The 112,569-nt window shown below is 72.4% G+C and carries 111 protein-coding genes and 1 pseudogene (1 of these 112 only partly in view); 73 read left to right on the top strand and 39 right to left on the bottom strand.

Annotated elements, in window-relative coordinates; genetic code table 11:
- Positions 1-77 precede the first annotated feature (77 nt).
- The 4 genes from BGP03_RS04300 to BGP03_RS04315 are packed head-to-tail and all read left to right on the top strand — an operon-like array spanning position 78 to position 3,395.
- Entirely contained in the window at positions 78-320 is a 243-nt protein-coding gene (locus BGP03_RS04300) for a DUF4040 domain-containing protein (protein ID WP_298797298.1), read from the top strand.
- Positions 317-1,105 carry an MnhB domain-containing protein gene (locus BGP03_RS04305; RefSeq protein ID WP_296370352.1) on the top strand — a complete coding sequence of 263 codons (789 nt, stop codon included), beginning with the start codon at positions 317-319 and terminating at the stop codon, positions 1,103-1,105. Before BGP03_RS04300 ends, BGP03_RS04305 begins: the two co-directional genes overlap by 4 nt.
- The gene (locus BGP03_RS04310; RefSeq protein ID WP_296370351.1) at positions 1,102-1,464 is read left to right on the top strand and encodes an NADH-quinone oxidoreductase subunit K; all 363 of its coding nucleotides are present in this window, start codon (positions 1,102-1,104) and stop codon (positions 1,462-1,464) included. Before BGP03_RS04305 ends, BGP03_RS04310 begins: the two co-directional genes overlap by 4 nt.
- Positions 1,465-1,475: 11 nt before the next feature.
- A complete protein-coding gene (locus BGP03_RS04315; protein WP_298797301.1) occupies positions 1,476-3,395 on the top strand; it encodes a proton-conducting transporter membrane subunit in 1,920 nt (639 codons plus the stop codon).
- A 25-nt stretch (positions 3,396-3,420) separates the two neighbouring features.
- On the opposite strand, the pseudogene BGP03_RS04320 reads toward BGP03_RS04315, so the two are convergent.
- A pseudogene (locus BGP03_RS04320) lies at positions 3,421-3,606 on the bottom strand (ferritin-like domain-containing protein); the annotation flags it as partial.
- A gap of 660 nt (positions 3,607-4,266) precedes the next feature.
- Between BGP03_RS04320 and BGP03_RS04325 the strand changes: the two are divergent.
- Positions 4,267-4,620 carry a hypothetical protein gene (locus BGP03_RS04325; RefSeq protein WP_298797303.1) on the top strand — a complete coding sequence of 118 codons (354 nt, stop codon included), beginning with the start codon at positions 4,267-4,269 and terminating at the stop codon, positions 4,618-4,620.
- Here BGP03_RS04325 and BGP03_RS04330 read toward each other — a convergent pair.
- The 5 genes from BGP03_RS04330 to BGP03_RS04350 are packed head-to-tail and all read right to left on the bottom strand — an operon-like array spanning position 4,585 to position 9,273.
- Positions 4,585-5,694 (bottom strand): SDR family NAD(P)-dependent oxidoreductase, encoded by a 1,110-nt coding sequence (locus tag BGP03_RS04330; RefSeq protein WP_363093138.1) that lies wholly within the window; start codon positions 5,692-5,694, stop codon positions 4,585-4,587. The genes BGP03_RS04325 and BGP03_RS04330 overlap by 36 nt on opposite strands.
- Entirely contained in the window at positions 5,583-6,419 is an 837-nt protein-coding gene (locus tag BGP03_RS04335; RefSeq protein ID WP_298797307.1) for a mycofactocin-coupled SDR family oxidoreductase, read from the bottom strand. Before BGP03_RS04335 ends, BGP03_RS04330 begins: the two co-directional genes overlap by 112 nt.
- Positions 6,416-7,252 (bottom strand): AtaL-like protein, encoded by an 837-nt coding sequence (locus BGP03_RS04340; RefSeq protein WP_298797308.1) that lies wholly within the window; start codon positions 7,250-7,252, stop codon positions 6,416-6,418. Before BGP03_RS04340 ends, BGP03_RS04335 begins: the two co-directional genes overlap by 4 nt.
- Before the next feature lie 27 nt (positions 7,253-7,279).
- The gene (locus BGP03_RS04345) at positions 7,280-8,383 is read right to left on the bottom strand and encodes an alcohol dehydrogenase catalytic domain-containing protein (protein ID WP_298797309.1); all 1,104 of its coding nucleotides are present in this window, start codon (positions 8,381-8,383) and stop codon (positions 7,280-7,282) included.
- Positions 8,380-9,273, bottom strand: coding sequence for a fumarylacetoacetate hydrolase family protein (locus BGP03_RS04350; RefSeq protein WP_298797310.1), 894 nt, complete (start codon positions 9,271-9,273; stop codon positions 8,380-8,382). Before BGP03_RS04350 ends, BGP03_RS04345 begins: the two co-directional genes overlap by 4 nt.
- Before the next feature lie 181 nt (positions 9,274-9,454).
- On the opposite strand from BGP03_RS04350, the gene BGP03_RS04355 reads away from it, so the two are divergent.
- Genes BGP03_RS04355 through BGP03_RS04370 form a run of 4 tightly spaced genes read left to right on the top strand, consistent with a single transcriptional unit; the run spans position 9,455 to position 12,734 of the window.
- Positions 9,455-10,234: a GntR family transcriptional regulator gene (locus tag BGP03_RS04355; RefSeq protein WP_298797311.1), complete on the top strand. Its 780-nt coding sequence runs from the start codon at positions 9,455-9,457 to the stop codon at positions 10,232-10,234.
- Positions 10,235-10,265: 31 nt separating this feature from the next.
- The gene (locus tag BGP03_RS04360) at positions 10,266-11,174 is read left to right on the top strand and encodes a VOC family protein (protein WP_298797312.1); all 909 of its coding nucleotides are present in this window, start codon (positions 10,266-10,268) and stop codon (positions 11,172-11,174) included.
- A 4-nt stretch (positions 11,175-11,178) separates the two neighbouring features.
- Positions 11,179-11,841, top strand: a complete 663-nt coding sequence (locus BGP03_RS04365) for a class II aldolase/adducin family protein (protein WP_296370335.1) — start codon at positions 11,179-11,181, stop codon at positions 11,839-11,841.
- Positions 11,838-12,734: a VOC family protein gene (locus BGP03_RS04370; RefSeq protein WP_296370334.1), complete on the top strand. Its 897-nt coding sequence runs from the start codon at positions 11,838-11,840 to the stop codon at positions 12,732-12,734. The genes BGP03_RS04365 and BGP03_RS04370 overlap by 4 nt, the downstream gene beginning before the upstream one ends.
- Positions 12,735-12,966: 232 nt before the next feature.
- Here BGP03_RS04370 and BGP03_RS04375 read toward each other — a convergent pair whose 3' ends face one another.
- Both BGP03_RS04375 and BGP03_RS04380 read right to left on the bottom strand, forming a co-directional pair.
- Positions 12,967-14,754 carry a helix-turn-helix domain-containing protein gene (locus tag BGP03_RS04375; RefSeq protein ID WP_296370333.1) on the bottom strand — a complete coding sequence of 596 codons (1,788 nt, stop codon included), beginning with the start codon at positions 14,752-14,754 and terminating at the stop codon, positions 12,967-12,969.
- A 142-nt stretch (positions 14,755-14,896) separates the two neighbouring features.
- Positions 14,897-15,100, bottom strand: a complete 204-nt coding sequence (locus BGP03_RS04380; RefSeq protein WP_298797313.1) for a hypothetical protein — start codon at positions 15,098-15,100, stop codon at positions 14,897-14,899.
- Between the two features lie 154 nt (positions 15,101-15,254).
- On the opposite strand from BGP03_RS04380, the gene BGP03_RS04385 reads away from it, so the two are divergent.
- The 5 genes from BGP03_RS04385 to BGP03_RS04405 all read left to right on the top strand — a co-directional run bounded on the left by BGP03_RS04385 (position 15,255) and on the right by BGP03_RS04405 (position 22,080).
- Positions 15,255-16,874, top strand: a complete 1,620-nt coding sequence (locus BGP03_RS04385; protein WP_296370332.1) for an NAD(P)/FAD-dependent oxidoreductase — start codon at positions 15,255-15,257, stop codon at positions 16,872-16,874.
- 30 nt (positions 16,875-16,904) lie between these two features.
- Positions 16,905-17,714 carry an N-acyl homoserine lactonase family protein gene (locus BGP03_RS04390; RefSeq protein ID WP_296370331.1) on the top strand — a complete coding sequence of 270 codons (810 nt, stop codon included), beginning with the start codon at positions 16,905-16,907 and terminating at the stop codon, positions 17,712-17,714.
- Positions 17,715-18,436: 722 nt separating this feature from the next.
- A complete protein-coding gene (locus tag BGP03_RS04395; protein WP_296370329.1) occupies positions 18,437-19,348 on the top strand; it encodes an NAD(P)-dependent oxidoreductase in 912 nt (303 codons plus the stop codon).
- Positions 19,349-19,895: 547 nt separating this feature from the next.
- Positions 19,896-21,227 carry a polysaccharide deacetylase family protein gene (locus BGP03_RS04400; RefSeq protein WP_296370327.1) on the top strand — a complete coding sequence of 444 codons (1,332 nt, stop codon included), beginning with the start codon at positions 19,896-19,898 and terminating at the stop codon, positions 21,225-21,227.
- Positions 21,228-21,606: 379 nt separating this feature from the next.
- Entirely contained in the window at positions 21,607-22,080 is a 474-nt protein-coding gene (locus BGP03_RS04405) for an Hsp20/alpha crystallin family protein (RefSeq protein WP_298797314.1), read from the top strand.
- A gap of 182 nt (positions 22,081-22,262) precedes the next feature.
- Here BGP03_RS04405 and BGP03_RS04410 read toward each other — a convergent pair whose 3' ends face one another.
- Complete coding sequence (locus BGP03_RS04410) at positions 22,263-22,571, bottom strand: amino acid permease (protein ID WP_298797315.1); 309 nt, start codon at positions 22,569-22,571, stop codon at positions 22,263-22,265.
- 385 nt (positions 22,572-22,956) lie between these two features.
- A complete protein-coding gene (locus BGP03_RS04415; protein WP_298797316.1) occupies positions 22,957-23,856 on the bottom strand; it encodes a slipin family protein in 900 nt (299 codons plus the stop codon).
- 157 nt (positions 23,857-24,013) lie between these two features.
- On the opposite strand from BGP03_RS04415, the gene BGP03_RS04420 reads away from it, so the two are divergent.
- From BGP03_RS04420 to BGP03_RS04435, 4 genes are all read left to right on the top strand, one after another.
- Entirely contained in the window at positions 24,014-24,292 is a 279-nt protein-coding gene (locus BGP03_RS04420; protein ID WP_296370320.1) for a hypothetical protein, read from the top strand.
- A 20-nt stretch (positions 24,293-24,312) separates the two neighbouring features.
- Positions 24,313-24,762, top strand: coding sequence for an ATP-binding protein (locus tag BGP03_RS04425; RefSeq protein ID WP_298797318.1), 450 nt, complete (start codon positions 24,313-24,315; stop codon positions 24,760-24,762).
- Between the two features lie 1,031 nt (positions 24,763-25,793).
- Positions 25,794-26,102: a DUF3040 domain-containing protein gene (locus BGP03_RS04430; RefSeq protein WP_298797319.1), complete on the top strand. Its 309-nt coding sequence runs from the start codon at positions 25,794-25,796 to the stop codon at positions 26,100-26,102.
- A gap of 113 nt (positions 26,103-26,215) precedes the next feature.
- Entirely contained in the window at positions 26,216-27,724 is a 1,509-nt protein-coding gene (locus tag BGP03_RS04435; protein ID WP_299735534.1) for a CYTH and CHAD domain-containing protein, read from the top strand.
- 387 nt (positions 27,725-28,111) lie between these two features.
- Here the strand turns inward: BGP03_RS04435 and BGP03_RS04440 are convergent, their stop codons facing one another.
- Complete coding sequence (locus BGP03_RS04440; protein WP_296370312.1) at positions 28,112-28,285, bottom strand: hypothetical protein; 174 nt, start codon at positions 28,283-28,285, stop codon at positions 28,112-28,114.
- A 184-nt stretch (positions 28,286-28,469) separates the two neighbouring features.
- On the opposite strand from BGP03_RS04440, the gene BGP03_RS04445 reads away from it, so the two are divergent.
- Together BGP03_RS04445 and BGP03_RS04450 are read left to right on the top strand one after the other, a co-directional pair.
- Positions 28,470-29,117: a CBS domain-containing protein gene (locus tag BGP03_RS04445; RefSeq protein ID WP_296370310.1), complete on the top strand. Its 648-nt coding sequence runs from the start codon at positions 28,470-28,472 to the stop codon at positions 29,115-29,117.
- Between the two features lie 85 nt (positions 29,118-29,202).
- A complete protein-coding gene (locus BGP03_RS04450) occupies positions 29,203-30,525 on the top strand; it encodes a phosphoribosyltransferase family protein (RefSeq protein ID WP_298797321.1) in 1,323 nt (440 codons plus the stop codon).
- 9 nt (positions 30,526-30,534) lie between these two features.
- On the opposite strand, the gene BGP03_RS04455 is transcribed toward BGP03_RS04450, so the two are convergent.
- Entirely contained in the window at positions 30,535-32,520 is a 1,986-nt protein-coding gene (locus tag BGP03_RS04455; RefSeq protein ID WP_296370307.1) for an erythromycin esterase family protein, read from the bottom strand.
- A gap of 27 nt (positions 32,521-32,547) precedes the next feature.
- Entirely contained in the window at positions 32,548-33,435 is an 888-nt protein-coding gene (locus BGP03_RS04460; RefSeq protein ID WP_296370305.1) for a universal stress protein, read from the bottom strand.
- Between the two features lie 204 nt (positions 33,436-33,639).
- Between BGP03_RS04460 and BGP03_RS04465 the strand changes: the two genes are divergently transcribed.
- Entirely contained in the window at positions 33,640-33,843 is a 204-nt protein-coding gene (locus tag BGP03_RS04465; RefSeq protein WP_296370304.1) for a hypothetical protein, read from the top strand.
- Between the two features lie 49 nt (positions 33,844-33,892).
- On the opposite strand, the gene BGP03_RS04470 is transcribed toward BGP03_RS04465, so the two are convergent.
- Positions 33,893-36,184 carry a hydantoinase B/oxoprolinase family protein gene (locus BGP03_RS04470; protein ID WP_298797322.1) on the bottom strand — a complete coding sequence of 764 codons (2,292 nt, stop codon included), beginning with the start codon at positions 36,182-36,184 and terminating at the stop codon, positions 33,893-33,895.
- Complete coding sequence (locus BGP03_RS04475) at positions 36,181-38,298, bottom strand: hydantoinase/oxoprolinase family protein (protein WP_298797323.1); 2,118 nt, start codon at positions 38,296-38,298, stop codon at positions 36,181-36,183. Before BGP03_RS04475 ends, BGP03_RS04470 begins: the two co-directional genes overlap by 4 nt.
- 118 nt (positions 38,299-38,416) lie before the next feature.
- Between BGP03_RS04475 and BGP03_RS04480 the strand changes: the two genes are divergently transcribed.
- The 7 genes from BGP03_RS04480 (at position 38,417) to BGP03_RS04510 (ending at position 45,193) form a co-directional block, all read left to right on the top strand.
- Positions 38,417-39,898, top strand: coding sequence for an FAD-dependent monooxygenase (locus tag BGP03_RS04480; protein WP_298797324.1), 1,482 nt, complete (start codon positions 38,417-38,419; stop codon positions 39,896-39,898).
- The gene (locus BGP03_RS04485) at positions 39,895-41,517 is read left to right on the top strand and encodes an AMP-binding protein (protein ID WP_298797325.1); all 1,623 of its coding nucleotides are present in this window, start codon (positions 39,895-39,897) and stop codon (positions 41,515-41,517) included. Before BGP03_RS04480 ends, BGP03_RS04485 begins: the two co-directional genes overlap by 4 nt.
- Positions 41,514-42,278 carry a maleate cis-trans isomerase gene (locus tag BGP03_RS04490; RefSeq protein ID WP_298797326.1) on the top strand — a complete coding sequence of 255 codons (765 nt, stop codon included), beginning with the start codon at positions 41,514-41,516 and terminating at the stop codon, positions 42,276-42,278. The genes BGP03_RS04485 and BGP03_RS04490 overlap by 4 nt, the downstream gene beginning before the upstream one ends.
- On the top strand, positions 42,262-42,966 hold the full coding sequence (locus BGP03_RS04495) for a TetR/AcrR family transcriptional regulator (protein WP_296370293.1): 705 nt from the start codon (positions 42,262-42,264) through the stop codon (positions 42,964-42,966). The genes BGP03_RS04490 and BGP03_RS04495 overlap by 17 nt, the downstream gene beginning before the upstream one ends.
- Positions 42,967-43,038: 72 nt before the next feature.
- Positions 43,039-43,674: a VOC family protein gene (locus BGP03_RS04500; RefSeq protein ID WP_296370291.1), complete on the top strand. Its 636-nt coding sequence runs from the start codon at positions 43,039-43,041 to the stop codon at positions 43,672-43,674.
- The gene (locus BGP03_RS04505; protein ID WP_296370289.1) at positions 43,671-43,919 is read left to right on the top strand and encodes a hypothetical protein; all 249 of its coding nucleotides are present in this window, start codon (positions 43,671-43,673) and stop codon (positions 43,917-43,919) included. The genes BGP03_RS04500 and BGP03_RS04505 overlap by 4 nt, the downstream gene beginning before the upstream one ends.
- A complete protein-coding gene (locus BGP03_RS04510; RefSeq protein WP_296370286.1) occupies positions 43,916-45,193 on the top strand; it encodes an alpha/beta hydrolase in 1,278 nt (425 codons plus the stop codon). The genes BGP03_RS04505 and BGP03_RS04510 overlap by 4 nt, the downstream gene beginning before the upstream one ends.
- A gap of 104 nt (positions 45,194-45,297) precedes the next feature.
- On the opposite strand, the gene BGP03_RS04515 is transcribed toward BGP03_RS04510, so the two are convergent.
- A complete protein-coding gene (locus tag BGP03_RS04515; protein ID WP_296370285.1) occupies positions 45,298-46,377 on the bottom strand; it encodes a phosphotransferase family protein in 1,080 nt (359 codons plus the stop codon).
- Positions 46,378-46,514: 137 nt separating this feature from the next.
- On the opposite strand from BGP03_RS04515, the gene BGP03_RS04520 reads away from it, so the two are divergent.
- The 4 genes from BGP03_RS04520 to BGP03_RS04535 are packed head-to-tail and all read left to right on the top strand — an operon-like array spanning position 46,515 to position 50,688.
- Positions 46,515-47,555: an LLM class flavin-dependent oxidoreductase gene (locus BGP03_RS04520; RefSeq protein WP_296370283.1), complete on the top strand. Its 1,041-nt coding sequence runs from the start codon at positions 46,515-46,517 to the stop codon at positions 47,553-47,555.
- 10 nt (positions 47,556-47,565) lie between these two features.
- Positions 47,566-49,116 (top strand): long-chain-fatty-acid--CoA ligase, encoded by a 1,551-nt coding sequence (locus BGP03_RS04525; RefSeq protein ID WP_296370282.1) that lies wholly within the window; start codon positions 47,566-47,568, stop codon positions 49,114-49,116.
- A gap of 5 nt (positions 49,117-49,121) precedes the next feature.
- Complete coding sequence (locus BGP03_RS04530; RefSeq protein WP_296370280.1) at positions 49,122-49,931, top strand: alpha/beta hydrolase; 810 nt, start codon at positions 49,122-49,124, stop codon at positions 49,929-49,931.
- 22 nt (positions 49,932-49,953) lie between these two features.
- Positions 49,954-50,688: an SDR family NAD(P)-dependent oxidoreductase gene (locus BGP03_RS04535; RefSeq protein WP_296370278.1), complete on the top strand. Its 735-nt coding sequence runs from the start codon at positions 49,954-49,956 to the stop codon at positions 50,686-50,688.
- On the opposite strand, the gene BGP03_RS04540 is transcribed toward BGP03_RS04535, so the two are convergent.
- Together BGP03_RS04540 and BGP03_RS04545 are read right to left on the bottom strand one after the other, a co-directional pair.
- Positions 50,678-51,283 carry a TetR/AcrR family transcriptional regulator gene (locus tag BGP03_RS04540; RefSeq protein WP_296370276.1) on the bottom strand — a complete coding sequence of 202 codons (606 nt, stop codon included), beginning with the start codon at positions 51,281-51,283 and terminating at the stop codon, positions 50,678-50,680. The two genes, BGP03_RS04535 and BGP03_RS04540, sit on opposite strands and share 11 nt — an antisense overlap.
- Before the next feature lie 94 nt (positions 51,284-51,377).
- Positions 51,378-52,469, bottom strand: a complete 1,092-nt coding sequence (locus tag BGP03_RS04545; RefSeq protein ID WP_296370274.1) for an LLM class flavin-dependent oxidoreductase — start codon at positions 52,467-52,469, stop codon at positions 51,378-51,380.
- Positions 52,470-52,584: 115 nt separating this feature from the next.
- Between BGP03_RS04545 and BGP03_RS04550 the strand changes: the two genes are divergently transcribed.
- Together BGP03_RS04550 and BGP03_RS04555 are read left to right on the top strand one after the other, a co-directional pair.
- Positions 52,585-54,249, top strand: coding sequence for a helix-turn-helix domain-containing protein (locus BGP03_RS04550; protein WP_298797328.1), 1,665 nt, complete (start codon positions 52,585-52,587; stop codon positions 54,247-54,249).
- On the top strand, positions 54,249-55,544 hold the full coding sequence (locus tag BGP03_RS04555; protein ID WP_296370270.1) for an acyl-CoA dehydrogenase family protein: 1,296 nt from the start codon (positions 54,249-54,251) through the stop codon (positions 55,542-55,544). The genes BGP03_RS04550 and BGP03_RS04555 overlap by 1 nt, the downstream gene beginning before the upstream one ends.
- Before the next feature lie 29 nt (positions 55,545-55,573).
- On the opposite strand, the gene BGP03_RS04560 is transcribed toward BGP03_RS04555, so the two are convergent.
- Positions 55,574-56,254 carry a globin domain-containing protein gene (locus BGP03_RS04560; protein WP_296370268.1) on the bottom strand — a complete coding sequence of 227 codons (681 nt, stop codon included), beginning with the start codon at positions 56,252-56,254 and terminating at the stop codon, positions 55,574-55,576.
- Between the two features lie 328 nt (positions 56,255-56,582).
- Here BGP03_RS04560 and BGP03_RS04565 point away from each other — a divergent pair, with 328 nt between their 5' ends.
- Both BGP03_RS04565 and BGP03_RS04570 read left to right on the top strand, forming a co-directional pair.
- Positions 56,583-56,708, top strand: coding sequence for a hypothetical protein (locus BGP03_RS04565; RefSeq protein ID WP_296370266.1), 126 nt, complete (start codon positions 56,583-56,585; stop codon positions 56,706-56,708).
- Between the two features lie 4 nt (positions 56,709-56,712).
- Positions 56,713-57,324, top strand: coding sequence for a carboxymuconolactone decarboxylase family protein (locus BGP03_RS04570; protein WP_298797329.1), 612 nt, complete (start codon positions 56,713-56,715; stop codon positions 57,322-57,324).
- A gap of 216 nt (positions 57,325-57,540) precedes the next feature.
- On the opposite strand, the gene BGP03_RS04575 is transcribed toward BGP03_RS04570, so the two are convergent.
- The 3 genes from BGP03_RS04575 to BGP03_RS04585 are packed head-to-tail and all read right to left on the bottom strand — an operon-like array spanning position 57,541 to position 61,282.
- Positions 57,541-59,898, bottom strand: a complete 2,358-nt coding sequence (locus BGP03_RS04575) for a xanthine dehydrogenase family protein molybdopterin-binding subunit (protein ID WP_296370262.1) — start codon at positions 59,896-59,898, stop codon at positions 57,541-57,543.
- Entirely contained in the window at positions 59,898-60,410 is a 513-nt protein-coding gene (locus tag BGP03_RS04580) for a (2Fe-2S)-binding protein (protein ID WP_296370258.1), read from the bottom strand. The genes BGP03_RS04575 and BGP03_RS04580 overlap by 1 nt, the downstream gene beginning before the upstream one ends.
- Entirely contained in the window at positions 60,407-61,282 is an 876-nt protein-coding gene (locus tag BGP03_RS04585; protein ID WP_296370256.1) for a xanthine dehydrogenase family protein subunit M, read from the bottom strand. The genes BGP03_RS04580 and BGP03_RS04585 overlap by 4 nt, the downstream gene beginning before the upstream one ends.
- A gap of 168 nt (positions 61,283-61,450) precedes the next feature.
- On the opposite strand from BGP03_RS04585, the gene BGP03_RS04590 reads away from it, so the two are divergent.
- Together BGP03_RS04590 and BGP03_RS04595 are read left to right on the top strand one after the other, a co-directional pair.
- Positions 61,451-62,281: a hypothetical protein gene (locus BGP03_RS04590; RefSeq protein ID WP_296370253.1), complete on the top strand. Its 831-nt coding sequence runs from the start codon at positions 61,451-61,453 to the stop codon at positions 62,279-62,281.
- A complete protein-coding gene (locus tag BGP03_RS04595) occupies positions 62,278-62,895 on the top strand; it encodes an EthD domain-containing protein (protein ID WP_298797330.1) in 618 nt (205 codons plus the stop codon). Before BGP03_RS04590 ends, BGP03_RS04595 begins: the two co-directional genes overlap by 4 nt.
- A 4-nt stretch (positions 62,896-62,899) precedes the next feature.
- Here the strand turns inward: BGP03_RS04595 and BGP03_RS04600 are convergent, their stop codons facing one another.
- The gene (locus tag BGP03_RS04600; RefSeq protein WP_296370250.1) at positions 62,900-63,427 is read right to left on the bottom strand and encodes a nuclear transport factor 2 family protein; all 528 of its coding nucleotides are present in this window, start codon (positions 63,425-63,427) and stop codon (positions 62,900-62,902) included.
- A gap of 51 nt (positions 63,428-63,478) precedes the next feature.
- On the opposite strand from BGP03_RS04600, the gene BGP03_RS04605 reads away from it, so the two are divergent.
- Both BGP03_RS04605 and BGP03_RS04610 read left to right on the top strand, forming a co-directional pair.
- Entirely contained in the window at positions 63,479-64,237 is a 759-nt protein-coding gene (locus BGP03_RS04605) for an enoyl-CoA hydratase-related protein (RefSeq protein ID WP_298797331.1), read from the top strand.
- Positions 64,237-65,871 carry an AMP-binding protein gene (locus BGP03_RS04610; RefSeq protein ID WP_298797332.1) on the top strand — a complete coding sequence of 545 codons (1,635 nt, stop codon included), beginning with the start codon at positions 64,237-64,239 and terminating at the stop codon, positions 65,869-65,871. Before BGP03_RS04605 ends, BGP03_RS04610 begins: the two co-directional genes overlap by 1 nt.
- Here BGP03_RS04610 and BGP03_RS04615 read toward each other — a convergent pair.
- Both BGP03_RS04615 and BGP03_RS04620 read right to left on the bottom strand, forming a co-directional pair.
- Positions 65,863-67,446 carry an FAD-dependent oxidoreductase gene (locus tag BGP03_RS04615; RefSeq protein ID WP_298797333.1) on the bottom strand — a complete coding sequence of 528 codons (1,584 nt, stop codon included), beginning with the start codon at positions 67,444-67,446 and terminating at the stop codon, positions 65,863-65,865. The two genes, BGP03_RS04610 and BGP03_RS04615, sit on opposite strands and share 9 nt — an antisense overlap.
- Entirely contained in the window at positions 67,443-68,633 is a 1,191-nt protein-coding gene (locus BGP03_RS04620) for an ABC transporter substrate-binding protein (protein WP_296370243.1), read from the bottom strand. Before BGP03_RS04620 ends, BGP03_RS04615 begins: the two co-directional genes overlap by 4 nt.
- Before the next feature lie 143 nt (positions 68,634-68,776).
- Between BGP03_RS04620 and BGP03_RS04625 the strand changes: the two genes are divergently transcribed.
- Genes BGP03_RS04625 through BGP03_RS04650 form a run of 6 tightly spaced genes read left to right on the top strand, consistent with a single transcriptional unit; the run spans position 68,777 to position 74,944 of the window.
- A complete protein-coding gene (locus BGP03_RS04625) occupies positions 68,777-69,652 on the top strand; it encodes a branched-chain amino acid ABC transporter permease (protein ID WP_296370241.1) in 876 nt (291 codons plus the stop codon).
- A 4-nt stretch (positions 69,653-69,656) separates the two neighbouring features.
- Entirely contained in the window at positions 69,657-71,465 is a 1,809-nt protein-coding gene (locus tag BGP03_RS04630; protein ID WP_296370240.1) for a branched-chain amino acid ABC transporter ATP-binding protein/permease, read from the top strand.
- A complete protein-coding gene (locus tag BGP03_RS04635) occupies positions 71,455-72,210 on the top strand; it encodes an ABC transporter ATP-binding protein (protein ID WP_296370238.1) in 756 nt (251 codons plus the stop codon). Before BGP03_RS04630 ends, BGP03_RS04635 begins: the two co-directional genes overlap by 11 nt.
- Positions 72,207-73,388, top strand: coding sequence for a thiolase family protein (locus BGP03_RS04640; RefSeq protein WP_298797334.1), 1,182 nt, complete (start codon positions 72,207-72,209; stop codon positions 73,386-73,388). The genes BGP03_RS04635 and BGP03_RS04640 overlap by 4 nt, the downstream gene beginning before the upstream one ends.
- A gap of 15 nt (positions 73,389-73,403) precedes the next feature.
- A complete protein-coding gene (locus tag BGP03_RS04645; protein ID WP_298797335.1) occupies positions 73,404-74,168 on the top strand; it encodes an SDR family NAD(P)-dependent oxidoreductase in 765 nt (254 codons plus the stop codon).
- Positions 74,165-74,944, top strand: a complete 780-nt coding sequence (locus tag BGP03_RS04650; RefSeq protein WP_296370233.1) for a crotonase/enoyl-CoA hydratase family protein — start codon at positions 74,165-74,167, stop codon at positions 74,942-74,944. Before BGP03_RS04645 ends, BGP03_RS04650 begins: the two co-directional genes overlap by 4 nt.
- Before the next feature lie 13 nt (positions 74,945-74,957).
- Here BGP03_RS04650 and BGP03_RS04655 read toward each other — a convergent pair whose 3' ends face one another.
- Positions 74,958-76,109, bottom strand: coding sequence for an acyl-CoA dehydrogenase family protein (locus tag BGP03_RS04655; RefSeq protein WP_296370231.1), 1,152 nt, complete (start codon positions 76,107-76,109; stop codon positions 74,958-74,960).
- 59 nt (positions 76,110-76,168) lie between these two features.
- Here BGP03_RS04655 and BGP03_RS04660 point away from each other — a divergent pair, with 59 nt between their 5' ends.
- The 11 genes from BGP03_RS04660 (at position 76,169) to BGP03_RS04710 (ending at position 85,784) form a co-directional block, all read left to right on the top strand.
- Positions 76,169-76,918: a carboxymuconolactone decarboxylase family protein gene (locus BGP03_RS04660; protein ID WP_296370228.1), complete on the top strand. Its 750-nt coding sequence runs from the start codon at positions 76,169-76,171 to the stop codon at positions 76,916-76,918.
- Positions 76,919-77,104: 186 nt separating this feature from the next.
- The gene (locus BGP03_RS04665) at positions 77,105-77,878 is read left to right on the top strand and encodes a FadR/GntR family transcriptional regulator (protein WP_296370226.1); all 774 of its coding nucleotides are present in this window, start codon (positions 77,105-77,107) and stop codon (positions 77,876-77,878) included.
- Between the two features lie 137 nt (positions 77,879-78,015).
- Complete coding sequence (locus tag BGP03_RS04670) at positions 78,016-78,885, top strand: hypothetical protein (RefSeq protein WP_298797336.1); 870 nt, start codon at positions 78,016-78,018, stop codon at positions 78,883-78,885.
- A complete protein-coding gene (locus tag BGP03_RS04675; protein ID WP_298797337.1) occupies positions 78,882-79,247 on the top strand; it encodes an OB-fold domain-containing protein in 366 nt (121 codons plus the stop codon). The genes BGP03_RS04670 and BGP03_RS04675 overlap by 4 nt, the downstream gene beginning before the upstream one ends.
- Positions 79,244-80,401: a thiolase family protein gene (locus tag BGP03_RS04680; RefSeq protein WP_298797338.1), complete on the top strand. Its 1,158-nt coding sequence runs from the start codon at positions 79,244-79,246 to the stop codon at positions 80,399-80,401. The genes BGP03_RS04675 and BGP03_RS04680 overlap by 4 nt, the downstream gene beginning before the upstream one ends.
- 16 nt (positions 80,402-80,417) lie before the next feature.
- Entirely contained in the window at positions 80,418-81,560 is a 1,143-nt protein-coding gene (locus tag BGP03_RS04685) for an amidohydrolase family protein (protein WP_296370218.1), read from the top strand.
- A gap of 1 nt (position 81,561) precedes the next feature.
- A complete protein-coding gene (locus BGP03_RS04690) occupies positions 81,562-81,942 on the top strand; it encodes a Rieske (2Fe-2S) protein (protein ID WP_298797363.1) in 381 nt (126 codons plus the stop codon).
- 8 nt (positions 81,943-81,950) lie between these two features.
- On the top strand, positions 81,951-83,486 hold the full coding sequence (locus BGP03_RS04695) for an AMP-binding protein (protein ID WP_298797339.1): 1,536 nt from the start codon (positions 81,951-81,953) through the stop codon (positions 83,484-83,486).
- Positions 83,486-84,235, top strand: coding sequence for a glucose 1-dehydrogenase (locus BGP03_RS04700; protein WP_298797340.1), 750 nt, complete (start codon positions 83,486-83,488; stop codon positions 84,233-84,235). Before BGP03_RS04695 ends, BGP03_RS04700 begins: the two co-directional genes overlap by 1 nt.
- Positions 84,232-85,014, top strand: coding sequence for an amidohydrolase family protein (locus BGP03_RS04705; RefSeq protein WP_296370211.1), 783 nt, complete (start codon positions 84,232-84,234; stop codon positions 85,012-85,014). The genes BGP03_RS04700 and BGP03_RS04705 overlap by 4 nt, the downstream gene beginning before the upstream one ends.
- Positions 85,011-85,784 (top strand): SDR family oxidoreductase, encoded by a 774-nt coding sequence (locus BGP03_RS04710; RefSeq protein ID WP_298797341.1) that lies wholly within the window; start codon positions 85,011-85,013, stop codon positions 85,782-85,784. Before BGP03_RS04705 ends, BGP03_RS04710 begins: the two co-directional genes overlap by 4 nt.
- Here BGP03_RS04710 and BGP03_RS04715 read toward each other — a convergent pair.
- Positions 85,686-86,933: an MFS transporter gene (locus BGP03_RS04715; RefSeq protein WP_298797342.1), complete on the bottom strand. Its 1,248-nt coding sequence runs from the start codon at positions 86,931-86,933 to the stop codon at positions 85,686-85,688. The two genes, BGP03_RS04710 and BGP03_RS04715, sit on opposite strands and share 99 nt — an antisense overlap.
- A gap of 134 nt (positions 86,934-87,067) precedes the next feature.
- Between BGP03_RS04715 and BGP03_RS04720 the strand changes: the two genes are divergently transcribed.
- From BGP03_RS04720 to BGP03_RS04755, 8 genes are all read left to right on the top strand, one after another.
- Positions 87,068-88,306, top strand: a complete 1,239-nt coding sequence (locus BGP03_RS04720; RefSeq protein ID WP_296370205.1) for a cytochrome P450 — start codon at positions 87,068-87,070, stop codon at positions 88,304-88,306.
- Complete coding sequence (locus tag BGP03_RS04725; protein ID WP_298797364.1) at positions 88,306-89,529, top strand: cytochrome P450; 1,224 nt, start codon at positions 88,306-88,308, stop codon at positions 89,527-89,529. The genes BGP03_RS04720 and BGP03_RS04725 overlap by 1 nt, the downstream gene beginning before the upstream one ends.
- Positions 89,530-89,542: 13 nt before the next feature.
- Positions 89,543-90,316: a glucose 1-dehydrogenase gene (locus BGP03_RS04730; RefSeq protein ID WP_296370203.1), complete on the top strand. Its 774-nt coding sequence runs from the start codon at positions 89,543-89,545 to the stop codon at positions 90,314-90,316.
- Entirely contained in the window at positions 90,313-90,783 is a 471-nt protein-coding gene (locus tag BGP03_RS04735; protein ID WP_296370201.1) for a VOC family protein, read from the top strand. The genes BGP03_RS04730 and BGP03_RS04735 overlap by 4 nt, the downstream gene beginning before the upstream one ends.
- A gap of 11 nt (positions 90,784-90,794) precedes the next feature.
- Complete coding sequence (locus tag BGP03_RS04740; protein WP_296370199.1) at positions 90,795-90,998, top strand: ferredoxin; 204 nt, start codon at positions 90,795-90,797, stop codon at positions 90,996-90,998.
- On the top strand, positions 90,995-91,801 hold the full coding sequence (locus BGP03_RS04745) for an SDR family oxidoreductase (protein WP_298797343.1): 807 nt from the start codon (positions 90,995-90,997) through the stop codon (positions 91,799-91,801). Before BGP03_RS04740 ends, BGP03_RS04745 begins: the two co-directional genes overlap by 4 nt.
- A 196-nt stretch (positions 91,802-91,997) precedes the next feature.
- Positions 91,998-93,629 carry an FAD-dependent oxidoreductase gene (locus tag BGP03_RS04750; protein WP_298797344.1) on the top strand — a complete coding sequence of 544 codons (1,632 nt, stop codon included), beginning with the start codon at positions 91,998-92,000 and terminating at the stop codon, positions 93,627-93,629.
- Positions 93,630-93,746: 117 nt separating this feature from the next.
- Entirely contained in the window at positions 93,747-94,253 is a 507-nt protein-coding gene (locus tag BGP03_RS04755) for a nuclear transport factor 2 family protein (RefSeq protein ID WP_298797345.1), read from the top strand.
- 25 nt (positions 94,254-94,278) lie between these two features.
- On the opposite strand, the gene BGP03_RS04760 is transcribed toward BGP03_RS04755, so the two are convergent.
- Positions 94,279-95,466, bottom strand: a complete 1,188-nt coding sequence (locus tag BGP03_RS04760; RefSeq protein ID WP_296370191.1) for a cytochrome P450 — start codon at positions 95,464-95,466, stop codon at positions 94,279-94,281.
- A 164-nt stretch (positions 95,467-95,630) separates the two neighbouring features.
- On the opposite strand from BGP03_RS04760, the gene BGP03_RS04765 reads away from it, so the two are divergent.
- From BGP03_RS04765 to BGP03_RS04785, 5 genes are read left to right on the top strand one after another with little or no spacing between them, the layout of a single operon-like run.
- The gene (locus tag BGP03_RS04765; protein ID WP_298797346.1) at positions 95,631-97,073 is read left to right on the top strand and encodes an FAD-binding protein; all 1,443 of its coding nucleotides are present in this window, start codon (positions 95,631-95,633) and stop codon (positions 97,071-97,073) included.
- Between the two features lie 8 nt (positions 97,074-97,081).
- Positions 97,082-98,101, top strand: a complete 1,020-nt coding sequence (locus tag BGP03_RS04770) for an LLM class flavin-dependent oxidoreductase (RefSeq protein WP_296370186.1) — start codon at positions 97,082-97,084, stop codon at positions 98,099-98,101.
- Positions 98,098-99,099, top strand: a complete 1,002-nt coding sequence (locus tag BGP03_RS04775; RefSeq protein ID WP_296370184.1) for a Gfo/Idh/MocA family oxidoreductase — start codon at positions 98,098-98,100, stop codon at positions 99,097-99,099. The genes BGP03_RS04770 and BGP03_RS04775 overlap by 4 nt, the downstream gene beginning before the upstream one ends.
- Positions 99,096-99,449: an SDR family oxidoreductase gene (locus tag BGP03_RS04780; protein WP_296370182.1), complete on the top strand. Its 354-nt coding sequence runs from the start codon at positions 99,096-99,098 to the stop codon at positions 99,447-99,449. The genes BGP03_RS04775 and BGP03_RS04780 overlap by 4 nt, the downstream gene beginning before the upstream one ends.
- A gap of 50 nt (positions 99,450-99,499) precedes the next feature.
- Positions 99,500-100,396, top strand: coding sequence for a helix-turn-helix domain-containing protein (locus BGP03_RS04785; protein WP_298797347.1), 897 nt, complete (start codon positions 99,500-99,502; stop codon positions 100,394-100,396).
- Here BGP03_RS04785 and BGP03_RS04790 read toward each other — a convergent pair.
- From BGP03_RS04790 to BGP03_RS04800, 3 genes are read right to left on the bottom strand one after another with little or no spacing between them, the layout of a single operon-like run.
- The gene (locus BGP03_RS04790; RefSeq protein WP_298797348.1) at positions 100,284-101,606 is read right to left on the bottom strand and encodes an MFS transporter; all 1,323 of its coding nucleotides are present in this window, start codon (positions 101,604-101,606) and stop codon (positions 100,284-100,286) included. The genes BGP03_RS04785 and BGP03_RS04790 overlap by 113 nt on opposite strands.
- A gap of 5 nt (positions 101,607-101,611) precedes the next feature.
- Positions 101,612-102,376, bottom strand: coding sequence for an SDR family oxidoreductase (locus BGP03_RS04795; RefSeq protein WP_296370176.1), 765 nt, complete (start codon positions 102,374-102,376; stop codon positions 101,612-101,614).
- Entirely contained in the window at positions 102,373-103,053 is a 681-nt protein-coding gene (locus tag BGP03_RS04800) for a ThuA domain-containing protein (RefSeq protein WP_296370175.1), read from the bottom strand. Before BGP03_RS04800 ends, BGP03_RS04795 begins: the two co-directional genes overlap by 4 nt.
- Positions 103,054-103,177: 124 nt before the next feature.
- On the opposite strand from BGP03_RS04800, the gene BGP03_RS04805 reads away from it, so the two are divergent.
- Both BGP03_RS04805 and BGP03_RS04810 read left to right on the top strand, forming a co-directional pair.
- Entirely contained in the window at positions 103,178-103,969 is a 792-nt protein-coding gene (locus BGP03_RS04805) for an SDR family NAD(P)-dependent oxidoreductase (protein WP_296370174.1), read from the top strand.
- Between the two features lie 2 nt (positions 103,970-103,971).
- Positions 103,972-104,727 carry a TIM barrel protein gene (locus BGP03_RS04810; protein WP_298797349.1) on the top strand — a complete coding sequence of 252 codons (756 nt, stop codon included), beginning with the start codon at positions 103,972-103,974 and terminating at the stop codon, positions 104,725-104,727.
- Here the strand turns inward: BGP03_RS04810 and BGP03_RS04815 are convergent.
- From BGP03_RS04815 to BGP03_RS04850, 8 genes are read right to left on the bottom strand one after another with little or no spacing between them, the layout of a single operon-like run.
- Positions 104,711-105,256, bottom strand: coding sequence for a hypothetical protein (locus BGP03_RS04815; RefSeq protein WP_296370170.1), 546 nt, complete (start codon positions 105,254-105,256; stop codon positions 104,711-104,713). The two genes, BGP03_RS04810 and BGP03_RS04815, sit on opposite strands and share 17 nt — an antisense overlap.
- Positions 105,256-105,960, bottom strand: a complete 705-nt coding sequence (locus tag BGP03_RS04820; protein WP_296370168.1) for an ABC transporter ATP-binding protein — start codon at positions 105,958-105,960, stop codon at positions 105,256-105,258. The genes BGP03_RS04815 and BGP03_RS04820 overlap by 1 nt, the downstream gene beginning before the upstream one ends.
- The gene (locus BGP03_RS04825) at positions 105,944-106,765 is read right to left on the bottom strand and encodes an ABC transporter ATP-binding protein (RefSeq protein WP_296370166.1); all 822 of its coding nucleotides are present in this window, start codon (positions 106,763-106,765) and stop codon (positions 105,944-105,946) included. Before BGP03_RS04825 ends, BGP03_RS04820 begins: the two co-directional genes overlap by 17 nt.
- On the bottom strand, positions 106,762-107,844 hold the full coding sequence (locus tag BGP03_RS04830) for a branched-chain amino acid ABC transporter permease (RefSeq protein WP_296370163.1): 1,083 nt from the start codon (positions 107,842-107,844) through the stop codon (positions 106,762-106,764). The genes BGP03_RS04825 and BGP03_RS04830 overlap by 4 nt, the downstream gene beginning before the upstream one ends.
- Positions 107,837-108,700 (bottom strand): branched-chain amino acid ABC transporter permease, encoded by an 864-nt coding sequence (locus BGP03_RS04835; protein ID WP_296370162.1) that lies wholly within the window; start codon positions 108,698-108,700, stop codon positions 107,837-107,839. Before BGP03_RS04835 ends, BGP03_RS04830 begins: the two co-directional genes overlap by 8 nt.
- A gap of 19 nt (positions 108,701-108,719) precedes the next feature.
- A complete protein-coding gene (locus BGP03_RS04840; RefSeq protein ID WP_298797350.1) occupies positions 108,720-109,937 on the bottom strand; it encodes an ABC transporter substrate-binding protein in 1,218 nt (405 codons plus the stop codon).
- 60 nt (positions 109,938-109,997) lie between these two features.
- A complete protein-coding gene (locus BGP03_RS04845; RefSeq protein WP_298797351.1) occupies positions 109,998-111,191 on the bottom strand; it encodes an alpha-hydroxy acid oxidase in 1,194 nt (397 codons plus the stop codon).
- Positions 111,188-111,958 (bottom strand): class II aldolase/adducin family protein, encoded by a 771-nt coding sequence (locus tag BGP03_RS04850; RefSeq protein ID WP_296370159.1) that lies wholly within the window; start codon positions 111,956-111,958, stop codon positions 111,188-111,190. Before BGP03_RS04850 ends, BGP03_RS04845 begins: the two co-directional genes overlap by 4 nt.
- A 148-nt stretch (positions 111,959-112,106) precedes the next feature.
- On the opposite strand from BGP03_RS04850, the gene BGP03_RS04855 reads away from it, so the two are divergent.
- On the top strand, positions 112,107-112,569 hold the beginning of the coding sequence (locus tag BGP03_RS04855) for a 2-dehydropantoate 2-reductase (protein ID WP_298797352.1). 482 nt of this gene lie beyond the right edge of the window; only the first 463 of its 945 coding nucleotides appear in the window; the start codon lies at positions 112,107-112,109; its stop codon lies off the right edge, out of view.

Genomic DNA, 112,569 nt, shown 5'->3' on the forward strand with positions numbered 1-112,569 from the left:
AGCGATGACCGGCACAGCGATGACCGGCACAGCGATGACCGGCACAGCGATGACCGGCACAGCGAGCCGGGGCCGGGATGAGCGTGTTGGCCGCTGTTGTGCTGGTGCTCACCGCCGTGGGTGGCACTGCGGTGGTCGTGACCAGGGAGCCGGTGCACCAGGCGATCGTGTTGTCGGTGTTCGGGCTGGTGTTGGCAACCCTGTTCGTGGTGTTGCAGGCGCCGGACGTCGGGTTGTCGCAGTTGGTCATCGGCGCCGCGGTGTTGCCGTTGATGGTGCTGTTGGCGATCGCGAAGGTCCGGGGGAGGGAACGCAGGTGACCCGCCGCGTCCGGGTCGTCGTGTTCGCGGTCGCCGCGGTGGGGATGGCGGTGCTGCTGGTGTGGGCGTTCGCCGGGGCGCGGCCGTTCGGCACGTCGATCCATCCCTACGGGGATCTCGCGGTGCGGGCGGCGTTGGAGCAGCGGGCGACGGCGAACACGGTCGCGTCGGTCACCTTCGACCAGCGCGGCCTGGACACCATGGGGGAGGAGTTCATTCTGTTCGCCGCGGTGCTGGGCACGTCGATCCTGCTGCGTCGCGAACCCGACGAACTCGCCCGCACCGTCGGCGAGGAGGGCACCGAGGACCGGGCGGGGTCGGGCCCGACCCCGGAGATGGTTCGCCTGTTCGGGTATGTGGTGTTGCCGTTCGTCGTCGTCGTCGGGATCTATGTGGTCGCGCACGGGCATCTCTCTCCAGGAGGGGGATTCCAGGGCGGCATCGTGCTGGCCACCGGGCTGCATCTGCTCTACATCGCCGGGGACTATCCGGCGCTGCGGCGGCTGCGACCACAGCGGGTGTTCGAGGTCAGCGAGGCCGCCGCGGCCGCCTCGTACGTGCTGCTGGGCCTGGCCGGGCTCGCCGTGACCGGGGCGTTCCTGGCCAACGTGCTGCCCTATGGAACGCTGGGCCAGCTCGCCTCCGCGGGTACGGTTCCGCTGCTCAACACGGCCGTCGGGGTCGAGGTCGGTTCCGGGACGGTGCTGCTGCTCGCCGAATTCCTGGAACAGACCCTCGTCCTGCGCGAGCGCTCCGGGCGCCCGGACACGGGGGGATCCCGATGAGTCCGCAGAGCCTTCTGGGTCTGCTGCCCTATCTCGTGGCCGGTTGGTTGTTCCTGATCGGTCTCTACGGCATCGTGACCAGCCGAAACCTGATCCACACGGTGGTGTCGCTGTCGGTGGTGCAGTCCTCCACCTACGTGCTGCTGCTCACCGTGGGCTTCCGCGCCGGTGCCACCGCCCCGGTGTTCTCCGACATCGCGCCGGGCGCCATCGTGGTCGATCCGTTGGTGCAGGCGTTGGCGCTGACCGACGTGGTCGTCGGCGCCACGGTGTCGGCGTTGTTGCTGGCGCTTGCCGTCCAGTCGCACAAACGTTCCGGGACACTCGACCCGGACCAACTGCGCACCCTGTCGGGCTGAGCGGCCCGTCGATGCCCGCCACGGCGCTCACCCCCGTGATCATCGGCCTGCCGATCGGGATGGCCGCGGTCCTGGCTGCGCTGGGTGCCCGGCTGCCGCGCCGCGTCCTCGATGCCACCGCCACCGCCACCGCGGCCACGGTGACCGTCCTCGCGGTGCTCCTGCTGGTCGCGACGTCGCAGGGTCGGGTAGTCGCGTGGGCCGGTGGCTGGACCCCGCATCAGGGCGTCAGCGTCGGGATCGCCCTGGTCGCCGACCCGTTCGGCGCTGGTCTCGCGGTCGTCGCCGCTGTGCTGAGCACCGCGGTGCTGGTGTTCTCATGGCGCTACTTCCAGGCGGTCGAGGTGTTCTTCCACGCCCTGGTGCTGGTGTTCCTCGCCGCGATGTGCGGGTTCGTGCTGACCGGGGACCTGTTCGACATGTTCGTCTGGTTCGAGCTGATGAGTGCCATCGCCTACGCGCTCACCGGGTATCAGATCGAACAGGCGCAACCGCTGCAGGGCGCGGTGAACTTCGGGATCACCAACTCGATCGGTGCCTTCGCCACGCTGCTGGGCATCACCCTGCTCTATGGCCGCACCGGCGCCCTCACCTTCGCCGCACTCGGTGCCACGCTGACCGGTGCCCACCCGGACGCGGTCATCGTGGTGTCGATGGCGCTGATCCTGACCGGGTTCCTGGTCAAGGCCGCGGTGGTGCCTTTTCATTTCTGGACCGCCGACGCCGAGGCGGTCGCACCCTCCCCGGTGTGTGCGTTGTTCTCCGGGATCATGGTCGAGCTCGGTATCTACGCGGTCGCGCGCATCTACTGGACCGTCTACGCCCCGGTGCTGCCGGTGTCGGCGTTGCGCGGTCCGCTGCTGGGGTTCGGGGTGCTCACGGCCGTGCTGGGCGCGGTGATGTGTCTGGCTCAGCGGCACATCAAACGGCTGTTGGCGTTCTCCACGATCAGCCACGTCGGGCTGTTCTTGATCGGGGTCGCGTTGCTCAGCCCGGCCGGTCTGGCCGGTACCGCGGTGTATGTGCTCGGACAAGCCGGGGTGAAGGCGGCGCTGTTCCTGCTGGCCGGGGTGATCGCCTTGCGGCTGGGCAGCGTCAGCGAGCGCGATCTGCACGGCCGGGGCCGCGACATGCCGTTGACCGCGGCACTCACGATCATCGGCGGACTCGCGCTGGCCGGGCTGCCACCCTTCGCCACCGCTCTGGGGAAAGCCATCACCGAGGACGCCGCCGCATCCGCAGGGCTGGGCTGGCTCGTCGCGGTGTTCATCGCGGCCTCCTCGCTGACCGGTGCCGCGGTGCTGCGGATGGCCGCCCGCGTGTTCTTCGGCCTCGGCGCACCCGCCACGGCGCATCCGATCCAGCGCAGCGATGACCGCAGCGACGACCGCAGCGACGACCGCAGCGACGACCGCAGCGACGACCGCAGCGACGACCGCAGCGACGTCGTGGGCGACGACGGCGAGCAGGACAGTGGGGAAGCTGAGGAACCGTCGCCTGCTCGGGCCCCCCGTACCATGCTGATCCCCCCCGTGGTCCTGCTCGCCGCCGCGCTCGCTCTGGGGATGCTGCCTGGCCTGCCCGCCACGATGGGCGTGGTCGCGGCCGGCTTCACCGACCAACCGTTCTACGCCGCCCAGGTCCTCGCACTGCCGCTTCCCGGGCATGCCGCGCTCCCGGCACCCGTCGACTGGTTCACCACCAGCAGCCTGGTCTACGGGCTGCTCTCGGTGGCTCTGGCCGTCCTGATCGCCGCCGCCGCGGTGCTGCGTACGAGGCTGCCCGGGTGGGCTGTCGCCGTGGCCGACGCTGGCCGACCTGCGCTGCGTGGTTTGCGCGCTCTGCACAGCGGACACATCGGGGATTACGTGGCCTGGCTCCTGGTCGGGGTCGTGTCCCTCGGCGCGGCACTCGGTGTCGCCCTACGCTGACAATAATCCCCACGTCGCGTGAGCCGGTCTCGTTGGAGATCAGCGACGCTGCGCCCTTGAGGCCGTGACACCCACGTCCTCGAACACGAACGCGCCGAGCAGGAAGTTGTCCTCGTTGGCGAAGGGGTCCAACGACTGACACTTCTTGATCAGCCGCGTCGATCAGGTCGGTCTCGGGACGGGCGACCTTCGGGTTGCCCAGCGCGGCGCGGCACCGGCGCGGAGGAACTCGACTGCCACCACCCCGCGGATCACCGCGATGCTCGCGCTCCCGGATCCCGGTCGGCGCTGTCCCCGACCGGGGTGGGCTGGCACGACCGCCGACAGCGACTGCGTGTCTATCGGTACTGCGCGGCCTCGGCATCGCGGCATCGCGCGACATCGAGGAGGACGGCATGGCGCAGGGCAGCGTGACCCCGATGACGGCGGCGGTGGCGGCGTTTGACCCTGGCCGGGACGGCGGCGGTGCACCTTGAGCTGGAACCGTGCCACGGTGGCCGGGTCGGTCAGCCAGCCGCGCCACACCCCGACCACGGACACGGCGGTGAGCTCGAACAACCCCGCCTGCACACGTGCCGCCGTGTCCACACCCGGCAGTGTCGCTGCCCCCACCGACGACCATGTGTCGGGCTCCGCCCTCTCTCGGGTGCCGGAGGTCTGGTCCTGGCAACAGCCAGCCGGCACCACACGGTGACGAAGCCCGGCAAACCCGACCTCCCGGGCAATTCAGCACCCGCGGCCGCGGCGATCAGCGCGTCCAACGCCCGACCGCTGCCCTCCAGGTCCTCACAGGAACAGGCGAAAAGCATCCCGGCGCCTGGTCGACGTCGGAAAAGCGTGCGAGGCCGTGGCCGGACGGGTACTCCCCTGCATGACCTCACCGACCGAGCACAACTCGAGCGACCACACAGCCGGCCCGGAGCGCGTCGAGCAGCGCGCAGCGGCCGAGCGCAGCGGGGAACCGACCGTTCCGGGGGTGGCTGGCGCTACGGACAGCTCCGCTGACGGACAACAGGGACTGCGGCTGCACGCGGGCATCGCGGTCCTCGCCACGGTACTGAGCGTCCTGGTGACGGTGGTGTTCTTCGTGCAAGGAATCTGGCCGTTGGCCGTCGTGTTCGCGGTGGTCGCACTCGCATCACTGGGCGCGCTGGGATGGGCGCTGCGGCGCCGGCGTCGGGGCCAACAACTACGGCAGTTCCGCGACGATCAGCCGCAGCGATGAGCAGCCGGCCGGTCCCACTCCGACGACGCCGCGAGATGCGGCGGGTGCGCCGAGGTGTGGACGGCGCCGCCCCGGAGATCCCCAGCCAGAGGCTGGCCCTGAGGACGAACAGGCCGCTGCACTGCGTCCGGTCAGATCTCCGTTCCACTCCCGCGACACCCACGACAACCTGAAGACCGCCGAAACGCGCGGCGACACCGCAGATGACGACCAGTGCGACAAGGACGGGCACGAGGACAGGACGATCGTGCGGTTGGGCACGACCGCCCGGCGAGCCGCGGCCGCGGTGGGGGAGCGTCCTAGACCGTATGAGGGGCTGGCCGGGCGAGGGTGTATCGGCACCTGGGCATCCCGGTCGTGGGTGACTACGGCCGATTCGGGCTGCCGGGTCAGGTTGGTCGCGCGGCTACAACCAGCGCCTGTGGAATCCTTCGGGCCGTACCCCTGACGAGGTCTTGATCGACTGGCCGAGCCCGAGCGGGACCGTCGCCGTGGCGGCGCAGCAGGCGTTGCTGAGCCACACGCACGCGCGCGGTTGCATCGGAAAGCACTTGCTGTGGCGGCGGCGCAGCTGTTGCGCCCTCGCTGAGCAGGCTCATGGGTGGCTCCTCGCCGGATGTTGGTACCGATGACCCGGTGCCAGTCATCCACGGGAAGGTCGGCCAGCGGGGCCGGGACGAAGGTGCCGGCGTTGTTGTGGGCGAAGTGGAGGCCTCCGAACTGCCCGACCGTCTCATGGACGGCGGCCTCGACCGGCGCGGCGTCGGAGACGTCGAGGCGCAGGAACCGGGCCTTGCCGCCCAGCTCCTCGATCTCGCGGACGGTGTCGGTGCCGTCGAGGACGTCGCAGACCGCGACCGATGCGCCGCGCGCGGCGAAGGCCAGTGCGCTGCCGCGCCCGATCCCGCGCGCGGCTCCGGTGACGAGCGCGACCCTGCCGGTGAAGTCCTCCCGCGGGGCGCTCACTTGACCGACATCCCCGCGTCGACGGGCATGGCGACGCCGGTGATGTAGCGGGCCTCGTCGGAGGCGAGGAACAGCAGCGCGTTGGCGATGTCCTCGACCTCGACCCACGGCACCGGGAGCAGGTTCAGCCCGCGGTAGAGGTCGATGACGTCGTCGAGGGTCGGCGCTTCGAGGTCGGGCCGGAAGATCCGCCAGTTGTTCTCGTTGAGCAGCAGCGGGGTGGGGACCGTGGTGGGGTGCAACGAGTTGACCCGGATCGAGTGCGGGGCCAGCTCCACGGCCAGGCTGCGCATCAGCCCGACCACGCCGTGCTTCGCCGAGACGTAGGCGGAGAAGTTGGGTGCGGCCTTGAGGGCGAGCGAGGAGCTGGTCAGGATGATCGCGCCGCCCCGGCCGCGCTCCACCAGGTGCGGGACGGCCGCCCTGGCCGTGTTCCAGACGCCGGTGAGGTTGGTGTCGAGGACCGCGCGCCAGTCCTCCTCCTTGGTGCGGGCGGAGTCGGCGGCGATGCCCTGGATGCCGGCGTTGGCCGAGACGATGTCGACGTGACCGAGCTGCTCGACCCCGTCGTCCACGAGCTGCTGGACGGCAGCGAAGTCGCGGGCGTCGGCCTTGGCCCAGACGATCCGGCGGTCGAGCTTCTCGACGAGCGCGATGGTCTCCGCGAGGTCCTCCTCGGTCGCGGCCGGAGCGCCCTGGGCGTCGACCGGCCCGCAGACGTCGAAGGCGATGATGTCGGCGCCTTCGCGGGCGAGGCGTTCGGCGTGGGCGCGGCCCTGGCCGCGGGCGGCCCCGGAGATGAGGGCGACCTTGCCCTCGACGCGGCCGGTCACGCGAACACCGGCGCGATGTCGAAGTAGACGCGGTAGTCGTCGACGAGCCCGTCGTCGCGGCGCCGGATGATGGACACGACCGGGATGGTGACCTGCTTGCCGTCCTTGCGGTCGTAGGTGGTCTCGAGCTGGGCGACGCTCGCGTTGCCCTCGTGCCATTCGTGGAGGATGCGGTGGCTGAGCCCGTTGATGGTGGAGAAGAACCCGCCGACGCCCTGCTCGACCGCGGTAGGGCCGACCATCGGGTCGCCGTTGGCGAAGACCATCACGCCGTCGGGGGCGAAGATCTCGGCGAACCGCGGTGGGTCGAAGGCGTCGACGCGGGCGAAGACGTCGCGGATGAAGTCGGGTCCCGGGGTTGGCGCGTCGCCGCCGAGCGGGGTTCCGCTGGCTACGCTCTCGCGGACGGCACGGAGGGTAGTGCGGACGGCGTCGAGGTAGTCCTCCTCCATGTGTCCGGCGAACTCGTTCTCCTGCGCGCTGCCCGCCTCCACGCCGTCGATGGCGATCCGGAACGTGAAGGTGAGTGCGAGCTCCCCGTTCTTCTCGCCGATCTCGTTGTCGATCGTGCCGCGGGCCGTGCCGTGGGTGCGCTGGAAGTGCACGAGCTTCTCGGGGTGGAAGGTGATGACCTCACGGACGGGCTGGCCGGCGTGGATGATGTCGCGCACCAGCCCGCCCTCGAACCGGTCGACGATGCTGCACGAGGTGATACTGCGGACGTACTTCATCGGGTTGCCGGCCTTCTCGAGCAGACCGGCCCAGACGTCGTCGACGCTGAGGGCGGGCTCGGTGCCGTCGTTGACGACGAGTGTCCTGCTGATCTCGATCATGGCTGATCTCCGTCTCTGGGGTTCCGGTCAGGGTCGGGCTGTGACGAGTGCGACGCGGCCGACGTTGGTGTCGGACTCCACGTGGTGGTGGGCCTCGGCGGCCTGGTCGAGCGGGAACGAGCGGTCGACGACGGGCCGGAAGCCGCGGGGGACCTCGGCCCAGGAGGCCTGGACGCTCGCCGGGTTGCCGGTGCGTACCCCGATGACCCGCTGGCACCTGGAGTACAGGCGCAGAAGGTCGACCGATGCGCCGCCGCCGAGGAACGCTCCGGAGGTCACGACGGCCCCGGCGACCGCGAGCACGTCGAGGGTGGAGGCGAACATCGCGGGTTCGCCCAGGTCGTCGATGGCGATGTCGATGCCGTGCCCGTCGGTGATGTCCAGGACGTCGCGGGTGAAGGTGGGGCTCGTGCCGTCGAGGGTGAACTCGATGCCGGCGGCCTCGAGCCGCGTGCGCTTCTCCGCCGACCGCGACGTCGCGATGACCCGGGCGCCGAGGTGGGCCGCGAGCGTCGCAGTGGTGGAGCCCAGAGCCGAGGCCGCCCCCTGCACGAGCACCCACATGCCGGGTTCGAACCCGGCCTGCGTCAGCTGGTTCTGGGCGACCGGACCTGACAGTGCCAGCGCGGAGGCCTCGACCGGCGAGATCCCGGCCGGGACCGCGACGGCGTTGCGGGCGGGCACCGCCACGTAGTCGGCGTAGGCGCCCTGGCGGTGGGTCCCGATGAGCTGCAGGGACTGGCAGGCCTCCGCCCGGCCCCGCAGGCAGTGCCGGCACTCGCCGCAACAGACGGACGGGAACACCGCGACCCGGTCGCCGACGCGGGCGGAGGTGACCTCGCTCCCGACCGCCGCGACGACGCCCGCGTGCTCGGCGCCCAGGACGTGCGGCAGCACGAACTTCGCGTACGGGTGGGTCCCGGCGCGGGCCCGCAGGTCCAGCAACCGGCCCACACTGACTGCGGCGACCTGCACGAGAATCTCATCGGCCCCGGGCTCGGGGGTGGCGATCGTGGCGCGGTGCAGCACCTCCGGCGGCCCGAACTCGGAGAAGACGACAGCGCTCATCTCCGCACCGGGCGTGACGGCGGCCGGCCAGACCCCGGCCTGGACGTCGGTCGAGGCGGTCATGACGCCACCACCGGGTTCACCAGGCGTCCGACCCGGTCGATCTCCACGACCACCTCGTCACCGTCGGCGAGGAACTCGTTGCGGGGCAGCCCGACGCCGGCCGGGGTGCCGGTGAGGATGAGATCGCCGGGTTCGAGGGTGACCATCCGGCTGACGGCGGCGACCAGGTCGGCGACCGGGCTGATCATGTCGGCGGTCGAGGAATCCTGCTTGAGCACGCCGTTGACGAACAGCCGCACGGCGAGATCGGTGGTGTCGCCCACCAGCCAGGCCGGGACCAGGCCGGGTCCGATCGGACAGAAGCCGTCCTGCGCCTTCGACCCCACCCAGTCGAAGCCGAAGGGCTCCGACACCGCGTCGGGCCGGCTGAGCCGGGACCGCGCGGAGATGTCGTTGGCGGGCAGGTACCCCGCGATGTGCGCGGCGACGTCGCCGGGTGAGAGGTCGCGGCAGCGGTCGGCGATCACCACTGTCAGCTCGGCCTCCCAGTCGATCCGGGTGTCGCCGGCCGGCAGTGGGATCGCGTCGCCGGGGCCGATCACGGTCGTCGTGGGCGGTTTGAAGAAGAAGAACGGCTCGGGCGGCGTCGCCGGCGCGGTGATGCCCATCTCAGCCAGGTGGTCGTAGTAGTTCGCGCCGGCGCAGAGGATCTTCGACGGGTAGGTGAGCGGGGCAACGAGCACCGCGTCCGGGATCACGTCGTCGGCGTCCGGGGTCCAGGCCCGCAGCAGTGGCTCGACGTCGGCCCACCGCCGCAGCAGCGACATCAGGTCGCCGGCCCCGAGCGCGGGCGGCGTCCTCACGATCTTGTCGTCGACCAGCGCGCCGACCGAGACACCGGCCTCACCGGCGCGGGAGTACTGAACGAGCGACCATGGCGGTGCGTGCATCTGGGACCTCTCCGACTGTCGACACCGGGGGCCGACGAGTCGAGGAACAGTTCGTCGTCATCGGTGCCCCGTCAGAGTGTCGACACTTTTTGGTCGCGTCAAGGGGCGATTCGGGGGCATCTCCCGCTACAGTTCGGTCGATCCCGACCACGGGTCGTCGATGGGGGAGGTGGGCATCACGGTGTCAGAGGCGCTCGACAAGCTGCCCGGACTGCGGATCACCGACCCGCGCCGGATCAGCATGGAGGTGCACGCGCACCTGCGGGCACTGATCGTCAGCGGCGTCCTGGAGCCCGGCACGGAGCTCAAGCAGGCGGAGCTCGCACGGGTCTTCGCGGTCAGCCGGGCCCCGCTCCGCGAGGCGTTCCGGATGCTGCAGGAGGAGGGCCTCGTCGTCGGCGAGCTCAACCAGCGCAGCCGGGTCGCCGGCTTTGATCCCGACGAGCTCGAGCTCCTCTACGCCGCGCGGATCGCCCTCGATGCGCTCGGGGCCCGCCTCACGGCAGGCCGGCTGACGGCGGCGGAGGCGAAGGCGGCCGCCACGGCGCTGCGCGAGATGGACCGGGCCAACCGGGCCTCGGACATGACGAGCTGGTCGCAGGCGCACCACCGGTTCCACCGCATCGTCGTGGCCCGGTGCGGGGCGCGGGTCCTGCGCACGGTCGCCTCCTACGCGGAGCAGAGCGAGCCCTACGTGCGGGCGTTCCAGGCGCGGCACCGGGACCTGTTCCCGGACCGGCACCGCGAGCACGTCGCCATCCTCGACGCCGTCCTGGACGGCGACCGCAACCTCGCGGCCCGGCTGATGGCCGAGCACCTCGCCGGCACCGCCCGTCGGGTCCTCTGCGACTTCACCCCCGACCGACCGGCCGGCGCGGTGGAGGAGGCGGTGGCGTACGCCAGTGCGGTCGTCCCGCTGTCGGGCCCCACTGGACATGCTGGAGAAGTGTCGACACTATGACGGGAGCATCGGCGACAGAAGGAGTCAGGTCATGACCACACCGGAGGCGGACTCCGCCGTCCGCGTCTCGAAGCTCGGCTACGTGGGGTTCGAGACGCCCGACATCGACCGGATGGTCGAGTACTACACGAAGGTCCTCGACTTCCACGTCGAGGAGCGATCGCCGGACGGCGCCTTCCTCACCACCGGCTCCGACCACCACTGCGTCGTGCTGACGAAGGGCAAGACCCGGGCCAGGTCGGCGGTGGGCTACGAGATCTGGGAGTCCCTCGACGACGCCGGGCGCCGGCTGCAGGAGGCGGGCTACGAGGTCGAACGCCGCAGCGACATCGGCCCGGGCACACCCGACGTGCTCGTCCTCGCCGAACCCGGCACCGGCGTGCCCCTGCACCTGTTCAGCGCCCAGGAGCTCAGCGGCGTGCAGGACTACCCGCCGCTACGGCCCACCAAGCTCGGTCACGTCGCGGCGTTCACGCCCGAGCTGGCCTCGATGCAGAAGTTCTACCAGGACCTTCTCGGCTTCCGCTGGTCCGACACCATCGGCGACTTCTTCGTGTTCCTGCGATGTAACGCCGACCACCACGCGGCCAACTTCATGGCCAGCACGAAGTTCGAGGGCATGCACCACATCGCCTACGAGATGCGCGACCCCAACCACCTGATCAGCATGCTCGACCACATGGGGCACAACGGAGTGCGGCTGCACTGGGGCCCGGGGCGGCACGGCCCGGGCCACAATCTGTTCACCTACCACAAGGATCCAGACGGCAACACGATCGAGCTGTTCACGCAGATCGACGTGATCCACGACGAGGCCAAGGGGTACTGGGAGCCGCGGCCGTGGCACGAGACCCATCCGCAGGGTCCGCGCACGTGGGAGGTCGACCTGGCGACGGTCAACATCTGGGGACCGATCCACCAGGAATCGCTGGACCACTGAGCCGGTGTCCACCGCGGAGGAGCTGGTCGGAGCCGGGAGGATCCTGGCCCGGCACGAGCTGGTCACGGCCTTCGGCCACCTTTCCGTCCGCGACGGCGACACCATGGTCATCACACCACCGGTGCCGCTGCACGGCGCCGAAGCGCCTGACTGCCGGGTCGTCCGGCTGAACGCGGCGGCGCTGCCCCCGGGTGTGCCCGCCGAGGCGTGGCTGCATCTCGCCGTCTACCGCGCCCGCCCCGACGTCGGAGCCGTCTGCCGGGCCCAGCCCGATGACGCGACGGCGCTCGCCGCGGCGGGGGTCCGCATCGGACCCGTCACCGGCCACGCGGTGCTCGCCGGTGCGCCTGTGCCGGTGTCGGGACCCGCGGTTCTCGTGCGGGACGCGGCCACGGCCGACCGAGCGGTCGCAGCTCTCGAAGGCGGCGACTCGCTCGTCCTGAGGGGGAACGGCGCGGTCACCACCGCCGATTCCCTGGGCCGCGCGGTCGCCCGGATGTGGCTGCTGGCCCGGGTGTCCCGAACCGTCGCCCTCGCGGCCGTAGCGGGCGATCCCCATGACCTGTCCGACGAGGAGATCGCGAGCTGGCGTGCGGTGTCCGGTGAGCTGCTCGACCGCATCTGGATCTACTTGAACCTGACCGCTACAAGGGAGAATGCTCCATGATCCAGCTGGAAGACGTCGCCTACGTCCGGTCCGGAACGGCCGACCTGGAGACGGCCGTACGGTTCGCGGTCGAGGTCGTCGGTCTGGAGGAGATCGCCCGGGAGGACGGTGTCGCGTACCTGCGGGCCGACCACCGCCACCACTGCCTGGCCTTCGTCGAGGGGGAGTCCGGTGTGCTCTCGGTGGGGTTCGCGGTGCACGACTCGGCGGCCCTCGACGTCGCCGAGGTCGAGCTGGCCGCGGCCGGCTGCCGGGTGCGTCGCGGGGACGCGAAGGGGGCGGCCCACCGGCGCGTCCACGACTACCTCGAGTTCGACGATCCGTGGGGCAACCGGGTCGAGCTCGTGAGCGGGCAGGTGACCATCCCACGTCCCGTCCGCTTCGGCCGGCCGGCCGGGATCACGGAGTTCGGGCACATCTGTCTCGACGCGCCGGACGTCCGGGAGGCGTACGCGTTCTGGTCCTCACTGTTCAACATCAGGATCTCGGACTGGATCGGGGACCGGGCCGCGCTCATGCGGTTCGATCCCGTGCACCACAAGCTGGCAGTCTTCCAGGGCGACCGGCCGGGCCTGTGCCACATGAACTTCCAGGTCGCCTCGCTCGACGACGTCATGCGCAGCTGGCACGTGCTGGAGCGGGCCGGTGTCGAGATCGAGCTGGGTCCCGGCCGGCATCCCCAGTCCACGGCGGTCTTCCTGTACTTCAAGGGTCCAGAAGGGCTGACCTACGAGTACTCGTGGGGGGTCCGGCGGATCGAGGACGACGAGGGGTGGCGTCCGCGTTACTTCGATCCCGCCGAGCCCGATGCCGTGGACCTCTGGGCAGGCCCGACCTCGAAGCCGACGCCCCAGTTCCAGGTGCGCCACCTCGATCAGGCAACCAGCGGGTGAAGGCTCAGGTCGCAGTCCTGGCGACCAGTACCTCTCCCTCGAGGCCGTCAGGGTCGCGGAAGGCGCGAGAAACCGGAGCACGCAGCGCAGCATTGCCTGATGGTGCGCGACGGAGCCATGGCCTCTGCCCATCTCGACGGCGCCACCCACGTCGGCGCCGCGTTCAACCGTGGACTCGAAGGTCTGCTCACGCTCCTTCACCGAGACGCCTGCGCGCCCAGTCTCTCACTCGCTACAACGCTCTGGGCGCCGTTGCAACCGGGAGGTGGTTCTCGTCGATTCCGAGAACCCGCATCTTCCGGTAGAGCGTAGAGCGAGCGATGCCGAGCCGTTCCGCGGCGGCGAGCTTGTTGCCCTGCGTCTCGGCCAGCGCCTCCAGCACGATGTCGCGTTCCGCCCGCCGTAGCGACGACCGGCCGGTGCGGCTGCTGGTGGAGCGGTACTCGGGTGGCAGGTGTCCCAGCGCGATGTCGGAGCCCATCGAGCGGGTGACGGCCGTGGCCAGTACGGCCTCCAGTTCGCGAACGTTGCCTGGCCAGTCCAGTGCCGCGAGCGCGGCGACGGTCCCGGGCAGCAGGCGGGGCACGGGCCGGTGGCGGGTGTGCGCAGCCAGCAGCGCCGGCGCGAGGTCGGGGATGTCCTCCGTGCGGAAGCGCAGGGGCGGCACGGTGAGCGAGACCGGGAAGTGGTCCAGTACCCGGGCGGCGGCCGCGTGCGCGCCTCGGCCACGGGCCGTGGCGAACACACGGGTTCCCGACTCGGATACCGCGTCGATCACGCCTTCGACCCGGGTGGCGACTGAGGGTACGAGCTGGTCGACGTGCCGGAGCAGGATGGTCTCTCGGCGGCTGACGGCGGAGATCAGCCGGGCGATCCACTCGGCGGGCTCGTCGTGGGACGCGAGCGCGTCGAGCACCGTCATCGGCCTGTCGCCGGACCGTCGCCGGTGCAGGTGCTTCGCGACGTGCAGCTTACCCACGCCGGGCTCCCCGCAGACCAGCAGCGGAACATCGGTACGCAGAGCGGTATCGACGTCCTCACGCAGCCGCACGCTGGCGACGCTGCGTCCCGCGAGCGCCTCCCGATCCGCGCGCAGGTGAGTCGGCCGCGGCCGGGGCCGGGCGGCCGCCGTCCGATCCGTTGGCCTGGGTTGCGGGCGCATCTCCACCAGTACACCGGCCATCGAGCCGCGCTCTCCCACCCGCGTCGCCCGTGCCTGCACGACGACGTCACGCGCGAGTCGAACCTCGCTGACGCACTCGTCGCCGGTGCCGAGCGTGCGGCAGGCCCAGTCCCAGAGCATCGCCTGGTCGGACACGTCGAGCAGGACCGATGCTGCGGTGTTCGCCATGACCACGGTCTCGTTCAGCGACAGCACCGCCGTCGTGGCGCGCCGACTGGCCCGCAGGAAGTGCTCCAGCAACATCTGTTCACGGCGCGACGCGTCGGCGTAGATCCGCGATTCGATCTCCCGCACCGCGGCGAGCACGACCGGTTTCAACAGCTCGTGGGAGTCGTCCACGCGACAGGTGACATCCAGGACGCCCTCGACGGACCCGGTGATCGGGTGTCGTACGGGCGAGCCGATGCACGTGAATTCCTGCAGGTTCTCCCGGAAGTGCTCAGGCCCCGAAACGATGAACGGCTTGCGTTCCTCGAGGGCGCTGCCGATCCCGTTGGTTCCGGTGAACTCCTCGGCGTAGAGGAAGCCCGGGCACACCGATGCGCGGTCGAGCGCGCGCGCGAGCTCTCGCCCGCCGGCGCGTCGATCGATGATCTGTGCGTCGGCGTCGGCCAGCAGGATCGACACCGGGCCGCCCTCCATCTGGTCGGCGAGCCGATCGATCACCGGGCCGGCGGCGCGGAGCAACCGGTTGGGGCGCTCGAACTCCGGCCGGTACGGGACGTCCTCGGAGTGCGCCGCAACACCCACGACCTGGCACCGCCGCCAGGACGAGATGATCTCCTGTCGGACCGCGGACCGCTGCTGGTCCTCCAGTGAGATGGGTCGGTTCAGCACGCGCTCGCGCTCGTCACGCGGCCCGTCAACACGTCCAGGCACAGCCGCCCCCTCACCGTCGAGGCCGGGCATTGACTCGTCAGTCGTTCAGCCAACCATGCCTGTGTCCCACCGACTGTCCGAAAACGCAACACCGTGGTGGTCACCGCGTGCTCGGTGGCGCTTCTTGCCGAACCTCCCGACGGACGTCTCCGGTATCCGGTCGACAGACGGCATCCGATCCGGCAGCCAGAAACGCGAGAACGAACTCGTAGCCGTCGCCGACCCGGGTCACGACCTCCATATCGCCGAAGAGCCGCTCGGCCCGCCACAGCAACCGCTTGATCAGCAACCATCGGTCCAACATCAGGCCCGTCCATTCCCGCCTCCCCGGAGCGCTGTCCGAAATCCGCGACAGGGACCGAATGCCAGCGTGTGTCGCGTTCTCGGACAGTGAACGTCCTCACTGTGCGCTCACACTCCGGCATTCCATCCACACAGACACAGGAGCAGGAGCGGGTATGAGCACGTCCGACAGCACCGTCGAGGAACTCGACGTCCTCGTGATCGGGTCCGGTTTCGCCGGGATCTACCAGCTCCACCGGCTACGCAACCTCGGGCATTCCGTGAAGATCTTCGAAGCCGGTTCGGCGCTCGGCGGTATCTGGTACTGGAACTGCTACCCGGGCGCCCGAGTCGACACCGAGGGACCGATCTACCAGTTCGCCTACCAGGACCTGTGGAAGGACTGGGAGTATCAGGCCCTCTACCCGGACTGGAGCGAGGTCCGCGAGTACTTCGACTACGTCGACCGCAAGCTCGACATCTCCCGCGACGTCCGGTTCAACACCCGGGTCGAGTCAGCCGAATTCGACACCGAGCGCAACCAGTGGGTCGTGCGGTCCTCCGACGGCGCGACCACCCGCTGCACCTATCTGGTGCCCTGCCTCGGGTTCGCCTCCAAGCCCTACGTCCCGACGATCCCGGGGCTGGACTCCTACCGCGGGATCAGCCACCACACCGGGCTGTGGCCGCAGGACGGCGTGGACCTGACCGGGAAACGGGTCGCTGTGATCGGCACCGGTGCCAGCGGCGTGCAGGTCATCCAGGAAGCAGCCAGCGACGCCGCGGACGTGACCGTCTTCCAGCGCACCCCGAACCTCGCGATCCCCATGGGCCAGCGCACGCTCACCCCCGCGGACCAGGCCGCGATCAAGGCCGAACTGCCCGAGCGGTTCGCCTCCCGCGCCAGCACGTTCGCCGGATTCGACTACGACTTCACACCGATCAACGCCGTCGACCTCCCCGAACAGGAGCGCACCGCCGGCTACGAGGAGCTGTGGGAAAAGGGCGGCTTCCGCTTCTGGCTCGCCACCTTCCAGGACACCCTGTTCGACCAGAAGTCCAACGACTACGCCTACACGTTCTGGCGGGACAAGGTCCGCGCCCGGATCAAGGACCCGCTGCTCGCCGAGAAACTCGCGCCGACCGACCCGATCCACCCCTTCGGCGTCAAACGGCCGTCGCTGGAGCAGAACTACTACGACGTCTACAACCAGGACAACCTCCACCTCGTCGACCTGAACGAGACGCCGATCGAGACCGTCACCGAGCGCGGCATCCGCACCGCGGACGGCACCGAGCGCGAGTTCGACGTCATCGTCCTCGCCACCGGCTTCGACTCGGTGTCCGGCGGGCTCACCCGCCTCGACATCCGTGGCACCGACGGCACCCTGCTGCGCGACAAATGGGCCGACGGGATCAGCGCACACCTCGGCGTGGCCACCGCCGGGTTCCCGAACCTGCTGTTCGTCTACGGCCCGCAGAGCCCGTCAGGCTTCTGCAACGGTCCCACCTGCGCCGAGATCCAGGGTGAGATGATCGTCGAGATCGTCGAGCACCTGCTGTGCAACGGCCACCAGCGCATCGAGTCGACCCCCGAGGCCGACCAGGCGTGGAGCGAGCACGTCGCCGAGCTCGTCGGCCCGACACTGTTCACCAAGGCCAAGTCCTGGTACATGGGCGCGAACATCCCGGGCAAGGCGATCCAGAGCCTCAACTACCCCGGTGGTCTCCCGCTCTACCAGGAGAAGTACGCGGAGTCGAAGGCGAACGGCTACGCCGGCTTCCGGATCTCCTGACCAACCATCACAGACCGATCGGAGCGATCCATGAGCGTCACCCTGCGCGGCGTCAATCTGGGCTACATGCAGCTTGACCTGTCGCTGCTGTCGAACCGCGAGCAGAACGTCGGGGTCACCTACCAGTGTCCGGCCCTCGCCTACATCATCGAAACCCCGGAAGGACGCATCCTCTGGGAGACCGGGATCTCCGCACAAGCACGCCAGGAATGGCTACCGGAATGGCAGGAGGCCGTCAGCCTGGCGAACCTCGCCCCCGAGGCGTTCATCGAGCGGCGACTCGCCACGATGGGCCTGGGCCCCGACGACTTCCGCTACGTGGTCCTCGGCCACCTGCACACCGACCACGCGGGCGGCCTGCGGCTGTTCGAGGACGCCGGCGCCGAGATCGTCGTCCACGAGCGCGAGTACGCCCATGTCATGGCGATGCAGGACGCCGCCGACTTCTTCAACCCGGTCGACTGGGCCTTTCTCGGCTCGAAGAAACCCACGCTGGTCTCCGACGCCGGCACCGAGATGGCCGGTGGCATCCGCCTCGTCCACCTTCCCGGACACACCCCCGGGCAGATGGCCATGCAGCTGCAGCTGGAGAACACCGGCACCGTGCTGCTCACCTCCGACGCGCTCTACCACCACGACAACTACGCCGAACCCGTCGCAGCGCCCCAGATCTACTGGGACCTCGACCAGTGGAACTCCTCGCTGAACAAGCTGACCAAGATCGCCCAGGAGAGCGACGCCTGGGTCTTCCCAGGGCACGACGACACCGGGATCGCGCACTTCGACGGCAAACACGAACTTCGGGCCATCCAGTTCACACCGGAGCACATCTACGCCTGATCAACGACCTGAGGAGTCTGTGCGGCTGTCGCCGGCGCGCTCGTTTCAGCCACCACGCCCTGCTCGGCGGGGGTGGTGGCTGAATCGGGCAAGGACCGCGACGAGCACCGAACTCGACCTCGGCAACGGCAACGGCAAAGCCGAGGCCCTACGCGAACGCATCCTTGCCCTACGCGACGACATCGAGGTGGATGCCACCGTCTCCGTCAGGACCGGCACGCTCGGAATCCTCAGCGTCAGCGCACCGGGCACTCCGATGGGTGGCCAACGAGATTGATCGCCGAGTCGGCGCGGAGGTCAAAGCGAACGGGCGGGCTGGAAACCTTCCACACGTCCTGGACCGAAGCGCGAGATGCAGACGGAGGTGTCCCGACCCGGGGATGCTCCGTGCCAACCTTCCACGGATCGGCAGCGGACATGGCCGCAGTCTCCGCGTCTCACGCCGCCGTCAGGCTGCCTCAGTTCCGACCCGGCCGCTGCGACGAGCGGGCGGTGACGGTCTCCCAAGGCGCCGTTCTCGTGACAGTCCCTGTCGCGCGGGTGGGCCGATCGTGGGCTCAGCCGACGGGAAGTCGGTTCTCGGCCGCGGCGAGGGGGTCGTCGGCCGGGTGCTGCAGCATCTCGTGCAGGGAGCGGCGCCGGACGCCCGTGTTCCGCCGCGGGCACAGGGCCAGGTGCAGGCCGAGGCGCCCATCCCTTGCCCGTGATGCTTGGCTGGAAGTATGCGGATCTTCTTCACCGGTGGCAGCGGCAAAGCCGGACACCACGTAGCCCCCTACCTCGCCTCGCGCGGCCACCAGGTCACCAACGCCGACCTCACCCCGCTCGGCCACGCCGACGTCACCGACCTGCGGGTCGACCTCACCAATGCAGGTGAGGTGTACTCGGCCCTGGCCGGCGTCCCGACGCAGGACGACTTCGACGACCCCGGCCCCACACCGCACGGCGGGTCGGCCTACGACGCGGTCGTCCACTTCGCCGCGATCCCCCGTCCCCTGCTCACCTCCGATCAGGCGACCTACGCGACCAACGTCCTCGCCCACTACAACGTCCTGGAGGCCGCCACCGCCCTCGGCGTCCGCAAGATCGTGTTCGCCTCCTCGGAAACGACCTACGGCATCTGCTTCGGGCGCGGCGAGCGCAGACCCCTCTACGTCCCGGTCGACGAGGAACACCCGGTCGTCCCTGAGGACTCCTACGCGATGTCGAAGGTCGCGGGAGAGGTGACCGCGCGGTCCTTCCACGCCCGCACCGGCGCCGACGTGTACGGGCTGCGCATCAACAACGTCATCGAACCCCACGAGTACGCCGAGCTGTTCCCGGCCTTCCTCGACGACCCGGCGCTGCGCAGGCGCAACCTCTTCGCCTACATCGACACCCGCGACCTCGGGCAGATGACGCTGCGCTGCCTGGAGACCGACGGACTCGGCTTCGAGGTGTTCAACGTCGCCAACGCCGACATGTCGGTCGCCGCGACCACGAGCGAGATCATCGACCGGTTCTACGACGGGGTGGAGGTGCGTCGCCCGATGGGCCGGGACGAGACGTTCTACAGCATCGACAAGGCCCGCAGACTGCTCGGCTACGAGCCGGAGCACTCCTGGCGCGACGTGCTTCCCGACCCGACCACCTGACTGTCCACCCCCGGGACCGTCGGCAGGGCGACCTCCCGGCCTGTCGTGACCTGGCTCCTCAGAACAACGCGGTGGCAACGCCGCCCGCTCCGGCGGTGGTGGTCGTGGGCCAATGCAAAGCACAGGCCGGCGGAGAGCCCGGCGAGGACGAGGGCGGCGTCGGCCGCACGGTTCCACCGGCGCTCGGACCGTCGCGCGCGGCGGGCGATCGAGACGATGCGTCGGTCGCGGTCGCTGAGCATGGGTGTCTCCGGCGGGTGCAGCCGCGGCTCGCCCGCGGCGGACTGTTGTTGGAACCGATGCTGCGCCGGACGACTCAGCGGGATAAGGGCCGGATGTCCCCGTGCGGTGGGCCGGATGGGCATGCGCGTCCGCTGGGCCCATCGGAGCCAGATAGGTGCCGTCCGACCCGGATCGGCACCGCCCGCGACGGCGGACCGTTGAGGGGGCCGACCGACGGCCGGGTAGCGAGCGGGTAGGTGGGATCGCCATGGGGCCAGGTCCGAGGACACGGGTTCGGTTCAGGTCCGCGCTGGTCGCGATCGCTGTGCTCGGCACCGCCGTCGCCGGTGCCCTCGTCGCGGTGTCGCCGGCCGCCGCCGCGGATCTCCCGCCGGCCCGGGCGACGGTGTTCACCCGCGGGTACGACACGTCCACGAAGCTCGTCACGCTGACGATGGACGCCGACTGGTACACCCCGGGTGACGTGCCGCGCGTGCTGCAGATCCTGCGCGACAACGGCATCACCGCCGGGTTCGCGCTGACCGGCCGCTATGCGGAGCGCTACCCCGACCAGGCACGCGCGATCGTCGCCGCCGGGCACAAGCTGATCAACCACAGCTACGACCATCCGTACTTCACGCAGCTGACCCGGGCCCAGCGGTTCTCCGAGCTCGACCGGGCCGAGGCGGCCTACAACCGCATCGGCCTCACCTCCGACGGGTGGTTCCGGGCGCCGTACCGGGACGGCTACGTCGACCCGGGCGTCACCGCCGACCTGGCCGCCCGCGGTTACTTCATCGGCTTCGACTGGACCTTCGACACCACCGGCTACCTCGGCGTGGGCCAGGACGTGATCCTCGACCGGGTGCGCCGCTACACCGTGCCGGGCGCCACGGTGCTCATGCACCTGAGCTCCGACTCGACCGACACCGCCGCCCTGCCCCAGGTGATCGCGACGTTGCGGTCGATGGGGTACGGGTTCACCGACCCCTACCGGACGGTGACGACGGGCTCGATCGCGGCGCACTACGCCGCGCTGGGTGCGCAGCGCTCCGCGTTGGGGCCGCCCCGCACCGGGGAGATGGTGGCCTCGGTGGCCGGCACCGCCGTCCAGTGGTTCCGCACGGGACGGATCTACTGGCGCGGCGACGTCGGTGCGCACGAGGTGCACGGGGCCATCGCCGGGCGCTACGTGGAGTTCGGCTCGATAGGCTCGTTCCTGGGCTTCCCGGTGACCGACGAGACGACGACACCGGACGGGCTGGGGCGGTTCAACCATTTCGTCGGCGGCGGTTCGATCTACTGGACGCCGGTCACCGGTGCGCACGAGGTGCACGGGTGGATCCGTGTCGAGTGGGCCGCGCTGGGCTGGGAGCGCGGGATCCTCGGCTACCCGGTCGGCGACGAGGTGTCCGTGGTCGGCGGCCGGGCATCGGCCTTCCAGAAGGGCACCGTCTACTGGTCGGCGGCCACCGGCGCGCACGAGGTGCACGGGGCCATCCTCGGCCGCTACCTGCAGCTCGGCGGCACCGCGAGCAGGCTGCGGCTGCCGCTGTCGGACGAGTACACGGTCGCCGGCGGGCGGCGCAGCGACTTCCAGGGCGGGTCGCTGTCGTGGAACGCCGCGACGGGAGCGGTCACCGTGCTGTACCGGTGACCACGGTCGGACGGCGCCCCGATGCTGTCGGCGCGCCGCGGCCCCTGCAGGACCGCCCTTCGCGGGCGGCAGGCCGATCGACGCGGCGTGGTGACGGACGACCGGGCCTGTCGGCGGGCCGGCGAGATGCCGATGTTCGCTGATCCGGACGGCAACCCGATCGGGCTGTTCACATAGGCGTGATCTCCAGCGCAGACCAGCACGAGCTCGGCGGCTGGGGGCCACCGCCTCGGTGGTCGGGCCCGCGAGCCGTACATGTCAGCCGCCATGAGGAGACCGAGGGCTGAAGGTTCGGGGACCTTCGGCCCCGGTGTCGGTCGGTGGTGGAGGGGAGCCTTGGAGCTGTCCGTGTGATGCAGCTACCAGGAGGTCACCATCCATGAGTACCTTGACCCGTCGCGATCGCGGCGCCGAGATGGCCCGCCGTTTCCCGATGATGGACGGCGTGTTCGAGGAGTGGTTGCGGTCGCTGCCGATGCGGCGGCCGTTCGGGTTGGGCTGGGACTGGCCCGGCGAGGACCTGATCCGGGTGGACGAGTTCCGGGACGGTGACACCGAGGTGATCCGCGCCGAGATGCCCGGCATCGACCCCGCGAAGGATGTGGAGCTGACGGTGGCCGACGGGGTGCTTCGGATCAAGGCCGAGCGCCGCGTCGACGAGAAGTCCGAGGACAAGGGTTACACCCGTCACGAGATGCGGTACGGCAGCATGACCCGCACGCTGCCGCTGCCGGAGGGTGTGCAGGAGAAGGACATCTCGGCCGCCTACAAGGACGGCATCCTGGAGGTCAGGGTTCCGATCCCAGCCCGGCCGGACAAGTCCGAGCCCACGAAGATCGCGATCAAGACCTGACGCGGTCTGAATGATGCCCAGTCCGGTGCACGCGCAGCGTGCACCGGACTGTCGTGTGCGTCGCGTCTCCGCGGCTCCGGGGGAGAGCGGCGTCGCGCCCGACCATGCCACCCCTACGGCCGTCGCCCGCGACCTGGACGGCACAGCCAATGCCCTGACACCGTGCGGGAAGGTCCAGACGATCAGCGGCATCCCGAGTCGGCGGGCGTCTGCACGGACCTGCCCCACGTCGGTCGTGATGGGCTGACGACCGTCAGGACCGACCCGGAGACCACGGCCGCGATCGCGACGGCGTTGCCGGCCCGCTGGCCGCCGGAGATCGCGTTGGCCGGGTCGGTGAACGGCGGGGTCGAGGTCTGGAGCGCGGCGTCGGGCACCGTGCCGAACACCGTCAGCGTGCCGAGGATGTAGACCACCGCGCAGCCGAGCGTGCCCAGCACCGTGGCGTGGCCGACGTTCTTCGCCGGGTTGCGGACGCGGCCCGCGGCCACCGACGCCGGCTCGATGCCGAGGTAGCTGAACAGCGCGATCGCCGCTGCAGCGGAGATCGCCCGGCCACCGAGCCGCCCGTGGCGTTGAACGCGCCGAAGTTCGCGCTCTTGATGAACAGCGGTGGCCGTCGGCAGACCGAAGGTGCGCGCTTCTCCGGTGTGAATGTTCTCGAGCCCGCCCAGGCGACGTCGCGTCGGTCTCGACCAGGTCGACCAGGGCGGTGATGGACCGCTGGTCGTGCGGACGGGTGCTGGCCGGGGAGCTGGCCGCCGCCGGGTGGGACCCGGACGCCCCGGAGAGGAGCCCGCAGCCGAGTGCGGAGCCCGACATGGAGGCGCTCATGGAGGTGGTCGAGCGCGCGATCAACGGCGTCGGGCTGCCCGACTACACCGGGGTTCCGGACTCCGGGGTCGCGGCCGGACCGCCGATCACCTCGTCGACCAGGCCGTGGGCCCCACCGGTCGGGACCGGCCGCGTGACGTCGGCCGCCTGCCCGCCCCCGGACGGTTCCGCGGCCGCGGATGCGGCCTCGCGCGCGAGGAAGGTGCCCAGCTCGCCGATGGTGCTCATCAGCGGCGCCGGGAAGACGACCGTCGAGTTCTGGTCGACGCCGATCTCCACGAGGCTCTGCAGGTTGCGCAGCTGCAGGGCCAGCGAGTGCTGCATCATGACGTCCGAGGCCTCGCCGAGGGCGGTGGCGGCGAGCGACTCGCCCTGCGCGTTGATGATCTTGGCGCGTTTCTCGCGCTCGGCCTCGGCCTGCCGGGCCATGGCGCGCTTCATGCTGTCGGGCAGCTGGATGTCCTTGAGCTCGACCAGGGTGACCTCGACGCCCCACTCGACGGTGGTGACGTCGAGGATCTCGCGGATGTCGCCGTTGATCCGGTCGGTCTCCGACAGTGTCTCGTCGAGGGTGTGCCGGCCGACGACCTTGCGCAGCGTGGTCTGGGCGATCTGGTCGATCGCGGCGCGGACGTTCTCGATGGCCACGACGGACTTCACGGGGTCGACGACGCGGTAGTAGGCCACCGCGGAGACGTCGACGCTGACGTTGTCGCGGGTGATGATGCCCTGCGACTGGATCGGCACCGTCACCACCCGCAGTGAGGCCCGGTGCAGGACGTCGACGATCGGGATGATCAGGCGCAGTCCCGGTTCGCGGACGGTCTGCAGGCGGCCGAGGCGCAGCAGCACGCCGCGTTCGTACTGCTTGACGACCCGGACCGCCGCCGCCAGCAGGAGCAGCACGACGGCGGCGACGGCGATGATGACGGTGGGGGTCATCGGATGCTCCGCGGTTGATGGGGAGGGCCTGCCGGACCGGTCCAGACTCCGCCCGCATCCGGGAACCGGGTAGGGCACAAGGTCTCGCGTCACCGGGCCCCGATCCCGCGGCGGGGGTGCCGCGCGAGGAGGTGCCCACCTCTGCCCGGGCCTGGACGTGCGCGGGTTGGTGGAGTACCTCGTCGGCACTCTGGAGCAGCTGGGAGGCGTCGCAGCCGGCGGAGCGGCCGACGCCCCCGCCGTTCCGGGGCCGGCCAGGGCCGCCGGCTACCGGGCCACCGCGGTACGGGCCGTGGACGGATGGGCGGTAACCGGGCGCCTCGACACCGAGTACCCGATGCCCTGGGGTGCCAGCACGGGCCGGATGCTCGCGGAGTTCCTGGTGGTCGAGCAGGTCGCCCACGGTGGAACCTCGCGCAGGCCACCGGCCAGTTGATCACGTGCGACGACGACGTCGTGGACTGGCGCACGATCAGCCAGATCCGCACGTCGATCTTCCAGCTCCACCAGACCTCCCACGATGCACCAGACGGGGTGCGGGCCCGACTGCTCGGCGTGGTCGCCGAGGTGACGCCGGCGCTGGGCCGCGACCCGGTGCTGCGGTTCAGTGGGTTGCTGGAGGACACGCTGCCCGCAGGGGTGGTCGAGGACCTGCTGGCGGTGCTGCGGGAGGCGTTGAGCAACGTCGCCCGCCACGCCCACGCGAGCTCCACCGAGGTCGACGTCGACGCGGGCCCCGCCGCGCTCACCCTCCAGGCCGTCGACGACGGGGTGGGTGTGCCCGACACCGGTCGCCGTAGCGGCCTGGACAACCTGCGCCGCCGCGCCGAGCACCACGGCGGCACCCTCACCCTCACACACCGGGCGCCGAGCGGTACCCGCCTGTGCTGGACGGTCCCGATCTGAAGGGCCGATGGCCCTACGTCCCGCCCGGGACGGGCACGGAGCCTGGAGGGGGATTCCGTGCCCGTACCCGGGTTCACCAGCGGCGCCGCGACACAGCAACGGAGCTGGTTCGCGGTGTCGCGGTCGAGCCGGCCGGGTCTGCGGTGTCGCGGACCCGGCCGGCCTCCCCCCTCACCGAGCGACGGAAGGCAACCACATGAGCGTCTCGCCGCGCGACGAGGCGACCGCCGCCGACGCCGTGTGCGTCGTCGACCCGAGGTGGCGATCGCTGGCCCGGCTGGTCGAGGCGGCGCTGCCGTCGATGCTGCGCGACGTGCGTGACCTGCTGGCGGTCGACCACCCCGAGCACCCGCGCCACCGCCCGCCCCAGGACCCGGCCACGCGGCGTCGTCGTCGACGGGGCGCACGTCCCGGGCTGGATGGCGGACTGGTGCCGTCGTTCGGGCGGGGCGCTGATGCTCGGCGCCGCGGCCGGGCCGGGCGGGCCGCTCGTGGGTGGGACCAGCCTGTTCGTCGCGCGGCCACCGTGGCGGACCCACCATGCTCGTCCTGGGTGGCACCCGCGCCGGTGCTCCCGGCCGGCTCGGGCTGGTCGCCCTCAGCGCCCGGCAGCACGCACCCTGCCCGGTGCTGCTGGTCTCCCGGTTGGACCCCGTCACCACCCCGATCTGCTCCGGGCAGACCGGCCCGGCCCTGACCGCCTCGACCGCCCTGTGGCGCGACACGACACGACACGACACGACACGACACGACACGACACCCGAGGGAGTACCGCCACGATGTGTACCGGAAACGGCCGCCCGCCCACCCCGCCTCAGCCCCCGCCGTCCCCGCGCGGGGGACGCACCCGAGCGGCAAGGCCATGATCGTCAGCGCCCGCCCCGTCGACGCCGGGACGCGGCCGTCCGGTCCGTTCGGCCCGCCGATCGAGGACATCTGTCGCTGCCCACGGGTGCGCCATCCGGCGGAGCATCGGATCCCACCACCAGCCACTGCCCCACCGGGCAGCACCACCTTTCCGGAGCCGACCGATGCTCAGCGAACGCGACAAGCGCATTCTCCGTGAGATCGAACAGCAGTTCACGGGCGAGGAGCGCCGCCTGGCGTCGCTCACCCGAAGCGCGCAGCGGTCCGAACGCCGGCTGCATCGGGCCGCCGATGCCGCACTGATCGTCGCTGCGCTGGCCGCCGTCCTGTGCTTCGCGCTGGCCACCGCCGTCACCGTCGGCGCGGGCGCCGTGGCGATGGTTCTGTTCGTGCTGCTCGCACTGCGCAGCGGCGGAGACCGACGCACGGCGATAGCGCGTGCCTGGCAGACGGTGACACGGACCGCGCGATGACGGGCCACCCGGGTGTCCTTCGTGGGCGTTCAGGGTCTTTCGGCACGGCTGCACTCCGTTCGAACCTGGTGCGGGAGGTCGCCCGCGGGGTAGGCAGACGCATGGCTGTGACCGTGCGTGAGACCGAGCGCAAGTACGACCTCGACGAGGACGCCGCGCTCCCGCCCTGGCCCGAACCGGCCGACGCGGCCGGGTCGCAGGAGTTCGTGCTCGAGGCGATCTACTTCGACACGGCGGACCTGCGGCTCGCCGCGGACGGGGTGACCCTGCGCCGGCGCCGCGGCGGTGCCGACAGTGGATGGCACCTCAAGCTCCCTGTCGCCGCGGACTGCCGCGACGAGATCCGGGTGGGGTTCACCCGCGGTGAGGCCGGCCGCCGCAGCCCGCAGCCGCCCGACGAGCTCGTGCGACTGGTCCACGGTTTCACCCGGGGCAGGCCCCTGGTGCCGGTCGCCGAGCTCACGACGCGTCGCCGGCAGTGGCGGTTGACCGACGACTCCGGGCGCGGCCTGGTCACGGTCGTCGACGACCACGTCACTGCGCACACGATGGGCGTCTCGACCGAGGCCCGCTCGTGGCGGGAGGTGGAGGTGGAGCTCGACGAGGCCGGTGACACGCGCCTGCTCGACCGGTTCGACCGTCGCCTGCGCAAGGCCGGCGTCCGGCGCTCCGAAGCCCCGTCCAAGCTGGCTCGTGTTCTCGGCGACCGCATCCCCGCGGCGCGCCGTCCGGGCCCGGACCGGTCGGCGACGCTCGGTGCGGTCGTGCTCGCCTACCTGGCCGAGCAGGCCCGGGTGATCCGCACCGGCGACCCGGCCGTGCGTCGTGAGGTTCCCGACGCGGTCCACCGGATGCGGGTCGCGACCCGGCGGATGCGCAGCGCGCTGCAGGCCTTCGGCGCCGTCGTCGACCGCGACGCCACCGGTGACCTCGCCGCCGAGCTGAAGTGGCTCGCCGCCGTGCTCGGGGTCGCCAGGGACCTGGAGGTCCTCGAAGCCCGTATCCTCGCGGCCGTTGCCGCACTGCCGGACGAGCTGGTGCTCGGCCCCGTCGCGGCGCAGGTGACGCGCTACTTCACCGGGCGGCGCGTCCTGGCCCGGGACGAGGTCCTCGCCGCCCTCGACGGCGAGCGTTATCTCGCTCTGCTCACCGCGATCGACCGCCTCCTCGACACCCCTCCGCTCACCCCGGCAGCGGGCAGGCGCGCCCGACCGCGCCTCGGCGCGTTCCTCGACCGGTCCCACCGCCGGGTCGACACCCATCTGAGGGCCGCGGAGCGACGTGGCCCCGATGTGGAACGTGACATCCAGCTGCACGACGCCCGCAAGGCGGCGAAACGGTTGCGGTACGCCGCCGAGGCCGCCGCACCTGTTCTGGGGGAACCGGCCCGTGCGCTGATCAGGCAGGTCAGACAGGTCCAGGAACTTCTCGGTGAGCGCCAGGACGCCATCGTGGCGCTGCCCGTGCTGCGCGAACTCGGCGCCGCTGCTGCGCTCGAGGGTGGGAACGGGTTCACCTTCGGCGTGCTCCACCAGCAGGAGCACCAGGCGCTGACCGCCACGACGTGGACACCGGTGCGGCGGGCGCTCGGACGGGCGGCCCGCGGGGCCACGGCCCGGTGAACCCGCACGCGGGCGCCCCGACCATCGGTCCGCTGCCCCGATCCGGGGACCGCGGGGGTCCCGGGTCGGAAGTCCCTGTGCGGCGCGCGCCGTGCTGGTGACCATGACGGGAGAAGGCGCCAACCGGAAGGTGTGATCATGATGTCTGCCGTCACCCGGACCGTCCCCTCCGGCGCGGATCCCGCGCCGCCGGAGTGGGACAACTCCGGCGCACTGCTGGCCATCGCGTCGCTCTACGGCGACGACGACCTCGACGACGACCTCGACGAGGATCTCGACGACCTGCTGTCCGGCGCCGCGGTGGAGTCCAGCGGTCGCGGCTCGTGGCGTCAGCGTCGCAGCCTCGGGCGACCCGTCGGGGCCGCGTGCCGGCGGCCGGGCCTCCCGTCAGGTGTTCTGGCGGGCCCGTCCGACGCGGATGCCGGTGTGGGTGCGGACGGTGCCGTCGGCGTCCACCCGCCCGATGTGCACGCCGTGGTGGTCGTAGACCTGCCTGTCGGCGCGGATCCGCCCGATGCAGATGCCGTGGTAGTCGTCCGCCCTGGTGTCCTCGAGGTTCATGGTGGTCCTTCCGTCGCGATCGGTGCTGCCCAGCGTGGTCGGCCCGGATCGGTGGGGTCAGGGCCGAAGGGCCCGATCCCGCGGAGCCGCGCGTCGCCGGTTCCCCGTCCTCCGGGCCCATCGACTCGTCACCCGGGTGCCGTCCGGTGCTACCCGGCGTGACTCCCGGACGGGGACCCTGGCGATGCGCCGCGCCGCCCGGCCGGCACCGACGACGAAGGAGAAGACGGCCATGCTGGTCCGCGACGTGATGACCCGGCCCGTGGTGACGGTCGACCCGGACACCCCGATCCGGGCGGCCGCGGCGCTGCTGACGGGCCGCGGGTTCACCGCGCTGCCCGTCGTGGACGGCGCCGGCGAGCTCGTCGGCATCGTCACCGAGGCCGATCTGCTGCGCGGGAGGCTGCACCACGACGCCCGCTCGCCGCTGCTGAGCGAGGAACTGACCAGGGTCGCGCCACAGCGGGTGGCCGAGGTGATGACGACCGAGGTCGTCACCGCGCTGCCCTGGACCGACCTCGCGGACCTGGTCGAGCAGATGCGGTCGCTCGGCATCCGCTCGGTGCCGGTCGTGGACGGCGGCGTGGGGCTGGTCGGCATCGTGAGCAGGCGTGACGCGCTGGCCACCGCGACCCGCTCGGACGTCGCGATCGAGGGCGACGTGCGGCGTCGCCTGGAGGCCTACGCAGGCCCGGGCCGGTGGCGGGTGTCCGTCGACGGGGGCCGGGTCACGCTGGCCGACGCCTTCGGCGATCCCACCGAGCAGCACGCCGCGTCGGTGGTGGCCGCCTCGGTGCGCGGGGTGCTCGACGTCCGGACGGTCACCGACTGATCGGACGGCACTGCGGCAGGGGGCCGGACGTCCCTGTCGGTGCGGCGGCTCCCGTCGAACACTGGAGGTTCCGAAGGAGGCTGCCATGCCGTTCGTTGATCGTGTGGAGGCGGGTCGGCGGTTGGCCGGACGGCTGACGCATCTGCGGGACGAGGACGTCGTCGTGCTCGGGTTGCCGCGGGGCGGGGTCCCGGTGGCGTTCGAGGTCGCGCGGGTGTTGGGGGCGCCGTTGGACGTGATCGTGGTGCGCAAGCTGGGGGTGCCGTCCCTGCCCGAGCTGGCCATGGGCGCGGTCGGCGAGGACGGGGTGCTGGTCGTCGACTCCGAGACGGTGCGTCGGGCGCACGTGGGTGAGGCGGAGCTGGCTGAGCTGGAGCGTCGGGAGCGCGTGGAGGTGCAGCGGCGGGCTCAGCTGTTCCGGGCCGGCCGGCCGCGGATCCCGTTGGCCGGACGCACCGCGGTGCTGGTCGACGACGGGATCGCCACCGGGGCCACCGCACGGGCCGCCTGCCGGGTGGCCCGTGCACACGGTGCGGCGAGGGTGGTACTCGTCGCACCGGTCTGCGCTCGCGAGACCGCGATCCGGCTCCGGGACGAGGTCGACGAGTTGGACTGCCTCGAGGTGCCCGACCTGTTCGATGCGGTCGGCCGGTTCTACGTCGACTTCACCCCGACGTCGGAGGAGGAGGTGGTGGAGCTGCTGCGCCGCGCCGCCGGCGGGACACCGGCCGGCCCCGGGTCGCAGGCCCCGCCGCCCCCCGGCCGCGATGTGGAGGTGGCCGTCCCCGGTCGGTCCCTGCACGGTCACCTCACCGTGCCGGAGGGGCCCCTGGGAGTGGTCGTGTTCGCCCACGGCAGCGGCAGCGGCAGGCTCAGCCCGCGCAACCGCCGGGTCGCGGCGGTCCTGCAGCGGGCGGGCCTGGCCACGCTGCTGCTGGACCTGCTCAGCCCGCGGGAGGAGCGGGACCGGGCGAACGTCTTCGACGTGGACCTGCTGGCCGTCCGGCTGGCCGGGGCCACGGCGTGGGTCCGTCGTCAGCCGGGCTGCGAGGGTCTGCCGGTGGCCCTCTTCGGCGCGAGCACGGGCGCTGCCGCGGCCCTGTGGGCGGCCGCCGACCCGGACGCCGACATCGCCGCGGTGGTGTCGCGGGGTGGGCGTCCCGACATGGCAGTGCCCCGGCTCGGGCAGGTCAGGGCGCCGACCCTGCTGATCGTCGGGGGCGCCGACACGGCGGTGCTGGAGCTCAACCGCCGCGCGCTGGCCGCGATGCGCTGCGAGGCGCGACTCGCCGTGGTGCCCGGGGCCACGCACCTGTTCGAGGAGCCCGGGACGCTGGAACAGGTCGCCGACCTCGCCCGCGACTGGTTCGTCACCCACGTCACCCCCGCGTCCCAGCCCGTCGGCTGACGGGCGCGGTCACACCGCGAAGGGGTAGGTCTCGGGGACCTCGCCGGCCTCCCAGTGCACGGTCCGCTCCAACGGCTCGACCGCGCGGGTCTCGTCGATGTGGATCACCGCGTCGAACTGGTCGGACACGCGGGCGTGGAAGTAGTGGCTGGCACGCTCGCTCTCGGGCCGGTAGACCACCCCGATCGCGCGCTCCAGCCGGGCCGCGCGCAGCACCTCCGCCGCGTGCGGTGACGTGGCGAAGGAGAGGAGGAACTCCGGCGCCCCCACCTCGTGCAGCAGCGCCTCGACGCTGCCGGGCAGGGCGGGGCGCACGTCCCGGCGCAGGGCCGGGCTGCCCCAGTCCTGGGCCGCGGTGACGGTGCCGGTGTAGGTGGTGAACCCGATGCTGCGGCAGTCCCGGCCGTGGCGCTCGCGCACCAGCTGACCGACGGTGAGCTCACCGCGGACCGCGGCCTCCGTCGCGCGGGCGTCGCCGATGTGGGAGTTGTGCTCCCACACCACGATGCGCACCGGCTCCCCGTGCCGGCGGGTGAGGTGCGCCTCCACGGCGTCGAGGGTGTCGGCCATGTGCCGGTCCCGCAGGTTCCACGACTCGGCACGGCCGGCGTACATGGTGCGGTAGTACTCGGCGGCGTTGCGGACCGTGACGGCGTTGCGTTCGGCGTGGAAGAGCGCGTCGGCGGCCGGCTGCCCGTCGCGCCGCGCATAGTCCAGCGCGTGCCGGTTCAGGTCGGCGAGCTGCTCGACCACCTCGCGCTCGCACGTCTCACCCGCTCCGAACGCGGCGGCGAAACGGTAGGCCTGACCGTCCCCGGTGCCGTGGTGGTCGAAGCAGGCGTAGCGGTCGCGGGCGCGCTGCGCGGCGTCCGGGTCCACGCCCTCCAGGTAGGAGATCACCTCGGCCATCGACCGGTAGAGGCTGTAGAGGTCGAGCCCGAAGAAGCCGACGCCGTGACCGGCGGCGAGACCGCTGTTGTGCTCCCGCAGCCAGCCGACGAACTCCAGGACGGCGGCGTTGCGCCACATCCAGGTGGGGAAGCGCTCGAACCCGCGCAGCGCCTCCTCGGCGATCCGGTCGTCGCCGACGCCGCGGACGTAGCGGTCCACCCGGTGCGCGTCGGGCCAGTCCGCCTCGACCGCGACCGCACAGAACCCCTTCTCCTCCACCAGGCGCCGGGTGATGGCGGCGCGCGCGGCGTAGAACTCGTGGGTGCCGTGGCTGGCCTCCCCGAGCAGCACGATCCGGGCGTCACCCACGAGTTCGAACAGGGCGTCGTCGGGCGGCACCCCGTCGCGGGTGGGCACCGCCGCGGCCCGCAGCACCGCCGCGGGGTCGGGCGGAGCAGGGCGGGCCGGGGCGCCGAGCAGCGCCCGCACCTCGTCGTCACCGGTCTCGGTGAAGTCCCAGTAGGACCGGCCGACGGCGTGGAAGGGCGTGGGGGTGGTGGCGCACACCAGGTCGTCGACGACCGCAGCGAGCTCGCGGCAGGTGGACTGCGGCGCGGCCGGCACGGCGACGACGATCCGGGCCGGTCCGAGCCTGCGCAGCGCCTCGACCGCCGCATACATGGTGGAGCCGGTCGCGAGGCCGTCGTCCACCACGATGACGGTGCGCCCGGCCACGTCGGGGGCGGGGCGGTCGCCCCGGTAGGCCCGCTCGCGACGCAACAGCTCCCGGCCCTCCCGCTCGGCCACCCGCCGGATGGCGTCGGTGCCGACCCGCATCCCGCGCACGACGTCGTCGTCGATCACGACCACGCCGTCACCGGCGACGGCCCCCATCGCCAGCTCCGGGTGGCCCGGGACCCCGAGCTTGCGGGCCACCAGCACGTCCAGCGGAGCGCCGAGCGCCGTCGCGACCTCGTGGGCCACCGGCACACCACCGCGGGCCAGTCCGAGGACCACCAGACCGGGCTCGTCGCGGTAGTGGGCCAGCAGCCCGGCCAGGACCCGCCCGGCGTCGCGGCGGTCGCGGAACACGTGGTCGGACATGACGACTCCTTGCTCGGTGTACGGACGTCAGCCCCCGCTCACGAGGGCGACGGGGCAGTGCGCGTAGTGCAGGACGGCGTGGCCGACCGAGCCCAACGGCCCCACGGTGTCGCCGGCCCGTCCGTGCCGCCCGACGACGAGCAGCGAAGCGCCCGCGGCCGCGCCGAACAGGGCCCGGGCGGGACGGTCGAGGCACACGATGCGCCGGACCGCCAGGTCGGGATGGCGGTCGCGCGCTGTGGCGAGGTACGACTCCAGCAGGGCGTCGGCGTCCCGGCGGGCCCGAACACGGTCGATCCCCGGTGCGCCGGTCCCGGCCAGCGCGTCGAGCGGCAGGTCCGACCAGGCGTGCACGGCCACGAGCTCGCGTCCGCGCGCCGCCGCGTGGTCGGCGGCGAACCGGACGACGTGACCGGTGACCGCCGAGCCGTCCACACCCACCACGACGGGTCCGTCCGGGCCTGCGGCGCCGAGGTCGCGCACGACCACCAGCGGTGCGGTGACCCGCCGGGCCAGCTCAGCGGCGCTCGAACCCAGGAGCACCGTGGCGACCCCGCTCTGACCGGAGGCGCCGAGCACCAGTGACGCGGCGCCCTGCGCGAGCCGGTCGAGCATCTCGACCGGACGGCCCGACACCAGCTCGCCCTGGACGTCGATCCCCGGTGCGAGGACCCGGCACCGCGCGACCGCCGACTGCAGCAGCCCCGACGCCGTCGCACGCAGGTGCGCGCCGTCGATCGTGCCCGGCGGAAGCGCGAGCCCGGCGAGCTCCGGCATCGACGGGCGCACGCAGACCGCGAGCCGCAGGGGCCGGCCGGTCGTCACCGCCTCGTCGGTCGCCCACAGTGCGGCCCGTGCGGCGGCGGCCGATCCGTCGACACCGACCAGCACGGACCGCTGCGTCTGTTCCGCCATCGCCACCTCCCGGGGATGGGTCGTAGTCTCACTCGAGGTGTGCCTCGCGCCCCAGGGCCGAGAGACCCCTGTTGCCGGCGCCACGGCCCGCGCGCAGCCGGTCCTCCCGAGAAGGCCCCGGCGGGAGGCAAGTGCCGGCGCACGGCTCACCTGTGGGCCGAGGCCAGCGGAAACACCTCCCTGATCACCATCTACCAGCGGCTCATGGGCGACATGAGCCGCATCCGGGCTCTGCGGCTCACCTCGGGCCACCCGGCGGATGCTGCCGGCTCGTCGGGCCACGGGGTGCGCGACGTCCTGGACGAGTGCCACCCCGACCGGGCCGCCGCGGAGGCCCGGCGCCACATCGAGATGTCGCTGGACGTCGTCGAGCCCGAAAGTGTGGTGAGTAGCCTCGCTGCCGAGTGACGTCAGGTGGGTCGACGTGATGCGTCCACCCACCTCTGGGGCAGGAGCCCTACCGGGTCGGCACCCCTACGTGGTCGACGTGGTCGGCGGGCACGACGGCCGAGTAGACGGCTGTCCAGCAGCCGGGGCAGCAGTACTGGCGGAAGACCACCGGCGCGTCGACGTAGTCGGTCGGGTCGGCCAGGATCTGCGGTCCCGCGTCGGTCGACGGGCCTTCGTAGATCGCCAACCGGAGGGTGTCCGCCTCGCCGAGCCGCTCGCCGCAGTGCCGGCACGCGATCACGGGGCCGGCGCCGTCGGTCACCTCCACGAGGTTGTCGTCGAGCCGCCGCGCGATGGTGACGTCGAGCTTCCTGCTGCCGTCGCCCTGCACCGTGGAGCGGTCACCGCGGGCCGAGCGCCGCCGGTCGCGCTCGGCCGCCGTCGCGGGGCCGTCGACCGTGCCGTCGCCGAGGACGACTCCGTAGACGTCACGGGCGGCCGCGGCGGTGATCTTCTCCTCGCGCAGGTCGCCGGCCACCGCCTCGGGATCGCGGCGCAGCGGGTCGCCGTAGCCACCGCCGCCCTGCCAGGTCATCGCGAACACCTCACCGGGAGCGAGGTAGCTCGACGCGTAGTTCTGGCCGATCTCGAGGGTGTCGCTGCATTCCGCGAGCGTGGACGGCATCGTCCCGTCGGCGAGCAGCTCGGCCACCCTGCTCTGCCGGGCGACGACGTCGAGGCCGGTGTTGCCGGGGTGCCCGCCCGAGAGGCCGCCGTTCTGGGCGATGGCCTTCCCGTTCGATGCGAGCACGAGCCCCATCGGGAGCGACGTGCCGTGCGGCGTGATCGCGACCGACGCGCCGACGCCACCGCGGTGGCGGCCGGGGCCGCCGGAGTCGGGCTCCTCGCGGCGCCACAGCGTGAGCAGCGGGTAGAGGAACTCCGTCATCTCGACGTCGGGGATGCGGCCCATCGGGATGCAGAACAGGCCCCCGGTGTCGATGCCGTCGGCGTGCGGCCGTGCGCCGTACCCACCGGCCATCGGCTCCATGATGATGTTGAGGAACGGTACGGGCTGCTCGCCGCGCTGGTCGAGCCCGGCGATGACGGCCGTGTCCCAGGTGCCGCAGCACGTGGCCTGCACGTTCCTGCCCAGCTCCAGCGAGCGGTCGAGCATCTGCGACAGGCACTCGGCCACGAGGTTGCCGGTGAGCCAGGCCGGGCCGATCGGGCCGCGGCCGACCGCGGCCGGGAACGTCGCGTTGTTGAGCGTGCCCTCCTCGGTGACCAGGTCGAAGCAGCGCATCAGGCCGCCGGCCGACCACGGGATGTCGCCGGCCAGGATCGGCAGCAGCGCCAGCATCACCCCGCCGCGCATCCCGGCGTAGGTGCAGTTGACGACGCCGGACTGTGGGCCGGTGCCGGTGAAGTCGAACGTGAGGTGGCCGCCGGTCTTGGTGGTCCGCACCGTGATCCTGTGCAGGCCGCGGTCGCCCTCGTGCGACTGGTCCTGGTAGCCGGTGGCGCTCCACGATCCGTCCGGGAGGCTCGCGAGCTTGTCGCGCAGTCGCGACTCGGCGTCGCCCATCATCCGCTTCATGACGGCCTTGACGGTGTCGGCGCCGTACTGCTCGACGAGGGCGAGGATGCGCTCGCGGCCGACGTTGTTGGCGCCCACCTTCGCCCGCAGGTCCAGCCCCACCAGCATCGGGACGCGCGAACGCCGCACCCACGCGTCGGCGACGTCGCGCTGGAGCGTGAAGTCACGCACGACCTTGATCGGCGGTGTGGGAAGGGACTCGGAGAACACGTCCTGCGCGGCGGGGGAGAAGGAGCCCAGCCCGACGCCGCCGAGGTCGGGCTCGTGGCAGATCGCGCTGGTCCAGGCGAAGAGCTTCCCCTCGTGGAAGACCGGTTGGTAGACCATCGTGTCGTTCTGGTGCAGCCCGCCGCCGACCCACGGGTCGTTGGTCAGGAACATGTCGCCCTCGGCGATGCCGGGGTTGACCGCGCGGTGGCGCAGCGTCCAGTAGATGGCCAGGTCCACGGCGCCGACGAGCATCGTGTTGTAGAGGCCCACCTGCACCTCCTGGCCCAGCTCGTCGGAGATGGCGAAGTCGAAGTCGTTCGCGTCGGTGACGATCGGCGAGCCGGACATGCGCTTGAGCGCCTCGCCCATCTCGTCGGTGACCGACCACAGCCGGTGCCGGACGACCTCGTAGGTGAGCGGGTCGAGCCCGTCGATCTGCTCCGGTGTGACGGTGTGGGTGGCGAGCGTCGAGGGCAGCGACCGGGCCAGCTCGTCCGGGTCGACGGGGCGGCTGGAGAAGATCTCCGAGCCGGGGATGGGCATGGTCATGACTCACTCCGGACACTCGTGCGGATGCTGAGGTTGCCGAGACGGTCGACGGTGCCGGTGCTGCCGCCGGGGACGACGACGGTGGTGGTGGGTACCTCGACGATGGCGGGACCGGCCACGACGTGGCCCGCCCGCAGTTGCTGGTAGTCGTAGACCGGTGTGTCGACGAAACCGGTCGCGGCGTCGAGATTGACGGGCCGGCTGCCGACCAGGGCCTCGGCGGGATCGGCGGAGGACGCCGTCGGGATCTCCGGGAACTCCGGCGAGAACGGCAGCACCCCGATGCCGCGGACCCGGAAGGTGATGGCCTGGATGCCGGCCTCGCGGAACCCGGCCTCCGCGCCGTAGAGCGCCGCGTAGCGCTCCTCGAACGCGGCTGCGGCCGACTCGATCGCGGCGGTGTCGAGCGGTCCGTCCGCCACCGGTGCGGTGACCTCGGCCAGCTGCATCGTGTAGCGCATGTCGATCTCGCGGTGCAGCTCGACGGTGGCGAAGCGCACGCCCTGGCGGTCGAGCCCGTCCCGGACCCGTTTCTCCAGGTCGGCGAAGTTCCGCTCCGCGCGGGCCGGGTCGAACGGGACGAACGTCGGGTCCGAGAGCTCGGCCGCCAGCACGATGTCCGACGACGCGAGCCCGTAGGCGGAGAACGCCGACGCCACCGGCCCGAGCGGGACGACGACCTCGGCCACGCCCACCTCGGCGGCGTAGCGGGCGCAGTGCGCGGGACCGGCGCCGCCGAACGCGTAGAGCACGAACTCGCGCGGGTCGTGTCCGGCCTCGACGACGGACTTGCGCAGCAGGTCGCCCGTCTGCGCGTTCTGCACCGCGTAGATCGCTGCGGCGGCGTCCTCGACGGACAGTCCGAGCGGCTTGGCGATCTGGGTGCCGATGGCCTCGCGCGCCAACTCCAGCGAGAGCGGCTTGCGGCCGCCGAGCAGCCCGCGCTCGGGCAGGATGCCCAGCACCAGGTTGGCGTCGGTGTTGGTCGGTTCGGTGCCGCCCTGGCCGTAGCAGGCCGGGCCGGGCACGGCCTGTGCGCTGCGCGGCCCGACGCGCAGGTTGCCGCCGGCGTCCAGCCAGGCGATCGCGCCGCCGCCGGAGCCGATCGCGTCGACCTTCAGCGTCGGCACGTTGATCGGGTGGTGGTTGATGACGGTGGTGGTGGCGCGCACCGGTTCGCCGTCGACGACGAGCCCCGCGAGGAAGGTGGTGCCGCCGACGTCGGTGGAGATGACGTTGGGGTGGCCGAGTTGGCGGCCCAGGGCGAGCGCGCCGACCACGCCGCCGGTGAGCACGGACCCGACGGTGCTGATCGCCGCCGACGGCGCCTCCGAGGCCAGCACCGCGCCGCCGTTGCTCTGCATCACCAGCAGCGGTCCGGCGAGCTTCCGCTCGCGCAGCGCGTCCTCCAGGGAGGTCAGGTAGTCGCGCAGGCCGGGGCCGATCTGGGTGCTCATGATCGTCGTGGCGTTGCGGGCGAACTCCCGGATCCGCGGGCTGACCTCGCACGACAGCGCGACGAACACTCCCGCGTCCTGCTCGGCGACCAGCTCGCGCAGGCGGTGCTCGTGCGCGGGGTTGCGGAACGACCACAGCAGCGAGATCGCGATGGCGCGCACGCCGTCGTCGAGCAGGGCGCGAATCGAGCTGCGGGCGGCGTCCTCGTCGAGGGCGACGATGACGGTGCCGTCGCGGTCGACGCGCTCGGTGACCTCCAGCGCGTGCCGCTTGGGCAGCAGGTGGTGGCCCTTGTCCTGGGCGAGCACGTGCTGCAGCTCGTGCGGAGCGCGTCCGAGGTAGCGGCCCTCGACGTTCATGATGAAGATCGAGTCGCGGTGGCCCTTGGTGGTGAGGAAGCCGACCGGCGGGACGTTGCCCATCACCAGCGCGTTCAGCGACGACGTGGTGCCGTGGGCGATGTGGTGGGTGTCGGCGAGCATCTCGGGCAGCGTCTTCCCGACCTGCTCGGCGAGCAGCTCCAGCACGTCCAGCACTCCGCGGGAGTAGTCGGGCGGGGTGGAGGGCGACTTCGCGGCGACGACCGTCCCCGCGTCGTCGTCCAGGACGGCGTCGGTGAACGTGCCGCCCACGTCCACGCCGATGACATAGGTCATGACTCACGCTCCTTCGCGGCGACGGCCGCAGTGAGCTGCGGACCTGACGGTTGCGTAGACTATTTAACGTCTGCGATGGTAGTCAAGGACGACGACCGACGGATCTCAGGAGGACCGCATGCAGCTACGCCGGGTGGCCGTGCTCGGAGGGGGGCCGGCAGGCCTCTACGCCGCGCGCCTGCTCAAGCTGGCCCAGCCGCACTGCGAGGTCGTCGTGCACGAGCAGGGGGAGCGCGACACCACGTTCGGTTTCGGGGTCGGGCTCGCCGCCGGCACCCAGCGCAAGCTGGAGGCCGCCGACCCCGACACGCTGCGCGACATCCGGGCGGGCGGCTACCGCCACGACATGACGATGGACGTCGGCGGCGCGGTCGCGAGGGTGCAGAACGACAACCTCATCGGCGTCGCGCGCACCGAGTTGCTCGACGTGCTGCAGCGTCACGCCGAGAAGGCCGGGGTGCGGCTGGAGTACGGGGAGCGCCGCGTGGTCGCAGACCTGGACGCCGACGTCGTGATCGCCGCCGACGGGGTCGGCAGTGCCACCCGCGAGGCGGGCGGGTTCGGAGCCTCGGTGGAGGTCGGCCGCGGCCTGTTCCTGTGGTGCGGTGCGGGCTTCGCGCTCGACGACGCCGTGTTCGCGCCGGTCGACACCGAGCACGGCACGTTCGTCACCCACGCCTACCCCTACGCCGCGGACCGCAGCACGTTCCTCATCGAGACCGACGAGCGGACGTGGCGCTCCGCCGGGTTCGACACGACGGTGGCGGGGGAGGAGTCGGACACCGTCTCGCTGGCCTATCTGCAGGAGGCGTTCCGCACCCACCTGCGCGGCCACGACCTGATCGGCAACCGGACGCGCTGGCAGCGCTTCCGCACCGTCGTGTGCGAGCGCTGGTCCGACGGGCGGGTCGTCCTGCTCGGCGATGCCGCCCATACGGCCCACTTCTCGATCGGCTCGGGTACGAAGCTGGCGATGGAGGACGCGATCGCGCTGGTCGGGGCCCTGGACGAGGAGCCGGATGCGGCCACGGCGTTCACCCGCTACGAGGCGGCCCGGCGCCCCGCCGTGGAGCGGCTGCAGGAGCTGGCGCGGCGCAGCCAGCTGTGGTGGGAGTCGTTCCCGTCGCGCACCCATCTCCCCGTCGAGCGGCTGATGGTGGCGTACATGACCCGCGCCGGGAACGTGCCGCTCGACCGTTTCGCCATCACCAGCCCGGACGTGGTCGGTGCCGCGCTCGGCCAGTACGCGGGTGTGCCGCCACAGGTGCCGGCGGATCTCACGGGCTGGGTCCTGCGATCGCACGTGGTGCCCGCCGACGAGGACGCGTTCGTCGTCGACACCGTGGTGGATGACCCGTGGGGTGCCAACGCCGACGCGGTCGTCGCCGTCGCGCGCGAGACGCGGGCCGGATTGTTCCGCGTCGTCGGCCCGGCCGACCGCAGCGCCCTGCTCACGCGGCTCGATCTCGCCGAACGACTGCGCCTCGAGGCCGGTGGCACGGTGGTGGTCGAGGGACCGTCCGAGCTGCGTGACGATCTGGCGGCCGGCCTGGTCAGCGGTCGTGCCGACCTGGTCGCCTTCGGGGAGGAGCTGTCGTGAAGGGCACCGACCCGCGCCTCGTCCCGTACCCGCCCGCGTTCGTCGCCCGCTACCGCGAGGCCGGGCTCTGGGGTGACCGGACGATCGCCGACGAGTTCCACGCCGTCGCGAAGGTGCATCCCGACCGGCTCGCCGTCGCCGGGCTCGACTCCCGCCTGAGCTTCCGCGAGCTCGACGCCCGCACCGACGTGCTCGCCGCCGGCCTCGCGGAGCTGGGCCTGGAGCCGGGCGACCCGGTGCTCTTCCAGGTCACCAACCGGGTCGGGTCCGTCGTCGCCTGGTACGGCGTGCTCAAGGCCGGGCTCGTGCCGGTGTGCACCCTGGCCGCACACCGCGGCCACGAGATCGGCGCCATCAGCAGGCGCGTCGGCGCCGTGGCGCACCTGGTGGAGGCGGGGAACCGCGGCTTCGATCTGGTCGGCTTCGCCCACGACCAGCAGGTCGGGCACCCGACGCTGCGGCACGTCCTGGTCCTCGACGAGCTGGCGACGCTCGGTGCGGACGTCGACCCGGCCACGGCGCGGAAGGTCGTCGACGGGATCCAGCAGGGCATCGACCCCGACGACGTCGCGGTCTTCCAGCTGTCGGGCGGCACCACCGGGGTGCCCAAGGTGATCCCGCGCCTGCACGCCGAGTACTGGTACAACGCCGTCGAGTACGCCCGCTCGTGGGACTGGACACCCGACACGCGGGTCGCCCACCTCATCCCGATCATCCACAACGCCGGCATCACCTGTGCCGTGCACGCCCCGCACAGCGTCGGGGCCGCCCTGGTGCTCGGCACCGCCGATCTCGACCTGTCGTTGCCGCTGCTCGCCGAGGCCGGCGCGACGCACGTGCTGCTCGGCCACGGCCACTTCGGTGCCCCCGGGCATCCAACGTTCGACGCCGCGGCGCACTCGCTCACGCAGGTCGTGCTGTCCGGCACGAAGGTCCCGCCGGCGCTGTTCGACGGGCTGGAGCGGCGTGGTCTGTGGTCGGCGCAGCTGTTCGGGATGGGCGAGGGTCTGATGCTCACCACCCGTCCCGGCACGCCGCGCGCCGCCCGCGCCACCACCGTCGGCACTCCGATCTCCGAGCTCGACGAGGTCCGCGTCCTGGCGCCGGGCACCGAGGACGAGGTGCCCGACGGCGAGATCGGCGAGCTGTGCTGCCGCGGCCCGTACACGCTGCGCGGCTACCTCGACGCTCCCGGGCACAACGCCCGCGCGTTCACCTCCGACGGCTTCTACCGCACCGGTGACCTGGCGGTGATCACCGGGATCGAGGGCGGGCGCTACATCGCGATCGAGGGCCGCATCAAGGACCTCATCAACCGCGGCGGCGAGAAGATCAGCGCCGAGGAGGTGGAGCTGCTCCTGCTGCGCCACCCGCGCGTCCGGAACGCCGCCGTCGTCGCCGTGCCCGACCCGCGCCTGGGCGAGCGCAGCTGCGCATTCCTGGTGGTCGACGGCGAACCGCTGACCCTGGTCGACATCCAGGAGCACTTCGCGCAGCTCCAGGTCGCGAAGTTCAAGTGGCCCGAACGCGTGGAGCACCTGGCCGAGATCCCGCGGACGCTCGTGGGCAAGGTCGACAAGAAGCACCTCCAGGCGATCGCAGCAGAGGGAGTGTCGTGACCCACCGGATCGGGCTGGTCGTACCCAGCTCCAACGTCACCGTCGAGACCGAGGTGCCCGCGCTGCTCGCCCGGCACGCCGACGCGCGGTTCTCGTTCCACTCCAGCCGGATGCGCATGCACCAGGTCACCCCCGAGGGGTTGCGCGCGATGAACGACCAGCGCGAGCGCTGCGTCGACGAGATCGCCGACGCCGGCGTCGACGTGGTGCTCTACGCCTGCCTCGTCGCGCTCATGGCGCAGGGGCCGGGGGAGCACCGTCGCGCCGAGGAGGCCGTCACGGATCAGCTGGCGAAGGCCGGGCAGAGCCCGCGGGTGCTCTCCAGTGCCGGGGCCCTCGTCGACGGGCTGACGGCACTCGGCGCCCGTCGGATCGGGCTGGTCACGCCGTACCTGCGGCCGCTGGCCGATCAGGTCGTCGGCTACCTGGAGGCGGAGGGCTTCGCGGTGCTCGACTGGGCGGCGCTGGAGGTGGGCGACAACGCCGAGGTCGGCTGCATCCCCGGTGACCGGGTGCTCGCCGCCGCCCGCGGGCTCCGTCTCACGGGTGCCGACGCGCTCGTGATCTCGGCCTGCGTGCAGATGCCCTCGCTCGACCTCGTGGAGCCGGCGGAGGCGGAGTTCGGCCTGCCCGTGCTCTCTGCGGCCACGGCCGGGGCCTACGCCCTGCTGCGGGCGCTGGACCTGCCGCCCGTGCTGCCCGGCGCCGGCACGCTGCTCGGGGCCGGTGCCTACGATTACGGGCATGACCGGCGCCGCTGACCGCAGGACCGGCCGGGGTGGCCCGCGTCGCGAGCTCGTCGAGAACGAGATGTACGAGCACGCGATCCGGCTCTTCGCCGAGCGCGGCTTCGCCGGCACCAGCCTGCAGGACATCGCCGACGCGATGGGCATCACGCGTCCGGCGCTCTACTACTACGTCAAGAGCAAGGACGAGCTGCTCGCGAAGCTCGGGGTCGACGTCGCAGGCGGGTCGGCCGCCGAGATGGCCGAGCTCGTCGCCCGTCCCGACCTCGACGCCGTCGGCAAGCTGCGCGGCATCGCCAGGCTGACGGTCCTGCGGATGGCGCGGCAGCCCGACCGGTTCCGGCTGCTGATCCGGTCGGAGGCGGAGCTGCCGCCGGAGCTCGCGGAGTCCTACGACGCCAGCAGACGCGCGGTGCTCAAGACCGTCATCGAGGTCGTCGAGCAGGGCATCGTCGCCGGTCAGCTGCGCCCGGTCGACGCGCGCGTCGCGGCGCTGGCCGTGATCGGCATGTGCAACTGGGTGGCGTGGTGGTTCCGTCCCGATCGCGACGACGTCGAGGCCGTGGCCGACCAGCTCGCCGACATGGCGCTCGCCGCGCTGCAGCGCGCCGACCACCGCACGCCCGACGGGGAGGGCCCCGCCGCGGCGCTGGCGATGCTGCGCCAGGACCTCGACCACCTGGAGCGCATCCTCGACGTGTGATTGTGCGCCCGAGATTTTGCTACAGCGTCAAACTGTTGACGAGAGCGTAGACGCCCGCGTAGCGTCGCTCCCATGACGAAGCTCGACCATCGCGTCCAGGGCGTCGACCACACGGCCTTCCCGACCTTCGACCCGGCCGGCACGGTCCGCTTCTACCGCGACGTCCTCGGCTTCCCCGTGGTGCACTCGATCTGCGCCGCCGGGTGGGGCCCGGAGGACCACCCCGACTTCATCCACTTCTTCTTCGACATCGGCAATGACGACCGCATCGCGTTCTTCTACTACTTCGGTCTCGAACCCGTGCACGGCCACCGACGCGGCGACGTCTACGCCGGGTTCGGCCCGGAGGTCCCGGAGTTCTTCGTCCGGTCGCGGCACCTCGCGATCCACGTGGAGAACGAGGTCGACCTGCTGGAGTACCGCAGGCGTCTGGACGTCAGCGACTGGCCCGTCGAGATGCAGATCAAGCACGAGACCATCGAGTCGATCTACACGCACGACCCCAACGGCTACATGGTCGAGTTCACGCGCGCGATGCGGCCGATCACGCCGCAGGAGGATCTCGACGCGAACCTCACCGTCGACGCCCTGCTGGATGTCGTCGACGAGGGCGAGCCGACCTTCGGGAAGCTGTTGGCGCGCAAGGCCGAGCTGATCGTCGAGCGGGCGGCGGAGTGGGAGCCGGCCCAGGCGGAGTCGAGGCGATGACCACGCTCTACGTCCTCGACGTCCCGGAGAACACACCGCTCGCGAAGGTCGCCGCCGACGACCCGGACGTCACCGTCGGTCGGATCGGGCCGTACTTCGAGATCGTCGCCGAGGGCCCGATCGTCATCGACCGCCGGGCCACCGGCTGTCGGCACGCCGTCTGGTACAGCTCGGTGGCCGGAGTGTCGCGGGGGAGCCGGATCGCCCAGCACGACAAGGACGCGCTGCGGGTGGAACCGGCATGAGCGAGCTTGCGAGCGAATCATCGGGACCGAGCACGGCCGAACGCCTGGGCGCGGGCCGCTACCTGGCCGCGGGCGCCCGTCCCGAGGTCACCCGCACCTCGGTGCACGAGCTCACGACCGCCGACGGTGCCACCGTGCGCGGGGTGCTCGCCACCGTGCCGGGGGCCACCACCGTGGTGTGTCTGATGCACCCGCGCCAGGACGTCACCCACCACCCGCTGGTTGCGGTGCTGCTGGAAGCGGGGGTTGCGGTCTGGACGCAGCAGAGCCGCTCGGTCAACAACGACCTCACCCTGGTGCACGAGCAGACGCTGCTCGACGTGGCCGCCGGGATGGTGTTCCTGCGCGAGCGGGGCTTCGCCTCGATCGTCACGCTCGGCAACTCCGGCGGCGGTCCCCTCTACGCGTTCTACCTCGAGCAGGCCGGTCTCGCGCCGGGCGACCGGATCGCGACCACGCCCGGCGGGCGCCCGACAGGCCTGGCCGAGGCCGAGATGCCCCACGCCGACGGGGCGGTCTTCCTGGCGCCGCACCCCGGGCAGGGGCAGCTCCTGCTCGCTTGCATCGACCCGTCCGTGGCCGACGAGTCCGACCCCCTGTCGGTGGTTCCCGAGCTCGACCCGTTCGCGCCCGCGAACGGTTTCGCCGAGCCGCCCACCAGCTCGTCGTACAGCGGGGAGTTCCTCGCCCGCTACCGGGCCGCGCAGCGTGCCCGGGTCGCACGGATCGACGCCGTCGCGCGCGGGCATCTGGCCCGCGCCGCCGAGGCGCGCGCAGCCTACAAGCGCACCGGGGCGGCAGCCGACCGGCGGCGCGCCATCGCCCCGCGGATCATCACGGTGTTCCGTACCGACGCCGACCCGCGCACGGTCGACCTCTCGATCGACCCCAGCGACCGCCCCTACGGGTCGTTGTTCGGCCGTCGCCCCGATCTCATCGACTACGGGCAGGTCGGCTTCGGCCGGCTCACGACGCCCGAGGCCTGGCTGTCGACGTGGTCGGGTCTGAGCTCGAACGCCGACTTCGCACGGTGTGCGCCGGGCGTCACTGTGCCGACGTTGTTCGTGGAGGTCACCGGCGACCAGGCCGCCTTCCCGGCCGACTCGGCGCGCATGGTCGCGGCCCTCGGCGCGCGTGATCTGACCCATCAGACGGTGCGCGGACTGCACTTCGGCGGTGCGCTGGCGAAGGGCGAGCCCACGGGGAACGATGTCGCGGGGGAAGTGGTCTCAGCGTGGCTGGACAAGCGGTTCGACCTTTCGCCGCCGATCTGAGAATCACCCGACCGCCGGAACGGGAGCTTCCCCTTCGACGTCGAGTCGACCGGCATCTGGTGATCTTCACCGCTACGGCTGGAGTAGCAGGGCAATGGCGGGGATCACAGCCCGGTGATCTCTGCAGCCCGGTTCAGCAGACCGATCGCAGCCGTGTGGAGACGAAGCCCGGTGTCCCGGTCGGCCTTCCCGGCCAGAGCCCTGGCGTGCGTGCCCTCGATGACGACCGCGAGCTTGAGTCCGGCGAGTGCCGTGTACCAGTCGATGTCGGTCAGGTCGCGATCGCTGTGGGACGCGTAGTGCGTGACCAGCTCGTCGCGATCGGGGAGGTCGCCCAGTGCCGCGAGCGGTCCACCCGTAACCGGCTCCCACCCGTCGTCCGGCCAGGTCACCAGCAGCCAGCCGAGGTCGAGCAGCGGATCGCCGATCGTGCACATCTCCCAGTCGACGATCGCGGCGACGCGGGGTGTGTCGTGGGCGAGCAGGACGTTGTTGAGGTGGTAGTCGCCGTGCACGATTCCTGGACGCGTGTCGGCGGGCTGGTGCGCGGTCAGCCACGCGGCGAGCTCGTCGACGTGGGGGAGCGTCGGTCCGGGGTAGCCCGGCAGCCGCTCGTAGGAGGCCAGGTGGTCGAGCCAACGGGGAACCTGCCGGGTGAGGAACCCCTCGGGACGGCCGAGGTCGCCGAGCCCGACAGCGCGGTGGTCCACCGCGGCGAGCCGGGCGAGCGCGCCCGCGGTGTCCAGCGCGCCGGTGTGCCGGGCCTCGGCGCTGCCGAGGTAGGGCTCGCCCAGTTCGTCGCCGGGGTTGCTGCCCTCGACGGCGTCCATCAGGTAGAAGACAGCACCGCCCTGGACGTCCTCGTCGTCGCATCCGGCGACGAGACGGGGATGCGGGACGTCGGTGCCGGCGAGTGCGGCCAGCACTCGCATCTCGCGCCGCAGCGCGGCGTTGCTGCCGGGCCGGGGGTGTTCGGGTGGCCGGCGAAGCACGAGGTTCCGGTCACCCCAGGACATCCACAGCACGACGTTCTGGGTTCCGCCTCCGATCCGGCGGACGTCCTGGATCGGCGCGTCGGGCAGCCCGGCGGCGATGCCCCAGCGGTGCACGGCGTCGAGGTCGACCAGGTCGGCGGCGAGCCATTCCGGCTGGGACCCTTCCGGACGGGACACGGCGCTCGACATGCCCGGCACGGTAACGCGGGCCGGCGTAACGGCAGGTCGTCGGGAACGGCACAGAGGCCTCGGGGTTTGTAGCCCTCGACAACGGGCGCACCCGGCGGAGGATGACAGGCGCCACGCCCGCGTCCACAGTGCCGGGTATGAGCAGCCAGAGCGAGACGACCACGGCAGGCCCGACCTTCGGTCTCTGGTACGACTTCCGCAACCCCGACCCGGCGCGTCCGTTCAGCGCGTTCTACCGCGAGGTGCTCGACCAGATCTCCTGGGCCGAGCAGCGTGGCATCGGCTCGGCGTGGTTGACCGAGCACCACTTCTGCGACGACGGGTACAGCCCGTCGCCGTTCGTGCTGGCGGCGGCGATCGCGCAGCGTACGAGCCGGCTGCGGATCGGCACGAACCTGATCGTCTCGCCGCTGCACAACCCGGTCCGGCTCGCCGAGGACGCCGCCACGCTCTCGCTGCTCTCGGACGGCCGCTTCGACCTCGGGGTCGGCCAGGGGTACTGGGCGCGGGAGTTCGAGGCGTTCGGCCGCAAGGTGACGCACCGGCCGAGCCTGCTGGAGGAGGGTGTGGAGATCATCCGCCGGGCCTGGTCGGGTTCCGCGGAGGGCTTCTCCGGCACGCGGTACACCCTGCCGCCCCTCGCCGTGACGCCCGTTCCGGAGCAGGCGCCGGCGTTGCTGGTCGGCGCGATGGCCGAACCGGCGATCGACCGGGCGGCGCGCATCGCCGACGGGTTCCTCAGCACCCAGAACGCCCACCACGAGAGCTACCTCGACGCGGTGGAGCGCCACGGCGGGTCGCGGGCCGACGCGCGCATCTACGCCGGGCAGTGGGCCATCGTCGCCGACGACCCCGAGCGGGTCTGGGCGAGCATCGGGAAGCACGCGCTCTACCAGCTCAACGAGTACATCTCGTGGGGCGCGTTCGGTCCGCCGGACCAGGTGCCGCAGTTCACCGACCCGGCGCAGATCCTGGAGGCCGGCGCCTACCAGCTGATGGACGCCGAGGCCGCCGTCACCGAGCTGACCTCGATGCTGCGGGAGCGGCCCCAGATCAAGGACGTGCACTTCTGGGCCCAGCTGCCGGGGGAGCCGGTGGACAGCGGCTCGGAGCGCATCGCCTACCTCGCCGACAAGGTCGTGCCCGCCGTGCGGGAACGGCTGCAGCAGGCCCGGTGAGCGGGACACGGTGACCGAGCTGCTCGTCACCGAGTTCGTCGAACGCGCTCGGCGCCACCACCCGCGCCGCGCCGTAGCCTCGTACGAGCACGGCTCGGAGGTGCTGCGCTACGACTACGGCGCGCACGCCGAGCGCGTCGCCCGGCTGGCCGGGGCGCTGCGCCGGCTCGGGGTGCGCCCCGGTGACCGCGTGGCGACCCTGTGCTGGAACCACCACCGGCACCTGGAACTCTACTCGGCCGTCCCGCTGGCCGGCGCCGTGCTGCACACCCTCAACCTGCGCCTCTCCGCCGAGGAGATCGCCTACATCGTCGGGCACGCCAACGATCGGTTGATCATCGCCGACGCCGACCTGATGCACCTCCTCGACGGGGTGCGCCCGGAGCTGGGGGTGCTCGACTCCGGGGCGACGTTCGAGGCCCTGGTCGCCGAAGGGCCCGAGTGGGCCGGGCCGCCGCCGCGCGCGGAGAGTGACCTCGCGGTGCTGTGCTACACCTCGGGTACGACGGGCCGGCCCAAGGGCGTCGGGTACTCCCACCGCGGCCTCTACCTGCACACCTTCGCCGCCTGCCTGGCGGACGGCCACGCGATCTCCGCGCGCGACACCGTGCTGCACGTCGTCCCGATGTTCCACGCCAACGGCTGGGGCATCCCGTTCGCCGCGACGATGACGGGCGCAGCGCAGGTGCTTCCCGGCCCGCACCCGACGGTCGCGGAGATCGCGCACATCATCGAGCGCGAGCGCGTGACCTACGTCGGGATGGTGCCGACGGTCGCGGTCGACCTGCTCGCACACCTGCGCCGCCACGGGGGTGACACCTCCAGCCTGCGCGCTCTGGTGCTCGGTGGCTCGACCCCCTCGATCGATCTGATCCGGGCCTGGGAGGAGCTCGGGGTGCCGGTCTTCCAGGGCTGGGGGATGACCGAGATCTCGCCGATGGCGACGTTCACCCGCGACCCCGACCCGCCCGACGACCCCGACGAGCGGTTCCGCCGCACCCAGACCCAGGGCACGCTCCTGCCGGGACTGCGCTGGCGGATCGTCGACGACGAGGGCCGCGAGCTGCCCTGGGACGGCGAGAGTGCGGGCGAGCTGCATGTGCGCGGTCCGTGGGTGGCCGGCTCCTACTACCTCGGCGAGGCGCCGGACCGGTTCGTCGACGGCTGGCTGCGCACCGGCGACGTCGCCACGATCGGCACCGACGGCCGGCTGCGGATCGTCGACCGCACGAAGGACCTGATCAAGAGCGGCGGGGAGTGGCTCAGCTCCGTGGCGATCGAGCAGGCGCTGCTGGCCGACCCGGACGTCGCCGACGCCGCGGTGATCGCGGTGGCGCACGAGCGCTGGCAGGAACGGCCGTTCGCGGTCGCGGTGCTCCGCGACGGCGCCGCGGCGACCGGCGAGGAACTGCGGGAGCGGCTGGCGGAGCGGGTTCCGCGCTGGTGGCTGCCCGAGGAGATCGTGCTGGCGGAGTCCCTGCCGCGCACGAGCGTTGGAAAGACGGACAAACGGCGGCTGCGCGCGCAGTTCGCCGGCGTGACCCCGACCGGGAAGGAGTGAGGGCCATGGCGTTCCTCGACGTGGAGGACGGCAAGCGGGTCTACTACGAGCACCACGAAGGGCCCGGGAGGCCTGTCGTGCTGGTGCACGGGTGGGGGGCGAACGCCCACTGCTGGGACACGACGCTGCCCGCGCTCCTCGGGGCCGGCCACGCCGTCGTCCTGATCGAGCACCGTGCCTGCGGCCGCTCGGACAAGGACTTCACCGACACCTCGATCGCCGCCATCGCCTCCGACGTCGTGGCGGTCGTCGACCACCTGGGGCTTCGGTCGCCGGTGCTCAACGGCTGGTCGCTGGGTGGGGCCGTGGTGACCGAGGCCGCGAGCCGGCTCGGCGAGCGCCTGGGCGGGCTCGTTCTGACCGGGGGGGCCACCCCGCGCTACACGCAGGCCGAGGGCTGGCCCTACGGCGGCACTCCCGCCGACGTCGAAGGGGTGCTCGCAGGGCTGGTCGCCGACCGGGCCGCCACGTTCCGCGCGGTAGCGGGTGCGGTCTGCGTCAAGCCGGTGAGCGCCGACATCGTGGAGTCGATCTGGCTCGCGTTCATGGAGACCGGTCCCAAGGCCGATGCCACGCTGCGCGACCTCGCGCACATCGACCAGCGCGCCATCCTGCCTGCGATCACCGCTCCGGTGCTGCTGCTGTGCGGTCGCGAGGACGGTTTCGTCTCGTTCGACGGGGTGTCCGCCTCGCGGCAGCTCTTCCCGGACGCGCGCCTCGTCGAGTTCGGCGGCTGCGGGCACGCCCCGTTCTTCGAGGACGGCGAGACCTACCGGTCGGAGCTGCTGTCGTTCCTCGCCGGACTGCCGGCCTGAGCCGGTGGGCCGGACCTGGGTGGTGACCGGCGGTTCCCGCGGCATCGGGCGCGCGGTCGTCGACCGTGCGCTCGCCGAGGGCGAGACGGTCCACGTCCTGGCCCGGTCGGTCGACCGGGAGAGCTGGGCACCCGCGGTGCGTGACCGGGTCCTCCCGGTACCGGTCGACGTCGCCGACCCGGAATCCGTCGGTACGGCGTTCGCCGCGATCGAGCGGGCCACGGGGGCGGTGGACGTGCTCGTCAACGCGGCGGGCGTGCACCGCGGGGGCCGGGTCGAGCAGCTCGGCGACGCCGCGTGGGCGGAGGTGCTGGCGACCAACCTGACGGGCGCCTTCACCACCGTCCGGGCGGTGCTCCCGCTGCTCGCCGACGGCGCGGCGATCGTCAACATCGGGGCGGTCGTCGGGCTGCGCGGCTACCCCGGCGACGTGGCCTACGGCTCGGCGAAGGCGGGCTTGTCCGGGCTGACCCAGACGCTGGCGACGGAGCTCGCGCCCCGCGGCGTGCGGGTCAACCTCGTGGTCCCGGGCTTCGTCGACACGACGATGACGGCCGGCCTGACGGAGGCGTCGCGGGCCGCGATCGTCGACGGGATCCCGATGGGCCGGCCCGGCCGGGCCGGCGAGATCGCCGACGTGGTGTGGGCGGTGGCGGGCGCGTCGTACATGACGGGCTCGACCGTCGCCGTCGACGGCGGGCTGATGGCCTCCTTCGGGGCGCCGGCCCGGCGTGCTCGCGGTACGGCTACGCGCTGAGCTGGCGCACGACCAGCTCGGCGTAGCTGTCGGCGATCCGGCCGATCTCCAGCCGTCCCTCAGGTCGGTACCACTCGTTCGGCCCGTTGATCATGTCGAGGATCGCCAGTGTGGCGAGGCGCGGGTCGGCGCAGACGAACTCGCCGGCGCTGACGCCCTCGGCCAGGTGCCGGGCGATGCGGTGCTGGTAACCGCGCCGGTAGCCCTGCACCGTGTCGACGTGCTCGGGCGACAGCGCCCGCAGCTCGCGGCCGGCCACCCGCCAGGCGTCGTGGTTGGCCCCGATGTGCAACACGTGGGCGTGTACGAGGCGGGCGAGGCGTTCCCGGTGGGTGCCCGGCCCGTCGAGGATCGGGAGCTGCTCGACGACCATGTCGCGGTCCACGACATAGATCGTCTCGAGCAGCAGCTCCTCCTTGTTGCGGAAGTGGTGGTAGAGCGAGGCGGCCTGGATGCCGGCCGCCTCGGCGATCGCGCGCATGCCGACACCGTGGTAGCCGCGCTCCCGGAACAACCTCCCGGCCAGCGCGACGAGCTCCGCGCGGCGGGCGTTGCCCCGCCGGGGCGGGTCCTCCTCGCGCTGCAGGGCGGTCATGGCGGGGTCCTTCTCGTCTCGGATGCGTGGACCGCCAGGTTCCCACCCGCCGGGGCGCGATCAGCGGTGACCCGCCGACCGCGCCCCGGACCCATCAGGCGGGGACCGCCGTCTTCACACCCATCTTGTGCAGCTCGGGCACGACCTTCTCGCCGAACAGCTTGAGGCTCGCCCGGACCTTGTCGAACGGCAGGCCGGCGAACGAGGGCGCGATGTTGGGCTGGTGGTCGCCGAACAGCTCCACGCGATGGCGGTACTTCTCGATGATCTGCTCGGGTGTGCCCCAGATCTGGGTGTCGGCGTAGCCCGCGCCCGCGGCCTCCATGCCCGCCTCGCGGATCATGTCGGCGCCCTGCTGATAGGCCTCGTAGCCCTTGGTCTCGCGCCAGTGCGAGCCGGCGAAGTCGTAGTGCTTGATGACCGAGAGGAAGTAGCGGCTCAGGTACTCCCGCGCCGTGGCCTCCGCCTCGGCGGCGTCCTCGTGGCAGTACACGAAGTCCTGCGTGAGGATCGGACCGGGCTCGCGGTGGTGGGTCTCGCGGTAGATCTCGCGGTAGCGCTCCATCGCCGGGACGTGCATCTCGGCCGGGTACTGCATGAACGTCATCATCCGCGCGCCGACCTTCGCGACCGCAGGCACGGAGTCCGGGGACATCGCCACACCGTAGAGCCGGTCGGACCAGTCGGTGCCCGGCTCCGGGCCCGGACGGACCGTGGCGCGAGCCTGCTTGTAGATGGGGCCGTCGTTCTCGACATAGCCGTTCCTGAGGCCAGCGATGATCATCGGTGCGGCCTCGTCGAACATGCCGCGCGAGGCGTTCATGTCCACGCCGAAGGCCTCGTACTCCATCTTCGCCAGGCCGCGGCCCATGCCGAAGATGGCCCGCCCCTGGGACAGGATGTCGAGCATCGTGACCTTCTCCACCACGCGCAGCGGGTTGTTCCACGGCAGGATCACCGCGCCGGTGCCCAGCTTGACCCGGCTGGTGCGCGCCGCGAGGTAGCTCATCAGCTGCAGGTTGTCCGGGCACATCGAGTAGTCGTCGAAATGGTGCTCCGCAGCCCATACGGAGTCGAATCCGTACTCCTCGGCGAGCACGCCCAGCTCGGTCTCCTGGCGGAACATCTCGCCGTCGCTGAGGTTCTCGTGCCAGTTCTGGAAGACCAGCAGCACACCGACGTCCATGTGGGTGACCCCTTCGTGGGAGTGGTTTCAGGTCTTGCCTAACGAACGTTAGGGCTGCAACGGTAGTGGCGCAGTTCACATGCGGTCAAGGCGGAAACGGAGGTGACGGGACGTCATGGCGAGTCCGATCACTGTCGACGTGACCAGCCCGGTCGGCCTTCCCGACGAGCGTGGCGGCCCGTCGTCGAGGCTGTCGGGTCCCGGTCCGGCCCCGTCGACGGCGGGGGACCTGCTCGCCCTCGTCGTGCGGGCCGCGCAAGAGGAGCTGGGCGCCACCCGCTGCTCGGTCCGCCTGCTGCGGCCCGCCACGACCGCGCACCGCGTCGCCACCGCGGCAGCGCTCGGTGCCGCTCCACCCGGCGGGTGCGGTTCCCGACTCGTCGCGCCGCTCACCGTCGACGGAGACGTGGTCGGGGTCCTCGAGGTGGAGCACGACAGCCTCGCGGATCCGGCCTGCGACGAGCGACTGCTCGCCCGCTTCGCCGCGCTGGCCTCGGCGGTGCTCGCCGGGACCGGCGGCGCCGCGGCCCGACGGGACCGTGCTCTCGCCGAGGTCGACCAGCTCCAGCACCTGCTGCGGGGACTCGCCGGCGCGGTGCTGGAGGGCGCCGAGATCGACGGCGTCGTCGCCCGGCTCTCGGAGCTCTCCGGCCGGCCGGTCGCGGTGCTGGACACCGACCTGCGCCTGCGGACCTGGGCTGCGCCTCCCGGGCTGCGCCTGACGACCGCACCGGAGCTGTCGGGGGGAGTCCGCGACCTGCTCGAGGGCCTCGGTCCGGACCGTCCGTCCGTCCTGGTCCCCGCCGACCGCGGCCGGGGGGTCACCCGACGGCACCTGGTCGCCGCCCTGGTCGTGGAGGGTGCACTCGCGGGCTATCTCGACGTGATCGAGATGGGCAGACCGTTGGGATCTGCGGACCTGCCCGCCGTCGAGCAGGCCGCCGCGGTGATCTCGGTGCAGCTCCTGGGCGAGGCCAGGGCGGCCCGCTCGGCCGCCCGCGGCCGCGACGACGTCGTCGCGGATCTGCTCCATGGCTCGCGGACCGCCGACGATCTGCACCGCCTCGCCCGGCACGTGGGCCTGGATCTGCGGGGGCCACGGCTGCTCGTGCGGCTGCCGGTGGCGCCGGGGCGCTCGGCGGCCGCCTGCCGCGCCGGCGTGCTCGTCGTCCTCGAGGAGCTCCTCGGCGGCCCGCCGCTCCTGTTCGCCGAGCCCGACGCCCTCGTGGCGCTGGTGCTGCTGCCCGACGACCCCGGGCCGCCCGCGCTCCGCGGTGTTCACCGCGCACTCGGCGAGGGAATGGATGCGCTCTCGGGGCTCACCGGGCTGCGCCGCGCCGTCGTCTCCGGGGTGTGCCATGACGTCGCCGACTTCCCGGGCGCGCTGGCCGAGACCCGCGACGTCGACGGCCTCGTCGTCGCGCTGGGCGGGCGCACCGAGGTCGTCCCGGTGACCGAGCTGAACACGCTGCGCCTGGTGGTCAACGGTGACCGCGCGGACGTCGCGCTCCGGTTCGCCGAGCAGTGCATCGGGCCGCTGCGCCGCAGCGACGAGTCCACCGGCGGCGACCTCGTCGAGACCCTCCGCAGGTATCTGGCCGCCGGGGCCCAGGTGCGCGCCACGGCCAAGGTGCTCGGCGTGCACGAGAACACCGTGCGGTACCGCCTCGGCCGCATCGAACACGTGACAGGACTGGACATGCGCCGCTTCGACGCCCTGCTCGCCGCCCAGCTGGCCTTCCAGGTCGACGGTCTCGCCGCCGTTGAGGAGAAGCGCTGATGTGGGACTTCGAGACCGAACCCGAGTACCAGGAGCAGCTCGACTGGGTCGACGCGTTCGTCCGGACCGAGGTGGAACCGCTCGACCTCGTCCTGGGTGACCCCTACGACAAGGCCGACGAGCAGGCGCGCCGACTGGTCCGGCCACTGCAGCAGCAGGTCCGCGACCGCGGGCTGTGGGCCGCGCACCTGGAGCCCGAGCTCGGCGGGCAGGGGTACGGGCAGGTCCGGCTCGCGCTGCTGAACGAGCTGCTGGGCCGCTCGCGATGGGCGCCGTCGGTGTTCGGCTGCCAGGCACCCGACTCGGGCAACGCCGAGATCCTCGCGCGCTTCGGCACGCCGGAGCAGCGGCACCGGTACCTCCAGCCGCTGCTCGACGGCGAGATCTCCTCCTGTTACTCGATGACCGAACCGCTCGCCGGGGCCGACCCGACGCTGTTCACCACCCGCGCGGTGCGCGATGGCGACAGCTGGGTGATCGACGGCGAGAAGTGGTTCTCCTCCAACGCCCGGCACGCCGCGTTCCTGATCGTGATGGTCGTGACGAACCCCGAGGTCGACCCGCACCACGGGATGTCGATGTTCATCGTTCCGTCGGGCGCACCCGGTCTGGAGATCATCCGCGACGCGGGCATCGGCACGGAGTCGCCCGAGCACTCGAGCCATGCCTACCTGCGCTACACCGGGGTGCGGGTTCCCGCCGACCACCTCCTCGGCGAGGAGGGTGCGGCCTTCGCGATCGCCCAGACCCGGCTCGGCGGAGGCCGGATCCACCACGGGATGCGCACGATCGCGCAGATGCGCCGGGCGTTCGACCTCATGCTCGAACGAGCGGTGTCACGCAGGACCCGCACCGGTCGGCTGGCCGACATGCAGTCCACCCAGGACAAGATCGCCGAGAGCTGGCTCGACATCGAGCAGTTCCGGCTGCTCCTGCTCCGCACGGCGTGGCTGATCGACCGGCACCAGGACTACCGGGCTGTCCGCAAGGACATCGCCGCCGTGAAGGTGGCGATGCCGCGCGTCTACCACGATGTGGTGCAGCGGTCGATGCACCTGCACGGCGCGCTGGGCATCTCCAACGAGATGCCGTTCTCGGCGATGATGGTCGACGCGCAGGTCATGGCCATCGCGGACGGCCCGACCGAGGTCCACCGGCAGACCCTGGCCCGCCAGCTCGTCCGCGACGTGGCCCCCGGCGAGCCGCTGTTCGGCTCGGGCCACCTCCCGACCCGCGCCGCCGCTGCCCGCGCCCACCTCGCCGCCCGCCTGGAGCGCGACGTCGCCGCGCTCTGAACGTCGTCGACGATGCCCGCCGCCCTACCTCACGGCAACGAACCCGATCGTGGTCCCAGGCGGCCGGCTGACGTGCGAAGCGGATGCACGTCCTCGGTGCCGGAGCGGTGGCCGCCGCGCTGCGCGGGGACGTCCGCGGTCGTCGTGTTCCCGCCGCGTGCGTCGGGTGCCGACCTGGCGGGGAGGTGACCGGCGGGATCGGGCTCGGGGTCGGGATCCATGCTGCCGCTGATCATGTGCGTGGCCACCCACTGGCACACCGCGATCCACGCCGAGCTCAAGGAGCCCGACCACTGCGCTCCGGTCAGGTCGCGAACCGCCCTGGTCAGGGCGTGCCCGACGTAGACGTAGTGGTCGGTCTCGACGCCGTAGTGCGACCGGTGCTGGGCCCCGAGGCGACGCAGTGCCGCCTCCAGCTCCTCGGTGTCCTGGCCGGCCAGGGACGTGATCGCGGTGAGCAGGGTGTCGCTCATCTTCTGCATCTGTCCGGTCATGTCCGCCGGGAACATCGCCCGGACGTGCGGGGCCATGAGGAACAGCTGCTGGTAGAACGTCTCGGCCAGCAGCACCGGCCGGGCGGCCACCAGCTCGCACGACCGTCGCACCTGCTCGATCACGGCGCGCGAGGGACGCGGCGAGGTGCTCGGGCCGGGGTCGCTCGCCGCGGGCGCCGCCGGATGGGGCGAGCCGTGCGACTCCGCCATTCCCATGGTTGACCTTCCTTCGTCCTTCGTCCGTCGAATGCCGTGGCCGGGTGGGACCCGGTATTCGTGCGGCCGCGTGGCGCGCCGGCGAACCCGGGGCCCGTTGCGGCCTACTGGACCTCATCGTGTTGATCACGCCGGGTGTTGCGCACAGACGGGACACGCTCGAGATGGACGATCGCAGTTCGCGATCGGCGGGCCGTGACGCGGCCCCGCCGGAGGGCCGTCGCTGCCCGGAGAGCAGCCGGTCAGGGACAACGGTTGCCTGTTCCAGGGTTATTGTTATCATGCATTCGAACCGTGAACGCACACTCGTCGACGTGGATGGAGCGCCATGAAGCTCGGTCTCGCCCTCCCTGCGATGAGCTTCCCGCGCATCGTCGGTGATGTGACGCTCCAGGACCACCGGACCGACGTGGAGCGCTCCGGGCCGCAGGTCGTCCCACTCCTGCGGGCCTGACGCGATGGCCAGGATCCGGATGCTCGCCGCCGAGGAGTTCCCCGCCGCGCTGCGCACCCAGCTCGGTGCCGACGACAAGACCCCGCTCGAGCTGGGCAACCTGCGCATCTACGCGCACCGGCCCGCGCTCGCACAGGCCTACGCGACCTACATGGCCGAGCTGCGCAGGCCCGGGTTGCTCAGCCGCCGACTCGTGGAGCTGGTGCGCCTGCGCGTGGCGTTCCACAACCAGTGCCGGAGCTGCATGGCGGTCCGCTACCGCGACGGCGCCGCGGACGGCGTGGACGAGGGCCTGGTCTGTCAGCTCGCGAGTCCCGACGAGGCGCCCGACCTCAGTGACGCGGAACGCAGCGCTCTGCGCTTCGCCGACCGGATGGCGACCGACCACCTGAGCATCGACGACGCCCTGTTCGCCGATCTTCGCTCGCACTTCTCGGAGGCCGAGATCGTGGAGCTGGGCATGAACGTGGCCGCCTTCGTCGGGTACGGGCGGTTGTCGATGGCCATCGACATGGTCGACGAGTTGCCCGAGCGGTTCCGTTCGGCCGCGGACGCGGTCGTCACGCCGTGGAACCCCGACGGCGATCCCGACGCCGTACCGGTCGGGGCGCCATGACTGGGGACGGCCGACGTCCTCGTCGGCGGCGCGGCCACCCGTGGCCCGGGCGTCCGTCGCCGAGCGCGTCGGGATCGCCGACTGTGCGGACGACACGCTGCCTACATCGCCGCGGCCGCCTCGCGTGATGTGGCCACGCCGGCGATCACCGGCTGAGCGGACCGTCAGCGCTGCTCCGCGACGCGGGACAGCGACGACGGTCCGCCTACCGTGCGGTCACGCCTTCTCGATCACCCCGAGCAGTTCCAGCATCCGCGTCGGGGTGACCGGCGTGGCCATCACCCGGCCGCGGCCGACCTGCGCGAGCGCGTCGTCGATCGCGTTGAGCAGCGCGGCCGGCGCGAGCACCGTGCCACCCTCGCCCACGCCGCGCGAGCTGATCACCTTGTCCGACTCGAACTCGAGGTGCTCGATCTCGACCTCGGGCACCTCGGGCGCCGAGGGCATCAAATAGTCCATGAACGTCGCCGAGAGGAACTGGCCCTCCGCGTCGTAGGCGGAGTGCTCCAGCAGCATCCCGCCCAGACCCATGGCGACACCGCCCACGACCTGGCCCTCGACGACCGCCGGGTTGATCATGCGCCCGCAGTCCTCGACGACGAGGAAGCGCGTGACCTCGACCTTGCCGGTCTCCTGGTCGATCTCCACCCAGCAGGCGTGGCTGGCCTGGGAGAACCCGCCGCCCTCGCCGTCGTAGCTGGCGACGTACTCCAGCTCGGTGTTGGTGCCCTCCGGCATCTGGTCGGGGGCGAGCCAGCACCCCATCGCGATCTGGCCCAGGGGCACCGAGGCGCCCGGCGCGCCCTTCACCGAGACGATCCCGTCGACGATCTCCAGGTCATCGACGCTCGCCTCCAGCAGGTGCGAGGCGATGTCGAGGACGCGGGTGCGCAGCTCGCGCGCCCCGTAGACCGCGGCACCGCTGGCCATCGTCGCGGCGCGGCTGCCACCGGTGCCCAGCATCGAGAACGGGGTGGCGTCGGTGTCGCCGTACACGATGCGGATGTCGTCCATCCCGACGCCGAGCTCGTCGCCGATGAGCTGCGAGAGCGTGGTCTCGTGGCTCTGGCCGTGCGGGGTCTGCGGGGTGAACGCCGTGACCTTGCCGTCGATCTCGATCCGGATGCGGAGCGGTTCGGCACCGAACGGGAAGCCGACGGCGGCCCAGAACTCCTGGGTGCCGGGCGCCGGCTCGATGAACGTGCCGACCCCGAACCCGAGCAGCCTGCCCTCGGCGCGCGCCGCCTCCTGCTCGCGGCGCACCTCGTCGAGGTCGACCATCCCGATCATCTTCTCGAACGTCTCGGCCGCGGTGACGCACTCCAGTGTCACGTTCGTGACCATCTTGGTCGGCTGGTCGTCGAGCGTGATGAGGTTCCGGCGCCGTACCTCCACGGGTGAGATCCCGCAGGTCGAGGCGATCTTGTCCATCAGCCGCTCGCGCACCAGCGTCTCGACGGCCCAGGGCCCGCGCAGCGAGATGTAGGACGCCTTGTTCGTCGCCACGATCTTGTGGCTGAACTGGTAGGCGGGCAGCTTGTACGGGCCGGGCAGGGTGGTGCGGACGAGGCCGGCGTAGACCGTGGCCGGCGGGTTGATCGGATAGGCGCCCGCGTCGAGCAGCATCGTCACGCGCAGGCCGAGCAGGGTGCCGTCGGCCTTGACCGCGGCCTCGAGCGTGAGCTGCTCCTCCCGGGCGGCGCCGGCCGCGACGAGGTGTTCGTTGCGGTCCTCGATCCACTTGACGGTGCCGCCGATGGCCTTCGCGGCGGCGCACAGCGCCACGTCCTCGCGGTAGATCGAGAACTTCAGGCCGAAGCCGCCGCCGATGTTGTTGGCGGTGACGCGCAGCTGGTGGATCGGCTGCCGGATCCACCCGGCGAGCAGGAACCGCAGCGTGTGGGTCGTCTGGGTCGACGCCTCGTAGGTGAGCTGTCCGCTGCCCCGGTCGTAGGTGGCGACGCCGCCCCGGGTCTCCATGGGGTTGCAGGCCCAGCGGTGCTGGTCGAGGGAGTCGGTGACCACGTGGTCGGCCTGCGCGAAGGCGGCCTCGATGTCGCCGAAGAGCTGCTCGTCGGCGTGCACGACGTTGCCGGGGACGTCCTCGAACAGCTGGGGCGCACCGTCGGCGAGTCCGGCGGTGGTGCTGACCACCGGGTCGAGCAGGTCGTACTCGACCTCGATCAGCGCTGCGGCGTCCTCGGCGAGGTAGCGGCTCTCCGCCACGATCAGCGCCACCGGCTCGCCGACGTACCGCACGACGTCGTGGGCGATGGCCGGGTAGGCCGGGCTGTGGAGCCCGGGGATGGGCTGGGCGAAGTTGAGGTCCTCGGTGATGGCGCTCATGTCGGCGCCGGTGAAGACCCGGACGACACCCTCCAGCCCGCGCGCCGCCTCGACGTCGATGCCCGTGATCCGGGCGTGCGCCACGGTGCTGCGCAGGAAGTGGCAGTGGAGCATGCCGCGTTCCTGCACGTCGTCGACGTAGCGGCCGGCACCGGTGAGGATGGTGCGGTCCTCCTTGCGGTGGACCCGGGCTCCGACGAGCCCCGAGATCGCGCTTCCGCCGGCCATCAGGACTCCTTCCCCGCGCCCGCGGCGAGTGCCGCCTCGGCGCCGTCGATGATCGACTGGTAGCCGGTGCACCGGCAGATGTTGCCCGAGAGCTCCTCGCGGATCTCCGCGCGCGAGCAGGGCGACGGGCGCCCCGCCTTCTTCTCCTCGACCATGCCGTGGATCGCCATCACGAAGCCGGGGGTGCAGAAGCCGCACTGGAACGAGTGGTGGTCGCGCAGCGCCTCCTGCACCGGGTGCAGCTCGCCGTTCGGCCCGTTGAGGCCCTCGACGGTGGTCACCTCGCGGCCGTCGGCCTGCACGGCGAGCTGGGTGCACGAGCGCTCGGTGGCGCCGTCGACGATCACGGTGCACGCCCCGCAGACGCCGTGCTCGCAGCCGAGGTGCGTGGCGGTGAGGCCCAGGTCCTCGCGCAGGAAGTCGGCCAGCGTGCGCCGCACCTCGATGGTGACGGTCCGCTTCCGGCCGTTGACGGTGAGGGTGATCTCCCGTGTGGTGTTCCCGTTGTTCATCGGCTCTCCCGGGCTCGCTGGGCGGCGGTGCGCACGGCCTTGCGGATCAGGACGCCCGCGAGGTGCTTGCGGTAGGGGGCGGACCCGTGCAGGTCCGCCGAGGGGTGCAGGTCGGCGACGCCCGCCTCGGCGGCCGCCACGAGCGTGGGCTCGTCGACGACGCGGCCGACGAGCGCGGCTTCGGCCTTGCCCGCACGGACCGGAACGAGGTCCACACCGGAGATCGCGATGCGGGCCTCCGCGACGACGTCGCCGTCGAGGCGGACGACGGCGGCGACACCCGCCATGGCGAAGTCGCCGTGTCGGCGCGACACCTCCTCGTAGGCGGCGCCGGTGCCCGGGGCCGCCGAGCGGATCCGCACCGCGGTGAGGATCTCGTCCTCGGCGAGGGCGGTGGTGAAGAAGCCGGTGAAGAACTCCGCGGCCGGGATGACCCGCTCGCCGCGCGGACCCCGGGCCACCAGCTCCGCGTCGAGGCAGGCCGCGACGGTGGGCAGCTCGGCGGCGGGATCGGCGTGGGCGATGCTGCCGCCGACGGTGCCGCGGTTGCGGATCGCGGTGTGGCCGATGTGCGGGAGCGCCTCGGCCATCAGCGGGCACGCGCGGCGCACCACGTCGGAGTGCTCGGCGCTCCGCTGCCGGACCAGCGTGCCGATCGTCAGCACGCCGCCGGACTCGGTGATCTCGCCGAGCCCCGGGATGCGGTTGATGTCGACGATCCGGGCCGGCTGGGCGAGTCGCAGGCTGAGCAGGGGCACCAGGCTCTGACCGCCGGCGAGGACCTTGGTGTCGCCGTCGTCAGGGTCGGTCAGCGCCTGCACGGCCTCCTCGATCGAGGTCGGTGACAGGTACTCGAACGCGGCGGGTTTCATGGGCGCCACTCACCTCTCCGGGAGCACGGCCGTTCACGATGTGGAGGGCAATTGTTATCAGAGATCGGAGGAACGGACCAGGGTTGACACGGGTACGGCGGCAGAGTGGTCGACCGTCCGCGCCTGCGGCAGGGCATCCGGAGTATCAATGCGTACTATCATCAGAGAATGGACCTGCAGACCGTCATGGTCGACGACCCGCGGGGCCGGGTCGTCGCGATCGACTCGGCGTACCACGTCGACGAGCGCAACACCGGCCGCGACGTCGTCGTCAGCGCCTCCTACTCCGGCGTGCTGCCCGCGCGGTTCGTCGCCGACCGGCGGCCGCGGGCGGCCATCGGCCTCGACTGCGGCATCGGCCCGGAGGGCGCGGGCATCGCGGGACTGTGGTTCTACGAGGCGCTCGGCATCCCCGCCGCCACCGCCGACGTCGCGACGATCCTGCTCGGCGACGGGGTCGACGTCGTCGAGCACGGGGTGGTCAGCCGGGTCAACGCGATCGCCGCCGCCTGCGGGGTGGCGGCCGGGATGACCGTCCGGGACGCGGCACTCGTGCTCCTGCGCACCGACCCGGTGCTCCGCGCACCCGACGAGGTGACCAACCGGACCGTGGTGGAGGAGGGCCCGGCCGGTCGGGCCGTCGTGTGCACCGACTCGATCGCCTTCGGCACCGAGGCCGACCGCGACCGCACCGTGCTGGTCACCGCGGGGCACACCGGGCGCAGCGCCGTCCCCTACCTGCGCTCGGTGCACCCGTGGGGTTTCATCTGCTCCGACGGCGGCCGCGGGCGCGACGACTCCGGCATGGCCGGGCTCGCCGTCGTCGAGGCCGACGGGCTGGCGGGAGCCACCGTCGACGCGCGCACCGCACGCATGGGGGACGGCCTCTCCAGCTACCACGACGGCGTGATCAGCGCGGTCAACCGGCCCGCCCACCACCGCGGGGTCGAGATCGGCATGCCCGCGAAGCAGGCAGCCCACCTGCTGCTCCAGGGATGATCACGCGCTTCGGGCTCGCGCCGCGGCTGCCCGGCCTCTCGGTCGGGACGTTCCAGGAGCACTGGCGTGACCGGCACGGGCCGCTGATCGGCGAGCTCCCCGGGCTCGTGCGGTACTGGCAGAACCATGCGCTGCCGGACTCGCTGCCGTGGCCGGGTTTCGACGCCTGCTCGGAGTTCGACGCCGCCGACCGGTGCGCGTTCGACGCGGCGTTCGCCACCGAGCACTACCTGGACCAGGGCCGGGCCGACGAGCGGCGCTTCGTCGACCGCACCCGCGGCGGGGCCCTCTACACGCGCCGGATCGGCCAGCCGGTGCCGCTGCGGCCCGGGTGCGTCCGGCTGCTCACGTTCCTGCGCGGCGACCCCGAGGCCCTCGCGTCCGTGCTGGCCGAGCCGGGGCGCGGCGGTGCCGCCGAGGCCGTCGAGGCCTTCGTGCGGCTCACGGACGTCCCGGGCGTGTTCGACGCCGTCGAGGCGCTCTGGTTCCCCGACGAGACCACCGCCCGCGCCCACCTGGTCTCGGCCGCCGCGGAGCGCGACCGCGCGGCCCTGGCGGGCCTGGTCTTCGGCACGGAGCGCGTGCTCGCGCGCGTGCACGTCGTGCGTGGATGACCGGTCAGCCCACGTAGGCCTTCCAGGTGTCGAGGTTCTCCGGGATGTCGGCCCCGGTGGGCTCGGTGCCGGGCCAGCGGCGGCGCTGCGTGGTGGCGAGGACGTCCGGCAGCTCGGCCAGCGGCGCCGCGTAGAGCTGCAGGGCCCGCCGGCTCACGAACTTCCAGCGCCCCTCCTCGCGACGGTAGGCGTCGACGTAGCGCAGCGCCACGACGAACGGGGTGGGCAGGATCGCGAGCTCCGCGTGCGCGGACACGACACCCGTGGCGGTGTCGGGCCCGGTGAACTCGATCGTGTGGCTGTGCGGGTAGTGGTAGGTCATCCCGTAGCGGTCCAGCTGGCGGCGGTAGTAGGCGATGACGGGCTCGCGGCCGGAGATCGGGCCGTCGGTGGAGTCGAACATCGCGTCCTCGGTGTACAGGTCGGCGATGCCCTCGATGTCGCGGTCGTCGATCCGGCGACCGTAGACGGCCACGAGCTCCTGCAGCTCCGCGCGGTCCTCGAGCCGCCTGATCCGCTGTTCCAGGTCCATGGGTTCCTCCACGTCGTTGTCGCCGGCAATCCAGGGTGATAGTAATCAGGTATGGACGACGATGTGGTCACCGAGCGGCGCGGCGACGTCGCCTGGATCCGGCTCAACCGGCCGGACCGGATGAACGCCTACGACGCCGCGATGGGTGCCGCCGTCACCCGCTCGGTGAAGGACGCCGCGGACGCGGGCGTCATCGTGATCACCGGGACGGGGCGGGCGTTCTGCGCGGGCGGTTATCTCGCCAACCTCGCCGACCCGGACCCCGGCGAGCTGCGGGGCATGTTCTTCGCCTCGCTGGACCTGTTCGAGGCGATCCGCACCTCGCCGAGACCCGTCATCGCCGCCGTCAACGGCGCCGCGGCCGGCGGTGGCAACGAGCTGGTGGTGGCGTGCGACCTGGCGATCGCCGCGCGCAGCGCCAAGTTGGGCCAGACCGGGCCCCGCGTGGGCAGTGCGCCCGTGCTCGGCGGCACCAACCTGCTGGCGATCTCGGTGGGGGAGAAGCGGGCCAAGGAGGTGTCGATGATGTGCCGCCGCTACACCGCCGACCAGGCGGCGGAGCTGGGCTGGATCAACGCCGTCGTCGACGACGACGAGCTGGAGGCCGAGGTCACCCGCTGGGCCGACGAGCTGCTCGAGCTCTCCCCGCGCTACCTGGAGATCGCCAAGATGAGCTCCAACGTCTGGTGGAACGCCTGCCGCGACTCCTACGTCAGCGGCCTCGGCATGCTCGTGCAGGCCATCGGTTCCGACGACATGCGCGAGGGCGCCGCGGCCTTCATGGAGAAGCGGAAGCCGCGGTTCCGGTGATGCGCACCTACGACGACCTCCGCCTGACCTACCCCGACCGTCGCACGTGGACGCTGCCCGCGGTGCTGCGCGACCGGGCGGTCACCCACGCCGACCGGACGTTCCTCGACGTGCCGTTCCAGGGGGCCCGGCTGACCTACGCCGAGACCCTCGACGTCGCCGAACGGGTCGGTGGCGGGCTGCTCGACGGCGGCTGTGCGCCGGGCGACCGGGTGCTGATCATGGCGGCGAACAGCCTGGAGTTCCTGCTCGCGTGGTTCGGCGCCGCGGTGGCGGGGCTCGTCGAGGTGCCGATCAACACCGCCTACCGCGGCACGTTCCTGGAGCACCAGGTGCGCACCGTCGAGCCGGTCGCGGCCGTCGTCGACCCGGAGTACGTCGGTCACCTCCTCGAGCTGGAGGCGGCGAAGGGCATCCGCCGGTTCTACGTCCTCGGTGACGGGGAGGAGGCGATCGCGACGCTCCGGGCGGCCGGGTGGGCGGCGGAGCCGTTCACCGCGCTGACGGGTGCCGAGCGACCCGCGCAGCTGCCGGCGGTCGGACCGGCCGACCTCGCCGCCGTCCTGTTCACCAGCGGCACCACCGGCCTGTCCAAGGGCGTGATGATGCCCCACGCCCACTTCTACTTCTTCGCCGAAGAGTGCGTCTCGCTCTGCCGGCTCACCGACGCCGACGCGCACATGGCCGTCGGGCCGCTCTTCCACGGCAACGCGCAGTTCCTGGCCGCCTACCCGGCGATGATCGTGGGAGCCCGGTTCGTGCTGCAGCAGCGGTTCAGCGCGAGCCGGTGGGTCGACCAGCTGCGCGCGAGCGCCGTGACCGTCACCAACTTCATCGGCGTGATGATGGACTGGGTGCACAAGCAGCCCCGCCGCCCCGACGACGCCGACAACCCGCTGCGCTGCCTCTACGCCGTGCCGCTGGCCACGTCGGTCGCGCCCGACTTCCGCGAGCGGTTCGGCATCGAGGCGTTCGTCGAGAACTTCGGGCTCACCGAGATCGCGATGCCGATCCTGACTCCGTACGGCGCGGACCGGCCGCCCGGTGCGGCCGGACTGCTCGTCGGGGACTACTTCGACGTCCGGCTCGTCGACCCGGACACCGACGAGGAGGTGCCCGTCGGCGAGGTGGGGGAGCTGGTGGTCCGCGCGCATCTGCCCTTCACGATGACGTCGGGCTACTACGGGATGCCCGAACGGACCGTCGAGGCCCAGCGCAACCTCTGGTTCCACACCGGCGACGGCCTGCGTCGCGACGCCGAGGGCTGGTACTACTTCGTCGACCGGCTCAAGGACGCCCTGCGTCGCCGCGGTGAGAACATCAGCTCGTTCGAGGTGGAGCAGCCGATCCTGGCCCACCCCGACGTCGTCGACTGCGCGGTGGTCGGGGTGCCCGCCGACGCCGAGGCGGGCGAGGACGAGCTGCTGGTGGTCGTCGTGCCCGCCGAGGGGGCCGCGGTCAGCGCCGCCGACGTCTGGGCGTGGTGCGAACCGCGGTTGCCCGCCTTCGCGGTGCCGCGGTACGTCCGGATCGCCGCCGAACTGCCGATGACCCCGTCGGGCAAGACCCGCAAGACGGAACTCCGCGTCGCCGGCACCGCGGGCGCCGCCGACCGCGAGGCACGATCAGAGTGACTCGGCCACCAGTAGGGCCAGGGTGACGGCCCGGCTGAGGGAGAAGCCGCTGTTGTAGGCCGCCCCCGAGCTCGAGAACGCCGCCGCCGCCCCCGCCGCGTACAGGCCGTCGATCGTGCGGCCGTCCTTGTCCCGTACCCGGCCGTCCGCGTCGACGGCGATGCCGGTGAGCCCGATCCCGGTGCTCACCATCCGCAGCCGCATCCCGAAGAACGGCGGGGTGTCGACCGGGCCGAGGTTGGGGTGCGGTGACTGCGCCGGGTCGCCCTGGAATCGCTGCCAGGTGGCGTTGGTGCCGCGGCCGAACAGCGGATCCGACCCGTGCGCGACGTCGGCGGAGAAGCGTTCCGCGGTGCGGGCGAGCTCCGCCCCGTCGATCCCGAGGCGCGCGCCGAGCTCGGTGAGCGTCGGCGCGGACGCGACGAGACCGTCCGGATAGGAGCCGCCGGGCGGCGTCGGCCCCAAACCGTAACGGGCGTGGTGGCGCTCGTCCCAGATCATGAAGCACGGCAGGTGCGGGCTGCCCGGGGTGAGCACCGCATTGGTGATCTCCCAGTAGACGGCGTCGTCGCAGAACCGCCGACCCGTGGTGTCGACGACGAACGTGTGCGGCAGAGAGTGCTCGCGAGCCACCTGGAAGCCGGGCTCGGTGTCGACGGGATACCCGACCTGGACGGGCACCCGGTTGCCGGGGATGACCGTCACCGCACCGCCGGCCTGCCCGGCCAGCCGGATGCCGTCGCCGGTGAGGGTGCGCGGGGCGACGCTGCCCCGGTCCTCCGGCTCCAGGCCGAGGTACTCGCGGGCCAGGTCGTCGTCCCAGTCGTAGCCGCTGGTCGCGAGCACCACGGCGCCGTCGAACCGGCGTCGGCCGCCCGGCGTCTGCGCGACGACCCCGACGACGCGATCGCCCTCGACCACCAGCTCCACCGCGGCGTGCCCGGTCAGGATCGGCACCTCCCGGGCCACCGCGGCGGCCAGGAAGCCCGCGACGACCCCCGTGCCGAACGAGTACAGGTCCTCCCGGGCGATCCCACCGGCCTCACGCGCCGCCCCGAACGCGGAGGCGCGCAGCCCGGCGTCGAGCATGTCGCCGTAGGTGGTGCCGACCGGGAAGTGCGGCGAGACGCGCAGTCGTTCCCGCCAGCGTCCCAGCTTCGACGCGTCGAAGACGGCCGTGAGGTAGCGGCCGGTCGTCCGGGCGCCCGGCGCGTCCTGGTAGTAGTCGGGATAGTCCGGGATGATCTCCCACCGCACGGCTCCGACCTGCTCGAACCACTCCGCCGCGCGGGGTGCCTCGGTGAGCCAGCGGCGCAGCGCGACGTCGTCGACGAGCTCCGGGTGCGACGCCCCGACGGCCCGGACGTAGCGCTCGGCGTCGGCGAGGTCGTCGGCGATGCCCTCCCGGGCCTCGACGTGGTTGGCGGCCACCCACACCTGCCCGCCGGAGAACGCCGCCGCGCCGCCGACGCGATCCCCCTTCTCCAGGACGGTGACGGGGTGCCCGCGCTCGGCGGCGGCGACGGCGGTGGCGAGCCCGGCGAGGCCCGCCCCCACCACGACGACGGGTCTCACTGGCAGACGGGCTCGCCGCTGGCGCGGAAGACCCCGCCGGTCACGGTGGCGAGTGTGATGCAGGTGCTGGCCGTGTGCTTGCCGTCCGCGAGCGTGACGGGCGGCATGATCCCGCCCAGGTCGAGACCGCGGGTGCTGTCGAGCGCCTGGAGGAACGACTCGGTCGTGACGTCCTTGCCGGCCCGCTTCAGGGCGTCGACGATGATCTTGCCGCCGACCCAGCTGTTGAGCGCGAACATGCTCTGGTTCTTGCCGGGCTCGTACTTGTCCATGGCGGCGCGGAACTCGTCGGTACCGGGCAGGTCGCTGGCCGGCGGGGCGTACGGGTTGATCGTGACGACGCCCTCGGCGAGCGGCCCGGTGAGCTTCGCGAGGTCGGGCCCGGTGTTGCCGAGCGAGGAGTACCACCCCACCTTGTAGCCGGTCTGGGCCGCCTCCTTGATGGCCACCGACAGCTGGTTCGAGTTGCCGATGAACACGATGTCGGTGACGCCGGCCTGCTGCAGGCGCTGCAACTGCGGTGCGTAGGTGGTGGCGGTCCGCTCGAAGTTCGCGTCCGCGGTGACGGGCGTCCGGCCCTTCTTGAACCCGTCGACGACCTCGGCGGACGTGCCGTCGTTCTGGTAGAGCACGGCCCACTTGCCGGCGGCCAGCGTGGGCTGCGTGGCGACCCAGTTCGAGAACAGCTCGAACTGCGGGGAGAGCGGCAGCATCGAGGCGAACGACCGGTCGTAGGCGGCGAACTTCACCGAGAGCGCCATCGGGAACAGCAGCGGCGTGCCCGACGTCTCGAGCGTCGGGAGGCCGGCGAGGGTGGTGGCGGTGCCGTTGTTGCCCCAGATGCCCAGCACCGGTTCCTGACTGGCGAAGTAGCGGGCACCGGCCACGGCCTGTTTCGGGTCGTACTGGTCGTCCTGCACGGACAGGGCGAGCTTGCGGCCGTTGACACCCCCCGCGGCGTTCACCGAGTTGATCAACGCCTCGGCGCCCGCACGGCCGTCGACGCCGAGGGCGGCGAAGGGGCCGGTCAGCGGGGTGACCATGCCGAAGGTGATCGTGCTGTCGGTGACGCCCGGCGCAGTGGCACCACCGCCGGACTGGCCGGATGACGAGACCGTCGCGCCACCGCAGGCCGCGACCACGCTCATGGCGGCCGCTGCTGCGACCAGGCCCAACACTCGACGCATGGGACTCTCCTCAACGAGAATCTATGATAATGGTAGGCGCACATTATGAGGGACGGGTGGCATGCGCAAGGGTTCCGCACCGCTCATATCTCTGTATATGATTATCAGCTCAAGGTGAGACGCACAGCGGTGGGAGGAAGAGCATGAGCGGCTTGTTGCAGGCGCTCGTCACCGGGCTCATGACAGGTGGGGTGTACGCGCTGCTCGCGCTCTCCATCGCGCTGATCTTCAAGACGATGGACACGGTCAACTTCGCGACCGCGTCGATGGGCGCGTTCTGCGCCTTCCTCTTCTTCCAGGTCGGCACCGTGCTCGGGCTGGGCTGGGGCCCCGGGCTGCTCGTCGCCGCGCTGGGGGCGGTCGCGCTCGGCTGGGCGGTGGAGCGCGGCATCGTGCGCCCGCTCGGCGGCGGCGACCTCTTCCGCCTGGTCCTCGCCACCATGGGCCTGGACATCCTGCTCAACAACGCGACCCAGATCTTCTTCGGATCGGGGGTGCAGAACATCAACGCACCGCTGCCCACCGGGGCGTGGGACGTCGGCGGGGTCACCATCGACCTCACCCGGCTGGTGATCCTCGCCATCGCCGTCGCGAGCACCGCCGCGATCGCGCTCGTGCTGCGCTACACCAACCTCGGCATCGGGATGCGGGCCTTCGCCCAGGACCCCCAGGCCGCCGCGCTGATGGGTGTGCCCGCCCGGACCGTGTCGCGCTGGACCTGGATCATCTCCAGCCTGCTGGGTCTGGTGGCGGCGATCATGGTGGCGTCGGTGTCGGTCCTGTCGGTCGGCTTCCTGCAGGGCACCTTCATCTCGGCGTTCACCGCCGCGGTGCTCGGCGGCCTGTCGAGCCTCCCCGGTGCCGTGGCGGGCGGGTTCATCCTCGGCGTGCTCGAAGCGCTCTCGATCTCCTACGCCCCGCGGGCGGTGACGATCGTGCTCCCCGTGCTGATCATCCTCGTGGTGCTCATGATCAGACCCGCTGGCCTGTTCGGCCGCCTCTCGGCGCAGCGGGCGTGACCCGGTGAGCGCACTGCGCCGGGTCCCCGGCAAGGACGTGGTCATCGGGCTCGTCGTGCTGCTGCTCGTCTGCGGCCTGGCCGGCGGGCTGACGACCTACCAGGTCTACGTCGTGACGATCGTCGTGATCTTCACGATCATCGGCGCCAGCCACACCGTGCTGTTCGGGGCGGCGGGCCAGCCGTCGGTCGGGCACGCCGCGCTGCTGGGCGCCGGCGTCTACGCGGCGGTCGCCGTCGCGGCGAACACGTCCTGGGGCCTGCAGGGCGAGCTCGTCGCCGGCGTCGTCGTCGGCGGCCTGATCGGTGTGGTGATCGGGCTCCCGTCGCTGCGCATCGGCAGCCTCTACCTCGCGATCGCGACGCTCGCCCTGTGCGTCGTCGCGCAGCAGATCTACTTCGAGTGGAGCGACCTGACGGGCGGTGGAGCCGGTACGCAGGTCCCGCCGCCGACACTCTTCGGCTCCACGTACACCCCGCTCGGGCTGCTCTACATCACGCTGGCGATGACCGGGGTGTCCCTGCTGTTCGCCCGCAACCTGCTGCGGGGCAGGCAGGGGAGGGCGTGGAACGCGGTGCGGACGAGCCCGCTGGCCGCGTCGAGCCTCGGGATGTCACTGGGCTGGCAGAAGGTCGGCGCGTTCGGCGTCTCGGGTGCGATGGTCGGGTGCGCGGGTGTGCTCTACGCGCACGCGGTCAACTACGTCTCGCCGCAGGACTTCACCCTCGATCTCTCGATCATCACGCTCGTCATCGCGATCATCGGCGGCCAGCGCTACCTCTGGGGCGCCGCACTCGGTTCGGTCTTCGTCGAGGGCGTGCCGGAGGTGCTGCGCGCGACGGGGGAGTTCCGCTACATCATCTTCGGCGGCGTGTTCGTCCTGATCATGCTGTTCTTCCCCGAGGGTTTCGCCGGTGGCGTGGTGATGCTGTGGCGCCGGTTCGGGCCCGGACGTCGTCGCACCGCACCCGCCGCCGTCGAGCTGCAACCGACCGCGACGCTCGTCGAGGCCCAGCTGGCCCGGGCCACCACCGACGACACACCGCAGGCGGACGGCGTCGGCCTCACCGTCTCCGACGTGCGGGTGGCCTTCGGTGGCGTCACCGCCGTCGACGGGGTGTCGATCGACGTGGCGCCGGGCTCCGTCGTCGGGCTGGTCGGCCCGAACGGCGCCGGCAAGACGACGCTGCTCAACGCCATCTCGGGATTCGCGCCGGTCGAGGCGGGCACGATCACCGTCGACGGGCAGGCACTGCGCACCCGCCGCCCCGCCCAGCGCCGCGGGCTCGGCGTGGGGCGCACGTTCCAGAACCTCAGCCTGCACGAGGGGCTCACGGTGCTCGACCACCTCATGATCGGCCAGCACTCCACGGCCGGATACGGTCCGACGAGCCAGGTGCTGCGGCTGCCGCCGTTCGTGCGCGGCGAGGCGCGCATGCGCGCAGCGGCGATGGAGACCGCCGAGATCCTCGGGCTCGCCGACCTCGTCGACGAGCGCGTGGAGAATCTCGCCTACGGCGTGCAGAAACGCGTCGACGTCGCGCGGGCCGTGGTCGCGCGCCCCCGGCTGCTCCTGCTCGACGAGCCGGCGGCCGGCCTGACCCCCGACGAGGGCGACGACCTGGTCGGGCGCGTGCTGGTGCACAGCCGCCACGTCGGCGCGACCGTCGTGCTCGTCGAGCACAACATCGAGCTGGTCATGCGGGTCGCCGACCGGGTGGTGGCGCTCAACTTCGGCCGGGTCATCGCCGACGACGTGCCGGCCGTGGTCCGGCGGCAGGACGACTTCGTGGAGGCCTACCTTGGCAGCTGACCCGGGAATCGGCGACGGGCGGAGTGGGGGGCTGGTCCTCCGCGGCGTCACGGCCGGCTACGGCCGGTCGAGCGTGCTGCACGGCATCGACCTCACGGTGCGGCCCGGCCAACGCGTCGCCGTGCTCGGACCCAACGGTGCGGGCAAGACGACCACCCTGCGCGTGGTCTCGGGTCTCGTCGAGGCCCGCACCGGCGAGGTCACCCTCGACGGCGGGTCGCTGCTGGGGCTGCGGCCCGACGAGATCGTCCGGCGCGGGGTCGCGCACGTGCCGCAGGGGCGGCGGGTGTTCCCGGACTTCACGGTCGAGGAGAACCTGCGCACCGCGGCCTACACACGCGGCGGCCGCGACGTCGACGACGACATCGCCATGGTGCTGGAGGCGTTCCCGCGGCTGCGGGACCGCTTCGGCGTCCGCGCGGGATTCCTCTCCGGCGGGGAGCAGCAGATGCTCGCGATCGGGCGGGCCGTCGTGCAGCGACCGCGGCTCGTGCTGATCGACGAGATGTCGCTGGGACTCGCGCCGATCCTGATCAAGGAGCTGTACAGCCGGCTCGACGTCCTCTTCGCCGACGTCCCGGCCGTGATCGTCGAACAGAACCCGTCGATCGCGCTGGAGCACTGCGGCTGGGTCCATGTGCTCGCGGGCGGACAGGTCAAGGCGTCCGGCCCCGCGTCGGAGTTCACCTCACAGGAGCGGCTGATGCAGGCGTACACGGGTGCCGTCGAAGGCGTGCCGTCGTGAACGGGCCCGTCGTCATCGACGCGGTGCGGTCGCCGATGGGCCGGGGCAGGCCGGGAGGTGCGCTCTCGGGCGTGCACGCCGTCGACCTGCTCGCGCAGACGATCGCCGCGCTGCTGGAGCGCACCGGGGTCGATCCCGGCCGGGTCGACGACGTCGTCACCGGTTGCGTGAGCCAGGCCGGCGAGCAGTCCGGCGGGGTGGGGCGGATGGCGTGGCTCGCCGCGGGTCTGCCCGAGCACGTCCCGGCCGTCACGGTGGAGCGCAAGTGCGGCTCGAGCCAGCAGGCCGTGCACTTCGCGGCGCAGGGCATCGCCGCAGGCGCCTACGACATCGTCGTCGTCGCGGGCGTCGAGTCGATGAGCCGTGTCCCGATGGGATCCGCGCGGCTGGGCGCCGACCCGTACGGACCGTCGGTCACGGCACGGTACGCACCGGGACTCGTCTCGCAGGGCGTGGCGGCCGAGCTGGTCGCCGCCCGCTGGAAGCTCTCCCGCGAGCAGCTCGACGACTACGCGGCCCGCTCGCACCGCCGGGCCGGAGAGATCGCCGACGCGGGCGGGTTCGCCCGCGAGATCGTCGCGATCACCACCCCCGACGGCACCGTCGTGAACGCCGACGAGACCATTCGCCGCGGCACCACCGCCGAGCGCCTCGCGGGGCTGCGACCCGCCTTCGCCGACGACGCCGTGCTCGACCGCTTCCCGGAGATCCGCTGGTCGGTCACGGCGGGGAACTCCTCCCAGATCACCGACGGTGCGTCGGCCCTGCTGCTCACGAGCGAGCGGGTGGCCACGGAGCTGGGGCTCACGCCACGCGCCCGGTTCCGGGGCTTCGCGGTCTGCGGTGACGATCCCGTCGCGATGCTCACCGCGCCCATCCCGGCCACCCGCCGCGTGCTCGACCGGGCCGGTCTCACCGTCGACGACATCGACCACTACGAGGTCAACGAGGCGTTCGCCCCGGTGCCCCTGGCCTGGCAGGCCGCGTTCGGCACCGACCCCGGGAAGCTCAACCCGTGCGGCGGCGCCATCGCGCTCGGGCATCCGCTGGGCGCCTCGGGGGCACGGCTGGCCACCACCATGCTGCACGCGCTGGAGCGCTCCGGCGGCCGGCTCGGCCTGCAGACCATGTGCGAGGCCGGCGGCCAGGCCAACGCCATGCTGCTCGAACGTTTCTGAGGCGGAGGGACCGGCATGGACATCTCAGGCATCTCCGCCGTCGTCACGGGAGGGGCCTCCGGGCTCGGTCTCGCGACGGCGCGGCGGCTCGTGAAGGGCGGCGCGCACGTCGTGCTGCTCGACCTCGAGAGCTCCGGCGGCGTCGAGGTGGCCGCCGAGCTGGGGGCGACGGCGCGGTTCGTCGCCGGCGACGTACGCACCGAGGAGGGCGTCGAACCCGCGCTGGCGGTCGCGTCGGAGCTGGGGCCGCTGCGGGCCGTGGTGCACTGTGCGGGGCGCGGGCACGCGATGCGCATCCTGAGGAAGGACGGCGGCCCCGGCTCGCTCGCCGACTACGCCGCGATCATCGAGCTCAACCTGATCGGCTCGTTCAACGTCCTGCGGCTCGCGGCGGCGCGGATGGCGCGCACCGACGAGGTCGACGGCGAGCGCGGGGCGATCGTGCTCACCGCCTCGGTGGCGGCGTGGGAGGGGCAGATCGGGCAGATCCCGTACGCGTCGTCGAAGGCGGGTGTGGTCGGCATGACGATCGTCGCCGCCCGGGACCTCGCCTCGAAGCTCATCCGCGTCGCGACGATCGCGCCGGGCATCTTCGACACCCCGCTGCTGGGGCGCCTCCCGCAGGAGGTCCGCGACTCGCTCGGGACGATGGTGCCGCACCCGAGCAGGCTCGGTGCCCCCGACGAGTTCGGCGCCCTCGCCGTGCACGTCCTGGAGAACCCGATGATCAACGGGGAGACGATCCGGCTGGACGGCGCGATCCGGATGGCGCCCCGATGACAGCCGTGGAGGCGGCGTCGGTCCTCGTCTCGAGCACCGAGGGCGTCGCCGTCGTCACCATCAACCGCCCGCACCGGCGCAACGCCGTCGACGCCGCCACCGCCGCACTGATCGCGGCCGCGTTCGACGAGCTCGACGCGGATCCCGAGCTGCGCGTGGGGGTCCTCACCGGTGCGGGCGGGTACTTCTCCGCGGGCATGGATCTGCGCGCCTACGCCGAGACCGGCGACCGGCCCGTCGACGCGCGGCGCGGCGGCTTCGGCATCGTCGGCCGGCCTCCGCGCAAGCCGCTGATCGCGGCCGTCGAAGGTCCCGCGCTGGGCGGTGGGTTCGAGATCGCGCTGGCCTGCGACCTGATCGTCGCGGGGGAGAGCGCCGTGTTCGGCCTGCCCGAGGTGCGCCGCGGGCTCGTGGCGTCGGGCGGCGGGATGTTGCGCCTGCCCGAGCGGATCCCGCGCAACCTCGCCACCGAGGCCGTGCTCACCGGCCGACCGTTCAGCGCGGCCCGGTGCGCCGAGCTCGGCCTCGTCAACGCCGTGGTGCCCGACGGTGATGCGCTGCGCGCCGCCCGTGAGCTGGCCGCGGAGATCGCGGCGAACGCACCGCTGGCCGTCCAGGCGTCGAAGGCCGTGATGGGGGCGGCGCCCGACTGGACCGCCGCCGAGCGCTTCGCGCGACAGGAGGAGCTGATCGGACCGGTTCGCGCCTCCGCCGACGCGCAGGAGGGCGCGCGCGCCTTCGCGGAGAAGCGCCCGCCCCGCTGGCAGGGACGCTGACGGACGAGGGTGGTCAGATCGCGTCGAGGTCGGCGCAGAGCTGGGTGGCGATGCCCAGCTTCAGCACCTCCGAGGCGCCTTCGTAGACCCGCATCGGCCGGGCCTGGCGGTAGTAGCGCTCGACGGGGGAGTTCGCGACGAGCCCCCAGCGGCCCATCACCTGTACGCAGCGGTCCACGACCCGGCTCGCGGCCTCGGTCGCCGCGACCTTCGCCATGGACGAGCGGTTCAGCGCGGCCGCCGGGTCCTCGCGGGCCTGCGCGGCGGCCTGGTAGGTCAGCAGCCGGGCCATCTCGACGTCGTTCCACGAGTCCGCGAGCAGCTGGGCCACCGGTCCGTGCTTGAGCAGGGGCCGCCCGAACTGCTCGCGCCGCGTGGCGTGACGGGCGGCCTCGGCCAGTGCGCCGGCCGCGAGCCCGCACGCCGCGCCCGCGACGGAGACCCGGAACACCGCGAGCGTGCCGAGCACCAGCCGCATCGCCTTGCCGGGCGCGCCGAGCCGCGCACCCTGCGGCAGCACGACGTCGTCGAACACGACCTCGCCCAGGACGTGCGGCGCGATCAGCTCGGGGCTGGGTGCGGTGCTCACGCCGGGGGAGTCGGCCGGCACGAGCAGGAGCGAGAGGCCGGCCTCCTCCTTCGCCAGCGTCACGTAGAAGTCGGCGGCACCGGCGTTGGAGATGAACGACTTCGCGCCGCTCAGGACCAGCTCGCCGTCCTTCTCGACGACGGTCGTGGAGACGTTCTTGAGGTCGGACCCCGCGTGCTCCTCGGTGAGCGCGAGCGCGGCGAGCGTCTCGAGCGACGCGACCTTCGGCAGCCATTGCGCCTTCTGCTCGTCGGTACCGCCGCGCGTGATCGCGTAGCTGCCGATGCCCTGGAGCGCGAACATCGAGTCGAGGTGCGACGACGCACGCATCAGTACCTCCCGCACCAGGCAGACGGCGAGCGGGTCGACGTCGTCGTTGCGCCCGCCGTACGCGGCGGGAACCATCAGGGCGGCGAGGCCGCTCTCCCGCAGCGCGTCGCGCACGCCGGGATGGATCTCGCTCATGGCGTCGGCCTCGGCGGCGAAGGGTGCGACGGCGGCCGCGAGCGCGCGGGCCTCCTGCTGCAGGGCGAGTTCCGCGGGGCCGAGACCGAACCACTTCTCCGTGAAGTCCATGAATACTATGATACTAATCTGGAGGCCTGGAGCGCGAGGGCGACGAGGAGCTGATCACGATGGTGGCAACGTCGGGCGGACGACGGACCGCGGAGCTGGTGGGCGACGCGCCCTGGCTGCCGCGGCTCGAGGTCTCGGCGCCGAAGTTCGTGGAGGGGCTGGCCCGCGTGGCCGACGCCATCTCCACCGACGGCACGCTCCCGGCGGGTCTCAAACAGGTCTTCGCCGCGGCGATCTGCGCGGTCAAGCGCGACGAGGCGCTGGTCGACCACTTCGTGGCGGCCGCCGCCAAGTCGGGCGTGCCCCGCGAGCACGTCGAGGGTGCCTCGGTCGGGCTGCTGATCTCCCGCGGCATCACGCCGCACGCGTCGTTCGTCGCCGCCACCGACAAGGCCTACGGTCCGGTCGACCCGGCCGCCGCCGACCCCGAGGCCACGGCCGCCTTCGATGCCGACGTACCCGGTGCGTACGCGTACTTCCGGCGCTACTTCGGCTTCGTGCCCGACTACGTCGAGCTGCTCGGCGACCGGGTCGCAGGCGGCCTGGAGGGCTACTTCCTCATGCGCGAGTCGTCGCTGGCCGAGACACCACTGCCCGCGCGTGACATGGAGCTGCTGCTCTGCGCGGTCAACGCCGCCGAGTACCAGCCACGGTTCGTCGCCATCCACTCCCGTGGTGCGCGCAGGGCGGGCGCGTCGGAGGAGCAGCTGGTGGAGGCCACGCTCGTGGCGCTGCCCTTCTCCGGCGTGGCGTCCTGGCTGCCGGCCGCCCAGGGCATCCTCGACTCCCGCGACGTCGCAGGCGCATGACCGACGAGCTCTCCGAGGCCGGTGTTCAGCTGAGGCCTCGCCGGTGACGGCGCGGCATCCTCCGTCGAGGTGGGCCGCTACGCTACCGTCCGGACGCTCGCGCGACGTCGGCCCTCCATCGCTGAGTACCATAATCAGGAAAGCGCCCCGGCCCGTGCCGGTGACAGACGCCAGGGGAGTCACGACATGTCCGTCACCCGCAGGGATGTGACGCCGCGTTCGGCGCCGTCCGGGATGCCGCCGAAGCGTGCGACGGTGATCGCGCAGCGGATCGTCAAGGAGATCAAGGACCGCAACCTGCCGGTGGGCAGCCACCTGCCGCCCGAGCGCGACATGCTGGAGACCTACAACGTCGGGCGCAACACGTTGCGCGAGGCGCTGCGGGTGCTCGAGCTGCAGGGCGTGCTGACGATCCGCCCCGGCCCCGGTGGCGGCCCGGTGATCACCTCGCCGGACTCGCGGCACCTGGCCAGCACGCTGGCGCTGCTCATGCAGTTCGCCGACACCCCGTTCCGGGCCGTGATCGAGACCCGGCAGCTGCTCGAGCCGCTGACGGCGCGGCTGTGCGCCGAACGCGGGGACCAGGGGCTGCTGGCCGACCTGCGCGCGTCGGTCGACCACATGGGCGCCTCGCTCGACGACCGCGACGCCTTCCTCGACGAGAACCGGCGCTTCCACGACCTCGTGGCCTGGGGGTCGGAGAACCCGCTCTTCGGCTACTGCATCAACTCGCTGCACTGGATCACCGACGGCACCGTGCTCGGCGTCGAGTACCCCAAGCGCTTCCGCAAGATCGTCTGGCAGGCGCACGACGAGGTGTGCATCGGCATCGAGTCCGGCGAGGGTGCGAAGGCCGAGGCCGCGATGCGCAAGCACATGGACGACACGCTGCGGTACTTCGAGCGGCACTACCAGCGGCAGATGGACGAGGTCCTGAGCTGGGAGATGTACGGCTTGTAGTCGTCGTTCCTCTAGCTACTGGGCGCCGTGACCGGCATCATCGGTCACGGCGCCTTCTCATGTGCGCCGACGCCGTATAGGATCGGCACTGCTGTTAATCATAATCAGGGATTGCACGACGACGTCAGGACCTGCGCATGGACGGCAAGACACTGCTGGAGCGGGAGCAGGAGCACCCGCAGGACGTGGTGGTGGAGCGGGACGGCCGCCGCGTCGTCACGATGGACTCCGCCCGCTACGTCGACGCGGGCAACACCCTGACCGACGTGGTGGTGCCCGCCTCCTACATCGGCGTGCTGCCCGCGCGGATGATCGCGATCCACCGGCCGCGCGGTGTGATCGGCCACGACGCCTGCGTCGGCAAGGACGGCGCCGGCATCGCGGGTCTCTGGTACCTGGAGGCGCTGGGCATCCCCGCCGCCACCGCCGACGGGATGACGGCCGACATGGGCAACGGCGCCGATCTCTACGAGAGCGGCGTGGTCAAGCACGTCAACTACATCGCCGAGACGTGCGGGGTGAAGGCGGGCATGACGGTCCGCGAGGCCGCCGACGTGCTGCTCGACAACGACCCGACCGACACCGAGGTGGGCAACAAGGTCCGCCGCGAGGTCGTCGAGACCCACGACAGCGGCCGGCGCGTCGTCGTCACCGACTCGATCGTCTGGGCCTATCCCGAGGACGAGAACACCTCGGTCCTGGTCACGGCCGGCCACACCGGCCGCAGCGGCGCGAAGTTCCTGCTCGAGGCCAAGCCGTGGGGGTTCATCTGCCACGACGGCGGGATGAGCAAGAACCGCTCCGGCATCGCCGGCCTGCAGACCGCCGACGAGGCGGGGCTCGCCGGGGCCTGCATCGACGGCACCACCGCACCCATCGGCGACGCGTTCCTCGGCTACGCCCACGGCCTGATCAGCGCGCACAACGAGGCAGCGGCCCGGCGCGGGGTGCAGGTCGGCATGACCGTCAAGGAGGCCGCCCACCTGCTTCTCGTGGGCGAGGCATGACGGAGCTGACGGCCGGCTTCTGGTCGGCGGCCGAGCGGCGCGAGCTGGTGCGGCCGGTGTGCGGCGACTGCGGGCGCAACTTCTTCACGCCGCAGATCGCCTGCCCGGAGTGCCTGTCGGAGAACTGGTCCTACGAGCCGAGTTCCGGGTGCGGCCGGGTCTACAGCGCCACCGTCGTGCACAAGGCGTCGACGCCGGGGGTGGAGGTGCCGTTCCACCTCGGCATCGTCGACCTCGACGAGGGGTGGAGCATGCTCACCACCCTGGTCGGCAGCCGGCTGCCCGCCATCGACGCGCCCGTCGAGGTGACCTGGCTGGAGCGGGACGGCCGTACGGTCCCGGCCTTCCGGGAGACGGCATGAGGCTCGACGAGGTGGCGATCGTCGGCGTCGGTCTGACCCCGCAGGTCAAGCGCTCGGAGAAGAACTCCCTGCAGGTGGCGCTCGACGCCGCCAGGCTCGCGCTGGCCGACGCGGGCCTGCGCCACACCGACGTCGACGGGATCGCGGCGCGCTGGCCCGGCCCCGGCGGCACGGAGCTCGCCCCCGGTTCGGCCGACTGGTCGACGCTGCTGGGCGTCCCGCTGGGCTGGATCGGCGACTCCTACCCGCAGGGCGTGCCCGCCCTGGTCGACGCGGCCGGTGCGATCCTCACCGGCCAGGCCACGACGGTGCTGATCACCGGCGGGCAGGCCGGGGTGCTGGGCGGTGGCACGGTCGCGGCCTACACCCGGCCCGGCAACGAGTTCGTCGAGCCGTTCGGGGCGTTCACCGCCACGCACTTCGCGCTGGTGGCGCAGCGCCACCTCGCCCGGTTCCCGCACGCCCGCCGGGGGATGGCCGAGATCGCCGCCACCATCAGGAACACCGGTTCGGTGAACCCGGCCGCCGTGATGCACGGCCGCGGCCCGTACACCGCCGACGACGTGCTCACCGCGCCGCCGGTCGTCGACCCGTTCACGCTGCTCGACCTGTGCCTGGCCTCGGAGGGCGGCGCTGCCGTCGTCGTCACGACGCTGGAGCGGGCGCGCGACCTGCCGCACCCGCCGGTGGTGCTGCTGGGCGCGGGCATGGAGTGGCTGCGGCAGCAGTACGTCGACCCGGCCCGCTACGAGCAGGTGTGGTCGATCGGCTCGGCGGCCGCGCGCAAGGCGTTCGGGCAGGCCGGGCTCGGCCCCTCGGACGTCGACGTCGCCCAGCTCTACGACGTCAACTCGCTCGAGGTGGCCCGCCAGTTCGAGGCGCTCGGGTTCTGCGGCGAGGGCGAGGGCACGGACTTCGCGCTGGCCACCGGCATCGGAGCCGACGGCAAGCTGCCCACCTGCACCGACGGCGGCCTGCTGTCGTTCAGCCACATCGGCTGGGGCGCGCCCACCCTCAAGCTCGCCGAGGCCGTGCACCAGGTGCGCGGCACGGCGGGCGACCGCCAGATCGCCCGGGCGGAGATCGCGCTCGCCGCGGGCGCCGGCTCCGGAGCCCAGTACTACAACCTCGCGCTGCTCGGCCGGGCGCGGTAACTCGAGGAGGAGCTACATGACCACGATCGAGGCGCCGCGAGCAGCGGGCACGTCGGACCCCAGGAAGACCGGCATCATCGACTCCGACGTCCACCCGAACTTCGTGAACGGCATCCGCGACCTCACGCCGTACATGACCGAGACGTGGAAGAACCGGCTCGGCGTGAGCGGCGAGGACTGGGCCAAGGGGATGGCCGCGGCGCAGTTCACGCTGCCGCTCGACTACCTCTACATCAACTCCGCCGGTGCCTACCGCGAGGATGCGGCCCGCCCGGGGATGCCGCCCGCGACCGACCCGGACTTCACCGCGCAGCACCTGCTCGACACGCACGGCATCTACCGGGCGGTGCTGCTGGCCGGGCAGTGCCTGGGCATCGGCGCGATGCCCGACGGCATGGTCGCGGCCACTATCGCGTCGGCCTACAACGAGTGGATGTGCGAGCGCTGGCTGCAGAACGACGTGCGCTGGCGCGGCGCGTTGTGCATCGCCCCGCAGGACCCCGAGGCCGCCGTCGCGGAGATCGACCGCGTCGCGAAGCGCGACGGGATCGTCGCGGTGTTCATGCCGCTCGGGCAGATCCTCATGGGCGAGAAGCACTACTGGCCCATCTACGAGGCCTGCGCGCGCCACGAGCTGCCGCTGGTGGTGCACCCCTCGGGCACGGAGAACGTGTTCGCGAAGGCGCCGCAGATGGCCGGCACGCCCACGTTCTACCTGGAGTGGCACACCGCGCTCGGGCAGATCCACCAGTCCAACACGCTCTCGATGATCTGCCACGGGGTGTTCGAGAAGTTCCCGGAGCTCAAATACATCATCGCCGAGGGCGGGTTCCTCTGGGCGCTCGAGGTGATGTGGAAGCTCGACCGCGACTGGAAGGGCCTGCGCAACGAGGTGCCGTGGCTCACCCGGCCGCCGTCGGAGTACCTGCTCGACCACATCCGCTTCACCACGCAGCCGTTCATCGAGCCGCACGACCCGACGCACGTCGCGCCGCTGATGGAGATGCTGCACGCCGACCGGACGCTGATGTTCAGCTCCGACTACCCGCACTGGGACTTCGACAACCCGGACCGCTCGCTGCAGGCCGTCTCCAAGGAGCTGCGGCACAAGATCATGGTCGAGACCCCGCGAGCCGTCTACGGAGACCGCCTTGACTGAGTTGGCCACGCCCAGAGACGCACGGAGCGGTAACCGGCACGTCATCGCGCCGGTGGACGAGTTCCCCTACGGCGAGCGCCGGATCGTGACCATCGAGGGCCGCGCGATCGGCGTGCTCAACGTCGGCGGGACGTTCTACGCGCTGCGCAACAGCTGCCCGCACCACGGCGCCCCGCTCTGCGAGGGCGTCGTGAAGGGGACGATGGCCGACACCCCGGCGCACGAGTACTCCTACATCCGCCACAACGAGTTCATCACCTGCCCGTGGCACGGCTACGAGTTCGACCTCGCGACCGGGCGCTCGCTCGTCGACCCGCAGAGGACCCGGGTCCGCACGTACGAGGTCGCCGTGGAGGACGGCGACGTCGTCCTCTACGTCTAGGGGGAGAGATGGACATCGGTGTCGCCGTCGCGACGCATGCCCGCAAGAACCCCGGTTCGGCCGCCGCGTTCGACGGCGACCGGTCGCTGACCTACCGCGACCTCGACGAGCGCTCCAACCGGCTCGCGAACGTCCTGCACGGCCGCTACGGCCTGGTCAAGGGCGACCGGGTGGCGGTGCTGCTGCGCAACCGGCTCGAGGTGGCGGAGGCGATCGTCGCGGTCACCAAGGCCGGTGGGGTGTACTGCGGGCTGAACTTCCGCATGAGCCTCGACGAGTACCGCGCGATCATGGCCAACGCCGGTGCGCGGATCCTGGTCACGGAGTCGGGGTTCGCCGAGACCGCGCAGACGCTCGCCGCCGAGTTCGACGTGGCGGTGCTCGACGTCGACGACCCGTCGCCCACCGGGTACGGATGCCTCGCCGACGCGTCGGCCGCGCCGCCGTCGACGCTGCACGACCGCGCGCCGGACGACGAGTTCTGCATCGTCTACACGAGCGGCACCACCGGCACGCCCAAGGGAATCCTGTTCGACTCCCACGCGGTCGCGACACACGCCATGGTCGCGGGTCTCGAGTACGGGATGTCGGCGGCGTCGCGCTGGCTGCTGACCATCCCGCACAACTCGTCCGTGCAGATCACGCTCGCGCCGTCGTTCCTGCTGGGCGGCGCGGTCGGGTTCCTCGACGCGCGCGGGTTCGACCCCGGCGCGTTCGCCGCCGAGGCCACCCGGCGCGCGGCGACCCACACCTACCTGGTGCCCACGATGCTCTACCGCGTGCTGGAGGCGGGGCTCGACCGCACCTCGCTGCCCTCGCTGACGTCGGTCGGGTACGGCGCCGCGCCGATCGCCCCCGACCGCGTCACGGAGCTGGTGAACCGCTTCGGGCCGGTGTTCTCCCAGCTCTACGGCATGGCCGAGGTGTGCTCGATCGCCACGATGCTCAGCCAGGACGACCACCGGCTGATCGCGGCCGGCCACACCGGGCTCACGGCCTCGGCGGGCCGGGCGTCGTTCCTCGCGGACGTGCGTGTCGTGGACCAACAGGGCGGTGACTGCCCGCCCGGCGAGCGCGGCGAGGTGCTCTTCCACACGCCCTACACGATGCGCTGCTACCACAAGGACCCGGAGAAGACGGCCGAGACCCTCGTCGACGGCTGGGTGCGCTCCGGCGACGTCGGCACGTTCGACGAGCAGGGCTACCTCTACATCGTCGACCGGATGAAGGACCTGATCATCCGCGGCGGCTACAACATCACCCCCTCGGAGATCGAGCGCGTGCTCTACACGTTCCCGGGAGTGATCGAGGCGGCCGTGGTCGGGGTGCCGGACCGCGAGTGGGGCGAGGCGGTGCTGGCGGCCGTCGCCGTCCGGGACGGCGCGGTCGTCGACGAGGAGTCGCTGCGGGCGCACTGCAGGGCGGCCGGGCTGCCGAGCATCAAGATCCCCGAACGGGTCCTGACGATGGACTCGCTGCCCAAGAACGCCGTCGGCAAGATCGCCAAGCGTCAGGTCGTCGAGATCGCCGTGAAGGGAAGCTGATGGACCTCGGGCTGACCGGGAAGGTCGCGATCGTCACCGGCGCGAGCCGCGGGCTGGGCCGGGCGGCCGTCGAGGCGCTGGTGGCGGAGGGCGCGTCGGTGCTCGCCGCCGCCCGCTCCACGCCGGCGCTGGAGAAGCTGCAGGCCGGAGACCCGGAGCACATCGCGGTCGCGACCGTCGACATGCGCGACGCCGAGGAGGTCGCCGCTCTCGCCGACACGGCGGTGGAGCGGTTCGGCCGGCTCGACATCGTGGTCAACAACGCCGGCATCGCGCCCGCGGGGAAGTTCTCCGAGCAGTCGCAGGCCGAGTGGGACGAGGTGTTCGCCGTCAACGTGCGCGCACCCGCGGTGCTCGCCAGGGCGGCCGGGAGGCACTTCCTCGCGCAGCGCTCCGGCAAGGTGATCAACATCGCCAGTACGTCGGGGATCAACGGCAAGCCGATCCTCGTCTCGTACTCGGCGTCCAAGGGTGCGGTGCTCCAGTTCACGAAGGCGCTCGGGGCCGAGTGGGCGCGGTTCGGGATCCAGGTCAACGCCATCGCCCCGGGCGCGTTCTCCACCGACGCCCAGTCGGCTGTCCTGGAGTCGCCGGAGATCCTGGAGCGGCGGTTGCGGAAGATCCCGGCGGGCCGCATGGGCGACGTCGCGGAGTTCGGGCCGCTGGTCTGCTACCTGGCCTCGCCGCTCTCCGATTTCGTCAACGGATCGGTGCTGGTGATCGACGGGGGAGAGGTGACCAAGCTGTGATCATCGACGGGCACACCCACGTGTATCCCGACGCCGTCGCGAAGAAGGCCATCGCGGGCTCGCCGGCGGATCTGGAGCGCTACGGCGACGGCACGGTCGGTTCGCTGACCGAGGTCATGGCGGCCTCCGGTGTCGACCGCTCGGTGAGCCTCGGCATCGCCAACACCCCGGAACGGGTGGAGAACGCGAACCGGTTCGCCGGCGGGCTCGACCGCTCGCGGTTCGTGCCGTTCGGCTCGGTGCACCCGGGTCTCTCCCCGGAGGAGAACGTGGCTTCGTTGCGCCGCCACGGGTTGCGGGGCGCGAAGGTGCACCCGATGTTCCAGGACCTGCGCATCGACGACCCGCGTCTGTACGCCACGCTCGACGCGATGTCCGGCGAGTTCGCGGTGATCATGCACGTGGGCGGGGCGGGCTCCGACCCCGGCGACCGCTGCAGCCCGGCCATGCTCGCCGACATCGTCCGCCGGTTCCCGCGGCTGGACCTGATCGCCTGCCACTTCGGCGGGTACAAGCGGTTCGAGGAGGCGGCCGAGATCGTCGTCGGGCTGCCGGTGTACCTCGACACGTCGTGGCCGCCGAGTCTCGCGACCCTGGATCCGGCGCGGGTGCGGCAGGTCATCGAGAAGCACGGCCCGGAGCGCATCTGCTTCGCCTCCGACTGGCCGATGGCCGACCCGGCGGCCGAGATCGAGGTGATCCGCGCGCTCGGTCTCTCCGACGACGACACCGACGCGATCCTCGGCGGCACCATGGCCCGGCTGCTGGGGGTCACGTGAGCCGGCGGGTCGCCGTCGTCACCGGTGGCACCCGCGGCATCGGGCGGGCGATCCTGGAGCGGCTCGCCGTCGACCACGACTGCGTGGTGCACGGCCGCCGCGACGCGGCGGCCGCCGACGAGGTGGCCCAGATCGTCGGCCGCAAGGGCGCGGAGTCGCTCGTCGCGCTCGTCGACCTGGCCGATCCCGACGGCGTCGACGAGTTCGCCGATGCCGTGCTGGACCGGTTCGGGCGCGTCGACACCCTTGTCGCCAACGCCGCGTCCACCGCGTTCAAGCCGCTCGCCGACCTCGCCGGACGGCACAGCCGGCTGACGTTCGCGACGGTCGTCGACTCGCTGGTCGAGATGGTGCACCGGTTCGCGCCGGCCATGGGCGCGGGCGGACGCATCCTGACGATCGGCGGCCTCGACGCCCGGTTCGCCCAGTCCGGCCACGGGCTGCTCGGGGGCGCCAAGGCCGCGCTGGAGGCCCTGACCCGTTCCTGGGCGGTGGAGCTGGGCCCGCGTGGTGTCACGGCCAACACGATCGTCCCCGGCCCGGTGCTCACCGACTCGCTGGAGACCTACCTCGCCGGCCGCGAGGACGTCCGTGCGCTGCTCGTGGACCACACACCCGTCGGCCGCCTCTGCACGCCCGGTGACATCGCCGACGTCGCCGCCTTCCTGGTCTCACCGGCCGGCGCGATGATCTCGGGACAGGTCATCACGGTGGACGGCGGGATCAGCGCCCAGGGTGGTCCGTGGGGAGCGATGCGGGACCTCTGGTGAGGCGGTGAGGCGGCCGATCGAGCGGCACCACCAGAAGCACGCCGCCGCCGCGCACACCAGCGCGGTGCACTCCGCCCAGGCGACCCGGTAGCTGCCGGTGGAGTCGACGACTAGGCCGAACAGCGGAGCGGAGAACAGCGCGCCGGTGTAGAAGCCGACCATCGTCATGGCGGAGGCGCGGCCGACCGCCTCCGGCGCCGCCGCGACGACGGCCGCGTGCATCAGCGAGACGGCGCCCAGCTGCGCCCCGGTCGCCAGGACGAGCCCGGCCGCACCCGCCACCACGTTGCCGCCCAGCCCCGCGAGCAGGCCCTCACCGGCCGCGACGACGGCGGTGAGCGCGACGACCATCGGCAGCCGGCGCGCGACGCCGAGCCGGTCGGCCGCCCGCGCGACGCCGAGCATCGGCACGAGCGCGGCGAGGGACGCCACGGCCGTCAGCACGCCCGCGAGCGGCAGGGAGGCCCCGGTCGCCTCGTGCAGGTACGGGACGGCCCACGAGTAGATCGGCTGCGAGCCGCCGATGAGCAGCGTCGCGGCCAGGGTGAAGCGCCAGAAACCGGCCGGGAGCGGCACCCGCGGGCCCGCGGTGCGCGACCGGCGGGCGTCCGGGAGGGTCAGCGCGGCCGCGACGCCGACGGCCGCGGCCACCGCGATCGTGGCGAGGAAGACCGGCCGCCACCCGTACGACGCCCCGACCGCGGGCACCACGAGCGAGGTCAGCGTGACGACGCCGGGCACGCCCGCGGTCTTGGTCGCGAGCCCGACGCCGTGTCGCTCGGGTGGCAGGGCGGCGGCCACGGCGACGTTCGTGGCCACGTTGACCAGGCCGTACCCGATCCCGGCCAGCACGACGCAGGCCAGCAGGGCCGGGAAGCCGGGGGCCAGCAGCGGCAGCGTCAGGGCGGCCATGAGCAGGGCCTTGTCGAGCACCACCGACCACCGCGCCCCGATGGACTCCGTGACCCGCCCGGCGAGGACGCAGCCGAGTCCGGTGGCGCCGAACATGACGCCGATCAGCACGCCGATCGCGGTGCGGGAGAGGCCGAGATCGGCCTGCAGGACCGGGCCGAGGAACCCGATGAGGAACGCGGGCGCGGTACCGAGCCCGATGGCCACGAAGCTGACGGCCACCACGGCCCGGCCCATGTGACTCCGATCGACGACGGCAGCTAACTATGTTCATGGTATGCAGCGAACGGGGTCTTGAGAAGACTCTCGGATTGCTGTTGACTATGACCCTTGTTGGACGCCGTGGTCCACCGTCGACGCGGGAGCAGCACATGCGCGAATGGACAGTGCCGCCGCACATCGCGGGGATGACCCAGATCGAGAGCTACCGCGAGATCGACGAGATCCTGCGGTCCAAGGACTTCCGTCAGGGCTCGCACACCGAGAGCCTGCCGCTGTTCGCCGAGTCGCTCCTGCTGCTCGACGGGCCGGACCACCGGGAACGGCGACGCCTGGAGAACCCGCTGTTCGACCGGGCCGCACTGCTGTACTACGACCACGAGGCGCTCAACCCGGTCGTCGAGCAGATGGTGCGCGAGTGCTTCGACGGGAGCGAGCGCGTCACCGTCGACCTCGTCGTGCTGGTCAGGGCGATGCTGCACCGCATCGCCGCGGCCGTCACCGGCATCGACGGCGTCGACACCCCCGAGCGCACCGAGCGGTTCCGCTGGTTCGTGGAGCAGCTCGGCGCCGCGGCCACCGTCGAGTGGTCGACCGACGACCACGACACCGTGCTCGCCCGCGGGCTCGCGCAGCGGGACGCGTTCGTCGAGGAGTTCTTCGGCGCCTCCGTGCGCAGGCGGCAGGACGTCGTCGCGGCGTACCGGGCGGGCGAGCTCGCCCGCGAGGAGCTGCCCGTCGACCTGCTCACCCTGCTGTACCTGCACTGGGACCCGGAGTGGGACGAGCAGCTGCCCCTGCGCGAGGCCACCCTGTTCCTCGTGGCGGCCACCCAGACCACCACGCACACGCTGCCGCACGTGCTGATCCACTTCGACGAGTGGACCCGGGACCACCCCGAGGACGCCGGCCGGGAGCACGATCCGGAGTTCCTCCGGCTGATGGTCAACGAGTCGCTGCGGCTGCACCAGCCCGCCCCGACCCTGCTCCGCTACGCCACGCACGCGGTCACGCTCGCCTCGGGGCGGCGGATCGCCGAGGGCGAGCGGGTCGCGCTGCTCTTCACCCCGGCCAACCGGGACCCCGAGGTGTTCGGACCCGACGCGCAGACGTTCAACCCGCACCGCGGCAAGGCCGCCGGCGCGGGCGTGCGGCCCTGGGGGCTGACGTTCGGCGGCGGCGCGCACGTCTGCGTCGGCCGACCGCTGGTCACGGGCCTCGCCAAGCGCGACGGCGAGGCGCCCACCGAGGGCACGATGATGCGCATCCTGCGTGCGCTCTACGCGGCGGGGGTGCAGCTCGACCCGGCGAACCCGCCCGTGCCCACGGAGTCGAGCAGCCACGACACGTTCTCCAGCATGCCGGTCGTGCTGACGCGGCGGCCCGCGTGATGCTCGCCGGAACGTCCGCGCTGGCCGAGCTGGAGGCGTTCGCCCGCGGCGAGACCGCGCCCGACCCCTACCCGATCTTCGCCCGGTTGCGCGCCGAGGCGCCGGTGGCGTGGAGCGAGCCGTTGCAGGCGTGGCTCGTGACCGGCTGGGCCGAGGTGACGCGCGGGTTCAGGGACGCGGCCGCGTTCGTCCCGATCGCGGCGGGTGCGGGCAGCTCGGGCATCTACGGCCGCACGCTCCTGCACATGACCGGTGACGAGCACCGGCGCAAGGCCGCCATCGTCGCCCGCCGCATCCGCAACCGGCGCGAGCTGCGCGGGCCCCTCCGGGAACGGATCGAGGACCTGGTCGACGGCCTGCTGGCCGACGTCCCGACGGGCGCACCGGTGGAGATCCGCGCCGCGCTGACGACGCCCCTGCCGTTGACGGTGATCGCCGATCTGATGACGATGCACGACGCCGTCCGGTTCCCACAGTGGTACCACGACCTGGCGGGCGCCAGTGTCTCGAACGTCAACCGCGACCCCGCCGTGCACGCCCGCGGCGTGGCCGCGAAGGCCGAGATCGACGCCTGGCTCGACCCGGCCATCGCGGCCAAGCGCCGGGCACCCACCGACGACCTGCTCTCCGACCTCTGCACGCTGGAGTACGAGGGCGAGCGGCTGGCCGACGCCGAGATCCGCAGCAACTCCGCGTTCTTCCTGGCCGCGGGGATCGAGACGACCGACCGCGCGCTGGTCAGCCTGCTCGGCGTGCTCGCCACCGATCCCGGGCAGTGGGCGCTGCTGAGGGCCGACCCGACGCTCGTGGCGTCGGCGGTCGCGGAGGTGCTGCGCTGGAAGGCACCCGTCCAGGGCTCGGTACGGCAGGCCGCGACCGACGTGGAGCTGGGCGGGACCACCGTGCGGGCGGGGGAGAAGCTGATCCTGCTGCTCGGGGCGGCCAACCGTGACCCCGCGGTCTTCCCCGACCCCGACACCTTCGACGTCACGCGGTTCGCCGCCGGCCCTGATCCGCAGTTCACCCCGGCCGGACCCTTGCGCGCGTTCGGCGGCGGTGAGCACACCTGCACCGGCTCGCTGCTGGCGAAGCTCGAGATGGAGGTCGCGCTGGAACGGCTGCTGCGCGACGTCGTGCGGTTGGAGGTTTCCGGTGCGCCCCCCGCCGACGCCGGGTTCATGCTGCGCTCCGCGCCCGAGCTGACGCTCGTGCTGCACACCTGAGAGGACGACCGCCGTGGGCCGACTGGCCGCCAAGAGAACGTTGATCACCGGGGCCGGATCGGGCATCGGGCGGGGCGCCGCCGTGCGCTTCGCGGCGGAGGGCGCCTCGGTGATGTGCGCCGACCGCGACCCCGCGGGCGCCGAGACGACCGTCCGGATGATCGAGAAGGAGGGTGGCACGGCCGCCGCCTGCCGGGTGGACGTCACCGTCGAGGAGGACGCCGAGCGAATGGTCGCCGAGACCGTCGCCGCGTTCGGCGGGCTCGACGCGCTCTACGCCAACGCCGGCGTCTCCGGCGTCGGGACGGGCGCCGACACCACCCTCGACGACTGGCAGCGGGTGATCGCGGTCAACCTGACCGGTGTCTTCCTCTCCGACAAGTACGTGCTGCGGCACCTCCTCGTGCAGGGCACCGGCGGCTCGGTCGTCAACCAGGCCAGCGTCGGCGGGCTCGTCGGCGTGCCGGGGATCGCGCCGTACGCGGCGGCCAAGGCGGGCGTCATCGGGTTGACCCGGCAGCTGGCCGTCGAGTATGCGTCGGCGTCGATCCGGGTCAACGCGGTCTGCCCGGGCACCGTGCCGACCGCACTTGTCGTCGGCACCTACACCGAGCGCAACGGCCCGCTCGCCGACGACTGGCAGGCCGACCGGGCCCGCGACTACCCGCTGGGGCGCCTCGGCACCGAGGACGACATCGCCTACGCCGCGCTCTACCTCGCGAGCGACGAGTCGACGTGGGTCACCGGCCAGGTCTGGGCCGTCGACGGCGGGATCACGGCGGCATGAGCGACCTGCCGGATCGCTTCCGCCTCCTGCACCACGTCGGCATCCAGGTGGCCGACCTCGACCGCTCGCTCGCCTTCTACCAGGGCCTGCTCGGGTTCGAGCTGATCACGCGGCAGGTGCGCGGCGAGGCCTACGCGGGCGAGGTCGTCGGCTACCCGGGTGTGGAGCTGCACATCGCCCACCTCCAGCCGCCCGGCACCACCACCCGCATCGAGCTGACCGAGTACCGCGGCGTCGCGCGGACGCCCGTCGACACGTCCACGGCCAACCCCGGCACCGCGCACACCTGCTACGTCGTCGACGACGTGGACGCCGTGCACGCGGCGCTGCTCGCGGCGGGCGTCCGTGCGGTGTCGACCCGCGTCGTCGCGCCCGACGCCGGTATCGCCGAGGGCGGGAAGGTCGTCTACGTGCAGGACCCGGACGGTGTGCGGGTCGAGTTGCTGCAACCACCGCCCGCCCGATGAGAGGAGACGCCGTGCGCGTCCGGATCGACCAGGCGGCGTGCGCCGGCCACGGCCAGTGCGCCGCCACCGCCCCCGACGTCTACCAGCTCGACGACGACGGGTTCGTCCTGCCCGTCACGTCCGTCGCCGACTCCGAGCTCGCCAGGGAGCACGCCGTCGACGGCGCCAACGCCTGCCCCGAGAACGCCATCACGATCATCGAGGAGAGCGCGTGAAGAGCACACCGGGCCGCATCGACCTGGCCGGCAAGGTCGCCGTCGTCACCGGTGCCGGGCAGGGCCTGGGCGCGACGACCGCGGAGCTCTTCGCCGAGCTGGGCGCGCACGTCGTCGCCCTGGACGTCGACGGCACCGCCGCGGAGAAGGTGGCCGACGCCGTCGGCGGCCTGGCCGTCGAGGCCGACGTGACCTCGCCCGACGCCGTCGGTGCCGCCGCCGACGCGGTCCGCGCGGCGCACGGCCGCTGCGACGTGCTGGTCAACAACGCCGGCATCGTGATGTTCGAGCGGCTGGAGGACGTCGAGCCGGCGGCGTGGGACCGGATGGTGGCGGTGAACCTGCGCGGCCCGTTCCTGTGCACGCAGGCGTTCGGCGCACTCATGCGCGCGCAGGGCTCCGGCAGCATCGTCAACATCGCGTCGGTGGCGGGCTCGAGCCCGCAGGCGTTCAGCGGGCCGTACTCGGCCACCAAGGCGGGCGTCGAGATCCTCGCGCGCCAGGTGGCCGTCGAGTGGGGGCGGCACGGGATCCGGGCCAACTCGGTGAGTCCCGGGATCATGATGACGCCGATGGCGGAGGGCTTCCTGGCCGACCCGGACGTGCGGGCGGCCCGCGAGCGGTTCGTCGCCCAGCGCCGGATCGGTCATCCGGAGGAGGTGGCGAGCGTCGTCGCGTTCCTGGCCAGCGACGCGGCCAGCTACGTGACCGGGCAGAACCTGGTGGTCGACGGCGGGCTGCTGCAGATGGTGGTCCGGCTGCTGCCGCGCCCGGGCACGATCCAGGACGAGGAGGACGCTTGACAGTGACCCGGGAGGGCGCCGACATCATCGGCCTCGACGTCCGCCCGGACGTCGGCACGGTGCTGTACCCGATGTCCGCGCCTACGAGCGGGTCGACGAGACCCCCGACCGGGTGTCGCCGGGTTCGGCCGGGTCGACATCGTCGTCCCGAACGCGGTCGCAGCCGGCTGAGTCGACCTGTGGGAAGGGATCGGGTGTGAGGATCTGGAACGGTGAGCTCCACCCGGAGTTCGACGTCGTGGTGGTCGGGTCGGGCGCGATCGGGCTGACGGCCGCGCTGACCGCGGCCGACGCGGGCGCCCGTGTCGCCGTACTGGAGAAGGCGCGTTATCTCGGCGGCACGTCGGCGGTGTCGGGCGGGATGTTCTGGGTGCCCTGCAACCGGCGGATGGCGGAGCTGGGCCGCACCGACAGCCGCGACGACGCGCTGCGCTACCTGCGGGCGGTCACCGCCGGCCGGACGGCCGACGACGTGCTCGCGGCCATCGTCGACCGCGGCCCCGACATGCTGGAGTTCCTGGAGCACCGCGCCGGCCTGGTGATGGTGCCGATGGACAACTTCCCCGACTACCACCCGGAATGGGACGGCGCGCACCCCGGCGGACGCTCGCTCGACCCCGAGCTGTACGACCTCGCGCAGCTGGGGGAGCTCGCCGAGAGCCTGCGCCCGGACCTGCGGCTGCCGTTCACGATGCGCGAGTACGAGGAGTGGCGCATCTTCACCCGCTTCCCGATGGCGGAGCTGCAGGCGCGCGCCGAGCAGGGACTGGTGGCCCGCGGGCGCGCGCTCGTCGCGCCGCTGATCACGGCCTGCGTCGACGCCGGCGTCACGCTGGTCACCGAGTGCGGCGCCGAGCGCCTGGTCGTGGAGGACGAGCAGGTGGTCGGGGTCGTGGCCGACGGCTCGCGCCTGGCGGCGCGGGCCGTCGTGCTCACCTGCGGTGGGTTCGAGTGGTCGCCGGAGATGGTCGAGAACTTCCTCTCCGGCCCCGTCCAGGGCAGCTGCAGCCCGCCCCACAACACCGGCGACGGCATCCGCATGGCGTCGAAGGCCGGGGTGAAGCTGGGCTCGATGCGCGAGGCCTGGTGGGGCCCGATGGTGCTCGTCCCCGGCGACGAGACCGACGGCGCGCCGACCGCCACCCTGCTCCGGTTCGAGCGCACGGGGCCGCACACCGTGATCGTCAACCGGCACGGGGAACGGTTCGTCAACGAGGCCCACAACTACAACGACATGACCAGGGCGTTCCACCTGTTCGACCCGGGCGCCTACGACTTCGCCAACCTCCCCGCGTATCTGGTGTTCGACCAGCGCCACCTGGACGACTACGGCTTCCTGACCCACCGGTCGGGGCAGCCCACGCCGCCGTGGCTGACCACCGCGCCGACGATCGCGGAGCTCGCCGGCCGGCTGGAGATCGACCCTGCGGGCCTCGAGGCGACACTGGAGCGGTTCAACGCCGGCGCGCGCGAGGGCGTCGACCGCGACTTCCACCGCGGCGCGAGCGCCTACGACCGGTACTGGGGCGACCAGCATGCGGCCCATCCGGCACTCGGGCCGGTCGAGACCGCCCCGTTCTACGCGATCGAGGTCGTCTCCGGCGTGATCGGGACGAAGGGTGGCATCGTCACCGACGGCGACGGGCGCGCGCTCGACGCGTTCGGCGCGGTCGTGCCCGGCCTCTACGCCGCGGGCAACACGACCGCGCACCCGATGGGGCCCGGCTACCCGGGCGCGGGTGCCACCCTCGGCCCCGGCTCGACCATGGCGTACGCGGCCGGGCGCGCGGCGATCACGCAGCTCGGCCTCGGCGCCGTCACCGGCTGAAGGAGGACGTGTGGAATCGCAGGCCGAGCTGTTCATGAACGGGCGGTGCGGCCGCTCCCGTATCGACGACCACGGGCGGCCGGCCGCGCGGTCTGACGTCGGGGGAGGATCGCGGCGATGGATCTCGCCGAGCTGATCGCCCGCCAGGAGATCGGCGACGTGCTGGTGCGCTACTGCCGTGCGGTCGACCGCGGTGACCTGGAGCTGCTGCTGTCGGTGTACCACCCCGACGCCACCGACGACCACGGCATGTACTCCGGCAACGGCCACGAGTTCGCCCGCTGGCTCCTCGCGCAGCCCGGCCGCGAAGCGCTCGTCACCCAGCACCACCTGACGAACACCACGCTCGACCTGGACGGCGACCCGGAGATCGACACCGCCCGCGCCGAGACGTACTTCGTGGCCGTCCACCGCAGGCCGGGCCCGCCCGTGACCGTCGGGCAGTTCGGCGGCCGGTACCTCGACCGTCTGGAACGTCGCGCCGGCGTGTGGCGGATCAGCGCCCGCGTCGTCGTGCACGACTGGAGCCTGCGCGAGATCGAGGGCCCCGAGTGGGGTGGGCTCGACGCGTTCGCGCGCGGCGCGCAGGCGCCCGACGACCCGAGCCACGGCCTGTTCGCCTGAGCCGCGCCGGAGAACCCGGCGCGGGTCAGGCGTCGAAGACGACCGGGTAGCGGCCGAAGTGCTCGCGCGCGGAGTGCGGGTCCCGCTCGGCGGGGTCGGCCGGGTCGGGGCGGCCGCCCGCCTCGATCAGCGCGCCCAGCATGAGCGTGACGGTGCCGAGCACCTGCTCCCCGTCCTCACTGGACGGCACCCCACCGGCCAGCTCGGTGCCGATGCACGCGTGCATCCCGCCGCCGAAGGCGTGGCCCCAGCGCGGCACGTCGTCGGGCACCTCGCGGAGCGGGTCGTACTCCAGCGGCCGGTCGAACACCGCGGCGTCGCGGTTGGCGCCGGCGAGGTCCATGACGACGACGGTGCCCTCGGGGATCTCGGTGCCGCTACGCAGGGTGATCGGGGCGAGCGCGCGGCGCTGCGCCACCGGGCTCGCCGGGTGCAGCCGCAGCGACTCGTAGACGCAGTGCTGCAGCAGGGCCCCGTCGGTCGTCGCCCCGACGGTCGAGCCGGGCTGGGCGGCCCAGGTGAAGTAGTCGTGCGCGGCGTGGGTGAACGCGTTGGCGGTGCTGTGCGAGCCCGCCTGCAGGTAGAACGCGCACTCGCGGCGGATGACGTCGTCGTCGACGCCCAGCTCGTCGCGGTTGCGCAGGAGGGCGGTGAGCACGTCGCGCGGCAACTCGCTCTCGGTGAGCTCACCGGTGTCGAGCCGGGCGATGAGCGCCTGGCGACGGGCGATCGAGGGCTGCAGGAACGACACGTCGAACTCCGCGAGCGCGGCGCTCACCTCGGCCTGCACCTCGGCGGGGTCGCGTGTGGTGTGCACGAGCGTGGCGCCCTCGCTGAACTTCTTCGCGAAGCGGTAGAGCGCGTCCGTCTCCTCCGGGGAGCCGTGCGGGCGGTCGACGCCCGCCACCATCGCCGTCAGGTTCATGACGGTCCGGTAGCCGATCTCCACGAGGTCGCCGCGGCCGGCGTCGACGAACGGACGCAGCGTGTCGCGCACGACGTCGTGCAGGAACTCCCGCTCCCAGTGCCGGAACGTGCCGCGGCGGAACAGCCGGTTCTCCACGCGGCGGCGCACGCGGTGCTCGGCGCCGTGCAGCACGAGCAGGCAGTCGGCCATCACGAGCCCGCCCGCGTCGTACATGTCCTGCCGCAGGTCGTGCTGGCGGAAGGCGTCCCGGACGTCGGCGTACCGGTCGAGCGTGATCGTCTGCATGCTCCGCCTCGTTGCGCAGGTTGGGAGTGATGGTTCTAACGACGCTACCGCCCTGTCAGGGGTGAGTCCAGCGCCGAACAGCGTCGTCAGTCTCTTGACGCCGTCTCTCCTGCGCGGCAATGTCGTCGCCGTCATCGTGGCGCAGCTCACCGTGGAGGAAGCCAGTGACCGACCTGATCACCGACGTGGTCGTGCTGGGTACGGGTCCGGCGGGCATGGCCGCCGTCTCCGCCGCCGCGGCCGAAGGGGTAGAGGTCGTGGCCGTCGAGCCGATGCAGCACATCGGCGGCAACGCGGTGTGGTCCACCGGCTACCTCGCCTTCGTCGGCTCGGGCATGCAGGCCGAGCAGGGCATCGCCGACGACGTCGAGACGTTCGTGCGCGACGCGCGGCACATGGTCGACCTCGCGCAGGACTCGTTCGGCATCGTGTGGGACGAGGACATCGTCCGCCTCTTCGCCGCCGAGAGCGCCGAGACCTACCGGATCATCACCGAACGGGCCGTGCGGTTCTCGCGGTTCATCCCGCGCCCCCGTCAGCACACCGTCGACCGGATGGCCGCCATCGAGGACACCTGGATGCTCGCGCGGGCGTTCCAGCCCGACTTCGAACAGCCCACCGTCACGCCGCTGTACGGCCATCTCGGTCGCAGGCTGGTGACCGGGGAGGGCCGCGTGACCGGCGTCGTGGTGGCTCCCGTGGACGGTGGGCCCGAGTTCACCGTCACCGCCCGCTCGGCCGTCGTGCTCGCCGCGGGCGGCTACCAGTCCAACCCGCGGCTGCGGCTGCGCTACCAGCCGGAGTTCGTCGCGAACGGCCCCTACCTGGGTATCGACACCTGCAGGGGCGACGGTCATCTCATGGGCCAGGCCGTCGGTGGCGACCTCGTGAACATGACGTTCGTGCCGCCGCTGGTGATCGTCTCCTCGTCGGTGGTGGAGGACGCGATCGCGGTCAACGCCGCGGGGGAGCGGTTCCACGACGAGGCGGGTCCCTACGAGGAGCGCGTGGCCCGCATGCACGAGCAACCGCAGCGGCGCGCGCACTACGTGACGGACGCCGTGGTGGCGCAGGAGAAGGCGACGCTGCTCTCGCAGATGCCCGAGCCGTCCGTGGTGGCCGACACCCTGCCCGAGCTGGCCGCCCTGATCGGGGTGCCCGCCGCCGCGCTGGTCGCCACCGTGGAGCGCTGGAACGCGTTCCTGGCCACCGACGCCACCACCGACCCCGACTTCGGCCGGGTCGTGCTGCCACCCGGGCGGCGCCGTTGTGCGACCGGTCCGTTCACGGCCGTGCCGATGGTGGAGGGCATCAACTTCTGCTCCGGCGGCTTCACCACCACCACCGACATGCAGGTCGTCGACGTGTTCGGCGGACCGATCCCGGGCCTGTTCGCCGCGGGCGACTGCGCCGCCGGACTGAACTCGGTGGCCGATCTCGGCGGGATCCACATCAGCGGCGGCCTCACCCTCGGCCGGGTCGCCGGCCGCGCGGCCGCGCGCGGCGTGCACTCCACCGAGCGCCGAGCGGGCGTCCAGGGCCACGGCCTGCCCAGCATGCTCGACACCAGGATCGCCCTGGTCCACCTCCAGAAGACCCAGTCCTAGGAGCCCCGATGTCCGTAGGAGTGCTGTTCACGCAGGGCCTGGTCACGGGCGAGGTGCACCAGACCCTGACCGAGATCCTGGAGCAGGCCGAGGCGGCCGACCGCCTCGGGTTCTCCGCCGCCCTGACCACCGAGCACAAGTACTCCGACGAGTACTTCGGCTCACCGCTGCATCTGGCGTACGCGATCGCGGCGCGCACGCAGCGGGTGAAGGTGGGAACGGCCATCGCCATCGCCCCCCTCTACAACCCGGTCGAGCTCGCGCAGAACGCCGCCGTGCTCGACCAGCTCTCCGGCGGCCGCGCGTGGCTCGGCCTGGGCGTCGGGTACATGCCCGTCGACTACTCGACGGTCGGCGTGAGCTGGGACGACCGCGCCCAGCGCTTCGACGAGACGCTGCGCATCCTGCGTGCCGCGTGGACCGAGGAGCGGTTCTCCTTCGCCGACGCGATCTACGCGTTCGACGACGTCAGCGTGATCCCGAAGCCGAAGCAGGCGGGCGGGGTGCCGCTGCACCTGGCCGCGTGGACGCCCGGTGGCATCCGCCGGGCCGGGCGCCTGGGCGACGGCTGGATCACCAACGCGCTCATGTCGCTCGAGACCATGACCGCGATGGCCGGCCGGTACCGCGAGGCGGCGGCCGCCGAGGGCCGGGAGCCGCACGTCACGTCCATCCGCTTCTGTTGGCCCTACACCTCGCGGGAGGCGGCGCTGGAGAAGTTCGGCGACACGGCGCTGGCCATGGCCCGCACGCTGTTCGACTACGGCGCCATCACCGACCTGCCCGGGGTCACCGAGTCCTCCCAGATCACCCTGGAGGAGTTCGTCAAGGACCGGTTCGTGTTCGGCACGCCCGAGGAGTGCGTCGAGACGATCGGGCGCTTCCGCGACCAGGCCGGCGTCGACGACTTCCTGATGATCTTCCGTTACCCGACCGGGCCCGACCACCGGTCCGTCCTCGAGGCCATGGAGCTGTTCGGGACCGAGGTGCTGCCCGCGCTGGAGAAGACACCGGTGAGCGCCTCGTGACCCTGCGCGTCGGGGTGGTGGGGGCGAGCTACGCCGTGGGCACCCACCTGCCCGTCTACGCCGCGTCGGACGACGTCGAGCTGGTCGCGGTCGCGACGGCGCACGAGGACACCGCCCGGGCCGTCGCGGAACGGTTCGGGGCGCGCCCCCACGTGGGCTACGAGGCGCTGTGCGCCGATCCCGACGTCGACCTCGTCGACGTCGCGACGCGGCCGAGCCGGCACCGCGAGATGGTGGAGGCGGCGTTCGCCGCCGGCAAGGACGTGCTGTGCGAGGCACCGCTCGCCCCGTCCGTCGCCGACGGGGAGGCGATGGCGACGGCCGCCGCGTCCGCAGGCCGTTCCGGCTGGGTCGACATGCAGTCGCGGTTCTGGCCGGGACTCCAGGAGCTGCACCGGCTGGTCGACGACGGGTACCTGGGCACCGTCGAGAACGTCGCCGCCACGGCGTTCTACCCGACGTTCACCCGCCCCGAGGCGGTCGCGGGCTCGGGCTGGTGCGCCGACGGCGCCTACGGGGCCAGCGCGCTGCGCGTGCACGGGCTGCACACCGCCGACCTGCTGCGCTGGCTGTTCGGCGAGCTCACCGAGGTGCGCGGCAGCGCCGCGACCAGGCGCTCGGAGTGGCCGGGCGGCGTGCCCGCCACCAGCGCCGACAGCGCGGCGTACACGGCCAGGACCCCCGACGGCGCCGTCTGCTCGGTGCACGCGTCGTGGGTGGCGCGCCACGGCGAGGGCTGGCGGCTGGCGGTGCACGGCAGCGCCGGCACGCTCGTGGCCACCGCGGCGGGCCACACCGGCCACTTCCCGGTGACCCTGCGCGGCGCACGGGCCGACGAGCCCGCGTTGCTCGATCTCGTCGCGCCCGGCGACGAGCCCGCCACCACCCCGTTCGCCGAGCTGGTACGGCGTCTCGCCGCGGGTGGCGCCGGCGTGCCGACCTTCGCCGACGGCATCGCCGCACTGCGGGTGGCCGAGTCCGTGGAGGCCGCCGGATGAGCGCCCCGCCCGCGTTCGACCCGTCGCGGCCGACGCCGCCGGGTACTGCACCGCCTTCAGCCCCGGCACCGACGCCGGCGGGAACGAGGGCAACCACGACGCCGTGGTCGTCGCCCGAGGGCCGCGCCCAGACGGCCGCGGCCGAGCTGGGCGCCCGCTGGCTGGTCGCCGACCTGGCCGATCCCGAGGCCGCGGGCCGGTTCGTCGCCGTCACCTCGCTCGGGGTGCGCCGGTTGGGCGGCCCCGGGCAGTTCGGCCGCGTCGTCGCGTTCCTGTGCTCCGCACACGCCGACTACGTGACGGGCGCAGCGCTGCCGGTCGACGGCGGGGCCTACCAGGCGCTGCTCTGAGCGGTGGTGGGACGATGCACCCCGCGTACTCGGGTGGGAAGGCAGGGGACATGTCCCAGCAGAGCGTGATCGACGAGCTGCAGCGTCTCGGCATGTCCGGGTACGAGGCGAAGGCCTACGTGGCGCTGGTGGCGGCGGGCACGCCGCTGAACGGCTACGAGGTCGCGAAGCGCTCCGGGGTGCCGCGCAGCACCGTCTACGAGACGCTCGGCAAGCTCGTCGGGCGCGGGGCCGCCTACGAGGTGCGGGCGGGGGAGGCGAGCGTCGGCTACCTGTCGCTGCCGCCCACGGCCCTGCTCGACCGCATGCGCCGCGAGTTCGACCGCTCCATCGACGCGCTGCGCTCCGCGCTGCCCGAGGTGGCCTCCCCGCCCCAGGTGCGCCTGGTGCACAGCCTCTCCGACCGCCAGTCGCTGCTCGCCCGGGCGGAGGACGTGATCGCGGCCGCGCACACCGACCTGTTCGTCTCGGGCTGGCCGCAGGAGATCGCGCCGCTCAAGCCGCTGGTCCGCCGCGCCTCCGACGAGGGCGTGGACGTCTCCGTCGTGTCCTTCGGGGCCGACCCCGAGCCCGTCGGCAACACCATCGCGCACACGTTCTCCCAGCCCGAGGTGGTGCTGGAGAACCTCGGCTGCCGCCTGCTGGTGGTCTCGGCGGACCGCGAGCAGGCCGTGATCGGCGGCGTGGTCAACGGCGACGCGTGGGGCGTGTTCACCGACGACCCGGCCGTCGTGCTCGTCGCCGTCGAGTACGTCCGCCACGACATCGCGATGCACCTCATCGCGCAGAAGTTCGACATCGCCGACTTCGAGCAGTTCTGGACGTCCGACCCCGCTATCCGCCGGCTGCGTTCCGACCACGGGGCACCCGCTGCGGTGCTGCGCCGCGGATCCGGGAGCGCCGGGGCGCCACGCCGTCCGAAGCGCCGCCCGTCCGGTCCGAGCTGACGCCGGAGCCGACGGCCCGGCACCGGGTGAACGTGGCGGCGCCGCAGAGCACCAGCGCGAGCGACATCGTCCAGGCGGGGACGTAGCCACCGGTCGCGTCGACCACCGCGCCGAACACCGGGGCCCCGACCAGCGCGCCCACGTAGTAGCCCGCCATCGTCACGCCCGAGGCCCGGCCCACCGCGTGCGGTGCCGCCGCCACGACGGCGGCGTGCATGAGCCCGATCGCCGAGAGCTGCGCGACGGTCGCGACGACCACACCGGCGACCATGACGGGCACGCCCGCGGCGGTCCCGGCGACCAGGAGGGCCTCGCCCGCCGCCGTGCCCACACACAGCGTGACGACGGCCGGGATCCGGCTCCCACCGGCCGTCCGGCCGGCGGCGACGCGGTCGGAGCGCCGGGCCACCACCACCATCGCGACGACGGCCGCGACCGAACCGGCGGCGGTGACGCTGCCGGCGACCGGCAGCTCCAGGCCGCCCACCTCGTGCAGGTACGCGACCGTCCACGAGTACAGCGGCTGCGAGCCCGCCACGAGGCAGAACGCGCCGACCGGGAACCACAGGAAGCCGCGCGGGAGCACCCGGACCGGCGCGGCGGGGTCGGTCCGGCGCGGGGAGCGGCCGTCCGGGAGCACCCACAGCGCAGCCGCCGCGACCAGCAGCACGACCGGCACGGTCGCGAGGTACACCGCACGCCACCCGAAGGCCTCCCCGGCCGCGGCCGCGAGTGGCGCCGACACCGCGACGAGGACGGGCACGCCCGCGGTCTTCGTCGCGAGCGCCACCCCGTGCCCGCGCACCGGCACGGCGACGGAGACGGCCAGGTTCGTGCCGGCGTTGGTGAGCGCGTACCCGAACCCGGCGACCACGGCGCCCGCGAGCAGCACCGGGTAGACCGGGAACAGCGCGCCGACGACCAGCGCGCCCGCGACCAGCACCTGGTCCAGCGCGACCGCGCGGCGCGCTCCCATCCGGTCGGTCAGCCTGCCCGCGACCGGTGACCCGACGCCCGTCGCGCCGTAGAACACCCCGACGAGGATGCCCAGGGCCGTCCGCGACAGGTCGAGATCGGCCTGCAGCACCGGTGCGAGGAAGCCGGGGACGAACCCGAGGTAGGCACCCAGCCCGGTGGCGAGGGTGCTGACCGCGACGGTGGCCCGCGGGCGCAGGATCGTCCCGGGCGGGGCGGCCTCGGGCGGGGTCACCCGCGTCAGGCGTTCGTGACGCCGAGGGAGAGCCCGCCGTCGATCGTCAGCACGGCACCCGTGGCCCACTCGGCCTTCGCCAGGTACTCGACGGCCTCCGCGACCTCGTCGGGCGTGCCGCTGCGGCCCAGCGCGTGTGCGGTGTCCAGCCCGCGCATCCGCTCGGCCGCCTCGGCGTCGTCGAAGAGGCCGGCCCGCTGGTTGATCTCGGTGAGCACCCCGCCGGGGCGCACGCAGCTCACCCGCACCCCCTGTGGGCCCAGCTCGGCCGCCAGCACGCCCGTCAGGGCCTCCAGCGCGCCCTTCGTGGCCGCGTAGGGCGACGCGCCGGGGAACGCGCGCTGGGTGTGCACCGAGCCGAAGAACACGACGGCTCCGCGGCTCCGGCGCAGGTGCGACAGGGCGAGGCCGGTCAGCAGCATCGGCGCGATCGTGTTGGAGGTGAACACGTCGACGAGGGATGCCTCGTCGAGCTCGTCCAGCTTGCCCCGGTACATGTTCCCCGCTCCGTGCACGAGCAGTTCCAGCCCACCGCCGTGCTCGACGGCGGCGTCGAGCATCCGCTGCCTGTCCGCGGCCACCGAGACGTCGCCCGCGACGGCCAGCGCGCCCGGACCGGCCCGTTCGGCCACCTCGGCCACCCGCTCGGCCCGCCGGCCCGAGAGGGTCACGCGGGCCCCGCCGGCGACCAACCGCGCCACCACGGCCGCGCCGATCCCCGAACCGCCGCCGGTGACGAGCACGGACATGCCCTTGATCTCGCGGGTCACTGATCCTCCAGAAGCCAGGCGATGCAGCGGTCCAGGATCGCGCGGTGCTCCGGCACGGCGTAGGAGGGCGGGTGGTGGCCCAGCGCGTCGTAGACCACGCGCCCTCCGCCGTGCTCGCGCGCCCACAGCAGCGGCTGCCCGTCCGAGACGAGCAGCGGCTCCAGGTCGGCGGCGAGATCCAGCTCGCTGTAGCACTCGTCGACGATCGGGAAGCCGGACACGCCCGCGACGAACGGGTGCTCCGCCGCCGCGATCCCGACCACCATCTCCCCGAGCGGCGGGTGGAACGACGAGCCCCACCGCCACGCGCCACCCACAGCCGCAGCCCATTCCGGCCAGTCGTCGAAGCAGATCGCGGCGGTGTGCATCGCGAGCACGCTCCCTCCGCCCCGCAGGTGTGCCGCGAACGCGGCGCGGGCCTCGGGGGCGGGGCTCACGCCCTCCTGCGCCGCCCGGTCCCGGTAGCGGTCGGGCGTGCCGGGGCCGGCCATCGTCCAGCGCAGCGCGTTGACGACGAACAGGTCGGCACCGCTCAGCGCCCGGAACGCGGCGTCGACGTCCTCCTGCACCTCCGACTCGACCCCGTGGGCCGCCAGAACCTCCCGCAGACAGCTCGTGGTCGCCGGGAAGTCGTGGGTCGGACCCCCCGACAGGACGACCGCTCGTCGTGGCGCCACGGGGACCTCCTCGTCCGGAATCCATGTCCAGGGAATGGACGTTAGGAATCTAACGTCGCTTCTCTTCTCACAGCAAGCTCCGGGCAGTAGCGTCTCTCCCGGTACACCGATGAGGGGGCTGAGCATGACCCGATGGGCAGTGGTCACGGGGGCCGGGAACGGCATCGGCGCGGTGATCGCGCGACACGCCGTCAAGGCCGGCTACCAGGTCGCGGCCTGGGACGTCGACGGGAGCGCCGTGGCGGCGCTCGCCGACGAGCTGGGCGACGCGTGCGTCGCGTCCGCGGTCGACGTGACCGACGAGTCCGCCGTCGTCGCGGCGGTGGCGGCCCTGCCGGCCGCACCCGCGCTGGTGGTCAACAACGCGGGCGTCGTCCGGTTCGGGCCCCTGCTCACGCTCTCGGCCGCCGACTGGCGCACCGCCGTCGACGTCAACCTGACCGGGACGTTCCTCGTCGCCCGCACCGCAGCGGCGCGGATGATCTCCGCCGGCGGCGGTGCGATCGTCAACATCGCGTCGATCAACGGCATCGCGGCGGCCCCCAACGCCGGCGCCTACACCGCGTCCAAGGCGGCGGTGATCAAGCTGTCGGAGCACATGGCGCTCGAGTGGGGCCCGAGCGGCGTGCGGGTCAACACCGTCGCACCCGGTCTGATCAACGCCGGCATGTCGGAGCCGATCTTCGCCGACCCCGACGTGCGGGGCCGCCGCCAGGCCCGCGTGCCGCTGGGCAGGCTCGGCACCGCGGAGGACGTCGCCGAGACGGTGCTGTTCCTCGGCTCCGACAAGGCCGCCTACCTCACCGGCCAGACCATCGCCGTCGACGGCGGCATCACGATCAGCGCCCTGGACAAGATGCCCCGCCCGGCGAGGGTCGACTCGGTCGGGCTGGAAGGCGCCCGCGAGGAGGCCTGACGGTGTCCCACCTGCTGTCGCTCGCCGCGGGCTCGGTGCTGGACCTGGCACCCGGCGCGGTCCCGGGCTGCGCCGCCGACGCGGGGTACCCGCTCTGCGGTGTGCGGCTCGCCGACCCGGCACGCGAGGTCGCCGCGGTCGCCGCCGCCCTCGCGTCCACGGGTGTCGGGCTGCTGGACGTCGAGGTCGTCCGGCTGGGCCCCGGCCCGCTCACCGACGCGGACCGCGTGCTGGCCGCCGCGGCCGCCGAGCTGGGGGCCCGTTTCCTGCTCACCGTCTCGCACGACCCGGACGAGGCCGGCACCGTCGCGAAGGTCGCCGAGCTGGCCGCGCTGCTGGCCGGCACCCCGACCCGGGTCGCGCTCGAACCGATGCTGTTCACCGCGCTGCGCACCCGCGAGGACGCCGAACGCGTGGCCGGGGCCGTTGCGGGCACGGTCGTGCTGCTCGACCCCCTGCACCTCTACCGCGCCGGCACCCCGCTCGGCGCACCCACCGACCCGGCCCTGGTCGGGTACGCCCAGCTCACCGACACGGCCGCGACCCTCGCCCCGTCCGACCTCGCGCACGAGGCCCGGCACGAGCGTGTGCCCCCCGGTCTCGGCGTGCTGCCCCTGGCGACCTTCCTCGCGGCGCTGCCGACCGGCATCCCGCTGTCGGTCGAGGTGCAGTCCGACCACCTCGCCCGCGGGCTGGACCCGACCGCGCGTGCCCGCCGCCTGCACGCGGCGGCCGCCGCCGTCAGCGGGCCGTCGTGACCGTCCAGGTGCAGGGGTCCTCCGGGCGCTCGGGCGGGGTCACCCGCCAGGCGTCGCCGGCGTGGGCGGCGATGCTGCGCACGCAGCGGGCGCAGTAGCGGGGGCGTCCGCCCGGGACGCCCGGGACCTCGCCGTCCGCGACCGTCGTGACGTCCGGGTGTTCCCGCCAGTAGTGGCCGCCGCTGCCGCAGGCGTGCCGGAAGGTCGTGACCGGGCCGTCCACCTCGACGGTGCCGCGCGAGCCGTGCGCGCGCAGCAACGCCGCGATCTCGCCCGCGTCGACGTCCGTGCCGGACCCGACGAGGTCGTCGATGCCGACGGCGGTGTCGTCGATCAGGCGCGTGATCACCTCGGTGACGGACCGGCCGTCCGAGGCGACGTCCAGCAACTCGACGATCAGGGCCACGAGCCGGTCGTGGAGGCTCCGCCAGCGCCCGTACTCGGCGTCGACGAGCGCGAGCACACGCTCGTCGACCGGCGGGTCGACGGCGCGCAGCAGGTCCGGCAGCTGGGTCAGATGGGGTGCCATCAGCGCAGGTAGGACGCGACGAGCTCGTCGGAGTCGAGCAGCTCGGACGAGTCACGGGTGAGCTCGTTGCGGCCGCCGCGCAGGATGTACGTGCGGTCGGAGACCTTCAGCGCGGCCGCCTGCTGCTCGACGATCAGGAACGTCACGCCGGTGTCGCGCAGCTCGCGCACCACACCGAACAGGTCGCGCACGATCCGCGGTGCCAGCCCGAAGGACAGCTCGTCGATCAGCAGGAGTCGCGGCGCGCTCATCAGGGCGCGCCCGAGGGCGAGCATCTGCTGCTGCCCGCCCGAGAGCGACGACGCGGACTGCGCCAGGCGCCCGGCCAGCTCCGGGAAGAGGTCGAGCACCCGGTCGCGGTCGGTCCTGGCGGTGGCCGCCGACACGCGCCGGGCCGAGAGGCCGAGGTCCAGGTTCTCCCCGACGGTGAGGGTCTGGAAGATCCCGCGCCCTTCCGGCAGCTGGCAGAGCCCCAGGCGGGCGCGCTTGTCGGGCGTCAGCCGACCCAGCTCCCTACCGCCGAAGGTGATCCGGCCCGACCAGAGCGGCAGCACCCCGGACAGCAGCCGCATCAGCGACGTCTTGCCGGTGCCGTTGGGCCCCAGCACGGTCACGATCTCGCCCTCGGCGACGGTCAGCGAGACGCCGTGCAGCACCTCGAGGCTCCCGTAGCCGGTTCGGGCCTGATCAATCTCCAGCAGCAAGGTCGGCTCCCAGGTAGGCCTCGACGACGACGGGATCGCGCAGGACGTCCTTCGGTGCGCCCGACTGGATGATCCGTCCGAAGTGCAGGACGGCGGCGGTCGGGCACAGGCGCGTGATGAGCTCCAGGTCGTGCTCGATGATGAGCACCGCCGCGTCGGGACGCTCGCGCAGCCAGCCGTTGAGGCCGTCGACGAGGTGGTCGACGTCCTCGGCGCCCAGGCCGGCGGCGGGCTCGTCGAGCATCAGCAGGGCCGGGTCGTTCAGCAGCGCCCGGGCCACCTCGATGATCTTCTGGCTGCCGATCGGGAACGCGTTCGCCGGCCGGTCGGGGTGCGCACCCAGGCCGAGGGCGTCGAGCAGGTCGTAGGCGCGTTCGCGCTGCTCCCGCTCGTCCCGGCGGGCCGAGGGCAGGCCGAGGAGCTCCGCCAGGTGTCCGCGGCGGAAGTGCCGGGAGCCGCCGACCATCACGTTCTCGACGGCCGACAGGTTGGGGATCAGCCGCGGGGTCTGGAAGGTGCGGGAGACGCCGCGGCGGGCGACCCGCGCGGGGGAGAGGCCGAGCACGCTCTCCCCGCGCAGCGTCACGTCCCCGGCGTCGGGCTGCAGGTAGCCGGAGACCACGTTGAGGCAGGTGGTCTTCCCGGCGCCGTTGGGCCCGATCAGGCCGGTGAACCCGGGCCGCACGGCCAGCGTGACGTTCTCCAGCACCGTGTTGCCGCCGAACGACTTGCCCACGCCGGTGAACTCGACGACCGGGGTGTCCCCGGCGTGCCGGGGCACGGTCTCCGGTGCGGTGGCCGTCATGACGTCTCCTCGGTGGAGGCCCGCCGCCGGTACAGCCGCTGCGCGAACCGGGAGCTGCCGAGGGTGCGGAAGAGTGAGGTCAGCCCGCCCGGCAGGAGGGCGATGACGACCATCAGCACGATGCCGTAGGCGATGGCCTGCGCGTCGCCGAGATCCTGGAAGAACTCGATCAGCACGATCGCGAACGCGGCCCCGATGAGCGGGCCCCACAATGAGCCCGCACCGCCGACGAACACCATGACCAGCATCGGGACCAGCAGGTTCATCTGGAACATCGCCGGGAAGATGAAGGTCTGCAGCTGCGCGTAGAGCGTGCCCGCCACCGCCGCGACGAACCCGGAGAGCGCGAACGCCACCAGCCGGTACCGCAGCGCCGAGACGCCCAGCGAGCCGGAGAGCTGGCCGAGGTCCCGCACCGCCTGCAGCGTCCGGCCGAACCGGCCGACGAGCGCGCGGCGCACCAGGAAGAACATGATCGCCGCGACGGTGAGCACGATGAAGTAGGTCGATGCGGCGTCGTTGATGCCCGGCAGGGCGAAGACCTGCACGTTCATCCCGCCGCCACCACCGGTGATCGGCGCCGCGAAGTTCAGGAGCTCGACGATCGCCATGCCCAGCGCCAGCGTGGCGATGGCGAGGAAGAACCCGCGCAGCCGGATTGCGGGAAAGCCGATCACCACCGCGAGCAGCGCGGCGGCGATGCCCGCGAGCGGGATCGTCACCAGGAACGGCACACCGGCGGCGACCGCGACCGAGCTGCCGTAGGCGCCGACGGCGAACAGCGCCGCGTGCGCCAGGCCGATCTGCCCCGACCAGCCGACGAGCAGGTTGAACCCGAGCGTCGAGACCGCGTAGACGAGCGTGAGGCTGACGACGAACACGACGTAGGTGTTCGAGACGAACGGCAGGGCGAAGAGCAGGACCAGCGCCACGATCGCGACGATGCCCTTGCGCAGGCCGGAACCGCGCCGCGCCGCGTGTCCCGCGGCTCCGTTGGCGGTGATGCCCGCCGTGACCGCGGCCGGCAGGGCCGATGGCGCCTCGGCGGGCGCGGCGGGCTGCGTGGTCAGCTCAGACATCGCGCAACCTCATCCCCTTCGTGAAACCGTCGGGCCGCAGGACCAGCACCAGGAAGACCACCAGCAGCGCGACCGAGAACTGCGCGGCCGTCGAGATGTAGGTCCCGACGAGCTGCTGGATGATCCCGAGCACGAGCCCGCCCGCGAACGTGCCGAACAGGGAGGTGAACCCGCCCATGGTCGCGGCGACGAACCCGTAGATGATCAGCGACGCGGGGGTGAGCGTGGAGACCAGCGCCGACTGCGCCTGCAGCATCACGGTGACGGCCGCGATCAGCCCGCCGACGCCCCACGCGATCGCCGAGAGCCGTCCCGCGTTGACCCCGACCAGCCGGGCCGTGGCGCGGTTCTCCGCGACGGCCCGCATCTGCGCCCCCACCGGGGTGGTGAAGAACGCGCTGATCGCGACCGCGCCGAGCAGGCCGACGACGATCGAGACGATCTGCGAGACACCGATCGCGACACCGCCGCCGACCTCGATCGCCGCGCCCGTCCACGGGGCCCGGAAGCTGCGGGGGTCGTGCCCCCAGACCAGGCCGGTCAGCGCGGTGAGTGCCAGCGAGAGCCCGATCGTCATGAGCAGCAGGGGGAAGTGCCCGTACTTCGCCAGGCGGCGCATCAGGGCGACGTCGATGACGACACCCAGCAGGATGCCCGTGACGAGCGTGGTCACCACCGCCAGCCAGAACGGGACACCCGCTCCGGCCAGCGATATACCGACATAGGTCGCGACGAGACCGATGTCGGCCATGGCGAAGTTCGGCACGTCGGCCGCCTTCATGACCACGACGATCGCGAGGCCGAGCAGGGCGAACCAGCTCCCGGACTCGAGCCCGCTGACGAGTGTCTGCAACACGTGAGATACCTCCTGCGGCTCAGGTCCCGGATCCCTCGGGCGCCATGAACGGCTGCTCGACGACCCACTTCCCGCCGGTGTACTTCGCGATGCCGGCCTGGCGGGCGCACGTGTGGCCGGTCGGCAGGGGGCCGCACTGGATGTCGGGGATCGACCCGAGCTTGATCGGGTTGCTCGCGAGGCCTTCGGCGGTCCTGGTGAAGTTCGCGTAGGACACGTCGTCGCCCATCCGCTTCACCAGCTCGGCGAACGCCATGACGTAGCTGTAGGTCTGCAGTGAGAAGCCGCTGGTGCCCTGGTCGCCCTGGTACTTCTGGGCCAGCGAGCGCCAGTGCTCGACGGCGGGGTTGTCGGTCGAGACGGTGTCGGACTGCATGCCGCCGAGGAAGCCCTCGGCCGCCGCACCGGCCGGCTTGACCGTGCTGGGGCCACCGGTACCGGCGGCACCCTGGTCGGCGAACACCGGGCCGGTGAAGCCCTGGGCGCGCAGCTGCTTGAGGATCAGCGCCGAGGACGTGTTGTCCTCGGCGAGCAGCACGGCGTCGGGCTTCTGCGCCATCACGTTGTTGACCGCCGAGCTGACCTCGGTGCTGCCCGTCTGCGTGGTCTCGTTGGCCACGACCTGCATGTCCGGGTGCTTGGGCATCTGCGTGTCGAGCGCCAGCTTCGCCGAGACCCCGAGGTCGTTGTCCTGCCGGATCACCCCGAGGCGCTTGGCGCCCTTCTTGGCGAAGTAGTCGATCGCGACCTGGTCCTGGCTCGCCCGGGTGGCCGAGAGCAGGTAGACCTCGCTCTGCTTCGGGTCCGCGGGGGAGATCGGGCCCCACATCGGCGTCTTGTTCTGGGCGAGGAACTGCCACGTGCCGGGCAGGCCCTGGGATCCCGCGGGCGCCACGATCGCGTAGACCTTCTCCTGCGAGACCAGCCGCCGCACGTTGGTGACCACGCGGTCGGGCGTGAAGCCGTCGTCGAGGATGATCGCGTTCACCTTGCGGCCGTTGATGCCGCCCCGGGAGTTCAGCTCGTCGACGGCGATCTTGATGCCGGCCTGCAGGCCCTGCCCGGAGACCGCGGCGGTGCCGGTGAGCGGCAGGGTGGCGCCGATCGTGATCTGGTCCTTCGTGATCCCGGGCGGCGGGGCGGAGTCCGATGATCCCGAGCTGGCGACGTTCCCGCACGCCGTGGCGAGCAGGGCCGCGGCCGCTGCCACCGCGATCAGGAGGGGGTTGCGAAGCATCGGGACTCCTCGTCGAGTCAGTGTGACGTGGGCGACTCGGGGCAATCTATGGCGAGAGATTTACGTCGTCAAGAGACTAACTACGCCCGATGCGAAATCGCGACTGAGTGCGGTCTCGTCGAGGCTCGCCACGCCGGGCCGTCCGATGAGGGCGAGAGTGCGGTCGATCTCGTCGCGCAGGATCTCCAGGACCCGTTCGACACCGGGGGTGCCGCCCGCCGCGAGCCCGTAGACCCAGGGCCGCCCGACGAGACACGCCTTGGCGCCGAGCGCGAGGGCCTTCACGACGTCCCCGCCGCGCCGGACCCCGCCGTCGAGCAGCACGTCGGCGAGGTGGCCGACCTCGGCGACCACCTCGGGCAGAGCGTCGAGCGCCGCCGGTACCGAGTCGGCCTGGCGCCCGCCGTGGTTGGACACCGCGACCCCCTGACAACCGGCCTCGACGGCCAGCCGCGCGTCGTCGGCCGTCATGACGCCCTTCAGCAGCACCGGACCGTCGAAGCGGCGGATCATCCACTCCAGGTCCCGCCAGGTGGTCGCGGGGTTGAGCAGGCCGTTGGTGTGGGCCGCCAGACCGCTGGTGCCCCTCGCGTCGGGCATGAGCCCGACGAAGTTGGCGTAGGTCGGCCGCGGGTGGGAGAGCAGGCCCGCGAGCCACGCCGGGTGGCGCACGAGGTCCCAGCCGGTGCGCGGGCTCACCTCGGGTGGCACGGTGAGCCCGTTGCGCAGGTCCTTCTCCCGGGCACCGACGACCGGCACGTCCACGGTCACGACCATCGCCTCGTAGCCGCTGTCCCGCGCGCGGCCGATGAGGTTCTCGACGGTGCGCCGGTCGCCCCACGGGTAGAGCTGGAACCACTGGGGCGACGTGACCGACGCCGCGACGTCCTCCAGCGACACGCTCGACCCGGAACTCTGCACCGACACGGTGCCGAAGCGCTCCGCGGCGGCCGCGGCGGCCAGTTCGCCCTCGTGGCGCACCATGCGCATCAGGCCCGTCGGGCCGAGCACCACCGGTGTCGCCAGCTCCCGGCCCAGCACCGTGACCGCCTGCGGCCGCTCGCTCACGTCCACGAGCACCCGCGGGCGGAACGTCAGCCGGCGGAAGGCGGCCTCGTTGTCGTCGCGGGTCAGCTCGTCCTCCGCGCCGCCGTCGACGAAGTCGAACACCATGCGCGGCAGCCGCCTGCGCGCCGCGGCGCGCAGGTCGGCGATGGTGACGGCCCCGCCCCGCCGGCCTCCGGGCACCGTCATTCCCCGCGCAGTGTTGCGAACAGGTCGGGGTCGCTGCGCAGGAGGCGGCGGTAGTTCGCCTGCCACATCTGCTCGCGGAAGGCGTTCTTCAGGTAGGCGTGGCGGTAGTTCTCCGCGATGTGGCGCGGCAGCGGCTTGCCGCCCACGGCCATCGCCGCGAGCTGGTAACCGGCACACAGCTCCATGACCAGCGCCTCCATCGTGACCCGCTCGAGCGTGTCGCCGACGTGCAGCGAGCCGTGATGGCCCATCAGGAGTGCCTTCTTGCCGCCCAGCGCGGCGACCATCAGCTCGCCCTCCTCGTCGGGAACGAGGTCCGGGTCGTCGATCCACGGCACGACCTCGTCGAGCAGCAGTGCCGCGTAGTCGTAGTACACGCCGAACGGCTCGTCGGTGGTCGTCAGCACCGACATGTTCTTCGCGTGCGTGTGGATGACGCAGTTGACGTCCTCGCGCGCCGCGTAGATCGAGGCGTGGAAGTTGATCCCGGGCGACGGCGGGATCGGCCCGGACTCGATCACGCGCAGGTCGAACCCGACCTTGCTGACGTGTTCGGGCAGCGTCTCGTCGAAGTACTGGAAGGGCGTGACGAGGAACGCCTCCTCGCCGGGCACGCGCAGGCTGACGTGCCCGCCGACCTGGCTGTCGAGCCCCTCGCGGTGCAGGATCCGCCGGGCGGCGGCGATCTGGAATCGCGGGTCGCTCTCGCTGATCACGGCTCGGGCGGCTGTGCCGTTCCCCGGGGCAGCGTCGTCGGTGACGGTCATCGGCTCCTCCTCGCCGGCGGCCGCCAGGGCGCGGCGGCCTCGCCTGGAGAGGGAGGCTAGCCCGATGTCGGGTGACGGCGCTAGGCTCCTAGTGACGTATCTAGGGTCATGTTTTTGTCCACTCTGCTGGCGCGACGGAGGGTGTCGCATGGCGATGAGGATCGGCGTGCTCGGGGCCGGCGGGATGGGTACGGCGTTCGCCGCGCACCTCGCCGCGGCCGACGCGGACGTGGTGCTGATCGGACGCGGCAGCGCTCACGTGCGGTCGCTGGCCGGGCGGCCGGTGGAGGTCGTGCCCCCGCACGGGGATCCGTGGCGCGTGACCGTCCCCGTCGCCGGGCACCCCGCGGACGTCCCGCCCGGCCGCCTCGACGTGCTGCTCGTGCTGACGAAGGCCTACGACCTCGACGCGGCCCTGCGGTCCGCCGCGCACACGCTCGGGTCCGGCGGGGTCGCGGTGCCGCTGCAGAACGGGCTCGGCACCGACGCCGTCGTGGCCGACGTCGTCGGGGACGGTCGGACCCTGGTCGGCACCACGACGGTCGGCGCCGCACTCGCCGAGCCCGGCCGGATCACGGTCTCGATGTCGACGGCCGCCGGCGAGTCGCTGA

Source organism: Pseudonocardia sp. 73-21, from assembly GCF_001899645.1.
Classification (GTDB): Bacteria; Actinomycetota; Actinomycetes; order Mycobacteriales; family Pseudonocardiaceae; genus Pseudonocardia.

Coding starts and splice junctions, on each gene's coding strand:
- BGP03_RS04300 (WP_298797298.1), top strand. CDS start 78: ATGAGCGTGTTGGCCGCTGTTGTGCTGGTGCTCACCGCCGTGGGTGGC.
- BGP03_RS04310 (WP_296370351.1), top strand. CDS start 1,102: ATGAGTCCGCAGAGCCTTCTGGGTCTGCTGCCCTATCTCGTGGCCGGT.
- BGP03_RS04315 (WP_298797301.1), top strand. CDS start 1,476: ATGCCCGCCACGGCGCTCACCCCCGTGATCATCGGCCTGCCGATCGGG.
- BGP03_RS04325 (WP_298797303.1), top strand. CDS start 4,267: ATGACCTCACCGACCGAGCACAACTCGAGCGACCACACAGCCGGCCCG.
- BGP03_RS04340 (WP_298797308.1), bottom strand. CDS start 7,252: ATGATCGAGATCAGCAGGACACTCGTCGTCAACGACGGCACCGAGCCC.
- BGP03_RS04345 (WP_298797309.1), bottom strand. CDS start 8,383: ATGACCGCCTCGACCGACGTCCAGGCCGGGGTCTGGCCGGCCGCCGTC.
- BGP03_RS04350 (WP_298797310.1), bottom strand. CDS start 9,273: ATGCACGCACCGCCATGGTCGCTCGTTCAGTACTCCCGCGCCGGTGAG.
- BGP03_RS04360 (WP_298797312.1), top strand. CDS start 10,266: ATGACCACACCGGAGGCGGACTCCGCCGTCCGCGTCTCGAAGCTCGGC.
- BGP03_RS04370 (WP_296370334.1), top strand. CDS start 11,838: ATGATCCAGCTGGAAGACGTCGCCTACGTCCGGTCCGGAACGGCCGAC.
- BGP03_RS04380 (WP_298797313.1), bottom strand. CDS start 15,100: ATGTTGGACCGATGGTTGCTGATCAAGCGGTTGCTGTGGCGGGCCGAG.
- BGP03_RS04385 (WP_296370332.1), top strand. CDS start 15,255: ATGAGCACGTCCGACAGCACCGTCGAGGAACTCGACGTCCTCGTGATC.
- BGP03_RS04390 (WP_296370331.1), top strand. CDS start 16,905: ATGAGCGTCACCCTGCGCGGCGTCAATCTGGGCTACATGCAGCTTGAC.
- BGP03_RS04395 (WP_296370329.1), top strand. CDS start 18,437: ATGCGGATCTTCTTCACCGGTGGCAGCGGCAAAGCCGGACACCACGTA.
- BGP03_RS04405 (WP_298797314.1), top strand. CDS start 21,607: ATGAGTACCTTGACCCGTCGCGATCGCGGCGCCGAGATGGCCCGCCGT.
- BGP03_RS04415 (WP_298797316.1), bottom strand. CDS start 23,856: ATGACCCCCACCGTCATCATCGCCGTCGCCGCCGTCGTGCTGCTCCTG.
- BGP03_RS04430 (WP_298797319.1), top strand. CDS start 25,794: ATGCTCAGCGAACGCGACAAGCGCATTCTCCGTGAGATCGAACAGCAG.
- BGP03_RS04440 (WP_296370312.1), bottom strand. CDS start 28,285: ATGAACCTCGAGGACACCAGGGCGGACGACTACCACGGCATCTGCATC.
- BGP03_RS04445 (WP_296370310.1), top strand. CDS start 28,470: ATGCGCCGCGCCGCCCGGCCGGCACCGACGACGAAGGAGAAGACGGCC.
- BGP03_RS04450 (WP_298797321.1), top strand. CDS start 29,203: ATGCCGTTCGTTGATCGTGTGGAGGCGGGTCGGCGGTTGGCCGGACGG.
- BGP03_RS04455 (WP_296370307.1), bottom strand. CDS start 32,520: ATGTCCGACCACGTGTTCCGCGACCGCCGCGACGCCGGGCGGGTCCTG.
- BGP03_RS04460 (WP_296370305.1), bottom strand. CDS start 33,435: ATGGCGGAACAGACGCAGCGGTCCGTGCTGGTCGGTGTCGACGGATCG.
- BGP03_RS04465 (WP_296370304.1), top strand. CDS start 33,640: ATGGGCGACATGAGCCGCATCCGGGCTCTGCGGCTCACCTCGGGCCAC.
- BGP03_RS04470 (WP_298797322.1), bottom strand. CDS start 36,184: ATGACCATGCCCATCCCCGGCTCGGAGATCTTCTCCAGCCGCCCCGTC.
- BGP03_RS04475 (WP_298797323.1), bottom strand. CDS start 38,298: ATGACCTATGTCATCGGCGTGGACGTGGGCGGCACGTTCACCGACGCC.
- BGP03_RS04480 (WP_298797324.1), top strand. CDS start 38,417: ATGCAGCTACGCCGGGTGGCCGTGCTCGGAGGGGGGCCGGCAGGCCTC.
- BGP03_RS04495 (WP_296370293.1), top strand. CDS start 42,262: ATGACCGGCGCCGCTGACCGCAGGACCGGCCGGGGTGGCCCGCGTCGC.
- BGP03_RS04500 (WP_296370291.1), top strand. CDS start 43,039: ATGACGAAGCTCGACCATCGCGTCCAGGGCGTCGACCACACGGCCTTC.
- BGP03_RS04505 (WP_296370289.1), top strand. CDS start 43,671: ATGACCACGCTCTACGTCCTCGACGTCCCGGAGAACACACCGCTCGCG.
- BGP03_RS04510 (WP_296370286.1), top strand. CDS start 43,916: ATGAGCGAGCTTGCGAGCGAATCATCGGGACCGAGCACGGCCGAACGC.
- BGP03_RS04515 (WP_296370285.1), bottom strand. CDS start 46,377: ATGTCGAGCGCCGTGTCCCGTCCGGAAGGGTCCCAGCCGGAATGGCTC.
- BGP03_RS04520 (WP_296370283.1), top strand. CDS start 46,515: ATGAGCAGCCAGAGCGAGACGACCACGGCAGGCCCGACCTTCGGTCTC.
- BGP03_RS04530 (WP_296370280.1), top strand. CDS start 49,122: ATGGCGTTCCTCGACGTGGAGGACGGCAAGCGGGTCTACTACGAGCAC.
- BGP03_RS04540 (WP_296370276.1), bottom strand. CDS start 51,283: ATGACCGCCCTGCAGCGCGAGGAGGACCCGCCCCGGCGGGGCAACGCC.
- BGP03_RS04545 (WP_296370274.1), bottom strand. CDS start 52,469: ATGGACGTCGGTGTGCTGCTGGTCTTCCAGAACTGGCACGAGAACCTC.
- BGP03_RS04550 (WP_298797328.1), top strand. CDS start 52,585: ATGGCGAGTCCGATCACTGTCGACGTGACCAGCCCGGTCGGCCTTCCC.
- BGP03_RS04555 (WP_296370270.1), top strand. CDS start 54,249: ATGTGGGACTTCGAGACCGAACCCGAGTACCAGGAGCAGCTCGACTGG.
- BGP03_RS04560 (WP_296370268.1), bottom strand. CDS start 56,254: ATGGGAATGGCGGAGTCGCACGGCTCGCCCCATCCGGCGGCGCCCGCG.
- BGP03_RS04565 (WP_296370266.1), top strand. CDS start 56,583: ATGAAGCTCGGTCTCGCCCTCCCTGCGATGAGCTTCCCGCGCATCGTC.
- BGP03_RS04570 (WP_298797329.1), top strand. CDS start 56,713: ATGGCCAGGATCCGGATGCTCGCCGCCGAGGAGTTCCCCGCCGCGCTG.
- BGP03_RS04575 (WP_296370262.1), bottom strand. CDS start 59,898: ATGGCCGGCGGAAGCGCGATCTCGGGGCTCGTCGGAGCCCGGGTCCAC.
- BGP03_RS04580 (WP_296370258.1), bottom strand. CDS start 60,410: ATGAACAACGGGAACACCACACGGGAGATCACCCTCACCGTCAACGGC.
- BGP03_RS04585 (WP_296370256.1), bottom strand. CDS start 61,282: ATGAAACCCGCCGCGTTCGAGTACCTGTCACCGACCTCGATCGAGGAG.
- BGP03_RS04590 (WP_296370253.1), top strand. CDS start 61,451: ATGGACCTGCAGACCGTCATGGTCGACGACCCGCGGGGCCGGGTCGTC.
- BGP03_RS04595 (WP_298797330.1), top strand. CDS start 62,278: ATGATCACGCGCTTCGGGCTCGCGCCGCGGCTGCCCGGCCTCTCGGTC.
- BGP03_RS04600 (WP_296370250.1), bottom strand. CDS start 63,427: ATGGACCTGGAACAGCGGATCAGGCGGCTCGAGGACCGCGCGGAGCTG.
- BGP03_RS04605 (WP_298797331.1), top strand. CDS start 63,479: ATGGACGACGATGTGGTCACCGAGCGGCGCGGCGACGTCGCCTGGATC.
- BGP03_RS04610 (WP_298797332.1), top strand. CDS start 64,237: ATGCGCACCTACGACGACCTCCGCCTGACCTACCCCGACCGTCGCACG.
- BGP03_RS04620 (WP_296370243.1), bottom strand. CDS start 68,633: ATGCGTCGAGTGTTGGGCCTGGTCGCAGCAGCGGCCGCCATGAGCGTG.
- BGP03_RS04625 (WP_296370241.1), top strand. CDS start 68,777: ATGAGCGGCTTGTTGCAGGCGCTCGTCACCGGGCTCATGACAGGTGGG.
- BGP03_RS04645 (WP_298797335.1), top strand. CDS start 73,404: ATGGACATCTCAGGCATCTCCGCCGTCGTCACGGGAGGGGCCTCCGGG.
- BGP03_RS04650 (WP_296370233.1), top strand. CDS start 74,165: ATGACAGCCGTGGAGGCGGCGTCGGTCCTCGTCTCGAGCACCGAGGGC.
- BGP03_RS04655 (WP_296370231.1), bottom strand. CDS start 76,109: ATGGACTTCACGGAGAAGTGGTTCGGTCTCGGCCCCGCGGAACTCGCC.
- BGP03_RS04660 (WP_296370228.1), top strand. CDS start 76,169: ATGGTGGCAACGTCGGGCGGACGACGGACCGCGGAGCTGGTGGGCGAC.
- BGP03_RS04665 (WP_296370226.1), top strand. CDS start 77,105: ATGTCCGTCACCCGCAGGGATGTGACGCCGCGTTCGGCGCCGTCCGGG.
- BGP03_RS04670 (WP_298797336.1), top strand. CDS start 78,016: ATGGACGGCAAGACACTGCTGGAGCGGGAGCAGGAGCACCCGCAGGAC.
- BGP03_RS04675 (WP_298797337.1), top strand. CDS start 78,882: ATGACGGAGCTGACGGCCGGCTTCTGGTCGGCGGCCGAGCGGCGCGAG.
- BGP03_RS04680 (WP_298797338.1), top strand. CDS start 79,244: ATGAGGCTCGACGAGGTGGCGATCGTCGGCGTCGGTCTGACCCCGCAG.
- BGP03_RS04685 (WP_296370218.1), top strand. CDS start 80,418: ATGACCACGATCGAGGCGCCGCGAGCAGCGGGCACGTCGGACCCCAGG.
- BGP03_RS04695 (WP_298797339.1), top strand. CDS start 81,951: ATGGACATCGGTGTCGCCGTCGCGACGCATGCCCGCAAGAACCCCGGT.
- BGP03_RS04700 (WP_298797340.1), top strand. CDS start 83,486: ATGGACCTCGGGCTGACCGGGAAGGTCGCGATCGTCACCGGCGCGAGC.
- BGP03_RS04715 (WP_298797342.1), bottom strand. CDS start 86,933: ATGGGCCGGGCCGTGGTGGCCGTCAGCTTCGTGGCCATCGGGCTCGGT.
- BGP03_RS04720 (WP_296370205.1), top strand. CDS start 87,068: ATGCGCGAATGGACAGTGCCGCCGCACATCGCGGGGATGACCCAGATC.
- BGP03_RS04725 (WP_298797364.1), top strand. CDS start 88,306: ATGCTCGCCGGAACGTCCGCGCTGGCCGAGCTGGAGGCGTTCGCCCGC.
- BGP03_RS04735 (WP_296370201.1), top strand. CDS start 90,313: ATGAGCGACCTGCCGGATCGCTTCCGCCTCCTGCACCACGTCGGCATC.
- BGP03_RS04755 (WP_298797345.1), top strand. CDS start 93,747: ATGGATCTCGCCGAGCTGATCGCCCGCCAGGAGATCGGCGACGTGCTG.
- BGP03_RS04760 (WP_296370191.1), bottom strand. CDS start 95,466: ATGCAGACGATCACGCTCGACCGGTACGCCGACGTCCGGGACGCCTTC.
- BGP03_RS04770 (WP_296370186.1), top strand. CDS start 97,082: ATGTCCGTAGGAGTGCTGTTCACGCAGGGCCTGGTCACGGGCGAGGTG.
- BGP03_RS04780 (WP_296370182.1), top strand. CDS start 99,096: ATGAGCGCCCCGCCCGCGTTCGACCCGTCGCGGCCGACGCCGCCGGGT.
- BGP03_RS04785 (WP_298797347.1), top strand. CDS start 99,500: ATGTCCCAGCAGAGCGTGATCGACGAGCTGCAGCGTCTCGGCATGTCC.
- BGP03_RS04805 (WP_296370174.1), top strand. CDS start 103,178: ATGACCCGATGGGCAGTGGTCACGGGGGCCGGGAACGGCATCGGCGCG.
- BGP03_RS04815 (WP_296370170.1), bottom strand. CDS start 105,256: ATGGCACCCCATCTGACCCAGCTGCCGGACCTGCTGCGCGCCGTCGAC.
- BGP03_RS04825 (WP_296370166.1), bottom strand. CDS start 106,765: ATGACGGCCACCGCACCGGAGACCGTGCCCCGGCACGCCGGGGACACC.
- BGP03_RS04830 (WP_296370163.1), bottom strand. CDS start 107,844: ATGTCTGAGCTGACCACGCAGCCCGCCGCGCCCGCCGAGGCGCCATCG.
- BGP03_RS04840 (WP_298797350.1), bottom strand. CDS start 109,937: ATGCTTCGCAACCCCCTCCTGATCGCGGTGGCAGCGGCCGCGGCCCTG.
- BGP03_RS04845 (WP_298797351.1), bottom strand. CDS start 111,191: ATGACGGTGCCCGGAGGCCGGCGGGGCGGGGCCGTCACCATCGCCGAC.
- BGP03_RS04850 (WP_296370159.1), bottom strand. CDS start 111,958: ATGACCGTCACCGACGACGCTGCCCCGGGGAACGGCACAGCCGCCCGA.